Annotated in this window: 96 protein-coding genes and 4 pseudogenes (1 of these 100 only partly in view); 32 read left to right on the top strand and 68 right to left on the bottom strand. The window is 61.4% G+C overall.

From position 1 onward, the window contains the following. Both B3N48_RS22730 and B3N48_RS22725 read left to right on the top strand, forming a co-directional pair. Positions 1–1,754, top strand: the 3' portion of a protein-coding gene (locus B3N48_RS22730; RefSeq protein WP_296187542.1) for an efflux RND transporter permease subunit. Its footprint begins 1,438 nt before the window's first position; the window shows 1,754 of its 3,192 coding nt (coding positions 1,439–3,192); its start codon lies off the left edge, out of view; its stop codon occupies positions 1,752–1,754. After that, the gene (locus tag B3N48_RS22725) at positions 1,754–3,151 is read left to right on the top strand and encodes an efflux transporter outer membrane subunit (RefSeq protein WP_296187540.1); all 1,398 of its coding nucleotides are present in this window, start codon (positions 1,754–1,756) and stop codon (positions 3,149–3,151) included. The genes B3N48_RS22730 and B3N48_RS22725 overlap by 1 nt, the downstream gene beginning before the upstream one ends. Before the next feature lie 158 nt (positions 3,152–3,309). Here B3N48_RS22725 and B3N48_RS22720 read toward each other — a convergent pair whose 3' ends face one another. Further along, entirely contained in the window at positions 3,310–3,639 is a 330-nt protein-coding gene (locus B3N48_RS22720) for a thioredoxin family protein (protein WP_296187538.1), read from the bottom strand. 185 nt (positions 3,640–3,824) lie between these two features. Between B3N48_RS22720 and B3N48_RS22715 the strand changes: the two genes are divergently transcribed. After that, positions 3,825–4,322 carry a TolC family protein gene (locus B3N48_RS22715; RefSeq protein ID WP_296187536.1) on the top strand — a complete coding sequence of 166 codons (498 nt, stop codon included), beginning with the start codon at positions 3,825–3,827 and terminating at the stop codon, positions 4,320–4,322. Positions 4,323–4,435: 113 nt separating this feature from the next. Here B3N48_RS22715 and B3N48_RS22710 read toward each other — a convergent pair whose 3' ends face one another. The 18 genes and pseudogenes from B3N48_RS22710 to phnC all read right to left on the bottom strand — a co-directional run bounded on the left by B3N48_RS22710 (position 4,436) and on the right by phnC (position 27,597). Next, positions 4,436–5,257: an alpha/beta fold hydrolase gene (locus tag B3N48_RS22710; RefSeq protein ID WP_296187535.1), complete on the bottom strand. Its 822-nt coding sequence runs from the start codon at positions 5,255–5,257 to the stop codon at positions 4,436–4,438. A 171-nt stretch (positions 5,258–5,428) separates the two neighbouring features. Then, the gene (locus B3N48_RS22705) at positions 5,429–5,674 is read right to left on the bottom strand and encodes a hypothetical protein (protein ID WP_296187533.1); all 246 of its coding nucleotides are present in this window, start codon (positions 5,672–5,674) and stop codon (positions 5,429–5,431) included. A gap of 89 nt (positions 5,675–5,763) precedes the next feature. Continuing rightward, positions 5,764–14,484 carry an RHS repeat-associated core domain-containing protein gene (locus B3N48_RS22700; protein WP_296187531.1) on the bottom strand — a complete coding sequence of 2,907 codons (8,721 nt, stop codon included), beginning with the start codon at positions 14,482–14,484 and terminating at the stop codon, positions 5,764–5,766. Between the two features lie 360 nt (positions 14,485–14,844). Continuing rightward, positions 14,845–15,447 (bottom strand): annotated as a pseudogene (locus B3N48_RS26980) (methyl-accepting chemotaxis protein); the annotation flags it as partial. Between the two features lie 522 nt (positions 15,448–15,969). Continuing rightward, positions 15,970–16,593, bottom strand: a pseudogene (locus tag B3N48_RS26975) (PDC sensor domain-containing protein); the annotation flags it as partial. A gap of 395 nt (positions 16,594–16,988) precedes the next feature. Beyond that, positions 16,989–17,738, bottom strand: a complete 750-nt coding sequence (gene phnP / locus B3N48_RS22690) for a phosphonate metabolism protein PhnP (RefSeq protein ID WP_296187528.1) — start codon at positions 17,736–17,738, stop codon at positions 16,989–16,991. Next, on the bottom strand, positions 17,729–18,310 hold the full coding sequence (gene phnN, locus B3N48_RS22685; protein ID WP_296187527.1) for a phosphonate metabolism protein/1,5-bisphosphokinase (PRPP-forming) PhnN: 582 nt from the start codon (positions 18,308–18,310) through the stop codon (positions 17,729–17,731). The genes phnP and phnN overlap by 10 nt, the downstream gene beginning before the upstream one ends. Next, positions 18,310–19,473 carry an alpha-D-ribose 1-methylphosphonate 5-triphosphate diphosphatase gene (locus tag B3N48_RS22680; RefSeq protein WP_296187525.1) on the bottom strand — a complete coding sequence of 388 codons (1,164 nt, stop codon included), beginning with the start codon at positions 19,471–19,473 and terminating at the stop codon, positions 18,310–18,312. The genes phnN and B3N48_RS22680 overlap by 1 nt, the downstream gene beginning before the upstream one ends. Next, positions 19,467–20,198 (bottom strand): phosphonate C-P lyase system protein PhnL, encoded by a 732-nt coding sequence (gene phnL, locus B3N48_RS22675; protein WP_296187524.1) that lies wholly within the window; start codon positions 20,196–20,198, stop codon positions 19,467–19,469. The genes B3N48_RS22680 and phnL overlap by 7 nt, the downstream gene beginning before the upstream one ends. Positions 20,199–20,220: 22 nt before the next feature. Next, a complete protein-coding gene (gene phnK, locus B3N48_RS22670) occupies positions 20,221–21,036 on the bottom strand; it encodes a phosphonate C-P lyase system protein PhnK (protein WP_296187522.1) in 816 nt (271 codons plus the stop codon). Then, entirely contained in the window at positions 21,033–21,920 is an 888-nt protein-coding gene (locus B3N48_RS22665) for an alpha-D-ribose 1-methylphosphonate 5-phosphate C-P-lyase PhnJ (RefSeq protein WP_296187520.1), read from the bottom strand. Before B3N48_RS22665 ends, phnK begins: the two co-directional genes overlap by 4 nt. Then, on the bottom strand, positions 21,917–22,990 hold the full coding sequence (locus tag B3N48_RS22660; protein WP_296187519.1) for a carbon-phosphorus lyase complex subunit PhnI: 1,074 nt from the start codon (positions 22,988–22,990) through the stop codon (positions 21,917–21,919). The genes B3N48_RS22665 and B3N48_RS22660 overlap by 4 nt, the downstream gene beginning before the upstream one ends. After that, positions 22,990–23,607 carry a phosphonate C-P lyase system protein PhnH gene (phnH, locus tag B3N48_RS22655; protein WP_296187517.1) on the bottom strand — a complete coding sequence of 206 codons (618 nt, stop codon included), beginning with the start codon at positions 23,605–23,607 and terminating at the stop codon, positions 22,990–22,992. Before phnH ends, B3N48_RS22660 begins: the two co-directional genes overlap by 1 nt. Next, a complete protein-coding gene (phnG, locus tag B3N48_RS22650) occupies positions 23,607–24,074 on the bottom strand; it encodes a phosphonate C-P lyase system protein PhnG (protein ID WP_296187516.1) in 468 nt (155 codons plus the stop codon). Before phnG ends, phnH begins: the two co-directional genes overlap by 1 nt. A 14-nt stretch (positions 24,075–24,088) precedes the next feature. Continuing rightward, positions 24,089–24,793: a phosphonate metabolism transcriptional regulator PhnF gene (phnF, locus tag B3N48_RS22645; RefSeq protein WP_296187515.1), complete on the bottom strand. Its 705-nt coding sequence runs from the start codon at positions 24,791–24,793 to the stop codon at positions 24,089–24,091. 39 nt (positions 24,794–24,832) lie between these two features. After that, positions 24,833–25,621, bottom strand: coding sequence for a phosphonate ABC transporter, permease protein PhnE (gene phnE / locus B3N48_RS22640; protein ID WP_296187514.1), 789 nt, complete (start codon positions 25,619–25,621; stop codon positions 24,833–24,835). A 78-nt stretch (positions 25,622–25,699) separates the two neighbouring features. Beyond that, positions 25,700–26,704: a phosphonate ABC transporter substrate-binding protein gene (gene phnD, locus B3N48_RS22635; protein ID WP_296187513.1), complete on the bottom strand. Its 1,005-nt coding sequence runs from the start codon at positions 26,702–26,704 to the stop codon at positions 25,700–25,702. Positions 26,705–26,763: 59 nt separating this feature from the next. Beyond that, a complete protein-coding gene (phnC, locus tag B3N48_RS22630) occupies positions 26,764–27,597 on the bottom strand; it encodes a phosphonate ABC transporter ATP-binding protein (protein WP_296187512.1) in 834 nt (277 codons plus the stop codon). Positions 27,598–28,050: 453 nt separating this feature from the next. Between phnC and B3N48_RS22625 the strand changes: the two genes are divergently transcribed. After that, complete coding sequence (locus B3N48_RS22625; protein ID WP_296187510.1) at positions 28,051–28,839, top strand: alpha/beta hydrolase; 789 nt, start codon at positions 28,051–28,053, stop codon at positions 28,837–28,839. A gap of 452 nt (positions 28,840–29,291) precedes the next feature. Here the strand turns inward: B3N48_RS22625 and B3N48_RS26970 are convergent, their stop codons facing one another. The 3 genes and pseudogenes from B3N48_RS26970 to B3N48_RS22615 all read right to left on the bottom strand — a co-directional run bounded on the left by B3N48_RS26970 (position 29,292) and on the right by B3N48_RS22615 (position 32,010). Beyond that, positions 29,292–30,056: a methyl-accepting chemotaxis protein gene (locus B3N48_RS26970; RefSeq protein WP_414704272.1), complete on the bottom strand. Its 765-nt coding sequence runs from the start codon at positions 30,054–30,056 to the stop codon at positions 29,292–29,294. Between the two features lie 93 nt (positions 30,057–30,149). Then, positions 30,150–31,184 (bottom strand): annotated as a pseudogene (locus B3N48_RS26965) (HAMP domain-containing protein); the annotation flags it as partial. A gap of 385 nt (positions 31,185–31,569) precedes the next feature. After that, the gene (locus B3N48_RS22615; protein WP_296187508.1) at positions 31,570–32,010 is read right to left on the bottom strand and encodes a VOC family protein; all 441 of its coding nucleotides are present in this window, start codon (positions 32,008–32,010) and stop codon (positions 31,570–31,572) included. Positions 32,011–32,116: 106 nt separating this feature from the next. On the opposite strand from B3N48_RS22615, the gene B3N48_RS22610 reads away from it, so the two are divergent. Beyond that, a complete protein-coding gene (locus tag B3N48_RS22610) occupies positions 32,117–32,992 on the top strand; it encodes a LysR family transcriptional regulator (RefSeq protein WP_296187507.1) in 876 nt (291 codons plus the stop codon). Between the two features lie 152 nt (positions 32,993–33,144). On the opposite strand, the gene poxB is transcribed toward B3N48_RS22610, so the two are convergent. Together poxB and mrdA are read right to left on the bottom strand one after the other, a co-directional pair. Continuing rightward, entirely contained in the window at positions 33,145–34,866 is a 1,722-nt protein-coding gene (poxB, locus tag B3N48_RS22605; protein ID WP_296187505.1) for a ubiquinone-dependent pyruvate dehydrogenase, read from the bottom strand. A gap of 263 nt (positions 34,867–35,129) precedes the next feature. Beyond that, a complete protein-coding gene (gene mrdA, locus B3N48_RS22600) occupies positions 35,130–37,064 on the bottom strand; it encodes a penicillin-binding protein 2 (protein ID WP_296187504.1) in 1,935 nt (644 codons plus the stop codon). A gap of 704 nt (positions 37,065–37,768) precedes the next feature. Between mrdA and B3N48_RS22595 the strand changes: the two genes are divergently transcribed. From B3N48_RS22595 to B3N48_RS22580, 4 genes are all read left to right on the top strand, one after another. Beyond that, positions 37,769–38,515, top strand: coding sequence for a gluconate 2-dehydrogenase subunit 3 family protein (locus tag B3N48_RS22595; RefSeq protein ID WP_296187503.1), 747 nt, complete (start codon positions 37,769–37,771; stop codon positions 38,513–38,515). A 6-nt stretch (positions 38,516–38,521) separates the two neighbouring features. Continuing rightward, complete coding sequence (locus B3N48_RS22590) at positions 38,522–40,285, top strand: GMC family oxidoreductase (RefSeq protein WP_296187501.1); 1,764 nt, start codon at positions 38,522–38,524, stop codon at positions 40,283–40,285. Then, positions 40,282–41,508, top strand: a complete 1,227-nt coding sequence (locus B3N48_RS22585) for a c-type cytochrome (RefSeq protein ID WP_296187499.1) — start codon at positions 40,282–40,284, stop codon at positions 41,506–41,508. Before B3N48_RS22590 ends, B3N48_RS22585 begins: the two co-directional genes overlap by 4 nt. Before the next feature lie 261 nt (positions 41,509–41,769). After that, entirely contained in the window at positions 41,770–42,378 is a 609-nt protein-coding gene (locus B3N48_RS22580) for an FMN-dependent NADH-azoreductase (protein ID WP_296187497.1), read from the top strand. On the opposite strand, the gene B3N48_RS22575 is transcribed toward B3N48_RS22580, so the two are convergent. Beyond that, positions 42,373–42,795 carry a winged helix-turn-helix transcriptional regulator gene (locus tag B3N48_RS22575; protein ID WP_296187495.1) on the bottom strand — a complete coding sequence of 141 codons (423 nt, stop codon included), beginning with the start codon at positions 42,793–42,795 and terminating at the stop codon, positions 42,373–42,375. The two genes, B3N48_RS22580 and B3N48_RS22575, sit on opposite strands and share 6 nt — an antisense overlap. Positions 42,796–42,880: 85 nt before the next feature. Here B3N48_RS22575 and B3N48_RS22570 point away from each other — a divergent pair, with 85 nt between their 5' ends. From B3N48_RS22570 to B3N48_RS22560, 3 genes are all read left to right on the top strand, one after another. Continuing rightward, on the top strand, positions 42,881–43,738 hold the full coding sequence (locus B3N48_RS22570; RefSeq protein ID WP_296187493.1) for an SDR family oxidoreductase: 858 nt from the start codon (positions 42,881–42,883) through the stop codon (positions 43,736–43,738). Between the two features lie 179 nt (positions 43,739–43,917). After that, the gene (locus B3N48_RS22565) at positions 43,918–44,226 is read left to right on the top strand and encodes an RcnB family protein (RefSeq protein WP_296187492.1); all 309 of its coding nucleotides are present in this window, start codon (positions 43,918–43,920) and stop codon (positions 44,224–44,226) included. A 185-nt stretch (positions 44,227–44,411) separates the two neighbouring features. Next, positions 44,412–45,341 carry an AEC family transporter gene (locus B3N48_RS22560; protein WP_296187491.1) on the top strand — a complete coding sequence of 310 codons (930 nt, stop codon included), beginning with the start codon at positions 44,412–44,414 and terminating at the stop codon, positions 45,339–45,341. A gap of 80 nt (positions 45,342–45,421) precedes the next feature. On the opposite strand, the gene B3N48_RS22555 is transcribed toward B3N48_RS22560, so the two are convergent. Next, positions 45,422–46,180, bottom strand: coding sequence for an SDR family NAD(P)-dependent oxidoreductase (locus B3N48_RS22555; protein WP_296187490.1), 759 nt, complete (start codon positions 46,178–46,180; stop codon positions 45,422–45,424). Between the two features lie 122 nt (positions 46,181–46,302). Between B3N48_RS22555 and B3N48_RS22550 the strand changes: the two genes are divergently transcribed. The 5 genes from B3N48_RS22550 (at position 46,303) to B3N48_RS22530 (ending at position 49,748) form a co-directional block, all read left to right on the top strand. After that, positions 46,303–47,208 carry a LysR family transcriptional regulator gene (locus tag B3N48_RS22550; RefSeq protein WP_296187489.1) on the top strand — a complete coding sequence of 302 codons (906 nt, stop codon included), beginning with the start codon at positions 46,303–46,305 and terminating at the stop codon, positions 47,206–47,208. Positions 47,209–47,347: 139 nt separating this feature from the next. Then, positions 47,348–47,617 carry a DUF2282 domain-containing protein gene (locus B3N48_RS22545; protein WP_296187588.1) on the top strand — a complete coding sequence of 90 codons (270 nt, stop codon included), beginning with the start codon at positions 47,348–47,350 and terminating at the stop codon, positions 47,615–47,617. A 55-nt stretch (positions 47,618–47,672) separates the two neighbouring features. Beyond that, positions 47,673–48,515 (top strand): DUF692 domain-containing protein, encoded by an 843-nt coding sequence (locus B3N48_RS22540; protein ID WP_296187488.1) that lies wholly within the window; start codon positions 47,673–47,675, stop codon positions 48,513–48,515. Then, a complete protein-coding gene (locus tag B3N48_RS22535) occupies positions 48,512–49,261 on the top strand; it encodes a DNA-binding domain-containing protein (protein WP_349677039.1) in 750 nt (249 codons plus the stop codon). The genes B3N48_RS22540 and B3N48_RS22535 overlap by 4 nt, the downstream gene beginning before the upstream one ends. A 16-nt stretch (positions 49,262–49,277) precedes the next feature. Next, positions 49,278–49,748, top strand: a complete 471-nt coding sequence (locus B3N48_RS22530) for a DoxX family protein (RefSeq protein ID WP_296187487.1) — start codon at positions 49,278–49,280, stop codon at positions 49,746–49,748. A 19-nt stretch (positions 49,749–49,767) separates the two neighbouring features. Here B3N48_RS22530 and B3N48_RS22525 read toward each other — a convergent pair whose 3' ends face one another. After that, positions 49,768–51,021: a serine hydrolase domain-containing protein gene (locus tag B3N48_RS22525; RefSeq protein ID WP_296187486.1), complete on the bottom strand. Its 1,254-nt coding sequence runs from the start codon at positions 51,019–51,021 to the stop codon at positions 49,768–49,770. 158 nt (positions 51,022–51,179) lie between these two features. Between B3N48_RS22525 and B3N48_RS22520 the strand changes: the two are divergent. After that, a pseudogene (locus B3N48_RS22520) lies at positions 51,180–51,386 on the top strand (transposase); the annotation flags it as partial. Here B3N48_RS22520 and B3N48_RS22515 read toward each other — a convergent pair. After that, positions 51,384–52,271, bottom strand: a complete 888-nt coding sequence (locus B3N48_RS22515) for an AraC family transcriptional regulator (RefSeq protein WP_296187485.1) — start codon at positions 52,269–52,271, stop codon at positions 51,384–51,386. The pseudogene B3N48_RS22520 and the gene B3N48_RS22515 sit on opposite strands and share 3 nt — an antisense overlap. A 108-nt stretch (positions 52,272–52,379) precedes the next feature. Here B3N48_RS22515 and B3N48_RS22510 point away from each other — a divergent pair, with 108 nt between their 5' ends. Together B3N48_RS22510 and B3N48_RS22505 are read left to right on the top strand one after the other, a co-directional pair. Beyond that, the gene (locus tag B3N48_RS22510) at positions 52,380–53,123 is read left to right on the top strand and encodes an SDR family oxidoreductase (protein WP_296187484.1); all 744 of its coding nucleotides are present in this window, start codon (positions 52,380–52,382) and stop codon (positions 53,121–53,123) included. 101 nt (positions 53,124–53,224) lie between these two features. Beyond that, entirely contained in the window at positions 53,225–54,136 is a 912-nt protein-coding gene (locus B3N48_RS22505; RefSeq protein ID WP_296187483.1) for a PhzF family phenazine biosynthesis protein, read from the top strand. 67 nt (positions 54,137–54,203) lie between these two features. On the opposite strand, the gene B3N48_RS22500 is transcribed toward B3N48_RS22505, so the two are convergent. Then, on the bottom strand, positions 54,204–54,794 hold the full coding sequence (locus B3N48_RS22500; protein ID WP_296187482.1) for a DUF3455 domain-containing protein: 591 nt from the start codon (positions 54,792–54,794) through the stop codon (positions 54,204–54,206). A 338-nt stretch (positions 54,795–55,132) separates the two neighbouring features. Between B3N48_RS22500 and B3N48_RS22495 the strand changes: the two genes are divergently transcribed. Genes B3N48_RS22495 through B3N48_RS22480 form a run of 4 tightly spaced genes read left to right on the top strand, consistent with a single transcriptional unit; the run spans position 55,133 to position 59,174 of the window. After that, on the top strand, positions 55,133–55,978 hold the full coding sequence (locus B3N48_RS22495) for a hypothetical protein (RefSeq protein WP_296187481.1): 846 nt from the start codon (positions 55,133–55,135) through the stop codon (positions 55,976–55,978). A 46-nt stretch (positions 55,979–56,024) separates the two neighbouring features. Next, on the top strand, positions 56,025–56,903 hold the full coding sequence (locus tag B3N48_RS22490; RefSeq protein WP_296187480.1) for a c-type heme family protein: 879 nt from the start codon (positions 56,025–56,027) through the stop codon (positions 56,901–56,903). 13 nt (positions 56,904–56,916) lie between these two features. Beyond that, positions 56,917–58,362: a serine/threonine-protein kinase gene (locus tag B3N48_RS22485; protein WP_296187479.1), complete on the top strand. Its 1,446-nt coding sequence runs from the start codon at positions 56,917–56,919 to the stop codon at positions 58,360–58,362. After that, a complete protein-coding gene (locus B3N48_RS22480) occupies positions 58,359–59,174 on the top strand; it encodes a PP2C family protein-serine/threonine phosphatase (RefSeq protein WP_296187478.1) in 816 nt (271 codons plus the stop codon). The genes B3N48_RS22485 and B3N48_RS22480 overlap by 4 nt, the downstream gene beginning before the upstream one ends. A gap of 131 nt (positions 59,175–59,305) precedes the next feature. Here B3N48_RS22480 and tagF read toward each other — a convergent pair whose 3' ends face one another. The 17 genes from tagF to B3N48_RS22395 all read right to left on the bottom strand — a co-directional run bounded on the left by tagF (position 59,306) and on the right by B3N48_RS22395 (position 82,870). Continuing rightward, the gene (gene tagF / locus B3N48_RS22475; protein ID WP_296187477.1) at positions 59,306–60,019 is read right to left on the bottom strand and encodes a type VI secretion system-associated protein TagF; all 714 of its coding nucleotides are present in this window, start codon (positions 60,017–60,019) and stop codon (positions 59,306–59,308) included. Positions 60,020–60,029: 10 nt separating this feature from the next. Continuing rightward, the gene (tssM, locus tag B3N48_RS22470; RefSeq protein ID WP_296187476.1) at positions 60,030–63,596 is read right to left on the bottom strand and encodes a type VI secretion system membrane subunit TssM; all 3,567 of its coding nucleotides are present in this window, start codon (positions 63,594–63,596) and stop codon (positions 60,030–60,032) included. A 10-nt stretch (positions 63,597–63,606) separates the two neighbouring features. Next, positions 63,607–64,908: a type IVB secretion system protein IcmH/DotU gene (icmH, locus tag B3N48_RS22465; protein ID WP_296187475.1), complete on the bottom strand. Its 1,302-nt coding sequence runs from the start codon at positions 64,906–64,908 to the stop codon at positions 63,607–63,609. Positions 64,909–64,950: 42 nt separating this feature from the next. Continuing rightward, a complete protein-coding gene (tssK, locus tag B3N48_RS22460; RefSeq protein ID WP_296187474.1) occupies positions 64,951–66,282 on the bottom strand; it encodes a type VI secretion system baseplate subunit TssK in 1,332 nt (443 codons plus the stop codon). A gap of 48 nt (positions 66,283–66,330) precedes the next feature. Continuing rightward, positions 66,331–67,836, bottom strand: coding sequence for a type VI secretion system-associated FHA domain protein TagH (gene tagH / locus B3N48_RS22455; RefSeq protein ID WP_296187473.1), 1,506 nt, complete (start codon positions 67,834–67,836; stop codon positions 66,331–66,333). 33 nt (positions 67,837–67,869) lie between these two features. Further along, complete coding sequence (locus B3N48_RS22450; RefSeq protein WP_296187471.1) at positions 67,870–69,831, bottom strand: type VI secretion system Vgr family protein; 1,962 nt, start codon at positions 69,829–69,831, stop codon at positions 67,870–67,872. Between the two features lie 261 nt (positions 69,832–70,092). After that, entirely contained in the window at positions 70,093–70,701 is a 609-nt protein-coding gene (locus B3N48_RS22445) for a hypothetical protein (RefSeq protein WP_296187470.1), read from the bottom strand. A 39-nt stretch (positions 70,702–70,740) separates the two neighbouring features. Continuing rightward, positions 70,741–71,343, bottom strand: coding sequence for a ribosome-inactivating family protein (locus tag B3N48_RS22440; RefSeq protein WP_296187468.1), 603 nt, complete (start codon positions 71,341–71,343; stop codon positions 70,741–70,743). Further along, positions 71,340–74,036 (bottom strand): type VI secretion system ATPase TssH, encoded by a 2,697-nt coding sequence (tssH, locus tag B3N48_RS22435; RefSeq protein WP_296187467.1) that lies wholly within the window; start codon positions 74,034–74,036, stop codon positions 71,340–71,342. Before tssH ends, B3N48_RS22440 begins: the two co-directional genes overlap by 4 nt. Then, positions 74,029–75,072, bottom strand: coding sequence for a type VI secretion system baseplate subunit TssG (gene tssG / locus B3N48_RS22430; protein ID WP_296187466.1), 1,044 nt, complete (start codon positions 75,070–75,072; stop codon positions 74,029–74,031). The genes tssH and tssG overlap by 8 nt, the downstream gene beginning before the upstream one ends. Further along, positions 75,057–76,946: a type VI secretion system baseplate subunit TssF gene (gene tssF, locus B3N48_RS22425; protein ID WP_296187464.1), complete on the bottom strand. Its 1,890-nt coding sequence runs from the start codon at positions 76,944–76,946 to the stop codon at positions 75,057–75,059. Before tssF ends, tssG begins: the two co-directional genes overlap by 16 nt. Continuing rightward, complete coding sequence (gene tssE / locus B3N48_RS22420; RefSeq protein ID WP_296187463.1) at positions 76,943–77,461, bottom strand: type VI secretion system baseplate subunit TssE; 519 nt, start codon at positions 77,459–77,461, stop codon at positions 76,943–76,945. Before tssE ends, tssF begins: the two co-directional genes overlap by 4 nt. Positions 77,462–77,585: 124 nt before the next feature. Continuing rightward, complete coding sequence (locus tag B3N48_RS22415) at positions 77,586–78,068, bottom strand: type VI secretion system tube protein Hcp (protein ID WP_296187462.1); 483 nt, start codon at positions 78,066–78,068, stop codon at positions 77,586–77,588. 63 nt (positions 78,069–78,131) lie between these two features. Next, positions 78,132–79,628 carry a type VI secretion system contractile sheath large subunit gene (tssC, locus tag B3N48_RS22410; RefSeq protein WP_296187461.1) on the bottom strand — a complete coding sequence of 499 codons (1,497 nt, stop codon included), beginning with the start codon at positions 79,626–79,628 and terminating at the stop codon, positions 78,132–78,134. An 88-nt stretch (positions 79,629–79,716) separates the two neighbouring features. Next, complete coding sequence (gene tssB, locus B3N48_RS22405) at positions 79,717–80,241, bottom strand: type VI secretion system contractile sheath small subunit (RefSeq protein WP_296187460.1); 525 nt, start codon at positions 80,239–80,241, stop codon at positions 79,717–79,719. Positions 80,242–80,307: 66 nt separating this feature from the next. Then, positions 80,308–81,342, bottom strand: a complete 1,035-nt coding sequence (gene tssA / locus B3N48_RS22400; RefSeq protein ID WP_296187459.1) for a type VI secretion system protein TssA — start codon at positions 81,340–81,342, stop codon at positions 80,308–80,310. 574 nt (positions 81,343–81,916) lie between these two features. After that, positions 81,917–82,870 (bottom strand): anti-sigma factor family protein, encoded by a 954-nt coding sequence (locus tag B3N48_RS22395; RefSeq protein WP_296187458.1) that lies wholly within the window; start codon positions 82,868–82,870, stop codon positions 81,917–81,919. A 353-nt stretch (positions 82,871–83,223) separates the two neighbouring features. On the opposite strand from B3N48_RS22395, the gene B3N48_RS22390 reads away from it, so the two are divergent. Together B3N48_RS22390 and sodC are read left to right on the top strand one after the other, a co-directional pair. Beyond that, positions 83,224–83,769: an RNA polymerase sigma factor gene (locus B3N48_RS22390; RefSeq protein ID WP_296187457.1), complete on the top strand. Its 546-nt coding sequence runs from the start codon at positions 83,224–83,226 to the stop codon at positions 83,767–83,769. 428 nt (positions 83,770–84,197) lie between these two features. Continuing rightward, the gene (gene sodC, locus B3N48_RS22385; protein ID WP_296187456.1) at positions 84,198–84,716 is read left to right on the top strand and encodes a superoxide dismutase [Cu-Zn] SodC; all 519 of its coding nucleotides are present in this window, start codon (positions 84,198–84,200) and stop codon (positions 84,714–84,716) included. Positions 84,717–84,884: 168 nt separating this feature from the next. Here the strand turns inward: sodC and B3N48_RS22380 are convergent, their stop codons facing one another. Continuing rightward, entirely contained in the window at positions 84,885–85,904 is a 1,020-nt protein-coding gene (locus tag B3N48_RS22380; RefSeq protein WP_296187455.1) for a branched-chain amino acid aminotransferase, read from the bottom strand. 336 nt (positions 85,905–86,240) lie between these two features. Here B3N48_RS22380 and B3N48_RS22375 point away from each other — a divergent pair, with 336 nt between their 5' ends. Beyond that, on the top strand, positions 86,241–87,065 hold the full coding sequence (locus B3N48_RS22375) for an HDOD domain-containing protein (protein WP_296187454.1): 825 nt from the start codon (positions 86,241–86,243) through the stop codon (positions 87,063–87,065). Positions 87,066–87,126: 61 nt separating this feature from the next. On the opposite strand, the gene B3N48_RS22370 is transcribed toward B3N48_RS22375, so the two are convergent. The 20 genes from B3N48_RS22370 to B3N48_RS22275 all read right to left on the bottom strand — a co-directional run bounded on the left by B3N48_RS22370 (position 87,127) and on the right by B3N48_RS22275 (position 107,770). Further along, positions 87,127–87,477: a type III secretion protein HrpV gene (locus B3N48_RS22370; protein WP_296187453.1), complete on the bottom strand. Its 351-nt coding sequence runs from the start codon at positions 87,475–87,477 to the stop codon at positions 87,127–87,129. Positions 87,478–87,479: 2 nt separating this feature from the next. Beyond that, positions 87,480–87,686 (bottom strand): HrpT family type III secretion system protein, encoded by a 207-nt coding sequence (gene hrpT, locus B3N48_RS22365; protein ID WP_296187452.1) that lies wholly within the window; start codon positions 87,684–87,686, stop codon positions 87,480–87,482. After that, complete coding sequence (gene sctC / locus B3N48_RS22360; protein WP_296187451.1) at positions 87,683–89,785, bottom strand: type III secretion system outer membrane ring subunit SctC; 2,103 nt, start codon at positions 89,783–89,785, stop codon at positions 87,683–87,685. Before sctC ends, hrpT begins: the two co-directional genes overlap by 4 nt. Before the next feature lies 1 nt (position 89,786). Further along, positions 89,787–90,218: a type III secretion protein gene (locus B3N48_RS22355; protein WP_296187450.1), complete on the bottom strand. Its 432-nt coding sequence runs from the start codon at positions 90,216–90,218 to the stop codon at positions 89,787–89,789. Beyond that, positions 90,205–90,429, bottom strand: a complete 225-nt coding sequence (locus tag B3N48_RS22350; protein ID WP_296187449.1) for a type III secretion protein — start codon at positions 90,427–90,429, stop codon at positions 90,205–90,207. Before B3N48_RS22350 ends, B3N48_RS22355 begins: the two co-directional genes overlap by 14 nt. A gap of 477 nt (positions 90,430–90,906) precedes the next feature. Beyond that, on the bottom strand, positions 90,907–91,482 hold the full coding sequence (sctL, locus tag B3N48_RS22345; protein ID WP_296187448.1) for a type III secretion system stator protein SctL: 576 nt from the start codon (positions 91,480–91,482) through the stop codon (positions 90,907–90,909). 23 nt (positions 91,483–91,505) lie between these two features. After that, entirely contained in the window at positions 91,506–92,042 is a 537-nt protein-coding gene (locus B3N48_RS22340) for a type III secretion protein (protein ID WP_296187447.1), read from the bottom strand. Beyond that, positions 92,042–92,845, bottom strand: a complete 804-nt coding sequence (sctJ, locus tag B3N48_RS22335) for a type III secretion system inner membrane ring lipoprotein SctJ (RefSeq protein WP_296187446.1) — start codon at positions 92,843–92,845, stop codon at positions 92,042–92,044. Before sctJ ends, B3N48_RS22340 begins: the two co-directional genes overlap by 1 nt. A gap of 10 nt (positions 92,846–92,855) precedes the next feature. Continuing rightward, positions 92,856–93,230, bottom strand: coding sequence for a type III secretion system inner rod subunit SctI (sctI, locus tag B3N48_RS22330; RefSeq protein WP_296187445.1), 375 nt, complete (start codon positions 93,228–93,230; stop codon positions 92,856–92,858). A gap of 38 nt (positions 93,231–93,268) precedes the next feature. Then, complete coding sequence (locus B3N48_RS22325; RefSeq protein WP_296187444.1) at positions 93,269–94,351, bottom strand: type III secretion protein HrpZ; 1,083 nt, start codon at positions 94,349–94,351, stop codon at positions 93,269–93,271. 53 nt (positions 94,352–94,404) lie between these two features. Beyond that, positions 94,405–94,845 carry a hypothetical protein gene (locus tag B3N48_RS22320; protein ID WP_296187443.1) on the bottom strand — a complete coding sequence of 147 codons (441 nt, stop codon included), beginning with the start codon at positions 94,843–94,845 and terminating at the stop codon, positions 94,405–94,407. A gap of 122 nt (positions 94,846–94,967) precedes the next feature. Further along, on the bottom strand, positions 94,968–95,855 hold the full coding sequence (locus B3N48_RS22315) for a DMT family transporter (RefSeq protein WP_296187442.1): 888 nt from the start codon (positions 95,853–95,855) through the stop codon (positions 94,968–94,970). A 230-nt stretch (positions 95,856–96,085) separates the two neighbouring features. Further along, entirely contained in the window at positions 96,086–97,459 is a 1,374-nt protein-coding gene (locus B3N48_RS22310) for a 3-carboxy-cis,cis-muconate cycloisomerase (RefSeq protein ID WP_296187441.1), read from the bottom strand. A 282-nt stretch (positions 97,460–97,741) separates the two neighbouring features. Next, a complete protein-coding gene (locus B3N48_RS22305) occupies positions 97,742–99,940 on the bottom strand; it encodes an ATP-binding protein (protein WP_296187440.1) in 2,199 nt (732 codons plus the stop codon). A 20-nt stretch (positions 99,941–99,960) separates the two neighbouring features. Beyond that, complete coding sequence (locus B3N48_RS22300; protein ID WP_296187585.1) at positions 99,961–100,545, bottom strand: biliverdin-producing heme oxygenase; 585 nt, start codon at positions 100,543–100,545, stop codon at positions 99,961–99,963. A gap of 537 nt (positions 100,546–101,082) precedes the next feature. Continuing rightward, positions 101,083–102,987 (bottom strand): M48 family metallopeptidase, encoded by a 1,905-nt coding sequence (locus tag B3N48_RS22295; protein ID WP_296187438.1) that lies wholly within the window; start codon positions 102,985–102,987, stop codon positions 101,083–101,085. Between the two features lie 24 nt (positions 102,988–103,011). After that, positions 103,012–103,608 carry a LemA family protein gene (locus tag B3N48_RS22290; protein WP_296187437.1) on the bottom strand — a complete coding sequence of 199 codons (597 nt, stop codon included), beginning with the start codon at positions 103,606–103,608 and terminating at the stop codon, positions 103,012–103,014. Between the two features lie 91 nt (positions 103,609–103,699). Beyond that, positions 103,700–105,325 (bottom strand): NADP-dependent glyceraldehyde-3-phosphate dehydrogenase, encoded by a 1,626-nt coding sequence (locus tag B3N48_RS22285; RefSeq protein WP_296187436.1) that lies wholly within the window; start codon positions 105,323–105,325, stop codon positions 103,700–103,702. 124 nt (positions 105,326–105,449) lie between these two features. Continuing rightward, positions 105,450–106,574: a GGDEF domain-containing protein gene (locus tag B3N48_RS22280; protein WP_296187435.1), complete on the bottom strand. Its 1,125-nt coding sequence runs from the start codon at positions 106,572–106,574 to the stop codon at positions 105,450–105,452. Positions 106,575–106,714: 140 nt separating this feature from the next. Further along, positions 106,715–107,770 (bottom strand): UV damage endonuclease UvsE, encoded by a 1,056-nt coding sequence (locus B3N48_RS22275; RefSeq protein WP_296187434.1) that lies wholly within the window; start codon positions 107,768–107,770, stop codon positions 106,715–106,717. Between the two features lie 171 nt (positions 107,771–107,941). On the opposite strand from B3N48_RS22275, the gene msrA reads away from it, so the two are divergent. The 3 genes from msrA (at position 107,942) to B3N48_RS22260 (ending at position 111,468) form a co-directional block, all read left to right on the top strand. After that, positions 107,942–108,448 carry a peptide-methionine (S)-S-oxide reductase MsrA gene (msrA, locus tag B3N48_RS22270; RefSeq protein WP_296187433.1) on the top strand — a complete coding sequence of 169 codons (507 nt, stop codon included), beginning with the start codon at positions 107,942–107,944 and terminating at the stop codon, positions 108,446–108,448. Positions 108,449–108,818: 370 nt separating this feature from the next. Next, on the top strand, positions 108,819–110,192 hold the full coding sequence (locus B3N48_RS22265; protein WP_296187431.1) for an LLM class flavin-dependent oxidoreductase: 1,374 nt from the start codon (positions 108,819–108,821) through the stop codon (positions 110,190–110,192). 49 nt (positions 110,193–110,241) lie between these two features. After that, positions 110,242–111,468, top strand: a complete 1,227-nt coding sequence (locus B3N48_RS22260; RefSeq protein WP_296187429.1) for an acyl-CoA dehydrogenase family protein — start codon at positions 110,242–110,244, stop codon at positions 111,466–111,468. Positions 111,469–111,495: 27 nt separating this feature from the next. Here B3N48_RS22260 and B3N48_RS22255 read toward each other — a convergent pair whose 3' ends face one another. Continuing rightward, a complete protein-coding gene (locus B3N48_RS22255) occupies positions 111,496–112,164 on the bottom strand; it encodes a hypothetical protein (protein ID WP_296187427.1) in 669 nt (222 codons plus the stop codon). Between the two features lie 1,030 nt (positions 112,165–113,194). Here B3N48_RS22255 and B3N48_RS22250 point away from each other — a divergent pair. Next, positions 113,195–114,181 carry an aliphatic sulfonate ABC transporter substrate-binding protein gene (locus B3N48_RS22250; RefSeq protein ID WP_296187426.1) on the top strand — a complete coding sequence of 329 codons (987 nt, stop codon included), beginning with the start codon at positions 113,195–113,197 and terminating at the stop codon, positions 114,179–114,181. Between the two features lie 136 nt (positions 114,182–114,317). After that, positions 114,318–115,184 (top strand): ectoine/hydroxyectoine ABC transporter substrate-binding protein EhuB, encoded by an 867-nt coding sequence (gene ehuB, locus B3N48_RS22245; protein ID WP_296187425.1) that lies wholly within the window; start codon positions 114,318–114,320, stop codon positions 115,182–115,184. Positions 115,185–115,343 lie beyond the last annotated feature (159 nt).

Here is a 115,343-nt window from a genome sequence, read left to right as displayed (position 1 = left end):
CGGTGATCTCGGCCTTCAACTCCCTGACCCTGTCGCCTGCACTGGCCGCTGTGTTGCTCAAGGCCCACGACGCCCCGAAAGACGGCTTCTCGCGATTTCTCGACAAACTGTTGGGTGGCTGGCTGTTCCGTCCGTTCAACCGCGTTTTCGTCAAGGCCAGTAATGGGTATGTCGGCGCGGTCGGTCGGGTCATTCGCGTCAGCGGCGTCGCGCTCTTGGTGTATGCGGGCCTGATCGTCCTGACCTGGCTCGGCTTCTCGACCACACCGACCGGCTTCGTGCCTCAACAAGACAAGCAATACCTGGTCGCCTTCGCGCAACTGCCGGACGCCGCCAGCCTGGACCGCACCGAAGACGTGATCAAGCGCATGTCCGACATCGCCTTGAAACAACCCGGTGTGGAAAGTGCGGTGGCGTTCCCGGGCCTGTCGATCAACGGGTTCACCAACAGCCCGAACTCCGGCATCGTGTTCGTGACCTTGAAGCCTTTCGAAGAGCGCACGCTGGCCAGCGAATCGGCAGGCGCCATCGCCGGGGAATTGAACGGCAAATACGCGTCGATTCAGGAAGCCTACATGGCCATCTTCCCGCCGCCCCCGGTACAGGGTCTGGGGACGATCGGTGGTTTCCGGCTGCAGATCGAAGACCGGGGTAACCTGGGTTACGACGAGCTTTATAAAGAGACGATGAACGTTATCGGCAAGAGCCGCAGCGTGCCGGAATTGGCCGCCCTGTTCACCAGCTACACCGTGAACGTGCCGCAGGTCGATGCCGCCATTGACCGCGAGAAAGCCAAGACCCATGGCGTGGCCATCAGCGACATCTTCGACACCCTGCAGGTGTATCTCGGTTCGCTGTACGCCAACGACTTCAACCGTTTCGGTCGCACCTATCAGGTCAACGTTCAGGCTGAACAGCAGTTCCGCCAGGATGCCGAGCAGATCGGTCAGCTGAAAGTGCGCAACAACCTGGGCGAGATGATTCCGCTGGCGACCCTGCTGCATGTCACCAACACGTCCGGCCCGGACCGCGTGATGCACTACAACGGCTTCATCACGGCCGAGATCAACGGTGCGGCCGGTCCAGGCTTCAGCTCTGGCCAGGCACAGGCGGCGATGGAGAAATTGCTCAAGCAGGAACTGCCGAACGGCATGACCTACGAGTGGACCGACCTGACCTACCAACAGATCCTCTCGGGCAATACCGCGCTGCTGGTCTTCCCGCTCTGCGTGCTGTTGGCGTTCCTGGTGTTGGCGGCGCTGTATGAAAGCTGGAGCCTGCCGCTGGCGGTGATCCTGATCGTGCCGATGACCCTGCTCTCGGCCATTGCCGGGGTCATCATCGCCGGTAGCGACAACAACATCTTCACCCAGATCGGCCTGATCGTACTGGTGGGTCTGGCGTGCAAGAACGCGATCCTTATCGTCGAGTTCGCCAAGGACGAACAGGAAAAAGGCAAGACCCCGCTGGAGGCCGTACTGGAAGCCTGCCGCCTGCGTCTGCGCCCGATCCTGATGACCTCCTTCGCGTTCATCATGGGTGTCGTGCCGTTGGTGCTGTCGAGCGGTGCCGGTGCCGAGATGCGTCATGCCATGGGTGTGGCGGTGTTCTCCGGGATGCTCGGCGTGACCTTCTTCGGTCTGCTGCTGACCCCTGTGTTTTATGTGCTGATTCGTAATTACGTGGGACGCAAAGAAGCGCGCAAGGCAGCCAAGGCTCAACGCGTTCAGACTATCGCTCCGGAGGCTCATTGATGAAGGCTGCAAAACTCTTCCTGCCGAGCCTGTTGGTCCTGGCGCTAGCGGCCTGCGCCGTCGGCCCGGACTACGAGAAGCCGGACACCGCAGCGGCCAATATCCAGGCCGCCGCACAGGGCAGCTACGACCGCAGCCGCACCGAGACCCTCTGGTGGCAGCAGTTCGAAGACCCGACCCTGAACCAGCTGGTGGCGCAATCGCTGCAAGGCAACCGTGAACTGCGGGTTTCCTTCGCCCGCTTGAAAGCCGCGCGTGCCATTCGCGACGACATCAGCAACGACGCCATGCCGATCGTGACCAGCCGCGCCAGCAGCGAGATCGGTCGGTCTCAGGTGCCGGGTGAAACCGAGCACCGGGTGAATCAGGAACGCTACGACCTGGGCCTGGACATGGCCTGGGAGATCGATCTGTTCGGTCGTATCCAGCGCGAACTGGAAGCCAGCGATGCTGACCAGCAGGTGGCCGAGGCCAATCTGTATCAGCTGCAAGTGACGATGATCGCTGAGCTGGTGGATGCCTACGGTCAACTGCGCGGCGCGCAATTGCGCGAGAATATTGCGCGGGACAACCTGAAAAATCAGCAGAACTCCCGCGACGTAACGCGTCAACTGCGCGATGAAGGCGTCGGCAACGAAATCGACGTCGTCCGGGCCGACGCGCGTTATGCCGCCGTAGAAGCGACCATTCCGCAACTGCAGGCCGAACAGGTACGTGAGCGCAATCGCATTGCCACGCTGCTGGGCGAGCGCCCGGATGCCATGACCGTGAACCTGGCCCCGGCCAAACTACCGGCGATTTCCAAGGCATTGCCGATCGGTGACCCGACCAAGCTGCTGGAAAATCGCCCTGACGTGCGCAGTGCCGAGCGGCAACTGGCGGCGCAGACCGCGCGCATCGGTGTGCAGACCGCCGACCTGTTCCCACGGGTCAGCCTCAGCGGCTTCCTGGGCTTCACCGCCAGCCGAGGTTCGCAGATCGGCTCAAGCGCGGCGCAGGCCTGGGGCCTCGGTCCGAGCATCACCTGGGCGGCGTTTGATCTCGGCAGCGTGAGAGCGCGTATCCGAGGCGCCAATGCTGACGCCGAGGGCGCCCTGGCCAACTATGAGCAGCAAGTGTTGCTCGCGTTGGAGGAAGCCGACAACGCGTTCAGCGATTACGACAAGCGTCAGCAGCGCCTGGTGTCGCTGGTGCGTCAGAGCGAGGCGAGCCGTTCAGCGGCAAACCTGGCGAGCATCCAGTACAAAGAAGGCACCGCTGACTTCCTCGTCCTGCTCGATGCCGAACGTGAGCGTCTGGCAGCTGAGGACACTCAGGCTCAGGCCGAAATCGAGTTGTATCGCGGGATCGTCGCCATCTACAAAGCACTGGGCGGCGGATGGCAACCTAACGCCTGATGACTGTCGGCGGGACGGCGTACCTGTCGCCCGCCCAAAGCCCCGGACCCACAAAGTTCGGGGCTTTTTTGTGTCCGACGCCAGGGGCCTTTCGGCAGCTTCCGGATCAAGCGTGGCGGCCCGGTATGGGGCGGGCGAGCTGTCGGCCAGGCGTCGAGTCAGCCCTGTCGCGTCGCTGCATCGAATGCTTCTTCGATATCACTCGCACGGGTTGGCCGTACGAGCCGCGCCACTTCCTGGCCGCCACGGATGAACACCAGGGTTGGCCACATTTTCACCCTGAACGAACGTCCCAATTTTCGTCCGCTGCCATCCTCGACCTTAATCCTCCGCACCTGCGGATAATCGGCCACGACTTCACTGATCAGCGGTTGCGCCGCCTGGCAGTGCCCGCACCCATTCGTGCCGAACTCCACGACAGCAACGCCGGGCAGCGCGTCCACGTCGGCACGGGTCAGGGTTTCGGGCAGATAAAGCGCTTCAGACATGACCCTTCTCCGTTGATGTTTCGGGCAGTGTAACCCTGCGCCGAGCATCCCGCTCCACGCCGCCTAACACTTCCATTAGAGGAGTGACTTGCATGATGAAAGTTACTTGGTTGGATTATGTCCACAATTTCCAGCTGCACTGTCCTTTGAAGTCCCGGAGGCAAGGACCATGCAGAAGAAAAGCTTTGCCCCACATCTCGCTGTCCGGCTTGCTGGGGTTCGACACCGCGCACAGCGGCCAACTGTTCAGCGCGTCGGCGTTTCAACCTCAGGCAATAGTCGGGCTGCGCTGGCGGCTGTTCGACTTCGGTCGGGTCGATGCGCAAGTCGCCCAGGCCAAAGGCGCCAATGCCGAGGCGTTGGCCGACTATCGGCAAGTGATGCTGAAGGCCACCGAAGATGTCGAGAACGCCATCGTCACACTGGTGCAACTGGAGCAGCAGCGCATGGAAGTCGATCAGGAAGTCGCCGCGCACCAGACCGCACGGGATGCCGCGCAGGACGCGTACAAAGGCGGCGCGATCAGCCTGGTGGAAGTGCTGGATGAGGATCGGCAACTGCTGGTGTCGCGGGATCAGTTGGCGCAGTTGCATGCCAATGATGCAAGAGCGGCGGTGTCGACCTTCCGGGCATTGGGTGGCGGCTGGCCGCAAAGCGCGAAATCCGATGTGGTGAAACGCTGAGAGTCCGGTCCCGCAGAACCTGTGGGAGCCGGCTTGCGGGCGAATGAGCAGTGTCAGAAACGGATTTACCGACTGACCCACCGCATTCGTCCCAGAGTGTGCATGGCTCGCAATCAGCCCTTGATGAACCCTAACAAAATCTCGTTGACCTCATCCGCCTGCACCGTGCACATGCCGTGGGAACCGCCCTTGACCAGGTGCAGCGTCGAGCCTTTCACCAGCGCGTGGCTTTTCTGCCCGGACGCCACCAGCGGCACGATCTGGTCGTCGTCGCCGTGCAGAATTAAGGTCGGCACGTCGATCTTTTTCAGGTCTTCAGTGAAGTCGGTTTCAGAGAACGCCTTGATGCAGTCGTACTCGCCCTTGATGCTGCCGAGCATGCCGATGGACCAGAACGAATCGATCGCGCCCTGGGAGGTATTCACGCCATCGCGGTTGAAGCCGAAGAACGGTACGGCCAGATCCTTGAAGAACTGCGAACGGTCAGCGACGAAGCCTGCGCGAATGCCATCGAACACCTCGATGGGCAGGCCTTCCGGGTTGGCGGCAGTCTTGAGCATGATCGGCGGCACAGCGCCAATCAGCACGGCCTTGGCCACGCGGGAGGAGCCATGACGACCGATGTAACGCGCCACTTCGCCACCACCGGTGGAGTGACCGATCATGATCACGTCGTTCAGGTCCAGGGCTTCGAACAGCTGCGCCAGGTCGTCGGCGTAGGTGTCCATGTCGTTGCCTTCCCAGGTCTGCCCGGAACGCCCGTGGCCGCGACGGTCGTGGGCGATCACGCGGTAGCCTTTCTGGCCGAGGAACAGCATCTGCGCGTCCCATGCATCGCCGTCCAGTGGCCAGCCGTGGGAAAACACGATGGGCTGACCGGTGCCCCAATCCTTGTAGAAAAGCTCGGTGCCGTCTTTCAGGGTCAGGATGGACATGGGGGCGCAATCTCCGGGAAAGGTGCAGGGCAGATTCAGCGTAGCCCCGGTGTGCGGTTGTGAATTGTAAAAATGTGCTGGTTTGAATGGCGTGCTCGGTACAGCCTTTTCGCAGCAATCTGGAGGATGACTGGCCGACGTCATGGCTGGCCTGTCACGCCTTCCTGCTGGCTATTTCTTGATCGTCACTTTTCTGGCGATGTATCGACCTGGTTTGTCAGGAAAGTCCTCTCGGATAAACGTCACCTCTGCCTTTGCGCTCGGAAACGCTCCGACCACATCAGTTTCCATGAAGTAAATCTGATCTTCATCATCATTCTCGGGGTCGTCTTCCTTCGGGGTGTATTCAATCCAGCCAAATTGCTCTTTGTCCTCACCTTCGCCAATGCTCACCACTTTCCCTGTGAATTGACTCATGATCATCACCTTTCGTTGGTTAATGCAGCCCTGTGAATACCCCGGCAGCAATGGCCGCTAAGTTGCTGTCGGCTGTGAATGACAAGGCCTCAGCCGCTCAATCCCAGTACCCTCCTGAGGTCGTACCGAGGCGTAACTTTTCGTGGTCTGTAAGGCTTGTTATTGGTACGAAGACTGGCACGCGCCTGCACGCTGATGGACGAAGAGTCGTCCCCTTGTGCCAACGCGCGTGAGGACTCAGCCGTCCCTCGCAGGATATTGGCCTCGATGGCCAGCCCTCCCAGTTCATTGACCGAGACAAAACGCGACTGATTGGCCCACGCGTAGAGCCGGGCCGGACGCCCTGTCAATTTGGTAGGGTCCGGGCCGTCCCAGGCACTCATCAGTTTGCCTAACCAGCCGCTTCGTTCGTAGGTGGGCATCGGCTGGAGCGGTGCAGGAGCGCCGAAGAAATCATCCACTTCGCGAAAGACGGTGCGCATCGCTGTGCGCGTCGCGGTGCGCAGCCGCATCCCCCAAGTGGAGCGCGGCAGGGCACCCAGCGCGCCTTTGGCGATGCTGGCAGCGCTTCTCTGGCTTTTGAGGAGTCGGACAACACCGCGACCAAGTGCTTTGGCTCCACGCCCTACATAACGCGCCACCCGACCGACCGCGCGAATCGTCTGTTTGAGCAGGCTGAGACCTGCTTTAACGGTTCCCATGAAGCAGGCCGCGGACAATATTCCTGTGGCCATGGAGGCGATCCCCAGCCTCTTGGAGAGTTCCGGGTTCGAGTCTGCCGTCAGCACCGACGCCACCTCCAGCCCAAACGAGGCGACACTCAGCGCGGTCAGCGCGGCAAACAGCCAAACCGCAGCCGTGCCCCCGGAGAACACTGTGGCCGCGACGCCAACCACCGTGAGTACCAACGACAAGGCCAAACCACGCCACTTGCCACCGACCTCCATAGCTTGGGTGTCCTTGAGCTCCTGCTCCAGGTCCTGCATGTCTCGTTGCTGCTCCCAGCGGCTGAGCATGATTGCGCCGCTGGGGTCGTGCAGGTTGACCGGGTCCGGACAGTGCTGATAGGGATTGATACCGCCCTCACCCACCGGCGCCAGCCAGTCCGGTTGGGCATAACGGCACAGCGTCGGGTCGTAGCTGCGGTAGCCATTGCCGGCATGATATTGCCCGGTGACCGGGTCGCGGCGCATGCCGTTATAGCCCACCACCACTTCATCCAGCGCGGCGCCCTCGCCGAAAGGCAACAGCGGCGCAAGGCTGATTTCACCGCCCTTGATTTGTCCGGCGATGCCCACCTGTGGGTCGTCGATCAGCCAGCGCACTTCTTCACCGTCGTACTCGGCCAGCCCCGCCGAGACGCTGGTGCGGCGGGTGACGGCGCGGTTTTTGTCAAACCAGATCTCGCCGATCAGTTCGTCGCCGTCGTAGCGCAGTTCCCGGGTGGTTTCGTCCTGCTTGACGTATTGCGCCGCCAGGCGTTGATAACCGTCGTACTCGTAGCTAGCCAGCAGTTCCTTACTGGCGTCGCTGACCTTGCTCAACTGGCCGCAAGCGTTGTAGGCGAATTTAGGACCCTGAGCTTCAGCAGCCTCAAGGTAGCCATTGCTGCTCCATGTCAGGTTTTCAGACTGGGCACCGCGCTGGGCCTTGGTCATGCGCGTCGGGTCTTTTGCGTCATAGCTGAATGCCCGGGTCAGGTCTGAACCATCGAAGCCGGTGGTCACGCAACTGACGAGATTGTCCAAGGCGTCCCATACGAAGACCTGTGCCTTGACCGCTTTTCCTTCAGCGTCTTTGGGGCAATATTCAGCCTTCTCGGCTTCGCAGGTATAGCGCTCAAGGCGATCGAGCAGGTCGTAGCTGAAACGTTCGGTGGACCTGAGCACGCCAGCCTCGTAACTGGCCTTGCTCGCCAGCCGACCGTCGCCCCGCCAGGTCATGCGATGCTCGAAGCGTGGCGCGCCGTTGAGCAGGAAGGTTCGCGTCACCTCCTGGCCAAAACCGTCGTGCTCGCTGAGCACCTGCCATTGCTCACCGGCCTTCAGGGCCTGGACCTGCCGCGACTGCAGTTGGCCTAGCGGGTCGTAGCGGTAGGCGACGTCCTCGTGTTCCTGACAGGTGCGCAGGACGCGCCCCTCGTGATCGGCGAAGGCGCGCTGCAGATGGCCATCGGCGCGCAGCGACGCCACGGTATTGCCCCGCAGGCTTTGCCACTCCACACTTTTTGACACGCCCCGCGGGGTGCTTTGCGTTTCCTTGCGGCGACCCGGCAGGCTCGGCTGGATAAAGCTGTGCTTCCATGTGTCGGTTGCGCTGCCGCCCGATGTGACGCTGGTGACGCCCTCATTGCGCGTCAGGCTGGCGACCGTGCTGTCACCCGCGCCCCATTGAACCCCTGCCGCATCGACTTGTGTCTGCAGCTTGGTCTTGTCCGGAAGGGTCACGGTGTCGTCGTCGAAGGTGTACGTTCGGCTGCCGACCTTGCGCGATTTCAAGGTGGAATCGTTGACCATGGTCTGAGTGGCGACAACCTTGCCGCCGACCTTGAGTTCGGTGATCTGGTTGCTGAAGCCGTGGTAGGTGCGTTCGATGAGGGTTTTGTCGGGGCGGGTAATTTTGGTGACGCGGCCAAGGGCGTCGCGCTCGAATGTATAGGTACGGGTTTCGTTATCGACGACGCGCTCGCTGCTGACCACCCGGCCGTTCGTATCCAGAAGCTGGGTCAGTTTTAGTTGCTGCTGACCGGTGCCGTCGGAGAGGGTTTGGGTGCGTTCGAAAGTGCCGTTGGTTTTGGTGAGGTACTCGGTGGTGTGTTGGGAGAGGCGCTGGTGGGCGAGGCCTTGCTCTTCGTTCAAGTGAGTTTCTGTGCTGGAAACAACTTTTGAAGTACAGGCTTGGTCTAAACGAAACCACGTAAAGCTCGCACGCGTTTTTGGAGCCGAATCGTGATCAATAAATGCCTCAAATTGCCATGGCTCTAGATTTTCCATATCAGGCGCAGCATCCAGTTCATCCTTCCTAACCCATATCTTCTCTAGCCGCAAACGCCCATTCCTAAGTACGTAGTACGGTTCACTGCCGGACTGAGTAATATTAGAAGGGATGCCTACGCTACCTTTATATCCAGCCAAACCTTGAGCAAACTTCAAAAGCTTTACTATATTTATGACGCCAATCTCAAAAACCTGAACTACATGCACGACAACACCATTAATCAAACGCGCTAACCTTTTCTCTTTCGCTACCCTCTTGTTTACACCTCTGATCAAACCGTTTGGCAACTCCCTCTCGGAATCCCCCCCTCCTTTAAGCTGAGCTATATATTCGAACCTGGACAACAACTTTGCGGCGAAGTCGTTGTGAGCTTTACTAATACCCCTGTATGAAATTTCGAAACTTTGTTCAGACCTATTTTTCAAAATACGACTCTCGTCGCCGGATTTTTCGGTCTCTGGAAGTTTCTGCGCCGCCACCCAAGGCTGCCTCCCCTCCTGCAACTGCACCTGATCTCGCTTGATAACTACCTGCCCACCCGGCAAATAATCCCACTCTAAACTCCCCAGCACCTGCGACTCATCCAGCCCCAGTAGCGCACATTCATACAACGGCAAATAAACCTTGGAGCCATCCCTGCGCCACTCACTGCGCCAGGTGCGCTGCAAGCCATCCAGATAAGCAAGGGTCTTGTCACCATTGTCGTAACGTTGAGTCACCAGCTTTCCATTCTCGGAATATTCAGTCTGGGTGCGCCTATCGGCTTTCTGGTCATCGCCCCGGTTTTTCTTGCCGGGCTTGAGCCGATACTGCGCCTCATCAACCACACGCCCGACAGCGTCGTAGCCCCAAGTCGTCTCGATGCCGTCCTCAATGCGCGACAGGCAACGCTGGCTGTAACGGGAACAATGCTCGGTACTGATCGGCTCGCTGCCCGCCTGTGTTTTCGAAACCGTACGCACCACGATGAATGAATTGTTCGGGTTGTCTTCGCACGTACGCATGGTCTCAAGCCAGAAGGCTTCTTTGCCCAAATGCGCCACCTGCCTATCGCTGATGCTCCACTCCCTGACCTTACTCTCACCGCTGGGCGTCGCTTTGGGGTCCGCGGGCGAGACACTGGTGATGCGCTCACGCCAGAGCACCTCATCGGCGGTCTTCTCCCACTCAGTGCTGCTGGATAGCTGCCCGTCGAAATGCCCCTTGACCCCGACCCCTTCAATCACCACCTGCCGCTCGAGCTCGAGCAATGTCCTGCCATCACGCTCTACTGCGCGGTAGCCAAAGAGCTTCAGCCCCAGCGAGTGGCCGAAAACGTCATATTGATACTCGGCCATCAGTGGGGGCACGACATGATCAGGCAGCTTCGGACAGCTCAGTTGCGGCACACCGGATACGCCCTCCAAACCATTTAACACCTTGGCGCTGACAATGTTGTCCCCACCCTGCGCCGGGTAATAGGCATTGCGCCGAAAGCCATCGTCCAGCGTGATCAGTTCGATGGGCAGGCCGTCGTCATTCTCCAGCGTGACATGCCTGTCATAGCTTTGGCCCTGTGTCGGACGCTGCGAAGCCGGGCAGACTTGCAGCAGTGCCTTGATGGAGCGGATCACGCGTGTCCGGTTTCCCCGGCCGGGACGCCAGAGCAGTTCGACAATCTCCCGGTGATACGGGACCCGTTCATCGCCCCAGGCCACCACCACTTTATCCGCTTTGGCCACCAGTTTGATCTGGTCAATGGCCTGGACCAGATCATCCCCGAAACCCGTGTAGCGAAGGACTTCACTGCGGGCCAGTTGCCGTGGGGTGATCTTCACGATGGGGTTTCCATCCTTGTCCTTTTCCTTCGTCACCTCGCTGGTCTCAGCCTTGGCCGGTAGCCGTGCCTTGAACTCCAGCCATTGGCTATCAACTGACGCCGCGCCCGCCAGCAGCTCCTGGCGTTGTGACCGCTCGTCCTGACTGAACACCAGCAGGTGGTGCTCGCGAGCCCCGTGGGCACCGCGCTCACCTTCAACGATGTACAACACATCGGATGTATCCAGCAGACGACCGGTGTAGCGGTAAGTCGTCAGTTGGTTCTCTTGCCCGTCACCGGGGATCAACGCATGCAGTACAGCCTGAGGCCAAAGGGGCCTGCCGCTTTTCGGGCGAACGCCTGGGCGGTACTGCACGCACTCGACCGAACCATCGAGCTCGGTCAACCGGCACAGTACGCGGTCCAGAGTCGGGTCGTCGGCATAGCCACAGGTGACCTGCTGGACGATCTGCTTTTTTGTTTTGTCTTTTGGGTTTACCTGCGCGCGTGTGAGGGTGCGTAACAGACACTCCTCCAGCTCCAGCTTGACCTCGAAGCCCTCATCGGTCTGCGGCCAGACCTGCATGTTGACCTGTGCATCCCCTTCATGGAGCGCAACGCTCGGGTATTCAGCGGTGAACAGCACCTCATCCCCGCTCTTGATGCCCATCAGCAAAAACTGCCCTTTCTGGCGCTTCCACTCCAGCGCCAGGGTTTCGCCATACAGCGAGACGATTCTGGAAGGCAACAACTGCACGAAGGGCCGTTTGTAATAAGCAATACGCTCGTCCAACTCTTTGGTTTTGCCGTGCTTTTCCCAAGCCTTGACGGCTTCGTCGTAATCGAGCTTGGCGCCGATGTAATAGGCCGCAGGCGAAACAATGAGCAGCGCCGATTGGGTCCAGTGACTGGGGGTTGAAGGAAATTTCGGTTTGCTTTTTTCCTTGATGGCCTCGAGCAGTTTGATGATGTGGTCGACAAACGCGGCATTATGCTCCAACTCATTGCGGGCAGCCGCGCGTCGTTTGATCAGTTCATCACGCTCGTCGGTACTGATCATTCTCAGCGCGAACCACTGGTGGATGTACTTTTCGTCCAGTTTGGCAATGTCCTCGATGGGCATCGTCTGTGGTGTGCTCAGCACCTCCCGGCGACCACTGGGCAGGTCAAGGATGAATTCGCTGTAATCCTTGTTGGATCGTACTGCGCAGTGTTTCTTCTTCCGCAGTTTTCCGTCGCCAAGGGCCTTCCACTCATCAGAGGTGAAGGTGATTCGCACGCCATTGGCCAGCGTCAGGCAACGGTCACGCACATCCAGGCTGGAAAAACGCCAGGCCCAGCCATCGCCAAGCCCCGCCTCGTTGCCGCGCAACGCCGAGTAATGCAGCGTCAGGTCACAGATCGGGCCGAGGCCGTTGCGGCCTTGCAGCGTCGCGACCGGATAATGAGCGTGGAACAGGCCGGTACGCGGGTCCACGCCGCTTTCGCCCTGCCCGAGGGTGTCGAAGATTTCCGAGCGCTCGGTGTTGCCGTAGTCCTCGCAGAGCAGGCTTGTCGGTTCGTAATACGCCAGATCGTCAGGCGGGATGTACTCGACCTTCTGCGATGCTTGCCAGAATTGCGTTTCGCTGAAAACGCCGAGATGGCCGATGATCTGTTTCTCTTTTGCGGCCTTGTCTTTTTGCGCGTTCTCTTTTTGTTTTTTCTCTTTCCTCTGCTGCTCACTGAGGGGTTTTTCTGGGCAATCCAGCGTCACTTTATAAGTGCATGATCTGGTACGCGCCCCCCAGATGACTTTGTCGGCCGTCACTGAGACCGGCCATGCCACGTCCTCACCCGACGCAAGTGGCACACAAGCGGCGACCCGAAGTCCCTCGTCAAATGCCGCGCGACTCAAACGAAACGCCAGCTCGCCAACATGAGCACCAGCGATAACCTCAAATGAACCGACCCCGGGGACGGTCGTCACCTTGGGTATGGCAGCTGCTACGGCTGCAAGCACAGCATCGTCGTCAACGGGGTCGATCTCGATCTGCAGTTCGCAAAAGCGCGGTATCCGGACGTCGGCGTCGTCCTGCGTCGGGTTGACGAACTGCAGCTCGGGCCAGGCCTGATCCTTGAGAAAGGCGATCAGCACAGCCCGCCAGGACTTTGGATCGGGCGCACTGACACCGTTTGCCTTAGGCGTGAACACCGCGTGATGCAGCACCTGCCCGCTGAACGGATGGCGCACGGTCACTTGCAAGTCATCCGTCGCCTCCGATCCTTGAGGCAACTTGAGCGTGCCTGCCACCGATTCGCTCTCGGTGTCAGACAGGGAGGTGAAGATGCGCAGCCCATCACCGCGGTGCCAGAGCCCAACGCTGTCGGTCTGCAGGATATCGAGGTTCTTGTCAGAGGGAGACGCGATACTGGCGCGCAGATAAGGCGACACTTCAGAGGTATTCAGGGCGTTGGCCCACGAAGAGAGCCACTTCCCATCGCCTCGCTGGACGGCACTCGGGGTCCATGTATGCTGAGCCAGCCGACGGTGGGAGAACGCATCAAAGACCCAGACATGCAACATGGCGCCTTCATGCAACGCTTGTGTCCCGTCCACCTCGCGACTTTTCCACCAGTTGGCCAGTGTCAGCGTTACGCTCAATTCTGCACATTGTGGCCCCCAGAAGGCGTTGCCGCTGTCAGTAGGTACGACCTGACAGTCATTGTTCAGGACACCCGCCCGCAGCAGGCGACTGTCACGATTGATCTGCTCGCACAGCGGTTTCGACCAACTTTCCTTGGACTTGTCGGCCATGTGAAAGAAATGCTGCTCGAACAGCGCCTGCGTCTTCAGATCACGCACTTGCAGGCAGAGGGTTTGTCCGGCAGCCAATGAGAAGTCGTCATTGCACGCCAGCACCTGAATCAGGTTGGCAGCGAAGGGCGCGTTGGTGAAGGCGCGGTATTTGGCATGGCTCCAGAGGCGTAATGGGTTGGTGGCGCCGCACGGGTCAACTTCGGTCGAAAAGGCATCCTTCTCGTCCCAAATGCCGGCAGTCATTGCCACGTCCTGGCTGGCTATGTGTCGAGCGAACGCATCAGGCCATTTCTCCGGTTCCAGTTTTCCCTTCGGGGCAGACCAGTCGACACGGCTGATTTCGCCGTCACGACGATTCACCAGAAACGCGCTCAGCGTCTCCCCGGCCTTCAGCGATCGGTCGCCCTTGATGGGCACTGTGCTATACCAGCCGTCGTCGACGCTTCCTTCACGCTTCAGTGTGAAGTCGGTCATGTCCGGCAGGTAGCCGTCGGGTTGGGTGGTGATCAGGTAGGGAACGGCGAAAGGTTGGACTGTTAGCCGGTCGACTGCAGAGCCTGCAACGGCTTCAGGGCTGGCCTCGGCTTCAGCTTTGAGCTTGGCGTCAACCTGGTCCGCCGACTTTGCAGCATCGATGGCGGAGACAAGATCGTTGAGGTCGACGCCTTGCAGGTCGTACAGATGCTCGACTTCATCCAGCAGGAATTCATTGGCGTCTTTGTCCTTTTCGTTATCGCGCTTATTCACGTAACGGACAATTTCCAGCTGTGGAAGCAGAGCCAACAGTGAATCGTAAGCTTTGCGGCTTGACTCGGTCGGGCTCAAATAAAGAAAGTAAGCCGAGCTGCCACTGAAATCTTTTTTAATCCGGTGATCAACCCCTTTCTCTTCCCCAAAAAAATACTCTCCTTGCGATGTTTCGAGCAGCAACGGCCTATTGTCAGTTGCCACCGATGTTTTATCCGGCTTTGCAATTTCAACGCCTCCAGCGCCTAGAAGCAAGCTAAGTAGCGTGGACTCTACACTTTTTCTTATATCGATTTCGACAATCGATTTAACCTCGCGATAGTTGAAATAGACATAATCGCTCTGCCCCGACGGGGAGACTTTAACAGTATACTGGTCAGCATAAATATAAACGTATTGAATACCATTCAAAATAATGGATTCGCCCCTTTTCAGATACTTACTAATGTCGCGCTGTGTGTAAGCCATCCTGGCAGTCCTCTGAAACGTTGTAGCCTTCCAATAGGTCCATTAATCGCGCACGCAGGTACATCCGCAGTCAAAATGAACGAACTGCGTACTCAAATGGGTTTGATATCTTCAGAAGACATTGCGCACGCTGCTGTTACGCACCGGGCAAAACTGAAAGGTATGGGCCGGAAAATAGGCCTCGTTTGAAAAGTGTAGTCAGCCGATGATGGACGAAGGGCACAATCACAAACAAAGTGACAAGCGGTTCTGTAGCAATCCGGCCAAGCGGCGTTCCGTTGGCCGGCGATGGCGGTTTTGAATGAGCTGCCGCCGGCAAGCCGTGCTGCTACACAGATGTCGGTTCAATCCGAAGGAGCATCACCCCCGGCGCTCTGCCCGACTCAACGCGCCAAGACGCGTGGAAATGGACTGCATACCCTTGCCCAGTTCACGCAAGGTGCTGGCATCCCGTGCGCCCTGTTCGCTGGAGGCGTGGATGCGTACCGCCAGTTCATTGATCTCGTGGGTGACGTGACTCTGCTCTTGTGCGGCCACGGCAATCTGATGGGCGCGCTGGACGATGTCGTCGAAGCTGTAGACCGTGGTGCCCAGGGTTGCGGCCACGGCGACCGCCTGTTGCACGGACTCGCGGGTGCGTTCGGCGCCGGTCTGCATGGTCGAGACCGCCGAGCTGGACGCCTGACGCAGCTGCGAAATCATGTCCTGAATCTCGTTGGCCGAGGACTGGGTTCTGCCCGCGAGAGTGCGTACCTCGTCGGCCACGACCGCAAAGCCGCGCCCTTGCTCACCCGCGCGCGCCGCTTCGATGGCGGCGTTGAGGGCCAACAGGTTGGTCTGCTGGGAAATCGACTTGATCACCTCGAGTACGCTGCCCACGCGCTCGATGTCGTCGCCCAGCTGGGTGATGGCCCCTGCAGCGCCGGAAATGTCCGTTGCCAGCGCTTCGATGAACTGGCTGTTGCTGTTGACCTGATCCTGACTCTTCTGCGCCTCGCCCAGCGAGCGTCGGGCGGTGTCGGAGCAGTCCGTGGTGTTGTGGGCGACTTCGTTGGCGCTGGCCGACATCTCGGTGATGGCGGTGGCCAGCAGGGTGTTGTCCTGGCGCTGGGCTTCGGCGCGTTCGGCCAAGCCGTGGGACAGCTGGGCCAGATCGTTCGCCTGGCGCTCCAGCGACACCGACTCTTCGGCAATGCGGTGCAGCATGTCCCGCAGTGAACCGGCGTAACGGTTGACCGACTCACGCAACGCGCCGAGTTCGTCGGCGCGCACGATGGCCAGCTGCGTATCGGTGTGCCCGCCCTGCCCCAGGCTTGCGATCTGTGCGGTGGTTTCCTCCAGTTGCGTCAGCAGGCGCTTGCCCGCCAGCCATGCCAGGCCCAGCAAAACGCCCAACAGCGGCAGCAGGAACAGCAGGATTTGCCCGGTCAGGCGGTTGGCCAGGCCGACCACCCGTGCTTCAGGGGTCACCAGCCCGATGCGCCAGCCGGTGCCGGTCATGGTCGCCAGCGTGACGTAGGCCGGGCCGTTGAGTCGGCCATCGTGTTCAAGCCTTAGGGTCGAGAGTGCCGAGGTGTTGCTGGCGAGCTGATCCGTCACAGGTTTCAGCCAAGGCTGCTCCTGGCTCAAGCCGGTGATGGTCAACAGCCCCTTGCTGCCTTTGGCGTCGGGGAAATACAGCAGGTTGCCGGAAGGGTCGACCGCAAACGCATAGCCGTCGGTGACACCGCCTTTGTCTTTGAGGAAGGCTGCCAGACCGTCGAGTTTCAGGTCGATGGTCGCGACACCGGCGAACGCACCTTGCGCCCGGTAAGGCACGCTGCAGGTGGTCATGGCCACGCCGCTGACCGGGTCCTGATAGGCATCGGACCAGACGCACCGCCCGGCCGGCGCGGACCTGGCCCCGGTGTACCAGGACTCGGCCCGGTACGGCGGCGTCGCGGCCTGGTTGTATTCGTCCGAAAAGTCCAGCTTGTTGCTGGCGTTCCGTGCCCAGAAGAAACTGCGACGCTCGGTGCCCGGCGCAAAGGCGTTGGGCTCAGGCCACAGGCCGCCACCGGCGATGGCGGCGTCACCCTGGCTGTCGATCAGGCCGGGAAAGTTGCTCATGAACAGGGCTTCATCGTGGGGCAGCGTTTCGGCCAGCATCGCCATCGCAGCGGCTGTGCCTTCAATACGGCTCAAGGGCAAGGCCAGCTGGCGGGTAATGGCGCTGGCTGATTGCTCGGCCGACTCAGTTCCGGCGGCCACCAACTGCGGTTTGCCGCCGAGAGTCATGACCGCGAAAATCGCTACAGCGGTGAGGACCAGCAATGTCAGGATTCCCAGGGTCATTCGTCCGGCAATACGGGTGGGAATCAAGGGCATGGTCTAACTCCGAAAAAAATGCAGGTTTGCATCCTTCTGCAACGGCTATGCCAGGGAAAAGTTGAATGCCAGCCCGCGTATTACCCGAGGGGGCGACAGATGGTCATGCACTCCGTCGCCATGGCCTGCTGTAGGGGTCAGACCTGCATCCCGTCCCTTGCCACGATCACCTGATCGGGCAACTCACTGCCGTGCTCGATCAACCACGCATCCAGGGTATGCCCCACGTGGGTCAACACGCCGGTGCGCGGTTTCAGCGCGTCGATGATCTGCAGGGCCAGGTTCAGGTCATTGTGATTGCGCGGGGGCTGCGGCTGAGGGGGTATCGAGCAGTCGAGGACCAGCACGTCCAGCGCTTGCTGTTGCAGCAAGGCCAAGGTGTCTGCGGGCAAGCCCACGGTGTCGGTGAGGTAGGCAATCCGCCGTCCGCCGCCTTCCAGCAGATAGCCCAGCGTCGGCTTGGAATGCAGCAACGGCAAGGCCGTCACCTGGAGCGCGCCAAACGTTCGCGACTCGAACGCGGCGAACGGTTGGCTGAAATCGAGTATGCCGGGGTGTTTGTACAGGTCCGACAGCCCTTCCGGGTCCGCCGGACCGTGCACCGGGATCACCATCCCCTGCCCCCAACGCAGGTGCAGCAGCCCTTGCGCGTGATCGGCGTGGTAGTGGGTCTGGAGAATGCCGCTGAAGCTGCGCGGCGGGAAACGTTCGGTCAGGTCGGGCAAGCCGCTGTCGATCAGCCAGCGCTGATTGCCCAGTTCGACCAGCGCCGAACAGGGTCGTCGGCGCAGGCGTGAATCGGCATGGGCTGCTTCGCACGCCGGGCACTGACAGCCGTAAACCGGCACCTGCCGCGCATCGCCGGTGCCCAGTAACGTCAGGCGCATGCGTGTTCCCGGTCGAGGCGTTGCAGCAGGCGGCCGACGGTCTGTTCCAGCGCGCCGGAGTTGTCCAGGAGCAGAACCGACGCACCGCTCGCGGACCCCGTAGCGCTCAGCAGGCCATCGGCAAACTGCGCGTTGCGCGACAGCCGGGCCTCGATTTCCTGCACCGATTCCCGCCCCCGGGCCAGCAAGCGCTCGCGCAGGACCACCTGATCGACACTCAGCAACACCACCAGCAGGTCCGGATAACGTTCCCGAGCCTGAAGCAGATGCCCCCGCGAGCCGTTGATCAGCACGTCGTGGCCGTCAGCGAGCCATTGATCGATCTCGTTCGGAATCCCGTAATGCAGACCATTGGCGGACCAGCTCAGGGCAAACGCGCCTTGGCGCTGCATGTCAGCGAATTGCTCGACGCTGACGGCCTGCGCCGCCTCGCCCTTGGCTTCCGCCGAACGGGTGATGACCCGGCGCACGATCCGGCAGCCGCGCGCGGCCAACGGTTCGCGTGCAGCCTCGAGCAGGCTGTCCTTGCCCGAACCGGACGGTCCGATGAGATAGATCAACCTGCCTGCCATCAGAAAACCCTCTTCGCTTGTCGCCAGACCTGCTGGATCACTGGCAGGTTGCCCACGGCACGGGCGTGAATCAGATCGGCGCGCAGGCCGACGCGGATCTCGCCACGGTCCCGCAACCCTGCCGAACGGGCGGGCGCCAGGCTCACGGTGGTGACGGCTTTGGCCAGCCCCGTACCGATCTCCGGCTGATCTTCGTCCAGTTGCGCGCCGAGGGTGAACGCGGCCTGCAACAGACTCGCCGGATAGTAATCGCTGGAGAGAATATCCAGTAGCCCTTCTTTGGCAAGGGTCGCCGCCGCGATGTTGCCGGAGTGCGAGCCGCCCCGGACGATGTTCGGCGCGCCCATCAACACGTTCATGTCCAGGCGCCGACAGGCCTGCGCCGCTTCCAGGGTGGTCGGGAACTCGGCGATGGTCATCCCGTAGCCCGCCGATTCCTCGACATGCTCGACCGTTGCGTCATCGTGACTGGCCACCGACAGGCCCCGCGCCAGGCAAATGTCGACGATGGCCTTGCGATAGCGGTCGCTGTAAATCTTCGAGTTGGCGACCTGCTCGACGATGAATTCGTCCATCTGTTCGCTGTTCAGGTGGTATTTACCCATGTAGTACTCACGGTACTTGGATTCAAGGGCGAACTGACGCTGACCCGGCGAATGGTCCATGGTCGAGACCAGCTGCACCAGCGGCTGCTCCACCAAGTCGCGAAACACGCTGAGGGTGTCCGGGTGGCAGACTTCGCAGCGCAAGTGCAAGCGGTGTTCGGCGCGGGTCATGTCCGCGGCATTGGCCTTGGCGATGGCCTCGACCATCCCTGGCAGTTGCTGCATGCGCTTGCCTTTGGGGTTGACGTCACCGATGGACAGCGCGTCGAACACCGTGGTGATGCCCGCCGCGATGATCTGCGCGTCGTGACTCATCACCGCCGAGGCCGACGGCCAGTCCACGCCGGGGCGCGGGCTGAGGTGTTTTTCCAGGTTGTCGGTGTGCAGTTCGACGAGGCCCGGCAGCAGGTAATCGCCGTCCAGATTCCGCGCCTGCGGCACAGCGCTCACGCCGGTCTGCACGTCACTGATGAGCCCGTCACGCAGGACGACGGTGCCGGTGAACACCTGATCGGCGGTGACGATGCGGGCGTTGGTCAGGATCTGTTCGTTCAGCATTGCTGCAACTCCTTGGCGGTCAGGTGTGTGTCGGGCAACTCTTGCGGGGTCATGTCCAGCACTCGGTCGGCCACTGCCTCGCGGGCCAGACGGTCGTGGAAGATGCCGATCAATGCAGCACCGGCGTGCTTGGCTTCATTGATGAGCTCCAGCACCACCGCGCGGTTGCTGTCGTCCAGCGACGCGGTGGGCTCGTCGAGCAGCATCACCGGCCACGGCACCATGAAGCCCCGCGCGATGTTGACCCGCTGTTGCTCGCCGCCGGAAAAAGTCCCCGGCGCCAGTTGCCACAGCCGTTGCGGAATGTTCAGGCGGGCCAGCAACAGTTCGGCGCGGGCCTTGGCTGCCTCGCGGTTCCAGCCACGGGCCAGCGCCGGCTCCATGACCACGTCCAGGGTCGAGACACGGGGGATCACGCGCAGAAACTGGCTGACGTAGCCGAGTGTCTGCTGCCTCACCTCAAGCACGTCGCGGGGTTTCGCACCCACCAGTTCCAGCCACTGGCGCTGGTGCATCACCCGAATGCTGCCGCCTGCAGGCAGGTAGTTGCCGTACAGCGTGCGCAGCAAGGTGCTTTTGCCCGCGCCGGAATGACCATGCAACACCAGGCATTCGCCGCCGCGCACCGAAAAATTCAGGCCGCGCAGCACATTGAGCACCACCCCGTTCTGCTGATGCAGGGTGAAGGTTTTCGAGAGGTCCTGGACCTCGATCAGCGTGTTCATTCAAGCCACTCCAAAAGTCCGATCAAGGTTGCAGCACAGAAGAAACCAGCAGCTGCGAGTACGGGTGTTGCGGGTCGTCGAGGATCTGATCGGTCAGCCCGGTTTCAACGACGCGGGAACGGCGCATCACCATCAGCCGATCGGCCAGCAGCCGGGCCACGGCGAGGTCGTGAGTGACGATGACCACCGCCAGGTCCAGCTCACGGACAAGGCCGCGCATCAGGTCGAGCAAGCGCGCCTGCACCGACACATCGAGGCCGCCGGTGGGCTCGTCCATGAACACCAGGCGCGGGCCGGACACGAGATTGCGGGCGATCTGCAAACGCTGCTGCATGCCGCCGGAAAAGGTCCGCGGCAGGTCGTCGATGCGCGCCGGGTCGATCTCGACCTGATTCAGCCAGTCCAATCCTGCCGCCCGCAGTTGCTGATAATTGCGCACGCCCTGAGCCATCAAGCGTTCGCCGATGTTGGCGCCCGCCGAAACTGCCATGCGCAGGCCGTCGCGGGGGTTCTGTTCGACAAAACCCCATTCGGTGCGCAGCAAGGTCCGGCGCTGGGCTTCGCTGGCGCTATAGAGGTCCAGCCATTGACCTTGCGTGTCGCGGTAATCGATGACACCGCTGTCGGGCGGGCAGCGGCCACTGAGCAGCGACAAGAGCGTCGACTTGCCCGAACCGGACTCGCCGACGATGCCCAGCACTTCCCCGGGGTGCAGCTCGAAGTTGACGTCCTGACAGCCCTTCTCCGGGCCGTACAGTTTGCTCAGGCCGTTGACCTTGAGCAGCGGGCGGGTGCGATCAGCGATCGCCTCCGGTTGCAGGTGTCTGGCCGCGATCATGGTGTTGCCCTCCCCTCGTTGACCCGTTGCGCGCAGTAATCGGTGTCCGAACAGACAAAACTCTGGGTGCCCTGGTCGTCGAGAATCAGCTCGTCGAGGAACGAGTCGTGGCTGCCGCAGATGGCGCAGTTGTGCGCCCATTTCTGCACTTCAAAGGGGTGATCATCAAAGTCCAGGCTGGTGACGCGGGTGTAGGGCGGAATGGCGTACAGACGCTTCTCGCGACCGGCGCCGAACAGCATCAGCGCCGGACTCATGTCGAGTTTCGGGTTATCGAATTTCGGGATCGGCGACGGGTCCATGACGTAGCGCTCGTCCACCGTCACCGGGTAGGCATACGCCGTGGCGATGTGGCCGAAGGTGGCGATGTCTTCGTAGAGCTTGACGTGCATGACGCCATAATCGTTGAGTGCGTGCATGGTTCGGGTCTCGGTTTCCGAGGGTTCGATGAAGCGCAACGGCTCGGGAATCGGCACCTGATAGACCATGATCTGATCGGCGTGCAGCGGCGTTTCAGGGATGCGGTGACGAGTCTGAATGATCGTCGCGTCGGGCGTGCGTTCGGTGGTCTCGACGCCAGCGGTGCGGGCGAAGAAACGGCGAATCGACACGGCGTTGGTGGTGTCGTCGGCGCCCTGGTCGATGACCTTGAGCACGTCTTCGGCGCCGAGAATTGCCGCCGTCAGCTGCATCCCGCCGGTGCCCCAGCCATAAGGCAACGGCATCTCACGGCCACCGAACGGCACCTGGTAACCGGGAATCGCCACGGCCTTGAGCAGGCCGCGACGGATCATGCGTTTGGTCTGTTCGTCCAGGTAGGCGAAGTTGTACGCCTCGTCGCGCGGAGGACGGGGCTGCTGTCGAGGGTCAGTGGCGGCGTTCATTGGGCCGACTCCTTGGAAGGCGTGCGCAGTTTGCGGATCAGCTCCAGTTCGGCCTGGAAGTCCACGTAGTGCGGCAGTTTCAGGTGCGAGACGAAGCCCGAGGCTTCGACGTTGTCGCAGTGGGCGAGGACAAATTCTTCCTGCTGTGCGGGGGAGACGATTTCTTCGGCGTATTCACCCGCGCGCAGCGAGCGGTCTACCAGCGCCATGCCCATCGCCTTGCGCTCGGCGTGGCCGAAGGTCAGGCCATAGCCGCGGGTAAACTGCGGCAGCTCGGTGGACGAGCCGACGAACTGGTTGACCATCTCGCATTCAGTGACTTCGATGGCGCCGATGGCAATCGGGAAACCCAGCTCTTCCGGCTCGATCCAGACCTCGACTTCACCGACGCGAATTTCCCCGGCGAACGGGTGATTGCGGCCATAGCCGCGCTGGGTCGAATAGCCCAGTGCCAACAGGAAGCCCTCGTCACCCCGGGCCAGTGCTTGCAAGCGCTCGGCGCGGCTGGCCGGGTATTCCAGCGGCTCGCGGGTGATGTCGGCGATCGGTGCGCCGGTGTCCGGTTCGTCCTTGATCAAGCCTTCTTTCGCCAGCAGACCCGAGACTCGAGGACAGGCTTCGAGGGTGGCGTCAGGACGAGTTTGCGGACCGGGAAACTCGCCCTCGGCCAACAGGGTGAAATCCAGCAGGCGATGGGTGTAGTCGAACGTCGGGCCGAGCAATTGGCCGCCGGGTACGTCTTTGAAGGTTGCCGACAGTCGACGGCTGATCTGCATCGCCGACGTGTCGATGGGCAGGCTGGCGGCGAAGCGCGGCAGCGTGGTGCGGTAGGCGCGCAGCAGGAAGATCGCTTCCACCAGGTCGCCCGCCGCCTGTTTGATCGCCAGCGCGGCGAGTTCGGTGTCGTACAGCGAACCTTCGGTCATCACCCGCGCGACGGCCAGGGGCAATTGCTGACGAATCTGCTCGACGCCCAACTCTGCGACGCCAGTATCACCCCGGCGTTTTTTCGCCAGCAGCGCGTGAGCGTTGTCGATGGCCTGTTCGCCACCCTTCACGGCAACGTACATCAGACACCTCCATTCGACAGGACGTGGGTGCTGCGTGGCAGCCCCATCAGCTCGCTGCCCGCAACAAAGAACACGTCAATGCCACGGGGAAAATCGTTGCGTGCGCTGCGCTCGGCCCAGAAGGCGTCCTGCAACGGCAGGCTGACGTGGTTCTTGCTTTCGATGCCTGGGCCTTGCCACGCCAACTGGCGACCGCCTTGCAGGCTCGGCAACTGGACCAGGAGCGTGCAGGACTGATCGGGGTAGCGATCGTTGCCCAGGTCGAAGCCGCTCAAGTCGTGGAGCTGGCTGTCGTCGAGCAGGGCGAAGCGCGCGTTCTGCCGGTCGCTGACGATGGGGCAGCCGCAGTGAAAGGTCAGGTTGGCGCGAATGGCCTGGGTGTCGAACTTAGGCGCGAGCCATAGCGGCGTGTCGACGTCCAACAAGGCGAGGCACAGGGCGTGACTGGCAGAAGCCAGGCCTTCGAGGTGCGGCGGGATCTGCGCCGAGGACAGGCTCTGGGCCACGCCCGGTCCGGCGAGGGCCTTGAGGGCGGCGCGGAAACTGCGTTGGGCGTCCAGCACCGGGTCGGCGAAAGCTGGCTGTAAAAGCGAAGCGGTGGCGAGCGTCGTGTTCATCAGTTTTCTCCTCGAACCAGCGTGAAGAAATCCACCTTGGTCGCGGCGGTGTCGGCGTGGTGTTGGGACTGGCGTTCGGCGTGGGCCTTGGCCAGCGGTTCGATCAATTCACGCAGCCAGTGGGCCTGTTGCGCGCCTTGCAAATGGGCGTCGGCCAGCGCGGCGAGTTCGGCGTGGGCCTTGTCGCGACCCACCAGGTAGCTGTAACCGGTGCGACCGTCGCCGAGGCGCACCACGCAACGGGTCACGGTCATTTCACCGAGGTTGAACGCCGCCCCGCTGCCGCCCATGCGGCCACGGACCAGGGTCATGCCGATTTCAGGGGCGCGGATCAGCTGATACTCGACGTCGCGCAGGGCGTCTTCGTGAGGCTGCAAATCCTTGCGTTGCGTGCGGGACAACACGCCGATCCAATGCTGACGCGCGGCGTGTTCGGGCGGCGTGGTGAAAGCGGATGAAGCAGTCATCGAGGGCATCTCCATCAGGTGACGATCTGATACTGGAAGCGGTCGGAGCGGCTGGTGGAATGGGCAATCTCCACCGGGTGTCCGTCGGCATCGCGGGAAAGGGTGAGCACGGTCAGCGCGGGCAAATGACGCGGCATCAGCAGCACGCTCGCCTCTTCGCGGCTGGGCAGCCGGGCGCCGATCAGGCTGAACGTGCGGGTCAACGGCAGCTCGCGGGATGCGAGGTGCTGGCGCACCGAGCCGCTCTTGTAATCGGCCACCAGCGCGGCGCGGCTGGCGCAGTAGCGGTGGCGGATCAGGCTCACCGGCTGGCCGTCGAGACGGCGCAGGGTTTGCAGTTCGATCAGCGGCGCGTGTTCTTCGAGGCCCAGGTGTTCGGCCTCTTCGCGGGTGGCGACGCAGTGACGGCGCTGCAACAGCACCGCCTCGACGCCGTGACCCAGGGCCGACAACGACTGGCTGTAGGCGCTCTCGGCGGCCACCGGGTACACCAGCGGTCGGCCCAGCACCTGAGTGCCTTTGCCCTGGCGGCGCAACAGACTGCCTTCGCGCACCAGTTCATCGATGGCGCGACGCACGGTGTGGCGATTGACGTCGAAACGCGCGGCCAGTTGGGTTTCGGCAGGCAGGAATTCCCCCGCGATGTAGTGGTTCAACTCGTGACGCAGGGTGTCGGCGAGTGCTCTGTAGACGGGCGCTGATTGTCTAGACAAGTGCATGGCTAAAAAAAGGGTTCGCACCCTCTCCTGTCGTGATCGTTAGATGAACTGCTTGCGCAGGCGCTGGGAGAAGATGTCGATGACGCTGACCACCACGATGATCACCAGCAGCACCGAGCAGGTCTGGGTGAACTGGAAGGCGCGGATGTTTTCCCAGAGGATCACGCCGATGCCGCCGGCGCCGACCATGCCCACCACCGTCGCCGAGCGCACGTTGGATTCGAAGCGGTACAAGGCGTAGGAGATCCACAGCGGCATGACTTGCGGGATGACCCCGAAGATCACTTCCTGCAAGGCGCTGGCACCGGTGGCGCGCACCCCTTCCACCGGCCCGGGATCGATGGCTTCCACGGCCTCGGCGAACAGCTTGGCGAGAACACCCGTGGTGCTGATCCACAGCGCCAGAACACCGGCGAACGGCCCGAGACCCACCGCGACCACGAACAGCATCGCAAAGACCATTTCATTGATGGAGCGGAAGGCATCCATGACCCGACGCAACGGCTGGTGAATCCACCACGGGGTGATGTTGTCGGCGCACAGCACGCCCAGCGGCACCGAGCAGACGATCGCCAGCAACGTGCCCCACAAGGCGATGTGCACGGTGACGATCATCTCTTGCAGGTAGGCGCGCCACTCATGGAAATCAGGGGGGAAGAAGTCGGCGGCGAAGGTCGCCATGTTGCCGGAGTCGCGGACCAGCGCCAGCGGGTTCATCTCGGCGCCGTGCCAGGCCCAGGCCATCATCGCGAAGAACATGCCCCAGCCCAGGTATTGCGGCCAGGTGCGCTTGCCGACGGGGTCAGCGTATACAGCATGAGTGTTCATGACAGAGTCCCGGTATCTATGGGTTGCAGCAGACGCGGCGGTTTGGCCACCGCGCCTGCCGATCAGCCGGTTAGTCGATCAACCCGCCTTGGCGGTGTTCTGCTTTTCCAGCTCGGTGATGCGGTCTTGCAGCTGGGTCAGGCCGGCGTCGATCTCTTTGAGCTTCGTCGCTTTTTCATCAGCGCTGAGGCTGGTGCTGGCGGTGGTTTCGGTTTTTTGTTTGAACAGCTCCAGCTGGCGGATGGTCAGCAACTGGTCATCCGAGGACTTGAGGAACTTGCCCATTTGCATGTTCTTCAGCACGCCCTTCTCTTCGTCGGTGTCGCCGTAGGTGGCGAAGAACTCACGAACCTTGTTTTTGGTCGCGTCGGACATGCCCTTTCGCCAGACCATCGGGTCGGCCGGGATGATCGGTGACTTCCAGATCACCTTGAGCTTGGCGGCGCTTTCTGGCTGGGTGACTTCCAGGCGGTCCATGCTTTCGGTGTTGAAGGTGGCGACGTCCAACTGGCCCTTGGCGACGCTCAGGGCGTTGACTTCGTGGCTGGAGTTCAGGGTGCGTTTGAAGGCGGTGGCGGCGTCGACATGGTTCTTGGCGAACACGTAGTAGCCGGGCACCAGGTAACCCGAGGTGGAGTTAGGGTCACCATTGCCGAAGGTCAGTTCCTTGGCGTGCTTGAGCATGTCGTCGACCGAATTGATCGGGCTGTCCTTGCGCGCAATGATCAGGCTCCAGTAGCCCGGCGCGCCGTTGGCAGCGGCGGTCTGGGCGAAAATTTCGCCCCCGGAACGGTCCACGGCTTCCATGGCGGCTTTATTGCCAAGCCACGCCACGTCGACTTTGTTGAAACGCATGCCCTGGATCAGGCCCGCATAGTCGGAGGCAAACGTCGCGTTCACTTTGAGACCGGTTTTTTTCGACATGTCGTCGAGGAACGGCTGCCAGACGCTTTTCAGGTTTTGCGACGACTCGGTGGACATGATGCCGAAGTTGAGGGTGCTTTCGTCCGCCTGCGCGGTGCCCATCAGGCAGCCAGCGGCGACAGCGACAGACGCGAACACGCGACCGATACGGTTCAACATGGAGAGCTCCTGAAACGTGAGTTGGGGTGTTGTTGTGAGTGGTGTTGTGTGATGAACCATCAGGCCCGGGCCAGCGCCAAGCGCTGGGGCTGGCCGGGATTGCGGCCCTGATCGGCGAACATCAGGCTGGCGTCGGCATCGGCACCATAGAGGTCGTTAAGGAACTGACCGTTAAGCTCGGCGCCATTACCGTCGAAATGAATGCGGCCACCCTTGAGCGCCACGGCCCGTGGGCAATAGCGCACGGCGTAGTCCACTTGATGCAGGGTGACGACCACGGTCTTGCCGTCCTGGCGATTGATGTCAGCGAGGATTTCCATGACTTTGCGGGCGGACTCGGGGTCCAGTGAGGCGATGGGTTCGTCGGCCAGAATGACCTCGGCCTGTTGGGTCAAGGCGCGAGCGATGGCGACCCGTTGTTGCTGACCGCCGGACAAGGTCGACGCACGCTGACCGGCGAAGTCGACGAGGCCAACGCGCTCGAGATTGGCCATGGCGCGGGCTTTTTCCTCGGCGTTGAACATCCCGAGGCTGCCACGCCAGCGCGGCATGCGACCCAGGCAGCCGAGCAGGACGTTGTCCAGCACGCTCAGGCGATTGACCAGGTTGAATTGCTGAAAGATGTAGCCGATGTCGGCACGCAGTCGTCGCACCTGGCCATTGAGGCGGCCCGACGCCTGAACCTCGCGACCCAGCACACGGACGCTGCCGCCGTTGCTGCGATCGCAGCAGGCAAGTCCGGCCAAGTGTCGCAACAGCGTGGATTTGCCCGACCCGGAAGCGCCGATCAGCGCCACCATTTCTCCGGGTTGTATAGACAATGCGAGGTCAACCAATGCGGTCTTGCGCGCAAATGTCTTGTTCAAACGGTCGACATGGATAGCTGCGTTCATGGGGGCTTCTCTTGTCTGTCTTCAGTGCTCCGGCGTCGTGCCAGACGTGGTGGTAGAACCGCCCGACCCGTCCTGAAGCGTGCTCGGTGCGACTGACATTAGGGCCGCCATGTGGCAGTTCCATGAATCGCGGATGAACGTCGGATAACAGTTCATTGACGGTTTTATGTGAAAGTTTCCGCGTTTTTGTCGACATGTTTGCCGAAAACGCTGAGTGTGAGGGGGCGATGGCTAGACAAGTCGAAAGGGATTGGCATAGCGTCGCCAGCGAATGCGGGGCCTGCCTGTATGAATCTTTTTTTTCACTGCCCCGACGCCTTCGCTTGCTCGCGAAGGCTTGGGGCGGACAACACCCATGCTGAGAGTGCCCGTATGAACTGGGTTAATCCGCTCGTTTTGCTATTTAGCGTGCTTCCTTTACTGGCAGCCGCCCACGGTCGGGAGACCCACCCCTTGGCTGAAACCGGCTCTGCTCATTACCGCTTCGAACGTCTGAACATCGACTCCCCCGACCATCTGCGGCATTACCGCCTGGACATCGGCATCCCGCGCACGGCGCCACCTGCGTCGGGTTATCCAATGATGTATTTGCTGGACGGCAATAACGTCATGGCCGAGCTGCAGGACGATTGGCTAAGCGAATTGAACGCCGGTGCCCCGCCGCTGCTGGTGATGATCGGCTACGACATTGAGGGCACTTACGACGGCGAACAGCGCACGCGGGATTACACCGGCGACACCTCGAAGGCGTTTCTCGATGCGATTGAGGGCCAGATCAAGCCCGATGTGCAGGCGCGCTACGGCGTCGACCCCCAGCGGCAAACGTTGTGGGGTCACTCGTTTGGTGGGCTGTTCGTGCTGTACGCGTTGTTCGAGGAACCCCAGGCGTTCCAGACCTGGATCGCCGCCAGCGCCTCGCTTTGGTATCAGCCGATCACGTTCGACAACGGCATGGCGCTCGCGACCTTTCCCGCAGGCACCACGCGCACGGTGCGACTGGTCAAAGGCGAACGGGAAGGCAAGCCGCCCATCGCGCAATTCGATGGCGGCTCGCCGGAAAGAAGAAAAGCCATGTCAGCCGTGCCCCGTGATGCCAACCGCTTACTGGCCGAACACCTCGCGCAACTGCCAGGCACCGACGCCAGCTACCAGCTGTTCAACGGCAGAAATCATGGGCAGATGTTCAATACCGCCTTGCACCTGGGGCTGCGCAGGGCCGCTGGATTGTCAGAGCAACCTTGAAATCTCGATCGCCGACACACCGCCATCGCGGCCGTCGTGCCTCCGGCTGCTCCTACAGATTCAGCGCCGAGTCTGGGAACTTCATTACGCCGCCGATCCTGTAGGAGCCGCCGGAGGCACGACGGCCGCGAAGCGCTGGTTAAGGCAACGTTGCGTCGTCTGACACACCGCCATCGAATCTCAGGCTGCTCCTGCACATTCAGCGCCGAGTCTGGAAATTCCGCACGCCACCGATCCTGTAGGAGCCGCCGGAGGGACGACGGCCGCGAAGCGAGGGTTCAGGCAACGTTGCATCGTCTGACACACCGCCATCGAATCTCCGGCTGCTCCTACAGATTCAGCGCCGAGTCTGGGAACTTCATTACGCCGCCGATCCTGTAGGAGCCGCCGGAGGGACGACGGCCGCGAAGCGAGGGTTCAGGCAACGCAAGCCTCGCAGACGAACGCCTTCATCAGATCCGGAACGTCCCCACCAGATGCTGCAACCGCGCGGCCTGATGCTCAAGGTGGGTACAGGCGTCGAGCGTGGACTTGAGGTTGTCGACCCCTTCCTGGTTCAGCGTGTTGATTTCGGTGATGTCGACGTTGATCGACTCGACCACCGCCGTCTGCTCTTCCGTCGCCGTCGCCACCGACTGGTTCATGCCGTCGATTTCACTGATGCGGCGGGTGACGCTGTTGAGGCGTTCGCCGGCCTGGTTGGCGATGGTCACGCTGCTCTCGCTCTGACGCTGACTTTCGGTCATGTTGGCCACCGCATCTCGGGCGCCGACTTGCAGCTCCTCGATCATGCCCTGCACTTGCTGCGCCGAGTCCTGCGTGCGGTGCGCGAGGTTACGCACCTCGTCCGCCACCACTGCGAAACCACGACCCGCCTCACCGGCACGGGCCGCTTCGATGGCCGCGTTCAGCGCCAGCAGGTTGGTCTGCTGAGAAATACCGGTGATCACTTCCAGAATCTGGCCAATGTTGGCGGTCTTGGCATTGAGCGTCTCGATGTTCACGCACGATTCGCTGATCTTGTCCGACAGTTGGTTCATCGCCTTGATGGTCTGGGTCACGACGCCCTGACCTTCGCTGGCCAACTGCGTGGCTTCACTGGAGTGCTGCGATGCCAACGCCGCGTTCTGGGCGATTTCCTGCGCTGCCGCGCCGAGTTGATTGATCGCGGCGGCCACGCTGCTGGTGCGGCTGGCCTGCTGGTCGGAATTGCCCATGGACGAGTTGGACGCGCCGACCACGCGGGCCGCGACTTCACCCAACTGCCCGGCTGTGGACGCCACTTCACGAATCGAGCCGTGGATACGTTCCACGAACCGGTTGAACGACATCGCCAGCGCACCGAATTCGTCGTGGGACACAATCGACAGCCGCTTGGTCAGGTCGCCCTCGCCGTCGGCGATGTCCTGCATGGCGCGGCCCATCTGGTGCAGCGGCTGCATCAGCAGACGAATCAACAGCCCCAGCAACACCATGATGATCGCCACGGCAATCACCATCGCGGTGATGGCCGACGAGCGGAATTCGCTGAGCATCGAATAAGCGGTTTCCTGATCCAGTACCAGCGCCACGTACCAATTGGCCGAGGACAGGCCTTCGACTTTGGTGAACGAGATGAACTGCGGCTTGCCGCCGGATTCGATCTGGTACACCCCTGGCGCGATTTTCGGCGCGCCGTTCGGGTAGGCCTCGCTGACATTCTTGAGCAGCAGTTTGCTGTCTGGGTGCACCAGAATCTTGCCGTCGGCGCTGACGATGTAGGCGTAACCATGGCCGCCGAAGTTCAGCGAGTTGATGGTCTTGCTGATGGCATCCAGGGCAATGTCCGCCCCCGCGACTCCAATCATCTGGCCCTGTTGGCGCACCGGCGTCCCCAGCGTCACCACCAGTTTGCCGGACGAAGCGGCAATGTAAGGTTCGGTCACGATCATGCCTTGGGCCGCATCGGCCGCTTTATACCAACCCCGGGCGCGGGGGTCGTAATCGGCGGCGCGGTTACCGGCCGGGACTGAAAACATCACGCCATCCTTGCCGCCAAAGTAGCTCAGCTGGAAATTGTCACCGTACACCGGCAGGCCGACGATCCGTTGCAGGCTGTTTGTCGAAGGCCCGTCCGCCGCGACTTGCTGGGCCATGGAGTTGAGGAGTTGGGTACGACTGTCCAGCCAGGTTTGAATGTTTTGCGTGGTCAGACTTCCCAGTTGTTGCAATTCGGCATTGACATTGTTCTTCAGGGTTTCACGCTGGCGAAAATCGTTCACCAGGATAAAACAGGTAAAAGCAACAATAACTATCAGTGCAGCGGCCAGCAGGATCTTTCTGCTGAAACCCAGACTTTTGATCATACGATTGTGTCCATAACCAGGAATGACAGCGACGGGAATGCGCAGCCGGTCAGGCGCGCGCCGGGCTTTTTACGGGGTTAAGCGGAGAAAGGGAAGACGCGGCCTGATAAATACTTCGGCCGATAAGGAAAGGAGTTGAGACCGATCGTCGAGGAAACTTATCGGTCACTTTTCAGACGCGGGAAGAACAACTCGTTAATGCGCAGATATTCATCTAACAGGGTTTAAGCGGGATCCAATTGTCGGTTAAACATACCCTTTCGTTGTAGGCGCGCATGCCCGCGATGACGTTATGTCAGGCAGCACATTTGTCACTGACAGACCGCCATCGCGGGCAAGCGCGCACCTGTACTGATTGCGCAGCTTGACACCAACCTGGACGTCCTTACTTCGCAAACAACTGCCCAATGTCCTTGAACGCCTTGAACTCCAGCGCATTGCCGCAGGGGTCGAAGAGGAACATAGTCGCCTGCTCCCCCACCTGGCCTTTAAAGCGCACGTACGGCTCGATCACGAACTTGACGCCCTGTCCCTGCAGGCGGTCCGCCAGTGCCTCCCATTCTTCCCAGCCAAGCACCACGCCAAAATGCGGCACGGGTACATCGTGGCCATCGACCGCGTTGCTGCCCGCATGGGCCTGTGAGTCGGTTTTCGGGTGTTCATGGATCACCAGCTGATGGCCGAAGAAATCGAAGTCTACCCAGTGATCGCTGGAGCGACCTTCCGGCAAGTTGAATACGCTAGCGTAGAAGTGTCGCGCGGCCGCGAGGTCGTATACGGGGATGGCGAGATGAAAGGGGGAGATGGTCCGGGTGGTTGCGGTCACGGTCGGTGTTCCTGTTTGCGGGATGGGTCATCTTACCCATTGATTCCTTGATTGAAAGATCATAATTTTCGCGCCGAGCCACAATAATTTCGATCAGTGAGTTGCCATGATTCGCGAGCTGAAAACCTTTCTCACCGTTCAGCGCCTGGGCACCTTTGTGGCGGCGGGCAACCAGATCGGCCTGACCCAGTCAGCGGTCAGCGCACAAATCCGAACCTTGGAAAAAGCCTTGGGTACGCCGCTGTTCGACCGCAGTGGGCGCAGCGCCACGCTCAACGCTGCCGGGCAGCGTGCGTTGCCGATGGCGCAGGACATCGTCGATCGGTTCGAACGCATGGCCGCGCCATTTGCCGAGGACGGCTACTACGGTGAGTTACTGATCGGCGCCATCGCGACCGTCCAGACCGGGCTGCTGCCCGCCGCGCTGGTGCAGTTGAACACCCAGGCGCCCACGGTCGAAGCCAAGGTGGTGCCCGGTGTGTCGCAGACACTGTTGAACCGGGTCGATGCCGGGGAAGTTGACGTGGCGATCCTGATCCGCCCGCCGTTCTCGCTGCCCAAGGAATTGCACCTTGAGGTCATTGAGCGTGAGCCGTTCGTGCTCATCGCCCCCGCTTCCATAAAAGGAGACGACCCGCTTGAGCTACTTCGCGAACAGCGTTTCGTGCGCTACGACCGGCATTCGTTTGGCGGACGGCAGGTGACCCGGTTCCTTCGCGAACAGAAGATCGAGACCCATGCGGGACTGGAGCTGGACGAAGTGGATGCGATTGTTCGGATGGTCGAGGCAGGATTAGGGGTGTCGCTGGTGCCAAGGGCCGGGCTTTGGCTGGAGCGTGCGACACAGATCAGGGTCATCGACCTTGGCGCGCTGACCTTTTATCGCGAACTGGCTGTGGTGATGCGACATGGCAACCGGCAACTGCCGTTGCAGCGGTTGTTTCGCGACTGTCTGAACCTTTCCCAGCCCAGCCGGGCTTAGCCTCAACTGGATATAGCGCTAGCTGTTGTGGGGGTGAGATCGCTCGGAATGCGCAGCATTACATGATCGCAACGCGACTCGCCTGAAGACCTCTTCGTGAGCAAGCTCACTCCCACAGGCTGACCGGATTCGGGCAGCCTGAGCGCGTTCTATCAACGAAAATTGGTCTTCGCCAATTCCAACACTTGATCGGCCTTGCCGCTCATCACGGCTTTCAGCATGAACAGGCTGAAGCCCTTGGCCTGTGCGAGCTTGATCTTCGGTGGTATCCCGAGTTCCTGTTTCGCGGTGACCACGTCCACCACCACTGGCCCTGGATGCTCGAAGGCCTTTTTCAAAGCGTTTGGCAGGTCCGCAGAATCTTCCACGCGAATCCCGAGAATGCCCGCGCCGATGGCGATGTTGGCAAAGTTGGTCGCATTGAAGTCGGTGTCGTGAGGCACGTAACCGCTGGCCTGCATCTCCATGGCGACGAAGCCCAGCGAGCTGTTGTTGAACACCACAATCTTGATCGGCAGGTTGAGCTGACGAATGCTCAGCAAGTCTCCCATCAACATCGACAAGCCACCGTCGCCGCACAGGGCCACCACCTGCCGTTGCGGGAACGCCGCTTTTGCGCCCAAGGCCTGCGGCATGGCGTTGGCCATGGAGCCGTGGTTGAACGAGCCCAGCAGCGAGCGCTGGCCGTTCATGGTCAGGTAGCGTGCCGCCCACAAGGTCGGGGTGCCGACATCGACAGTGAAAATCGTGTCCGGGTCCGCATAGGCGTCGACCATCCGCGTCAGGTATTGCGGGTGGATCGGCTCACCATGAGCCGACGGCGTAGCCAGTTCGTCCAATTCTTCGCGGGCCTTGGCGTAATGGTCCAGCGCTTTGTCGAGGAACTTGCGGTCGGTGTGCGCTTTGATTCTTGGCAGCAGCGCGACCAGGGTTTCGGCGATGCCGCCTTCCAGCCCCAGGGTCAACGGCACACGCCGACCCAGGGCCGCCGCATCGAGGTCGATCTGCACGATATTGGCGTTTTCCGGGTAGAAATTGCGATACGGGAAACTGCTGCCGAGAATCAACAGCGTGTCGCAGGCCATCATCGCGTGATAGCCCGAGCTAAAGCCGATCAGGCCGGTCATGCCCACGTCGAAGGGGTTGGCGTATTCGATGTATTGCTTGCCGCGCAACGCGTGAACCACGGGGGCGGCGAGTTTTTCGGCGAGCGCCACCACCTGATCATGGGCATCGGCACAGCCCGCACCGGCGAGAATCGTCACGCTTTTGGATTTATCCAGCAGCGTCACCAACTGCTGCAAATCCTTCTCGGCGGGGATCACACGGGCAGGACTGACATTCAGCCACGCCGGTTTGGCGTCAGGTGCGGGCAGCAACGCTACATCGCCCGGAATCACGATCACCGCCACGCCCCGCTGGTTGATGGCGGCGCGCATGGCCCGCTCTAGTACCCGCGGGAATTGCTCGGCGCTGCTCACCGCTTCGACGAAGTGGCTGCACTCTTTGAACAATTCGGTGGGGTGGGTTTCCTGAAAATAGTTGAGGCCGATTTCCGAAGACGGTATTTGCGCGGCGATCGCCAATACCGGCACGCGGCTGCGATGGCAGTCATACAGGCCGTTGATCAAGTGCAAGTTACCCGGACCACAGCTACCCGCGCACACCGCCAGCGTGCCTGTGGACGCCGCTTCGGCCCCGGCGGCAAATGCGGCGACTTCCTCATGGCGGGTGTGCATCCACTTGATCTTGCCCAAGCGTTCGAGGCTGTCGGTCAGACCGTTCAAGCTGTCGCCGCTCACCCCCCATATTTTGGAAACGCCTGCGGCGGCAAGGGTTTGAGCGAGGTAATCGGCGACGGTTTTGCTGGACATGGGGCGGGTTCCTTGTCGAGTCGAAAGGTCGGCGCGACGCAAAAGGCTGCGTGGCACATCGTTTCAAATCGACCCGCAGGGTGGGCCACAGTTCAGTGGGAATCTGGAGGGGCGGTCTTGGGAGAACCCCGTCCATGAGCGCCTCGGACGCGTGGGAGCCGCCTCGTTGGCGAAAGCAGAGTGTCATCCCCTCATCGTGGGACTGATCCACGGCCTTCGTCAGCAAGCCGGCTCCTACAGGTTTCAGTGAAGGTCCAAAACCCTCACACCGGCGGCTGGACCACAGCCTTGCTCGGCGCGGCAATCTGTTGTTTCGGGTTGACTGGCGACGTCGCAGGTGTGGCGTATTGCTGTTTCAAATGACCGTCCTGATCCAGCAACCACGCATCGAGAATTTGCCGTACCACCGGGCCGGCGACCCGACCACCCGCCTCGCCGTTTTCGATCATCACCGCCACAGCAATCTTCGGATTGGCCGCCGGGGCGAAGCCGACGAACAAGGCGTTGTCGCGATGCCGTTCCAGCGTTTTGTCGCGGTTGTAGCGCTCACCCTGTTTGATCGCCACCACCTGCGCGGTGCCGCTTTTTCCGGCAATGCGGTATTGCGCCCCCTGGGCTGCCGCACGGGCAATGCCTCGCGGGTCGTGCATCACCGCCTGCATGCCGTTGTTGACCTGATCCCACTCACGAGCATCACGCAGCACGATGTTCGGCATCGGATGTTCGTCCACTGGCGGCACCCCGCCGATCTCCTTCGCCAGATGCGGCCGGTTCCACACGCCTTTGTTGGCGATCAGCGTCGTGGCCTGGGCCAGCTGCAGCGGTGTGACCTGCATGTAGCCCTGGCCGATGCCGAGGATCACCGTCTCGCCCGGGAACCAGGCCTGACGCCGGGTGATGCGCTTCCATTCCTTGGACGGCATCAGCCCCGGCGACTCTTCGAACATGTCCAGCGAGACCTTCTGCCCGATACCGAACATGGTCAGATAATCGTGCATTCGGTCGATGCCCAGCTTGTGGGCCAAGTCATAGAAGTAGGTGTCGTTGGAACGCATGATCGCAGCGTACAAATCCACCCAGCCGTCGCCGCTGTGGTTCCAGTTGCGGTACTTGTGGTCGAAATCCGGCAGCTGGAAATAGCCCGGATCGAACACGCGCGTCGAGGGCGTGATGATGCCGCTGTCGAGCCCGGCAATCGCCACTTCGGGTTTGATGGTCGAGCCCGGAGCATACAGACCACGCAGCACGCGGTTGAACAGCGGACGGTCGACCGAGTCGCGCAGCGCTGAATATTCCTTGAAGCTGATACCGGTGACGAACAGGTTCGGGTCGAAACTCGGCTTGCTGACCATCGCCAGCACTTCCCCGGTGGCCGGGTCGATGGCCACCACCGAACCGCGCCGATCACCCAACGCTTCTTCCGCGGCCTCTTGCAACTTGACGTCCAGGCTCAGGGTGATGCTCTTACCGGCCACCGGGTCATGGTGGTTGAGCACCCGCAGTACGCGGCCTTGGGCGTTGGTTTCCACTTCTTCGTAGCCAACGTGGCCGTGCAGCTCGTTTTCGTAAAAGCGCTCGACCCCGGTTTTGCCGATGGACTGGGTGCCACGGTACTCGACCTGATCCAGCTGGGTCGCTTCCTTCTCGTTGATGCGCCCGACGTAGCCGATGGAATGAGCGAAATGCTCAGCCAGCGGGTAATGACGAACGAACTGCGCCTCCACGTCCAGCCCCGGCAGGCGGAACTGGTTCACTGCCAGCAAGGCAATCTGCTCTTCCGTCAGCTCATACAGAAGCGTTACCGGAACGAAGCGGTGGGGTGAGTTTTTCATCGCTTTGTCGAAGACGATGCGGTCCTCGTCGGGCAGGTTGAGGATCTTCATCAATTCGTCGATAACCGCGTGCCAGTCCCCTGCCCGCTCACGGGTCATCGTGAGGTTGAAGCTCGGACGGTTGTCGGCGAGGACTACGCCGTTTCGGTCATAGATCAATCCGCGCTCTGGCGGGATGGGCAGGACATGAACGCGGTTGTTTTCGGAAATCGTCGAGTGGTACGCGAATTGGGTGACCTGCAGGAAGTACATCCGGCAGACCAGCGCAATGCTAAGACCCACGACAAAGACCGCGCAGGCGATCAACCGCTTGTTGACCAGCCGGGTCTCCTTCTCGTGGTCCTTTAACGGTATGGGATCGGGCATTTCTACAGCTACTCGGTGAACAGTGAACGGTGTCAAACGCGTTCGCTCGGCTTTATGAAGATCGAGTTTCGCTGAACGCAAATGGCGTGCACGATACCAAGAAGCGTCCGTCGGCATGGGCCGTTCTTCATGAAAATCCTGTCATGTTCGCAGACCCTGTCCCTCCGCATTCATGGGCAATAGGCCAGCTAAATGCACGACGCCGTTAAAAGTGAACAGCGTTTATTACGGATACGTTTGCAATCACTTGACGACTATCAGATCAGTTCGTATCTGCAAGGGCGGATCAGATGAACCCCCTGCCTTATGACTGATCGACCATTTCGCACAGAACGCGCTGTCACAGTTCTTCCCTGCGATCTATCACCGTTGGCGCCTGATATCGGCACCCACGTCGCACAGATAGACAAAACGCTCAATTGTTACGCTTTCTGCAACAGTCATTTACAGATTTCACGGGATGCAACAGGCGGTAACACATCTATGATTGCGCTTCGTGCGGAAAAGATGGCCGACGGTCATGGCAGTTCCTCGCTCAGCGTGCGCCTTTCGCGCGCCGAGTTGCCAGAGACCCAATGTCACACCCACCCAAGCATTGACCTCGGCATTAAAACAATTCGCCGAACCCAACCGTGAATACGTACCACGCCCAGACCGGACCTTCCTTACGAAGGCCCGAGACGGTGCGTTCGCAGGAGCCTTGCATGACAGAGAAACCCAAAGGCCTCACCCGCCGCCAGTTGCTGAAGTCATCGGCAACGACGCTGGCCGTAGGGGCTGCCGCCACGGCCAAAGCCGCCACCGTCGTCGGTGTACCGGAGTGGGTGCCCTTCGACCACAACGGCCCGATGCATTACGACACCCCCGGCTGGCAGTTTTTCACGGCCGCTGAAGCCAGCGCGGTGGAAGCCATCGTTGCGCGCCTGATCCCGGCGGACGACTTGAGCGTGAGCGGCAAAGACGCCGGTTGCGCCGTGTTCATTGACCGCCAGCTCGCCGGGGAATACGGCACGTTCAGCCGTCTGTACATGCAAGGCCCGTTCGAAAAAGGCACGCCCATGCAGGGCGATCAGTCCGAACTCGTGCCCCGCGACCGCTACCGACTGGGCTTGGCCGGGCTTGAAGGCTATTGCCAAAAGCAGTTCCAGAAAAGCTTCGCCGCCCTGGCCCCAGAGGTGCAGGACAAGGTGCTGACCGGCCTGGAAAAAGGCGAAATCGTCCTCGACGGTATCGACGCCAAGCTGTTCTTCCAACAAGTGCTGGGCAACACCATGGAAGGCTTCTTCGCTGACCCGGTCTATGGCGGCAACCGCGACATGGTCTCCTGGAAAATGATCGGCTTCCCCGGCGCGCGATACGACTATCGCCCCTATATCGCTCAGCACAACCAGAAGCTGAACCTGGTGCCGCTTTCCATTTCCGGCAGCTCCGCGTGGACCAAGAAGGGTTAATTCGACATGGCAAAAAAACTACCTGCCACGGACGTCGTGGTTGTCGGGCTCGGCTGGGCTGGCTCCATCATCGCCAACGAACTGGCCGATGAAGGGCTGAACATCATCGGATTCGAGCGGGGCCCGTGGCGCGACACCGCCGCCGACTTCAACGTCGCCTCCGCTGCTGACGAACTGCGCTACAACCGGCGTCAGGATTTGATGCTGCGCACGCGCCAGAACACCACGACGATTCGTAACAACGTCACCGAAACCGCGCTGCCGATGCGCAGTTGGGGGTCGTTCCACCCCGGCAACGGCACAGGCGGCGCGGGCAACCATTGGGCGGGCATCACTTTCCGCTTCCAGCCCCACGAATTCCGTCTGCACAGCTACCTGACCGAGCGTTACGGCAAAGAAATTTCGCCGGAACTCACCCTGCAGGACTGGGGCACCGACTGGGACGAAATGGAGCCGTTCTATACCAAGTTCGACCGCCTGGCCGGGGTTTCGGGCAAGGCCGGCAACATCAAGGGCGTGATCCAGGAAGGCGGCAATACCTTCGAGGGCGCACGTTCCGAGGAGTACCCCAACCCGCCGACCGAACAGACCTACGCGCCGACGCTGTTCGCCGAAGCCGCGAAAAACCTGGGTTACAAACCATTCCCGGTGCCGTCGGCGCTGGTGTCGAAGCCGTACGTCAACTCCCTGGGCGTGGCCATGGGCCCGTGCACCTATTGCGGGTTCTGCACCAACTACGGCTGCGCCAACTACTCCAAAGCCAGCGCTATCACCACCGTGTTACCGGTGCTGATCCGCAAGCCAAACTTCACCGCGATGACTAACTGCGAAGTGCTGCGCGTGACCATGGACAGCAGCGGCAAACGCGCCACCGGCATCGTCTACATGGACGCCAATGGCCAGGAATGGGAACAGCCCGCCGAGCTGGTGGTGGTCAGCGCGTTCATCTTTGAAAACGTGCGCCTGATGCTGCTGTCCGGCGTCGGCCAGCCCTATGACCCGGTCACCAACACCGGCACCACGGGCCGCAACTACGCCTACCAGACCGCCAACAGCGTGCGGATGTTCTTCGATGACAAGAACTTCAACCCGTTCATCGGCGGCGGCGCCATCGGCATGGGTATCGACGAGTTCAACAACGACAACTTCGACCACTCCGGTCTGGGCTTCGTCGGCGGCGGCAGCACACGGGTGACGCCTATCGGTGCTGCGCCCATCGACTCGCGCCCTCTCCCGCCCGGCACCCCGACCTGGGGTTCGGAGTGGAAGAAGGCCACGGTCAAGAACTACGCCGCCAACATGTCCATCGGCTGCGAAGCGAGCAGCTACGCGACCCGCACCAATTACCTGTCGCTGGATCCGACCTACAAGGACCCGCTGGGCCGCCCGCTGCTGCGCATCACTTTCGACTTCCCCGAGAACGACCGCAAGATGGCGGGCTACGTCACCGGCAAAGTGACTGAGATCGCAAAGAGCATGAACCCTCGGCAGATGGTGCCCAGCTCGCAACAGGGCCATTGGAACAGCGCGCCGTATCAGTCCTCGCACATCGTCGGCGGCTTCATCATGGGTGCCGACCCGAAAAACAGCTCGGTGAACAAATACCTGCAAGTGTGGGGCGTGCCGAACCTGTTTGTGGTCGGTTCATCGGCCTTCCCGCAGAACCCTGGCTACAACCCGACCGGCACCGTGGCTGCGTTGGCCTTCAAAGCGGCGGACGCCATTCGCACCCGCTACCTCAAGCGTCCAGGGGAGATGATCAGCGTATGAAGACGCTTCTGACTGCCTGTGCGGGCGTTATCGCACTGTCGGTGTCCATGGCACACGCTGAAACCGGCGCGGATTCCTACAACCTGGTGCAGAAGGGTCGCTATCTGGCCACCGTGGGCGATTGCACCGCGTGCCATACCCTTCCCGGCAAACCGCTGTTTTCCGGCGGCGTGATCCTCGACACACCGTTCGGCAAGCTCGCAGGCGCCAATATTACCCCTGATCCGGGCAACGGCATTGGCCGCTGGACCTTCGAGGACTTCCAGAACGCCATGTCCAAAGGGCATGGTCTGGGCGGCAAACGTCTGTACGGCGCCATGCCGTACACCGCCTACACCAAGGTGCGCCGCGAGGACAATCTGGCGATTTTCGCCTACCTGAAAACCGTCGATGCCTCGGACAACAAGGTTGAAACCAACCAGCTGCCCTTCCCGTTCAACGTGCGCACCAGCCTGATTGGCTGGAACCTGCTCAACTTCACGGAGGGCGAATTCAAGGCCAACCCGCAGAAGTCCGAGCAGTGGAACCGGGGCGCTTATCTGGTAGAAGGCCTGGGCCACTGTGGCACCTGCCACACGCCGAAAAACCTCACCGGCGGCGACAAGGGGGATCAGTTCCTGATGGGCGCCAACCTGCAACACTGGGTGGCGCCGAACATCACCTCCAGCGGACACGACGGCCTGCAGGCCTGGAACGAGACCGATATCGTCCAGTACCTGAAGACCGGCGCCAACCGCTTCGATATCGCCTCCGGGCCGATGGCCGAAGAGGTGGAGCATTCGTCGCAGCACTGGAGCGATCAGGACCTGATGGCGGTTGCGGTGTATTTGAAGGATGGCGCCAAGCCAGCGGAAACGGCCAAACCGGTGGCGGAAAATGATCCGGCGATGGTCGCGGGGAAGGCGATCTACGGCGATCGCTGCTCGGCGTGCCATACGCCGAACGGCGAAGGTGTGGCCCACCTGTTCCCGAAACTGGCCATGGCCCCGCTGATCAACAGCAACGACCCGTCGTCGCTGATCCGCGTTGTCCTCGCTGGTAGCCGGGCCGGCGCCACTGACGCAGCCCCGACCGCGCCGGCCATGCCCGCGTTTGGCTGGAACCTGTCGGACGAAAATGTCGCCGACGTCCTGACCTACGTGCGCAACACCTGGGGCAACACCGCCCCGGCGGTGTCCAGCGCCGAGGTCAAAGATGTGCGCGAGGCGCTCTCGCCTAAGTAAACGTCATCGCAGTACGGGAAACGAAAAATGCCTGACCTCAGTGATGGGGTCAGGCATTGTTTTGTATTACCCCATCGGCCAAACGTAGGAGTGCCGGGATGGCGACTCGCGGCCTCCGGCCAGAATCAGAGAACTGACCCCGCCACCCCTTCGGCAGAAGCGGCGAGTGGCGCTTTTTCGCGTTGAGCAAAACCAACGCCCTCCTCCAGGGTCTTCTGCTATCACTGATGCTCACGTTCCCTTCACGCAGAGGCCACCGTCATGCCGCATTTGCTCTACATCGAAAGCTCGCCCCGCAAACAACGCTCCGCGACAATCGAAGTCGCCAAGGCGTTCATCGATGCCTGGCAGGCTCAGCACGCCATCGCCACAGTCGACACACTGGACGTGTGGAGCGAGCCGCTGCCGACTTTCGACGGCGCGACGCTGGACGCCAAGTACGCCGGGATTCAAGGCGTCGAGCGCACGCCGGAACAAGCGGCCGCCTGGGCGCGGATCAGCGAACTGGCCGAACGTTTCATCAAGGCCGACATCATTCTGTTCGGCGTGCCGATGTGGAACTTCGGCATTCCCTACACCCTCAAGCACCTGATCGACGTGGTCAGTCAGAAAGACCTGCTGTTCACCTTCGATGAGCGCGGTCTGAATGGGCTGCTCGGTGGTCGCAAAGTCGTGGTCATCGCCGCGAGGGGTGCGCCGCTGGATCGCGCCGAACACCAGATCGCCTACATGACCACCTGGAGCGAAATGGTCGGCATCGACGAACAATTCAACATCGTCATCGAGAAAACCCTGCTCGGCCCGGACGTGGACGCCGAATCCCGGCAGACCGCGACCCAGGCCGCCATCGACCTCGCCGCGGCTTTATAGCGGCTCAGCCGCTTCAACCCCGCGAGCCTGCCGCGCTTCCAGAATGCGCGGCAGGTTCTGCTCGATCCAGGTGGTCAAGCCGTCGACTTTCAGCGCCACTTCCCGGCCCATCGGGGTGAGGGTGTATTCAACGTGAGGCGGCACCACCGGCAACGCCTTGCGGTCCACGAATCCATCCTGCTCCAGACTTTGCAGGGTCTGGGACAGCATCTTCTCGCTGACCCCGCCGATCTTGCGCCGCAACTCGCTGAAGCGATGCATGCCATCCAGCAACACCACTAGCACCAACACCCCCCAACGGCTGCACACGTGATTGAGAATGTCCCGAGACGGGCAATCCGGTGCCAGCACCTGACCCGAGCGGATGCGTTCCAGCAGCGAGACGTTTTCCGGAGAAATAGCGGAGATATCGTTCATGACCCTTACCTTTAGGTACGTACTTACGAAAAGTTAGCATGGTCTTTATGCTGACTCCACCTCCACTCTCACAGGTAAGAACATCATGATCGTCATCACCGGTGCATCAGGTCAGTTGGGCCATCTGGTTATCGCTGAACTGCTGAAAACAGTTCCCGCCTCACACGTCGTTGCGGTGGCACGTAACGTCGACAAAGCCGCAGACCTGGCCGCCTTGGGCGTGCACGTCCGTCACGGCGACTATACGAAGCCTGAAACCCTGAACAGCGCGTTTCAGGGCGCTGATAAAATCCTGCTGATTTCTTCTGACGCCATCGGTGCCCGCGTTGCTCAGCACAGCGCTGTCATCGACGCCGCGAAGCGCGCAGGTGTCCGACTCCTGGCGTACACCAGCGTGCTGCAGGCGGACACCTCCTCGCTGGGCCTAGCCGATGAGCATCGTCAGACCGAGGCAGCGCTCAAAGCTTCCGGCGTACCCGCCGTGGTGTTGCGCAACGGCTGGTACCACGAGAACTACACCGCGGGCCTCCCCACGGCCCTTGCAAAGGGTCAGCTGTTCGGCAGCGCGGGTGAGGGTCGCATCAGCTCCGCCGCTCGCGCCGACTACGCCGCCGCTGCGGCCGCCGTACTGACCTCGGGCGACGATCAGGCTGGCAACGTCTACGAACTGGCCGGTGACACGTCCTACACCTTGACCGAGCTGGCCGCCGAGGTGTCCCGCCAAGCGCAAAAACCGTTCCTCTACGTCAACCTGCCGGAAGCCGAGTACAAAGCCGCGCTGTTGAAGGCCGGGCTGCCGGAGGTCTTCGCAGAACTGCTGGCCAATTCCGATGCAGCGGCCGCCGAAGGCGCGTTGCAGAACGACGACCGTCATTTGAGTCGCCTGATCGGCCGCCCGACCATGCCATTCAGCGAAAGCGTGGCACAGGCCCTGGCCCGCTAGCCCGCGACGCCCCCCTCGTAGACCAGGCAACGCGCCAGCACCGACGACCTGAAAACGGGTCGTCGCGCGCCGTAGCGAGGCAGCGGCTTGCGCGTGGCGCCTGCAAAACGACGGAATGATCGGCGCATCCCACGGTCCGACCTTATGACAGCGCACCAAGCGCTGGATAAGGAGCTCCTATGAACAACAAATCGCTCATCGTTGGCCTGACGATCCTGGGTTGCGTGTCGCTCACCAGTGTGTCTGTACAGGCAGCGGAGGCACCCAAGCAGAAGGTTGAATCCTCCAAAGACAACCTTCGCGACCTGGAGAAAGGCTCCCGCGTACCGGAGAAATTCCAACGCCCCGGCGAGGCGATCAAAGACTGGCAAGCCAAAGGCCTGCACGCCCCCGCCGAACAGAGCCAGTGGGTCAAGATCAACGACAAATACGTTCAGGTGCAGACCACCAACGGCCAGATCACCGATATCGTGCCCATCAAGAAATAGCTCTCCTCACGGTGCCCGCATTCCCCGGGCACCCGCCGCTCCCTCCACATCACGCCTGCATCTACCGAAACCGCTCATTGGGCGGCGAGAAAGGTTGGACGCTAACGATTTCCGACTTTAATCTTTGCTGCTTGCTTCAAGCTTCCCTTCAGAGGGTTCGTTCAAACAGCCAAGGCCAGGTTTCGATGTCGTCTGTTTTCAATGTGCTGTTGCCGATCTTCGCCCTGATCCTGGTGGGATACCTGTGTCGCCGCAGCAACAGGCTGGGCCCGAACGCCGCTTCGGAAATCAACCGCATGGTGGTTTGGCTGTGCCTGCCAGCATTGCTATTCACAGCCACGGCCACGGCGACATGGGAGCAGATCTGGCACCCCGGTTTCGTGGCGGTGTTCACCCTGTCGACGATGACCCTGTTTGCCATCACCCTGCTGCTGAGGCGCAAGAAGGCCGGGCATTTTGCCGACGCCAGCATCGATGCGTTGAGCGCGTCTTACGCCAACACCGGCTACATTGGTATCCCGCTGTGCGTGATGGTGCTGGGCCAGAGCGGTCTGGAACCTGCGCTCATCGCGTCCTTATTAGTGGTCTGCGTGCTGTTTGGCATCGCCTTGGTGTGCATCGAGATCGGCCTGCAAAGCGAAGCCCGCGTACACCGTATCGTGCTGAAGGTGCTGAGCGCGCTGGCAAAGAACCCATTGGTCGTGTCGCCGGTGCTCGGCGCTTGCTGGGCGTCAACCGGCATGACTCTGCCGGGCGCGCTGGAGAAATTCCTCAGTCTGCTGGGTGCAGCGACGACGCCTTGCGCGCTGATTTCACTGGGTCTGTTTCTGGCTCAGAAACAACAAGGCCCGCGCCATGGCACGAGCCTGTTGGTAGTGATCAAACTGATCGCCCATCCGTTGCTGACTTGGTTCCTTGCGTTCAAGGTCTTCCACCTGCCACCGCTGTGGGCGAACTCGGCCCTGCTGCTCAGCGCCCTGCCCACCGGCACCGGCCCCTTCATGCTGGCCGAGTACTACAAGCGCGAGGCCTCGGTAGTGTCCAGCACCATCCTGATCTCGACCTTGGGCTCTCTGGTGACGCTGTCGGTGTGCATTTATTACATCAACGGCTGAGCACAACGGCTGGAATCACCGCAGCACATTGTGGGGGTGAGGGTCCGAGATCAACCCTCTGCATATGCGCTGCGCCGTCTTCAGACGTACATCCCGCCGGACGCTTCGATACGCTGTGCGGTGATCCAGCGACCGCCCTCGCCGAGCAGCATCGACACCGCCGCGCCAATGTCGTCAGGCAACCCGGCCCGACCCATGGCGGTGTTGGAGGCGATCCATGCATTCACGTCGGCGTTGTCGCGCACGGTGCCGCCGCCGAAGTCAGTCTCGATGGCGCCAGGGGCCACGGCATTCACGGTAATCCCCCGAGGTCCAAGCTCATTGGCCAGGTAACGGGTCCAGACTTCGATGCCGCCTTTCATCGACGCATACGCTGCGTAGCCCAAGGGTGAAAACCGCGCCAGACCGGACGAAATGTTGACGATGCGCCCCCCATCGGCGATCAGCGGCAGGAGCTTCTGCGTCAGGAAAAACGGGCCTTTGAAGTGCACCTGCATCAGTTGATCAAACTGCGCCTCGGTGGTTTCGGCGCAACTGGCGTACAGGCCGACGCCCGCGTTGTTGACCAGAAAGTCGAAACGCTCTGCCTTGAAGTCAGCACTCAGCAGCGCCGCCACTTGGGCCGCAAACGTCTCGAAACGGCTGCTGTCGCCCACGTCCAACTGCAGCATCCTGGCCTTGCCGCCGAGACTTTCGATTTCAGCGACCACACGCTGCGCCTCGTCCTCGCGACTGTGGTAAGTGCCGATGACGGCCACGCCCTGCCGAGCGAGATGCAGCGCGGTGCTTTTGCCAAGGCCACGACTGGCGCCGGTAATGATTGCGATTTTTTGACTCATGGTGATGCCCTCGATTGGCGGTAGTCAGTCAGTGAGGCCCACTGTATTGTTCGCGCATCACTTGGATAAACACCCACCAATCGACATGACTGGTCGGATAGTACGAACAATAGGTGTCCAACATGAACAAGCTCGATCTGCTCAAGACCTTTGTCCGGGTGGCTGAACTGTCCAGTTTCACGCTTGCCAGCGACGCACTCGGCCTGCCGCGGTCAAGCGTGTCGGAGCAGGTCCGCGCCCTCGAACAGTTGCTCGGCACCCGCCTGCTGCAACGCACCACGCGCAAGGTGCAGACCACCCCGGACGGCCAGGTGCTGTACGAACGCAGCAAGGATCTGCTGGCGCAAATGGATGAGCTGGAGGGTCTGTTTCGGCAGGACAACGCAACGCTCAGCGGGCGTCTGCGCGTGGACATGCCCACCGCTGTCGCCCGGCGACTGGTCATGCCACGGATCCGTGAATTCATCGATCGGCACCCGCTGATCGAAGTGGAAATCAGCAGCACGGACCGCCGGGTCGATCTGGTTCGCGAAGGCTTCGATTGCGTCGTGCGCGCAGGTGAGCTGCGAGATACCACCCTCGTGGCACGCAAGATCGGGCATTTCCAGATGGTCAATTGCGTCAGTGCTGACTACGCCGAGCGGTTCGGTATCCCGCACACCCTTGATGATCTGCAGCAGCACCGGCTCATCAATTATGTGTCGGCGTTCGGCGCCAGCACCGCCACCTTCGACTATCACCGGGACGGCAAAGAACATCAGGTGCCGATGCCCTGCAGCATCACGGTCAATTACATCGAAGCGTACGAGGCCGCGTGCCTCGGTGGACTGGGAATCGTACAGGTGCCACGCCTGTCCCACGCGTATCAATTGCGCCGGGGCGAGCTGCTGGAAATCCTGCCTGACTACCTGCCCGCACCCATGCCCGTTTCCCTCCTGTACGCCCACAGAAGGCACCTGCCGCAACGCTGTCGGGTGTTCATGGACTGGCTGTCCGGCCTGCTGCTCGAATACGGCGTGAAGACGTGATGTTTTCTTTTTAAAAAAAAATCTGCAGAGGGCCGTAACCCGTTTTCAATCTCCAGCGAACTACCCCTCGGATCTGATGCAGGGCATGACTGACATGCCGGTGCTTCAGTCCTTTTTAATCAAACCTGGAGATACCTCGATGAAAACGCTTTCTCTTACTGCTGTTGCTCTGGCTTTCGCTTCCATCGCTACAGGTGTGAACGCTGCCGAGACCGGCTCCGCCCCCGCCATGGAAAAATGCTACGGCGTCTCCATGGCCGGCAAAAACGACTGCAAGGCCGGCGCTGGTACCACCTGCGCTGGCACCTCCAAAACCGACTACCAGGGCAATGCCTGGAAAAACGTCCCCGCTGGCACCTGCACTTCGATCAAAACGCCAAAAGGCACCGGCTCGCTGACCCCGCTGTAAGCGGTCAGACCTGAGCCACTGAACGCTCGAACCATCGCAAGGGCAGACGTCGATCATGCATACACCCCTCACACTGGGCGCGGGACTGGGCCTGAAGGCCGACCACTACCAGGCCGCACACGACTGCGCGGCCCCCGGTCTGTGGTTCGAAGTCCACCCGGAAAATTACATGATCGACGGCGGCCCTCGCCTGGCATGGCTGGAAACGATCCGCAGCCGCCATCCGCTTTCCTTGCACGGTGTTTCCTTGTCGCTGGCGGCCGACGCTGCGCCGGACCTGGAACACCTCAAGCGGCTCAGGGCGCTCGCCGATCGTGTTCAGCCAGCCCTCATTTCCGAACACCTCGCCTGGTCCACCTGGCGCGGTCAGTACCACCCCGATCTATTGCCCTTCCCTCGCAGCGAAGACGCCCTGCGGCGCATCATCGACAACGTGGATCGCACGCAAACGTTCCTCGGCCAGCGAATCGCAATCGAAAACCCCAGTCACTACATCAGGCTGCCTGGCCATCAGGTCGAGGAAATCGACTTCCTCCGCGAATTGAGCCAGCGCACCGGATGCGGCCTGTTGCTGGACATCAACAACGTGTTCCTCAGCGCCCACAACATGGGCTACGACGCCAACGCCTACGTGGATGCCTTTCCCGGCGACGCCGTTCAGGAGATTCATTTGGCCGGTCACAGCGTCGATCCCGGCGGCGCCGTGCTGCTGATCGACTCTCATGATGCTCCCATCGCCGAGCCCGTCTGGGCGTTGTATGAGCGCCTGATCCGCCGCATTGGCCCTCGCCCGACCCTGATCGAACGAGACGACAACCTGCCGCCATTCATCGAACTGCTGCTGGAGCGGGATCGCGCGCAGTCGCTGCTGCAGGCGCAGGCGGAGGCATCGCCATGAATCTTCACGCCTTTCAGGACGCGTTTGTCGAAGCGCTTTACGACCCCGAGGCCACCGCACTGTCGATGTTGGCCGAACAGCCGGGTTTCACGGTGTACCGCAATACCGTGATGAAAGGCGCGATCGATGCCCTTCGCGCCAACTTTCCTACTGTCGAGCGTCTGGTGGGCAGTCAATGGATGGTGGCGGCAGCCAGTATTCATGGGCGACAGACCCCGCCCACTGATGCGCGACTGCTCCACCACGGCGGCGCGTTCCCTGCGTTTCTGGATGAGTTCGAACACGCTCGCACGCTGCCGTATCTGGCGAACGTGGCGCGGCTGGACCTGCTGTGGACGCAGTGTCATACCGCTATCGATGAGCCCGGTCTGGACCTCAACCAGATTGCCTGCCTGGCCCCTGAACAGCTGGCGTCTCTGCAGCTCACGCCGAGAGCCGCGGCGCGCTGGATGTGGTTCGCCGATCAACCGGCGTTCAGCATCTGGCGGCATAACCGCGAAGGGCTGGACATGCCCGACGACCTGGACTGGCAAGGGGAAGGCGCACTGCTGGTGCGCCGCGATGGTGTCGTGGGCTGGCAGCCGTTGAGCAATGGCGGCTGTGGATTTCTCGATGCCTGCGCCGCCGGACAGCCACTCGCGCAGGCCGCCGAACATGCCAGCGGCCTGCAACCCTCGCTGGACATTCTCGACCTGCTGACTCGACTGGTCAGCGCGGACGTATTCGTCGCGACCGACTCACACTGATCCCTCGGAGGACACCATGGACACCTTGCACACTGACGCCTCGCATTCCCCAACCCTGCGCACTGCGTGGAATCGCCTCGCCCACCGTTTCTCGCAGTTGATCACTGATTCGGTGCTGTCGTTGGTGGCGCGCATCGCCATCGCCGGCATCTTTCTCATGTCGGGGCGAACCAAAGTCGAGGGCTTTTTGACGATCACCGACAGCACCTACGAGCTGTTTCGCAGCGAATACAAGCTGCCACTGATCCCCCCCGAAATCGCCGCGCACTTGGCGGCGTATGCCGAGCATCTGTTCCCGCTGTTGCTGATCCTCGGGCTGTTTTCCCGCCTGTCTGCCTTGGCATTATTGGGCATGACGCTGGTGATCGAAATTTTCGTCTATCCCGATGCGTGGGTCACGCACCTGAGCTGGGCCGGCCTGCTGTTGATCATCCTCGCCAAAGGCGCTGGCCCGCTGTCGCTGGATCGGCGGTTCGGCATTCGGTGATGTGGCGCGGTGGCGAACCTCAATCGAGCGCAGCCACCACGGCATCGAAAAACGCCAGCGGCGCGATGAGGTTTCTGCGCAGTGGCTTCGGTTGGTCGCCGAAGGTGACGATTACTACGTTGTGCGCAGGGTTGATGTAGAGGTTCTGGCCCTGCATGCCGATGGCCGAGTAGGCGCCATCCTTGATCGAGGCCTCGGTTCGGCCGGGCCACCACATGTAGCCGTAATTCAGCGCAGTGCCGTCTTTGAGGGTCTTGGGCGATGTGGCCTCCCGGACCCACCCCTCCGGCAGGATGGACTTGCCCGCCACCTTGCCGCCATTCAAGAAAAACAGCCCGAAGCGCCCGAAATCACGCAGCGTCGCGCTGATGCCGCTGCCGCCGATCTCACTGCCATTGGGGGAATCCAGCCACCATTTGGCATCGTGTTCCATACCAAAAGGCTTCCAGATTTTCTGCTCCAGATAATTCGCCAGCGGCATCTTCACCGCACTGCGGATCACCTCCTCCAGCACCTGCGTTTCGCCCGTGCTGTAGTTATTGACGGTGCCGGGTGCAGCAGCCCTCGGCAGGCTGGCCATCAGGGCCATGGCGGCCCCCGGCATCTGGGCAATCTGCGCCCGAAGCAGTGCACGGCGATCGGACGCCGGGTCGGTGAACGCTTCGCTCCATTTGACCCCGGACGACATCGTCAACACGTTGCGAATGGTCACGCCCTCGTAGGCGCTGCCCTTCAGACGAGGCACGTAATCGACCACGGCATCATCCAGGCTCTTGATCGCCCCATCGCGCAGCGCCGCAGCGGCCAGGGTCGAGGTGACGGACTTGGCCATGGACATCGACATCCAGCGGGTCTTTTCGGTATTGCCGCGCTGGTAGGTTTCGTAAACGATCTTGCCGTCCTTGAGCACCAGCATCGCCGTGACGCTGTCCACCGCGACGTAATCGAACAGATCGTATTGCTTGCCTTCGTAGGTGAAGTGAACGTTTTGCAGTTGCCGGGAGGCATTGGGCAACGCGTAGGGATGGTCGCTGCCGTCAATGGTACGGGTCGGGAACAATCGGTCGATGTTGCGGTAGGTGCTCACTGCAAGGTCCGGCAGCATCGTGCCCTCGTAAATCTGTTCGACCGTGCCGATGGGTTCGTGGGCGTGGGGGTATTCGTAGTCGTCCTTCGCCAGAGCATCGGGAATGCCGCCGAGGGCCAACAGGCCAACGGAAACAGTGAATGGCTGCAAGCGCAGAAAGGGACGGGAAACCACTTGTGCCCACATGGAACATCCTTGCTTAATCGTTGAAATAGGGCCGATGGGCCGCTGGACCAGGTTCGCAGGTTCGTTTACCACAGTTGGAACCCAGGGTCCAAGGTCAGCAACGCGCCCTATAGCGGGGTGCCAGCAAGCCGGCTCACACCTTTGGCCGGATTACCCGGGGCTTCGAAAACGCCGAACCGGCTGAAACCGGACACGCCCGGTTATCGCCCTGCCGTCGTGCTGAACATCTACATTTACGGTTATCTCAACCGCATCCATTCGAGGCGACGCCCTGAGCGCGAAACGTAGCGCAGGTCGAGCCGATGAGGCTGCCCGGACGTCTGATGGCGGATTTCAAATCCTTCCAGCGATCCAGTGGACGCTCAGGGCTGCCTGGGGAGGTCCTTGAACGGCGGGAAGCCAAACATGCGCCGGTACTCCCGACTGAACTGGGACGTGCTGAGATACCCCACTGCGTAGGCCGCGCTCGATACAGATGTGCCGCCTGCAATCAGTAATCTGCGTGCTTCCAGCAGGCGCAGATGCCGTTGGAAGGCGATGGGACTGTAGCCAGTGACGGCTTTGAAATGGCGATAAAACGAGGTAAGACTCATGCCGGAAAGGTTTGCAAGGTCGCTGACGGCGAAGGATTTTTGCCTGTTGGCGCACAACCAGTCGGCCGCTTTTTGGATCTGCCGCAATCTGCCATTCCGGTTGCCAATCTGGCGCAGCGTATCGCCCATCGAACTTTGTAGCAGCCGGTGATAAAGCTCGGCCTCGTAGTGATGACCTAATACTTTGATTTCATCGGGTTTTGAGAGCAATTCCATCAACCGACAAAACGCGTCACCGACCTCGCCGCCAAGGCTGGATCCAGCTGCCGAGCACACCCAACGTTCCTCGACGTTGGGCATATCCAGCATGATCTGAATCAGTAGAGCAGTATCGATGGCAAGGCTCACGGCTACATAAGGTGCGGCGGATGTAGCCCCTACCAATTGGCTTACATAGGGCATGCCGAACGACGCTGCCGCGCAATCACCGGCTCTTAACTCGAAGCGATTTTCGCCTATCGTCAGCACCTTGGTTCCGCGCAACACCACGTAGAACATGGGCTCGAACATCGCGGGGGTGGGTTGCGTAGGCTTAGTGCTGGACCAGATTTTCAGTCGCGGAATCGGCGTAGCAAGCCCCACGACGTCGGGTTGCTGCACAACGAACGAGGATGCGGCTGCGAGCGCGCGCTGCGTGAGATGGGTCGCTTCTGTCATAAACGTCATTTAGAGATATTGGGAGAATAAGGCAAGTGTCTGGCATGATCGGGGCTGCGAGCAAGGGTGTTGATGCTTATCGTAGAGGCCCCCTCAAGGAGAGCTTTTATGACAACGGCAAAAATCGCTTTGATCACAGGTGCGAATAAGGGCATCGGGTTCGAAACCGCACGACAATTGGGCGCGATGGGCCATACCGTGTGGCTCGGGTGTCGAGATCAGGAACGAGGCACCCAGGCAGCGGAGGACTTACGTGCTGGCGGTATCGCGGCTCATTTCGTGCAACTTGATATCACGGACGCAGATAGCGTTCGCGCGGCTGTCGCGCACGTCGAAGCGCAATCTCATCATCTCGATATTCTGATCAATAATGCGGGAATCGCCTCAGGCATGGGCTCGCCGCCAAGCACCGAAGACATTGACGCCATTCGATCGATCTTCGACGTTAACTTTTTCGGCACTGTTCGCGTGACACAGGCGTTTCTACCCCTACTGCGTAAAGCCGAAAATGCGCGGATCGTGTTCATGAGCAGCGGTCTTGGATCGATCAGCCTTACGGGTGATATGAAAGCGCCCACGTGGGGCGTCCATGCAATGGGTTATTCCGCTTCCAAGACCGCCATCAACATGTACACCGCGAAACTCGCGAAAGAACTACTGACAGAAGGCATCAAGGTCAATGCTGCATGCCCGGGCTCGGTTGCCACCGACATGGGCGGGAAGATGGCCCCCAAAACAGTTGAGCAAGGTGCGGTGATCGCTGTCCGGCTGGCCACGCTGGGCTGGATGGGGCCAACAGGCGGCTTCTACCATGATGCTGAGGGACCTTCCATGGCGCCGTATGGCTGGTGATTTGACGCTCACTTCCCTTTGCCTGAAGCCGGTGACTACCGGAACGCTTCATCTGCAGTCAGAATTGCCTATTCAATGAATGCTAATGCGAGGCTCGTCAGATGAAGCATCAATACGTGACTGCAGACGTTTTCTCATCCACAGCGTTTCATGGAAATCCTGTGGCAGTCGTATTAGATGCGGTGGGTCTGTCGAGCGAACAGATGCAACGTATTGCGGCTGAGTTCGGCTACAGTGAAACCACCTTCGTGTTGCCCCCGAAGAGCGCCGAACATTCAGCCTGGGTTCGTATCTTTTCTCCTTCAAAAGAATTTCCGTTCGCGGGACATCCTAATATTGGAACCGCATACATTCTGGCCATGGAGATGTATCGGTCCGGGATTTTGCCGCCTGAAACCATGGTTTTTGAAGAAGCGGCGGGCCTTGTTCCTATGCGCATTCTTTTCGAAGAAGGCCGCCCCATCGGTGCTGAACTGATCGCGCCGGAGCCGTTCTCGAAACGAGCGACAGTTGACCAAATGCAAGTTGCAGCCTGTCTGTCGCTGAATCCTGATCAAATAAACATTACTAACCACCCTCCTCAAGTTGCGTCTGTGGGGCTGCCTTTCATTATTGTGGAAATCAAGAGCCAAGAGGCATTAAGACAATGCGCTCCAAATCCGGCAGCGTTCAAGCTGACGGTACCCGTCGGGGGAGCCACTTCGATTTACGCGTATACAAAAATCTCAACTGGCTCAGACTACACTGCTCATATCGATTTGGAGGCGCGCACGTTCACTCATCGTATGACCGAAGACCCGGGTACGGGGAGTGCAACTGCTGCGGCTATCGCATTACTCGCAAGCCTGGATGCCAGGAAGCTGATGACGGCCTGTGTCACTCAAGGCCTATCCGTGGGACGGCCGAGCGTGCTCAATGTGCATTACTCCCGTGATGAGGCAGAGGAAGTGAGGGTATCCGGGGACTGCGTGATCGTGATGCGAGGCACGTTTTCGCTAGAAGACCAGGGTTAGTTCAATCGCTGCGCGAGTCGCGCATGTTCTGTGCGACCCGGCGTACGCTATTCCATAAGCTACCAATCTACTGGGTTTCTTTGCCCCAGAAAATGTACCGTGCGCTATAGGGTTCAGCGTGCAACGCACCGCCCTTCTCGCAAGGTCCGGAGAACGCTCCTCCGTGGGTATCGATCCGCTGCACCGAAACCACTTTCGATAACAGTCCCGCCCCTTTGCGCCCGCTAACGTCCAGTTGCAGCAACGCAATGTCGCGTTCCATGGCGCCCGGTTTCTGATGGACCACTTTGCCGGTCACCGCTCCCCCATCGTTCAGTTCCCATGACGGGCCCGCATAATGGCGCCCTACGGTCTGGCCAGACGAGGTGAGGATTGCCAACGGCTCACGAAAGGCCCACGCCAGCCGGCCAGCCTGATCGGTACGGCACTCATAAATCTGTACACCAACGGCGTCGACCGACAGCAGTGTTGTCATGCCGCTCGTGTCGAACGGCGGCTGATCGGGCAAGGCATTGGCGGCCGCGGCGACGAGTGTGGTGCCGCTGAGCATAATCGCCGCCAACGCCCATTGTGCTGCGAAGGCACGGCGGCCACGGGGTGCGCGGGTATGAAAGGTCGTCCGCTTATCAATGACGCTGACCGAGGAAGATTCGTACATGGTGAGGACCTGTCTGATGACGTTGGAATGGCGGCTGTTGCAATGACAACAGTCGTGATGAAGTATTTATTCCAGCGTTGGGACGCAAAATCGCCACGGGGCACGCTGGCGCGCTATGGCTTCGCCGCGCGTGCGGCATGCGGCGGTACCTGAGGAGAACACTTGGCCAACGGCTTTTATTCCATGAAAGTGTTCAATCTATTTCCTTGATAAACATAGAAAAAATTGTCGTTCCTCGACAGATTCGAATCGGTAGTCTGCCTGAACTTTTAGTTGTGGTCGGGGCGCATTTCGCCCCCCCTCTGCGTTGCGATGGCCGAACCGTGAAACGATTTTCAATGCTTGTTCTGATAACCGGCTTGTGCCAGGTCCCTGCGTTGCTCGCCGCCCCCGCTAGCGCTGGCGTACTGTCACTGGCTGAAAAGCCTGTGCAATTGCTGCGTGGAGTGACGTTGTACCAGGCGCCACTCGGCACGCATCTGCAAGGCACGGACCTCATTGAGTCGGACCAGTCCAATGTGCAGATCGATGGTCTGGCCGGCATTCGCCTTGCCCTCGGCCCTCATACGCGAATCTATGTGCAGCGCACCAGCAACGGCACTGACATTGCCCTGCTGCAAGGCTGGCTCAAGCTTCAGCCGGTGACCGGTGCCAAGCCCGAACACTTGACCGTTACCACCGCCCAGTTGACGCTCGACGTCAGCCGCAGTGCCAGCGTGATTCATGCGGACGGCAGGCATGTGGAAGTGTTCGTCGAAGACGGGACGCAAACCCTTATCGAGCGCAACAGGCGCGGCCAGGAGGGGCGCAAGACAACGCTCAAACAGGAAGAATATACCCAGCGCAATGGCGATGATCCCCTTAGCGCTGCCGGGCGCCCTGACAGCGGTTTCATCAAGGCGATGCCCCCAGCCTTCTTCGATCCTTTGCCTGCCGTGAGTCTGAAAAAACTGCCGAACGCACCCCTGGTCAAGGTTCGTGACGTCACGTTCGACGACGCCGCCCCTTTGCTGCTCGGGGCGGTGACGTTCAAGGGCCGGTCCATGGCCATTCGCTTCTCGCCTCGTCTTTCGGACAGCGCCTTCCGCCAGGCCGTCGTGCAGCACTTCGGCGGTTCGCTGGACTGGGAGACCGAGCTGTACCGCTACGAGCGGAAAAGGGCGACCCCTGAAGGCCGCCGCTGATGTGCAACGTTCACTCCAGCCTGATCTCGCTTCGGAAAGCGCCATTATGAAACTGTCACTGGCCGTCAAACTCAATGTCGTCTTTCTTATCGTCTTCATCGTCGGGTTCGTTGCCAGCAGTCTGTTCGCCAACGACCTGCTGCAAAAAAGCGCTCGGGAAGAGTCGCTGGATAATGCGCGCTTATTGATGAATGCTGCGGCTGCCACCAGCGTCTACACCTCCGAACACATCGTACCGCTGTTGGAAAACCGCCTGAAATTCGAATTTCTGCCGCAGTCGATCCCCTCCTTCGCCGCCATCGAGCAGCTGCAGCAATTGCTCAAGTCGTACCCCGATTTTCTTTACAAGGAAGCAACCCTGAACCCCACCAACCCGCGCGACCGCGCCACGGGCTGGGAGACCGGCGTGGTCAATCAGTTGCGCGGCAAGCCTGACACCAAGGAGCTGATTGGAGAGCGGGCGGACGACAGCGGGCCTTCACTGTTTGTGGCGCAACCGATCCAGATCACCGACCCGGCGTGCCTGGCCTGCCACACCTCACCGCAAACGACGCCCAAGACGGTGATCGACCGTTATGGCCCGCTCAATGGGTTCGGCTGGAAGCTCAACGAAATCATCGGCGCTCGGCTGGTCTCAGTGCCACTGGCCGTACCGTTACAACGAAGCGCCGAATTGCTGCACACCTTCATGCTCTCTATGGTGGGGATTTTCGTGTTCCTGTTCTGCGCGTTAAACATCATGGTCCACCTGTTCGTCACCCGCAGGCTGAGGCAAATGTCGGCCCTCGCCGACCGCGTGAGCCTGGGGGAAAGCGACGTGCCGGACATGGACGTCAGCGGTAATGACGAGCTGGCGCGCATGGGGCAGTCGTTCATACGGATGCGCACCAGCCTGGTCAGTGCCATGAAGATGCTCGAGGAGTAGTCCGGAGGCCGACATGATTGAGCAACTGGGCAAATACCGTATCGAGAGCGTGCTCGGAAAAGGGGCGATGGGCACGGTATACAAGGCCTATGATCCCCACATCGCGAGGGTCGTGGCACTCAAGACCATCCGCAAGGAGCTGCTGGGGGACGGGCATCAGGAACAGCTGATCAGCCGCTTCCAGAACGAAGCCCAGGCCGCCGGCCGCTTGAGCCACCCTAATATCGTGGCGGTCTACGACTATGGTGAAGACGACGGCGCGGCGTACATCGCCATGGAATTCATCGACGGCATCGCCCTGAACACCCGTCTGCGGAATCAGGAGCCACGCCAGTTCACGCAGGTCACCGGCTGGATGCGCCAACTGTTGGGCGCCCTGCATTACGCCCACGTCAAAGGGGTCATTCATCGCGATGTGAAACCGGCGAATCTGATCATCACCGCTGACAATGAGGTCAAAGTCACGGATTTCGGCATCGCGCGTATCGACACCTCGGTGCTGACCCAGACCGGCTCGATGATCGGCACGCCCAGCTACATGTCTCCGGAGCAGTTCTGCGGGGAAGTCGTGGACGGTCGCTCTGATGTGTTTTCCGCAGGCATCGTGTTGTATCAATTGCTGACGGGCGAGCGCCCGTTTTCCGGGTCTGCGACCATGGTCATGCAGCAGATTCTCAATCAGACGCCCGTGCCGCCCAGCAGCCTGAACCCTACGCTTTCCCCGCAATTCGACACCCTCATCAGCAGGGCACTGGCCAAGCGTGCTGACGATCGTTTTGCCTCGGCACTGGATTTTCTTCAGGCACTGGAATCGCTGTCGGGCGAGCAATCGCTGGGCTCGGTAGAAATCGACGATGACCGTACACGGCTGATTATTCCGGCATCGCTCAGCAGCACCGGCTTGCGCGGCGCGGCGATCAGTTCCAGCTGCGAGGTACTGGCCACCCTGATGCCCTGGAAAAACCAGATCAGGCCGCAGCTTGAATCGGCACTGTCACAACAGATCGGTCCGCTGGCGCGCCTGCTGGTGAAGCGCAGCCTGGCCACTGCCGAAAATTTTGCGACAACGCGCGACGCACTGTTGCCGCACATTCCCTCGGAACGAGGTCGGGAGCAATTCATGAGGGCAACCGAAGCGATTGCTCGGCAAATCACGGTGTCCGAAACAACCACTGCGCTATCCGCGACCTCGGTCGGCGTCAGCCGAACGGTTGGGCATGTCGCGACGCAAGGCACTATCACGGGTGAGGCGCAAGGTGTCGATAACGCGTTGCGGCAAGACGCTGAAAAACGTCTGACCTACCTGATTGGGCCGATTGCCCGCATCGTGGTGAATCGGGCCATCAAAAGCGCCGTGCCCCGACAGGCTTTTTTGCGCATGCTGGCTGAACAGATCAGCGACCCTGGGCAGCGACGGGATTTCCTGCGCCAACTGGGCTACACAGGGGAGCAGCCATGAGTCGGCCGCAAAATCGTAAATCCGCCGAGCTCTGCTACCTGCGCAGCGCGGTGGCGTTCGGTCACAGCGACGTCGGGCCAGTGCGGCGACACAATGAGGACCATTTTCTGCTGGACGCTGACCTCGAACTGCTGGCTGTGGCCGACGGGATGGGCGGGCATGAAGCCGGCGCGCTGGCCAGCGCCACGGCCCTCGAAACGCTGCGTGATTGTCTGGCGTGCAGGACCCCGCCAAACACCCCGCTGACGAATGATCCGGATGCAACGTTTCAGGCGCCATCGATGCAGGCCATGAGCGAACTGTCCGACGCCCTCAAAACGGTCAACGCGCAACTGTACGCTGAAAACGCTGCCCACCGGATGAGCGATGGCCGCGGTATGGGCACGACTCTCACCGGCATCTGGCGGCCCCAGACGGGGGGTGCGTTGCTGACGTTTCACGTGGGCGACAGCCGCCTGTATCGCCTGCGGGCGGGGGAAGTTGAGCAATTGAGCCGCGATCAGACGTGGTATCAACAGGCGCTGGACGCCGGTCATTTCGACCGCCTTCCGGCCCGTAACGTGCTGCTGCAGGCCATTGGACCCTCGCGCGACGTCGAGCCGGAGATCCGCGTCCAGGCCGTTCAGCCCGGGGACTTGTTGATGCTCTGCAGCGATGGCCTGCACGGCAGCGTCCCCCACCACGAAATGACGCACTTGCTGCGCAACGCCGGTCCCCACAACCTCGAAGCCATCAGCGAACGCTTGATCCAGCTCGCCGCCGAATGCGGCAGCCGGGACAATGCGACGGTGGTGCTGGTGAAATACGCGTGAGGAAAACCGTGGTGTACCGGGCAGCCCCCAAGGCCTCCGGCCAGAAACAGCCAAGTGCATGGCGTGCCCTCTCATCCTTCGGCCGGTGAAGTTGGGTGTGGGCGGCTTCATCGCGGTCCGCCACTCGCCTCTCACACCGTACTGACCTGCCTCCCCGCCAGCATGTCGGCAAAGGTCTGCGCGGTGGGCAGGCCTTGGCTCAGCACGCGGGTCGGCGGGATATGTGAGGTGCCTTCGGTCCAGAACAGCGCGTGCCGAGCCAGGGATTTTCGTTGAGTGAGACTGGTCAAGTTTACGGACCACCGCGCGATAGCTTCCGCCAAGTCTTCAACCCCGGGCAGTTCGCACCATGATGCTCCTGCCGCAGGCGCTGCCGATTCGGCCGGTGGGGTGAGCGGGCGCGGCCGCGAAGGGGCTGGCAGATGGATCAAGGCGGCGTCGAACGGCTCCAGCGAAAAACCCTCGTCCAGCGACGACAACGCCAAGCGTTCCACATCAACGTACCAGGCGGCGTCGCTGCGCAAACGCTCGACAAGCGGCACCTGCGGCCCACCGTAAGCGATCGTCAGCGGGAAATAGCGCCCGACCCGGTCCACGCTGGGCATCAGCACCCCGGCCCAGGCCGGTTCGCCGCACACGCCGCTGGCCAACGCAAAATGCCAGATGGGGCTGCACCTGTACGCGGTCTGCCAGCGCTTTCCCAAGCGGTCGCGGCTGTGCTGAAGCCCGGCCTGAAGCCAGTCGTCCCATTGCCGGACAAAGGTCGGTGACAGCCGTCGACTGATGAAATCGCCATGGGTGACCAGCTTGCCGAAGAAGCCGGTACGTGAGCTGTTCTGATCCATCCTGTTCACCTCAAAGTCGGGTCGGGCAGCGGAACTGTTCGAAGGAATTGCGGCTGAACGGATTGATCACGCTGCTGGCACGCAGCTCATAACTGACCCTGTGCCCGTCGACGTTGAACGCCAGTTGAAAACGCTCTCCTTGACCGCCACTGAGCGTGCCCTGATCGAGCAGGTGCAGCCAGGCCCAAGGGCCATCGCTACTCAGCCCGTTGCCCGACGACGGCGTGACGTGCAGTTGCACCAGATCGCTGCCCTTCCCGCTCGGCAACACGAGGGAGCTGAAGCTCGGGCTGCTCCCTGCTTCGAAGGTCACCGGCTGGCCGGCTACGTCCAGTTCGACCTTCGTCAGCGCCGGGTCAGCACTCACCGGCTTGAGGTCGAACCGCAACGACGGCTGACGCGCGCCGGCCACGAAAAACATGTCCCGCAGCTTCGCACCGCGCTGGAACTGATTGAGCACGTCCTGGGAGATGTTCATGGGCGCGCTGCCCGTGGACCGCCAGCGCCACTGACTGCCACTCATGTCGACGTAGGCGGCAAGGTTTTTGGTGAAGAAGTCGTCCATGATGCCGCCAGGTCCAAAGAATTTTCCGAAGTCTTCGGCGGTGGCATCGCGGCTGGCGTTGCGCACCAGCGGGTAGCGACCGGCGATGGCGTCCCGGCAAAACGGCGCGCCCGTGGCGGTCCACAGGGCATTCAGGCGCTCGCGCTCGTTGCCCAGCGTCAATGCTCCGCCAATGCCGTCCACATCCCGCAGGATCAACGACAACGGCGAGGGTTGCTCACTGGCCGCCCGCTTCACCCGACCAAAGACTTCGCCCGAGGGCGCGGGTGTGCCACTGCGACGCGCGTCTTCGGCGCTGTCGAAATACTGCGCGACGTCCTTGAGCAGAGCAAGGGTCTGATCCAGCGGCGCCGGGCTGCCCGTGCCGACCAAGGCGTGCAATGCGGCGAAATGCTGGTCCACCGGATTGCCCGCCACCGGCGTGCTGGCAGGGGGTGCGGTGTCATCCAGCGCGGATTGCAGGCGTTTGCGCGCATCGTCGATGCGGTTACGCACCAGCCGGTCGACCGGGTTGCTGCTTTTCTCCTCCGAGACGCCATCGAGGGTGGTTTCCCGCGCCGCCGCTTGCAAGAATGCCCGCAACGGCGAATCGTTGCCCGACAGCGCGTGGGCGACCAGCGACGCCTGGCTCAAGCTGGTCAGTGAGGCCAGTTGCACGTCACCCAGAAACCCGTCCCACTGACGGATGTAATCGGCGTAGTAAAGGTCCAGCACCGCCGCCCCCATGGCCGCTGTATTGTCCGCGCTCAGTGCCGCTTCCTGATGATCCAGCACCCAGTTGTCCCTGGCCATGTCCAACACCGCACGCTCGCTTTTACCCAGTAACTCACGGTAGCCCGCCAGGCTGTACACACCGCTCACGCCTCGGGACAACGGCATGCCACTGCGGCGCACCAACAATGACGACACGTCCCGGCCCACCGCGCCGTTGACACTCAGCTCCGGCAGGCTGGCCTGTGCCACCTGACGCTTGAGACGGTTATAGATACGCTGCGACAACGGCATGCTCGCCAGGGTCAGGCGGGTCTTGGCGATCAGTTCGGCATCCAACTGCACCGGCTCGGCCTCTTCATCGTCGGCATCGAGCAGCGCGGCGATGTGGGCTGACAACGCCTGACGCTGCGTTTCGCTGGCCTGGGGCAGCTCCCTTCGCCAGTCGACGTCAACCCACGCCTGCACCGACGCGGCATCGAAGTATTGCCGCTGCCCCAGCATCAGGTAGGCGCGCAGGGTTTCGTAGAGGAAGTCCTGATTGCTGGCATCCCCTCGGCGCAACGCACTTTCCATGTTGGCGACGATGTGTGGCAACAGCGTGCTTCGCAGCAAACGTCGATACAGGTTCACGGCGCCTACGCCCAGTTTGTGCCCCTGATAAAGCCCAAGGCGGCTGAGCAACGGTACGCCATCGCTGCCGTGGGCGAAGCCGGCCGGCAGGTTTCGCGCCGCATCCAGCAACGGCAACGTGTCCAATGCGTTGCCTTGGGCGGGCAGCGACCTGGCCAACTGCGCGACCTCGGCAGTCCGGGCCGCCGCGTCGTTGACGAACGCCTCGTTGCGCTGGTAACTGATGCTCATGCCCACGACCAGCAGCAGCGACAGCACGGCAATCCCCGCCATCCCGAAACGCATCCCGAGCTGGCGGCGACGTTCCTGCTTGAGGTCCACCCCGGCCAACCCGGCTTCCTTGAAAATCACCTCACGCATCAGTCGGGTGATGAAGTAACTGCGCCCCGTGGCATAACCGGGCGGCAGGACTTTTCGACCCAGGCAAAACGATGCGGCCAATGACGCCAGCACCCGGTCTATCGGGCTGCCTTCCTGGGTGCCACTGGTGAAATACACCCCGCGCAGCATCGCGGGCGCCTGGTAGCGGTTCGGTTCGAACGCCGAATCGAGAAAGCGCGTCAGCACATCGCCGATGCTCGCGAACTGCTGGGGAAAGCTGTACAGCAACGCGCGGCGCGTCAAGTCTCGCTCTTGCTGCATGCGCTCCAGCACCCGTACCTGCAACTGACGCTCCAGCGCATTGAACTCGGCAGGAAAGCTCGCAAGCGCCGCACGCGAGGGCTCGGTCTGCCCGGTCGGGGGCATGGGGAACGTCACGCCCCAGACCTGGGAGCGTTCCTCACGCCCGAAATGCTCGAAGAACTCGACGAACCCTGCCAGGAGGTCGCACTTGGTGATGACCACGTAGACCGGGAAGCGCACGCCCAGGCGTTCGTGCAATTCATCGATGCGGGCGCGGATCGCCTGGGCTTGCAGCAATCGATCGGCGTCGCTCTGTTGCAGCAGATCGCTGACGCTGACCGCGACGATCACCCCGTTGATCGGGCTGCGTCGACGGTGCTTCTTCAACAGGTCGAGAAATCCGCACCAGGCCGCCTTGTCCACCTCACTGTGGCTGTCCTGGGTGGTGTAGCGACCAGCGGTGTCGAGCAGCACGGCTTCATCAGTGAACCACCAGTCGCAGTTGCGCGTACCGCCGACGCCGCCGATGGCCGTCGCGCCGAGTGAATCGCTCAGCGGAAACTGCAATCCAGAGTGGGTCAGGGCCGTGGTTTTGCCGCTCCCCGGCGCGCCGACGAACATGTACCACGGCAGTTGATAAAGGTATTGGCCACCCAGCCTTCGCCCCGGATTGGCCTTGCGCAACACGGCCATTGCCGCGCGCATGCGCTCACCCAACAACGCTGTCTCTTCTTCCGACACCTTGACCCCAGGCGCCGGAGCCGGGCCGTCGGCGACGCCGGCCATCAACGAACGATTGGCTCGCCAGACGGTGTAACCGCGCCAGCCGAAATAGAGCACCCAGATCAACGCCAGCACTGCAATCGCACGCCAGCGCGCCGTCTCTGACGCCAACGGCTCGCGCCCGTCAAACGACAGCAGCGGACCCTCGTACCAGATCACCAGCGCCACCAGTGCCACGCCCAGCAATGACCACAGCCAGGACTTGGCCAGCCAGTTCAGCCAGCGCTTGAGCACATCCACGAGATACATCAGGTACGCCATCAGAGGGTCCTCATTGCGGCTGCGTCGGGATCAGCACGGTGATGTCCACGCGCCGGTTGCGGGCACGGTTGGCAGCCGAGTCGTTCGGCACCAACGGTTCGGTTTCGCCGCGCCCTTCGCTGCGGTATCGGGTGGCGGGGCCGGCGCGCTCGGCGAGCATGCGGGCGACCGTCCTGGCGCGGGCGTTGGACAGGTCGTAGTTCGACGACAACCGCGAGGACAGCGATGGCCGCGCGTTGTCGGTGTGGCCCACGACCACCACGTCCCCCGGCACGGTGTTCAACGCGTCGCCGATGCGCGCCAGCAACGACTCGAACGGGCTCGACACGTCGGCGCTGCCCGACGCAAAAATGCCATCGCCGCGCAGGGTGATCACCGAGCGGTCGGCAGTCTCTTTCACGCTGACCAGCCCCTGCGCCACTTCCGCCGCCAGGAATCCGGACAGCCGCACTGGTGCTGGTGCGGCGGGCGCTGCAACCTTCAGCGGCGAGGCCAGGCGCACCGCCCCCATCTGAGCGAAGACCGGGTCGGAATGACGATTGAGCAGCCCGTTGAGCGCCAGTTGCAGGACCAGCAACAGCAGCGCCGCCACTGCCGCCATGACCCATACCGGCATCACTCGCAACATCGAACGCGGAGGCGTCGCGGCACCGCGCCAGTGAGGCGAGAGGTCTTGCTCCATCGCACCGCGCTGCTGACGGATCAACTGCAACAGGCGCTCGCGCAGCGCACTGAGTTGATCGAAACCATGGTCCAAAACGCGATAGCGACCTTCCAGTCCCAGCGCCAGGCACAGGTACATCAACTCCAGCACGTCGAGGTGGGTGAGCGGGTCCTGACTCAAGCGTTGCAAGATCAGAAAGAACTTCTCCCCGCCCCAGGCTTCATTGTGAAAACTCACCAACAGGCTGCGGCTGTTCCAGACCCCGGCCCCCCATGGCGTGCTGGAGATGGTCTCGTCCACCAGCGTGCACAGCGCGTAGCGGGCGGCGGCGATGCTCTGGGTTTCCATTCGGCTGTTGCGCGCCTGGGCTTCGAAGTGCTGGATCGCCTGCACCAGCCGCTCACGCAACGCTTCCATGTCTGGCGCGCGGTTCATGGTACGTAACGGCACCACCAAATCGAGCAGCGGGTTGGCCGCGCGCACCAATGGATTAAGGCCATCGCCGATCGGCGCAACCGGCGTTTCATCGCTGTGCACAGGCGCTGGCGTGGGCACCACCGGGGAAGGAGAACGGCGGACGCCTGGCGTCGGCATCAGCACGGTGTGATCCGGGTCCTGCCCGGAGGCCAAAGGGTCATTCACGTTCACGGTTGTTTACCTGCGCGGGGTGGCGTGGCAAGCACGACGAAATCAGCCATTGCGGATGGCCCAGAACTGCACGTCCAGACCAGGAAAACTGCCCGCGACGTGCATCGCGAATCCCGCCGAATGGGTCAGTTGCTGCCAGTACTCGCTGTGGCTATCCAGCTCGAAATAGGTGAACCCGGCGTGAAACGGCAACTCCCGAGGCGCAACGGGCAGCGGGCGCAGGCCGATGCCGGGCAACTGCAGATTGACCATGTCGCGGATTTTCTCCACGGAACCCATCTTCACGTGTGGCGGGAAGCCGTTGCGCAGCGCCTCGGCGGGCATCTGCGCGTGCACTGCCAGGACGAAAGTCGCCGAGCGCAATAATGCGCGGTCTGGCAGCACCGCGACGCGAATGCCGAACTGACGCTCTTCCAGCGGGACCTGAATGGCGCGGGCATCGATCACTGTGGACAGGGCGCGGCGCAGGTCGAGCATCACCGGAGCGAAGGTTAGCGCCAACGCGTCGTGGCGGTACACCGGGTAGCGCGAGGCACGTTTATCGGCCTGGTCGAAGGTCGACAGTTCCCCCGCCATTTGCGTCATGTGTCGATACAAGGTTTCCGGGTGTAAGCCACTCATGCCCACCAGGTGGCGCACCAGCGGTTCGTTGCGGTTAAGCAGCTGCAGCAGCAGGAAATCGGCAATTTCTGCCGCGCCGCTGTTCCCGGGTTGTGACAGCCGCGCAGCCATGGTCTGGCCCCGCTGTTGTACCAGACCGAGTAGCTCTTCGATGAAATCCGTCAGACGCGGCGTGGCACTGATGTCCAGACACGGCGGGCAGTATTCCGGGTCCAGCACCACCCGCTGATCGGCGCGTCGCTCCAGTACCCGCGCCACGCCGAGGGTCGCGTAGGCATCGGCGACGTCGCTCTCCAGGGCCAGACGCAGACGCATCTTGCCAACGTTCATCAGGGCACTGTTGTCCAGGCCATTGCTGTCCCAGGCCTCGTACTCCACAGGCCTGTAACGGGCAAAGTTTTCCGCGCTGTTGCGCGCGTCCACTTCGGCCACGCCATGCCGGGCGGTGGGCAGCGCCAGCACCACGGTCATGTCGCGGGCATCGACCGGGATCTCCAACGGCAGGGGCATCTCGTCGAACGGCTGCCCAACCGGCGTGCCGTCCGGCAACACTGCGCTGTAGGCTTTAAGCGCGAGCTTGCCGAGGGCCAGCTGCTGAGCGTCGATTTCGAGGCGGGAGAATCCCCAACTGTACGGGCGCAATGCGCCAACCCGCGCTTCAAGTTGCGCGTTGATAAAACGATCGTGCTGTTGCAGGTGCTGAGGCTGCATCAGCATGCCCTCCGACCAGACGACTTTGCTGTTCCATGACATAAAGGGAGTCTCGCGTGAGAAAAGAAATAAAGGGCTTTGCACCCAGGCTCAGGGCTCGTCGCGCAGGCGGCTGACCTGTTGCTGGTAGGCCACCGAAAACTTCTCGCCCAAGATCCGCTGCAGGTCCTCATCGCCATCACGGATCCGTTCGGCATACAGCGCATTCAACTGGTCCCATGCCCGCGCCTTGCGCCCGGAAGGCAGCAAGCGATCCAACGCGCGGGGGGCGCCCATCTGGCGATCGATCAGGGCCGGATCGAAGCGCTGTACCACTTCGCTGAGGGCTTCACGCATGCCTGCGATGACTGACATTTCATGGGCGCGCAGGTCAGCGAACGCCGCGCGTAACGCTTGCACACCGGGCAAGTAGGCAGGCGAGTCTGTGCTGAGCATCTGCCCCAGCGCGCTGGCCGGATCAGGGAAGAACTTGAGCGGGTTGTTGAAGCGCGCGCCGATCATGGTCATGTCGATGTGGCTCTCCCGCTTGGTCAAGGCGCGCGCCATCAACACCCCCATGGTGCCGGCGGTGGCCTCGCGGAGCATTTCGCCCACCAGCCTGGCTAGGGCCTCGGGCCTGCGCAACGCCCTGAGTTCAGGCAAACCCAAGCCGTCCAGCAACGCCTGATAAACGGCATCATGCTCGCCCGCCACGACCGGCTGAGCCGTCTCTGGGGCGGGCGTCACAGCTGGCACAGCCGGCTCGTTGATCGGCGGCCCAACGGGTTCCACGCCATCCTGCGCGGCGATCGTCGTGGCGGGTGTCGAAGCTGCAGACGCAAGCGGGCTCTGCGCCGGGGTCAAGAGATCCGCCAATGCGTCGTACCCATCGGGAATCAGCGACGTGGAAGGGGCAGCCTGGGCAACGCTCGCGGTCAGCGGCAAGGCGTGCAACTCAGGCGAAAGATGATCGCTTTCGGCGCCTCTGAACGCTGGCAGTAAAGGCTCAGTGTTCAAAGGTGCACCGCGGCTGAAAACCGAGGCTGGCGTACTGTTTTCGAACAGGTTCAACCCCAAGGGGTCGGTCAGATTCGGCTGCGGATCGAAGGTTGACTCGCCTTGAAGAATACTCGCATGCACCAACGCATCGGTTTGCAGCTCGGGCTGACTGAAACCCGGCTCGCTGCGCCTGACCGCAAGCGCTGGCAGGGGTTCGAGCGGCGTGGGCGTTTCACTCGGCGGGGGAAAGAACACCGCCAGGGTCTGCGTACCGTCGATGCCGGTCTGATCGGGGTCGATGGCGTCTTCCAGCAGCACGACCTCGATGCAATAGTCGCCGATCACCAGTTGGTCAGCGTTCTGCAACTGTGTCTGGCGGCCATTGCCGAGCAGGCGCTCGTTGACCACGCTGGGGTTACTGCCAATGTCGCTGAGAAACCAGCCCTCCTCCCTGCGCTCGACGCTGGCGTGGCTGCGAGAAATGTATTTGCCGGGGTCGTCCAGCACCAGGTCGTTGCCCGCCGCGCGTCCGATGGTGCCGCCCGTTTCGATCAGGCAGGACAATTCAGTCGCAGGCGGCTGATTACGGTAGGTTTTAACCAGCAGTTTCACAGGCATATTTGGCTCCTGTCAGCGGAATGAAAGCGGCAGTCATTGCTTGCCATCGTCTGCGTCATTCGGTTCGAGGGGCACGCTGGCCGGGCCAGGGCGCGTAGCCAGGGCCAGCGCGTTGGCAGCGGCGGCGGCCTGGGGCAATGGCAGCGGAATCATGGAGGCGATAATGGTCGGGCCGAGGGTAATGAACGAGCTGCCGGCCTTGAGGGTGATGCTGGCGCCCGCTTCGATGACGACGTTCATGCCGCCCCGGATGTGCACGTCCGTGCCGCCGCTGAAGCTGGCCTTCAAGCCGCTTTCAAGCTGCAGATTACCCCCGGCGGCGTGGGACGTACTGCCACCGGTTTTCTCGCTGAGGTCACCGACGATGTGCTGATGCCGATCACCACCGACGTGTTCGCGCATATCCTTGTTGACCCGCGAATGGCGATCGCCACCGATCCAGTCCAGTGCGTCCTGTTCGACCCGCTGATCCATATTCCTTTCGGCGTGGATGAACACCTGCTCGGCGCCTTTTTTGTCTTCGAAGCGCAGCTCGTTGTAGCCACTGCCCGCTTTGGACGAATTGCTTTTCACAGTCGAGCGAGTGGCCTGCTCGGGTAGCGCGTACGGAGGCATGGCCTCGGCGTTGTAGACACTCCCGGTGACCAGAGGCCGATCCGGATTGCCTTCGAGAAAGCTGACTACCACTTCCTGGCCGATGCGCGGCAAGAACAGGCTGCCCCAACGTTTACCCGCCCAGCCTTGAGCCACGCGAACCCAGCAGGAACTGTTTTCGTCTTCCTTGCCTTCACGGTCCCAGTGGAACTGCACTTTGATCCGGCCATAGGAGTCGGTCCAGATTTCCTCCCCCGCCTTGCCTACCACTTTGGCAGTCTGTGGCCCATGGACGATGGGTCTTGGCGTTACACAGGGCGGACGGTATTCCTGCTGGCGTGACATCGCCGTGAACGTGCAGCTCAGGACCGGCGCAGGGTCTGCCGGAGGCGTCGGTTCGTAGGTGTCGGACGACAACTCGTAGCGGGCCGCCAGCACCAACACTTGCAGGTTCTGGTCGCCGCGCGGGTGTTCGGTCAGGGTGAACAGTGCACCAGGAAACAGGCCGCGCACCCGGGTCGCGCCTTCGATGCGCCGGTAGCTGGTATGCCGTGCCTCAATGCGGTGGCGCGCCAGGGTTTCGCCCTGTTTACGCTCGGTGTAATTGCCGGGATAGTCGTAACGCTCGTGGCGTGATTGAGCGTAGTTGTGCACTTGGGCCGACTTCACCAGCAGGTTCGCCGAGGGCTTTTCGAAGTCGTAGTCTTGCAACGCCCAGGTCCCTGGCTCGACCTCGCCGCTCATCCGCCAGTCGTAGATCACCTCGCTGTCGCGCATCGTCCGGTCTTCCCCCGGCATATAGCGAATCTGCGCGTAGCCCGGCGCCGGCGCGTGGGCACCATACGAGTCGGCGAGCACCAACGTGTGGCGACCGGCCAGGCTCTTGAAGAAGTAGTAAATCCCCTCCTGCTCCAGCAGGCGGCTGACGAAATCGAAGTCGGTCTCGCGGTATTGCACGCAATAGGTCAGCGGCGAATAGCTGGCACTGAGGCCGGAGGTGTCGACGTCGGCAATCGTGTATGGCGCAAACACGGCCTTGACGATATCCGGCACGCTTTGCGACTGGAAAATCCGGCAATTGCTGCTGCGGGTCAGAAACCACAACCACGGCCGCAAGACCGCGTGGTATGTGGCGAAGCGTCCTTGGCGACCGGTGTATACAAACCGGGTGACGATACCGCTGAAATAACGTTCGCCACCCTTGGGCAACGCTACTGAAACGGTCATCGGCGTTGCCAGCAGCTCGTCGATTTCCAGGTCCGCGCGTTCGCTGTACAGATCAACGGCATACTCGCTCAGGGTCGAAAGCCCTTCGGTGGCCGTCATTCGCCGGAACAGCAATACGTCCGCGCCCAGCACGCTGGTAATGGCGATCTCGCGGTTGGCTTGAGTGACGTTCATGAGGCCTGAATCCAACAACAGGCCCGATTGACGATCCAGATGACCATTCCCACCTCCCTCCCGCGGGTACAACGCAGCCAGGGTTTGGCACCCGGCTGCAGACTCGGCCAGATCATCTGGCTTGCTGATACAACGGGAGGGAGGCGGTTTTTATTCCGTCGCAACGTGAAAAAGTCCCGCGCCTGGTCGTGGCCAGGGTTTTGCCGATGCGTCCGCCGCAACGGCAACCACCCCGGACCCGGTGCCATGACATTCGAAGACTTAAAATTCGGTGATCCAAAAGAACGGGTTCGGATGACCGGAAAACGGCGACGGCTTGTCAACGGTGTCCATTCGACTCCCCTCGAATTTCCATGAGGCGTAATGCAGCGGCGCGAAATACAGCTTCGAGTTGAGATAATCGAAAACGATGCGGAAGCGGTTGCCGCCCCAGCTATAGGTTTCGAGGTCGCCTGCGGTGTATTCGACATAGCCCGTGGCGACATTGCCGCCGCCCCGATCTGCCGAATGATGTTTGTTCGCCTGCGCATATGCGTGGTAGAGCTTGCCCCTTCCCGACGCGTTGGTGGCAGCGTCCGGATTCAGGCCCGGCAGGTATCTGGGGGTATTGGCGTGAATCTGACGCATGGCGCCCATCGTGTCGTCACCGATGGATGCCCGGTTGGCGCTGCAATCGTATGGCGACGCTGATCGCATGATCGCGCGCATCAGGTCCTTCATGCGGTCCTCAACCGGCAGACGGCGCAGATCGATCTTGTAGAGATCCAACACCGGTCCCTCTTTCCTGGCGCCGATGAAATCGGGGCTCGCCACCGCCTCCAGCGCCCTGATGAATTCATAACTGCTTGTGCGACCAATAACCTCGGACATGTCTGTCACCTCGAAGGTTGATGAAAAAAAGGGGCGGGGCTACCCGGCATGGCGTACGTAGACCTTCGCACTGTTGATGAGGGTCAGTTTCTCCCAGTCCTTGAACAGGGTCTGCCAGTCATGGAGGGGCTTGTAAGACTCGTGATCACTGGCCAACAGGCGTTCGATACGCTTCTCCGTTTCCTTGAACCTGACAGCCTCAGCACAGGCCACGACCGCGAACGACAACCCAAGCCTGAGGTGGTCATAATTACCGCCGCTGTAGCTGGACAGGTCTTTCAGCGCCCTGGGGGTAAATGCTGAATAGGTCATCCCGACGGTGTTGGTGCCGAGGGCACCATGGGAACCGTTCAACGTCAGCGCTTTGACCTTGCTGTAACGCCCACCGACCTGCAGGGCAGCGTCGAAGGGCACGGGGGAATCGGCGAAGTGGTACCACGTGCCCCCATCGCCACGGAACGCATCGATATAAAGAGATTCGCGAGACATCAACAGGCTGGCGGCAGGCCCCTCGCCCTCCTCAATGAACACATCGAGCTGGAAATACCCCTTGCGCCCAGCGATGGCGAGCAACGTCCTCATGGTGGCAATGGAGTCCCTGTAAGCAAAGCTCCCCCGGTAAAGATTCATCTGGATAATCATTGCGATACGCCTTTCATCGATTCGAAGTCATAGGCAAAATCGCCCTGTTCAACCCACATTCGCACTCCGGCGACCTGCTCCCCGCGCATCATCGAGCCCAGAATTTTCCGACTGATCACCGGCAGCACCGAATGAGTCAGAATCGCGTCGATCATCCGCCCGCCGCTCTCCAGCTCAGTGCAGCGGCTGGCGATGAGCGCCACGACATCATCGTCGAAGGTGAAGGTGGCCAGATGGCTGTCCCGCAGGCGCTTCTCGATACGCGCCAGTTGCAGGCGGATGATGCTGCCGAGCATCGCGTCGCTGAGGGGGTAATACGCAATCACCACCACTCGCCCCAAGAGTGCGGGCGGGAAAACCCTCAGCAGCGATGGCCGCAGCGCCTGCACAAGGCTGTCGGGATCGGGCTGCACCTCCGGACTGGCGCACAGGCGGCTGATGGTCTCGGTGCCAGCGTTGGTGGTAAGCAGAATCAGGGTGTTCTTGAAATCGATCACTCGGCCTTCGCCGTCTTCCATCCAGCCTTTGTCGAAGACCTGGAAAAACAGCTCGTGCACGTCTGGATGGGCTTTTTCGACCTCGTCCAGAAGCACCACGCTATAGGGCTTGCGGCGCACTGCTTCGGTCAGCACCCCGCCTTCGCCATAGCCGATGTACCCCGGCGGCGCACCTTTAAGGGTCGAGACCGTGTGTGCTTCCTGGTACTCGCTCATGTTGATGGTGATGACGTTGTGCTCGCCGCCGTACAGGGTCTCGGCCAACGCCAGCGCTGTTTCGGTCTTGCCGACCCCGGAGGTGCCCGCCAGCATGAACACGCCCACCGGTTTGCCGGGGTTGTCCAGGCCTGCACGTGAGGTCTGGATGCGCCGCGCGATGCTCTCCAACGCGTGCCGTTGACCGACAATGCGGTGCGACAAGGTGTCCGCGAGGTTCAGCAGGTTGTCGATTTCGTTGCGCACCATGCGACCCACCGGGATGCCGGTCCAGTCCTGCACCACCGAGGCGACGGCCTGCTCATCGACTGTCACCAGCATCAAGGGTGTTTCGCCCTGCGCTTCGGCCAGCGCCTGTTGCTGCGCGCGCAGTGCCTGCAAGGTGTGGGACGGCTGGGCAACGGGCCCGGTGGCCTCGGCTAGCGCGCCAACCTCGCGCAATTGCGCCCGCAGCTCGAGGATTGCCGTGACCTGCGTGCGTTCGCTGGCCCAGCGCGATTCCAGCCCATCCAGCCGAACGCGTTCCTCCCTCAGCTGTTCATTGACCCGCGCCTGCCGCGCTTCGGTGTCGACCCCCATTGCCCGCTCACGCTCGATAATGGCCTGCTCGGTTTCAAGAGACTCAATGCGACGGCGACTGTCGTCGACTTCTGCCGGTGTGGCGTGGAGGCTGATCGCAACCCGTGCGCAGGCCGTGTCCAACAGGCTGACGGCCTTGTCCGGCAATTGCCGGGCGGGAATGTAGCGATGGGACAAACGCACCGCCGCTTCCAGCGCCGAGTCGAGAATCTGCACTTGGTGATGCCGCTCCATGGCGCTGGATATGCCGCGCATCATCAGCAGGCCACGCGCCTCGTCCGGCTCATCGACCTGCACGGTCTGGAAACGCCGGGTCAGCGCCGGGTCCTTTTCGATGTGCTTCTTGTACTCGGCAAACGTCGTGGCACCGACGGTGCGCAGCGTGCCTCGGGCCAATGCCGGCTTCAGCAGGTTGGCGGCGTCGCCCGTGCCTGCCGTACCGCCCGCGCCCACCAGGGTGTGGGTTTCGTCGATGAACAGAATGACGGGGCGAGGGCTCGCCTGCACTTCATCGATGACCGAACGCAAACGCTGTTCGAACTCACCTTTCATGCTCGCCCCTGCCTGCAACAGCCCGACGTCCAGCGCCAGCAATTGCACGTCCCGCAATGCGGGCGGCACGTCGCCGCGCACAACACGTTGGGCGAAGCCTTCGACCACCGCCGTTTTGCCAACTCCCGCTTCACCCACCAGAATCGGATTGTTCTGCCGCCGCCGCATGAGAATGTCGATCACCTGCCGAATCTCGTCATCGCGGCCCACGATGGGGTCCATGGTGCCACTGCGGGCCTGCTCAGTGAGGTCGGCAGTGAATCGCTTGAGCGCTTCCTGCCCACCCATGGCAGCAGGTGGCATTGCCCCGGACGACTCGCCCGGTGCCGCCGTTCGGTCGAGGCTGAAGCCGTCGCGGGCTGAAGACTCTGCCTCCGGCGCGCCGTTCAACAGCTCGCTAAAACGCTGGATCAGGTCGTCAAGGTTGACCTTGGCGAACTGCGCCGACACCCCCAATATCCCGCTGCGCAGGGTCTTGTCCTTGAGCAGGCCTACCAGCAAATACCCCGAGCGCACATGGGAGTCGCCGAACATCAGGGTGGCGTACACCCAGGCTCGCTCGACCGCCTCTTCCAACTGCGACGAGAGGTCGGTGATCGAGGTCGAGCCCCGTGGCAGGCTGTCCAGCGCGGCAGTCAAGTCACGGGCCAGCGACGCCGGATCGATGCCGTAATGACGAACGATGCGGTACAGGTCACTGTCCTCCAGCGCAAGCAATTGATGCAGCCAATGCACCAATTCAACGTAGGGGTTGCCGCGCAGCTTGCAGAACACCGTGCTGCTTTCGATGGCGCGATAACACAGACCGTTGAGTTTGCCGAACAGGGCGACGCGACTGATCTCAGCCATGAAGTGATCCTTGTGCTGAAGTAGATGCCGGGATGGCGGTGTGCGGCTTGATCACCAACTGGCGATCGTCGGCGGCGGGGGGCGTGCTGCTCAGCCAACTGCTCCACCCGAGGAAGGCGCCCTGACCGAGACGGGTGCCAGGCACCTGTTGTTTGCTGATGATCAGATTGACATCCCAGTCCAGCGCCAGGCCGCAGTATTGCCGAACCCAGGCGGTCAACCGTTTGAGGCCTTCCTGCCCCGGCAACAGGCGTCGGGCCTGGTCCATGTCCAGCGGGCCGATCTGCAAACGAAATTTGTGTTGAGCGTTCCAGACCTTTTTGCCGATGACCGTACCGACGCCCAGGCGCTCGGCGTCCGGCCCGCTGCGCAAGGCGAACAAGCCATCGGCAGGCAGTGCCATCCAGTGGCCGACAAAGGTCTGCACCAGCACCTGCACCTGAAAGAAATCGCTGAGCAGGGCGGCCAATCCTTCTGCATTGCGGGCGTGCGGCGCGAGACGTCCGGCGTAGTGCTGTTTGGCGATGTCCGGCGCAGCATCACGACCTTGCAAGGACGGCATGCCCAACCCTATCAACGACGCGACATACACGGAAAACCGGTCCTGCCCTGGCCGATCCAGACTGACCGCAGGCTGCGCGCTGGCCCAGGCGCGGTAAAACAGGCTGATCATGCGGTGATGAAACATGTCGCAAAAACGCGCCAGGGTGGGGTCGTCCATATTGCGCTGGCGATCTCGGATGTACTCGGTCAAGTGCAGCGGCAGCGGCCCGTTGGCCCCCAGCACGCCGAAGAAGTTCAGCAGCAACAGCGGCGCCCGCTGCTCATCTCCGGGCCGCAGGCTGAACAACATCGCGGGCTCGAAAGCCAGCGACGGCTGCTGACCAAACCGCACTGCTTCGTCGCTGGGACGGGTTGCCTGGCCGATACGAGGCGCGTCGACAAAGGTGCATTCGAGCTGACGCAACGCGGCGTAGAAATCGAACGCCCCTGGGTGTCGCTCGAGACGTTGCAACAGGGTTACAGGATCTCGCATCGCCCTACCCTCGTCGGCCACTGCATGATCAGCCCGCGTGTGGTGCTTTTGATCTGCGTTTCGGTGAATGAGTTGAGCGCGACGTATTTGGCGAAGAACTGCTCCAGCACGGCCCCGAACACGAACACGCTGCTGCCTTCAAACGCGCTTTCATCCAGAGTGACGCACACCTGCAAACCGCGCCCATAGGTGATAGGTCCCGGTAAAGGCAGGCGCCGGACAATGGTCTGCGCCGTCACCGAACACAGCCCGTCGATCTGCTTGTGGGCGGAGGAATCCTTGCTACCGCAGTACAGACGCAACAGGTCGCGCAACGCGCTGGCGCCCTGGTCAGGGTCTTCGTCGAGCAGCGACAGGTAATTCAGGGACAAGTGGCTGACCAGCCGCCACGCCGTTGCCCCTTCGGCGAACGAGGCCCGCGGCGCCGTGGGCCCGGCAACACACCGCACAGACCGCAGCGGCGCGCCGGACTCGACGGTGAAATCGGTTTTGCCCGCCCCCACCGGCATGCTCAGCACCAGATCGCGGTTGGTGCACAGGGTATCGATCCCTAACTGCCGCAAATCCGTGCGGTACGGCGCTTCATGCACGTCCACCAGGGTGAGAAAAATCTCGCTGCCCATGTAGCTGGAACGCGGCCCCTGTCGCCGCTGCCGGTCCGAGGCGACCCGAGTGTCACGACGCAGTTGATACCAGGCGCCGCCACGTTGTGAATCCGCGCCGGGGTCACGAAGATCGTTGGCCCGGTAAAAAGACTCGAACCGCTGCTCGGCCTCAGCGCCGCTGCCGTAGCCTGTCACGGCGTTGACCTGATAAACCTCGTAATCCATCGGCCGAGTGCGGTCAGGCACCACGTGGTAGTCGGCCTGTTGATCGGACAGATGAACGCGGTCCGCACGTTTGGGGAATAGGTTAATGGCCGGGGTGCAATGCAAAGCGAATTGCGCCGCCCCGACGGCATTTTCCAGAGCGGGGGTAAAGGAATTGAACAACACGGTCACATCGATTTCCGCCACCTGACAGCGCTTGATCGCCGGCTGCAAACCGCTCAATTCGATGAAGTGAAAACGCTGGGGCAAGGTGAAGTATTCGTGAAGCAGCCGATAACCCTGGAATGACCTGGGTCCCACTGGCAACAGTGCCTGTTGGTCAGCGTAACCCTGAGGGTGGATGGACGAACGATCCACCCATTGATGCCAGCGGTTGTCGTCCTGCACCGGCTGGACCAGTATGCCCGCCACCTGCCCCGACAACTGTTCGAGGATGCGCCCGGCCAGCCCGTCGGTGCCGCGCACATGCAGCATCAGTCGATCCAGGCTCAGTTCATTGAACACCCGCCCTGCCTCCACGCGCAGACGCAGGCGAAGCGCTGCCTTGACCGGCCCGAGCCGTGATATCTCGACGCCACCCACTTGCCCGGAGCAAGCGAAATAGCGCGCCTCGACCACGTCGACTGGCCACAGCGTGACGTCTTGAGCGGTGCGGAACTCACAGGTCGTCTGATCGCCTTTGCCCAGCAAGCTGTTCAACGCTGTGCCGCGAGCCACGGTAAACCCCTGGGCGAGATTGCCCTCTGCCATGTCAGGGTGTAGCTGCACCACCGCAGTGGCAGGCGTCGGTGCCAGGTAATGGGGATAAACCAGCTCCAGCAAATGGTGGGTAAAACGGGGAAATTCGGCGTCAATCTTCAACTGCACTCGCGCCGCCAGAAAGCTGAAGCTTTCGAGCAGGCGTTCGACGTACGGGTCCGCACAGGCATAGTCTTCCAGCCCTAGACGGCCTGCGACCTTGGGGTAGTCCCGTGCGAATTCGCTGCCCATTTCCCGCAGGTGTTGCAATTCACGCTCGTAGTAACGCAGCAGTTTTTCGTTCACCGCGCGCCTCCGGCATCAATGTCGTAAAGCCTGACGTCCCCGGCTTCCAGATCCAGCTCGGTCTTGAGGTAGAGACGTTCAGGCAATGGCTGTCCCCAAAGCTCGCCCTGGATGTCGAATGCCACTTGATTGGGATTCGCTTGAACGCCGTGTTGGGCAATCGGTGTCACCCGCAGGCTCCCGCGAAGGACGCGTGGTTCGAAAGCTTCAATGACCTGATGAATGCGTCGTCCCAGTTCAAGCGGGTCGAGCCCGGCAGCGGTCTTGCCGGACAAGTCCCGCAGGCCGAAATTGAGCACCGAACGGGTTGTCAGCGGGAACGCCGAAAGGTCCTGCACACAACCGAGGCTGGTGCTGTTGAGCAGCCAACCCAAATCGCGCAAGACTGCCTTGCGCAACGTACGCATAGACAGCACACGTTGGTCGCGAGACTCCTGTTTCTGCTCACGCGCGTCGTCGGTCAGACGGTCGAGCAGCGACGGTTGCAGGCGCTCTTTGTTGGTCAATTCAGCCACGGTGAACCCTCGGCGCAGGTGAAAGGCACGCCTGTCGCCTTACAAAAAACAGAGAACAATCGATCGACATTCGTATGCCGCGATGACGGGCCGACACCTGCGTGCCAGTCCGCCATCAGCTCGATCAAATCTTGGCGTTGGCTTCCAGGTCCCACTTCTTCGGCGTACCTGTAGTGATTTTCTCGCCGCTGAAGGAGTCGTACTGGTAGCTGATCCGGGTAAAGTTGATGGCGAAGGTTTCGCTCGGACGCTCGCCTTTACTGTTGGCCGAGTACGAGCTGATGATGGCTTCTTCCAGCTCGATTGTGAGGAACACTTGGTCCTTCTTCTCAGCGCCGCCGGTCTGGATGAAATGGATCTCAGCGGTGCCCAGACTTTTGCCGCACACGGCCTCCATGAAGAGGTCCGCCGACGCCAGGTCAGTGGATTTAGTCAGGGAAATTTCTGAGAACGACGGGTTACTGGTGTCCCGATCGGCTCCACCTCCGCTGGTGGAAATCGCCCGCCCCACGCCCATCTGGATGGCGTCGATGGTGATCCAGTTGGTGTGCGCCGACACGGTCGAGGTGCCTTTGATTTGTTTGCCTTTGAAATTGAGCAGAATCATCTTCACTACCTTTTATTGATCACGATGAGAAAGGTGCAACACAGGGTCTCGGCAGCAAGCCCGTCAGGTCTTGGCCGAAGGCAGCTTGGAAACCAGACGCAGGGACACCGTCAGGCCCTCAAGCTGGTAATGCGGGCGAAGGTAGAACTTGGAGTGGTAGTAACCGGGGTTGCCTTCCACTTCCTCGACCACCACCTCGGCACCGGCCAGCGGCTTGCGTGCCTTGTCGGCTTCCGTCGCAGTGGCCGGGTTGTGCTCGACATAGCGGCCAATCCAGTTATTGAGCCAGACCTGCATGTCGGCGCGCTCCTTGAAGGAGCCGATCTTGTCGCGCACGATGCATTTCAGGTAATGAGCGAAACGGCAGGTGGCGAACAGGTAGGGCAAACGCGCCGCCAGGTTGGCGTTGGCTGTGGCATCCGGGTCGTCGTACTCGGCAGGTTTATGCATCGACTGCGCGCCAATGAACGCCGCCAGGTTGCTGTTTTTCTTGTGCACCAGGGGCATGAAACCGTTCTTCGCCAGCTCGGCTTCGCGGCGGTCGCTGATGGCGATTTCCGTCGGGCAAGTCATGTCCACGCCGCCGTCATCGGTGGGAAAGGTATGCACCGGCAAGCCTTCCACCGCGCCGCCGGATTCGATGCCCCGAATCTGCGAGCACCAGCCAAATTGCTTGAACGAGCGGTTGATGTTCACTGCCATGGCATACGCCGCGTTGGCCCAGGTGAAATCCTTATTGCTTGCGCCATCGGTGATCTCTTCGAAGTCGAAATCTTCCACCGGGTTGGATTTGGCGCCATAGGGTGCGCGGGCCAGGAACCGCGGCATGGCCAGCCCCACATACCGTGAGTCTTCCGATGCACGGAAACTGCGCCAGGCGGCGTGTTCCGGGGTCTGGAAAATCTTGGTCAGATCCCTGGGGTTGGCCAGCTCATGCCAGGATTCCATCAACATCACGCTGGGGTCTGCAGCAGTGATCAACGGGCTGTGGGCTGCAGCGCTGACCTTGGCCATCTGGGTCAACAATTCGACGTCAGTGGCACTGTTGTTGAAGTAGTAATCGGCCACGAACGCGCCGTAAGGCTCGCCGCCAAACTGGCCGTATTCTTCCTCGTACAGTTTCTTGAAGATCGGGCTCTGGTCCCACGCCACGCCTTTGAATTTACGCAGCGTCTTGTGCATCTCCTGCTTGGAGATGTTCATCACACGAATCTTCAGCGACTCATCGGATTCGGTGTTGTTGACCAGGTAGTGCAGACCGCGCCAGGCGCTTTCCACCGACTGGAACTCTGCGTGGTGCAGGATGTAGTTGACCTGCTCGGACAGCTTGCGGTCGAGCTCTGCGATCAGGCCTTCGATGGTCCCCAACACGTCGCCGGAGATCAGTTGCGTGCCTTGCAACGCCTGTTCGGCCAGGGTGCGTACAGCGGTTTCGACGGCGTCCCGCGCCTTGTCGGTCTTGGGTTTGAACTCTTTGTTCAACAGGCTGGCGAAGTCGCTGAGATCGACGTCGCGGGTGTCGGCAGTCGCAAGCGACTCATGGGTTTGAGCGGTGGACATTGCAGCATCCCTCCAACTTCGGGCAAAAGGTCTACCTGCCGGTGCCGTGAAAGCCCAGCTGGATTACAGGTCGGTCAAACGGGGTGGATCAGTCGACGTGCGGCTCGGCCGTATCGGGCACAGACGGCTTTGGCGCTGAGTTCAACGCTTGCATCAATGCCGGGTCATTGAGCACCTTCGCCAGCAGCTCTTCGGCTCCGGTCTTTCCATCCATGTAGGTCAACAGGTTCGATAGCTGATTGCGCGCGGTCAGCAAGGCGTTCAGCGAGGGCACTTTGCGCGCTACCGCGCCGGGGGTGAAATCGTCGATATTCTCAAAGGTGATTTCGACGGGCATGTTGCCTTCGCCAGTGAGCGTGTTGGGCACTTGAAACGCGACGCGCGGTTTCATCGACTTCAGACGCTCGTCGAAGTTATCGACGTCCACTTCCAGAAACTTGCGCTCGGCCACCGGCGGTAGCGGCTCGGCCGGTCTGCCGGAAAGGTCGGAAAACACCCCCATCACAAAGGGCAATTGCACGGTTTTTTCGGCACCGTAAATCTCCACGTCGTATTCGATCTGAACACGTGGGGCACGGTTTCGAGCGATGAATTTCTGACTGTTTTCTGCCATTGGATTTCTCCTCAAAGTGAGACTCAGTGGGTCACGCCTGCGGGTCCGGAGGTCGTCATGACCCCGCTAATCGTCGCGTTGCTCGGTGTGTCGAATGCCGCTGACCAGGGCCATCTGCGCCACGCCATCGGGCGCAAGGTCGTGCAACAGATCCATGAAACTGAGGTCCAGCAGCTTGCGTGCCCGTTGCAGCAAGAGCGGCACGGGGCTTGTGGGCTCATGGACCGCAAAGTAGGCGCAGAGGCGATCCAGGGTGTGCCGCACGTCGTCACGGCTACCGATTTCACCCCGGCCTGCCGTGACGGTTGCGGTTTGCGGCGCTGACGCTAACGTCGGGTTCGGCACCCTGTTCGGCAAGCGCTGTCGGACGGCCTCGCAGGCCCGGTGCAGCAGCGCTGACAACTCACCCAGATCAATGGCGCTGCCAACGCCGACCCGCTCGGTCAACGACATTTCGATCCGCACGCTGCATTCATACGCTTGCTCCAGCGCCGCCAGCGTCGTGTCCAAAGCATCCGTACTCGCGGCCTCCTGGAAGACTGCCTCGATCATTGCCAACGACGACTTCTCTTGATCGACAGCCCCTGCCACCTCCCCGCTGGAAAGCTCCAGGTCGCGCAGGCTGACGCTGCCCAGCGCCGGAAAGCTGGCCAGCGGCATGGCGCGCAGCTCGTGCAGCAACCCCGCAGCCTCACAGAGGCTGGCCAGAATGTTGATGCGCAGCTGAGGGTCATGGTCGTCGTCGGCGTCGAGCTGCGGATGCAGGTGCGCCCATTGTTCGGTCAAGAGTGTCTCGATGAGCGTCAGCCCTGCCGCAAAGCCTCGGACCCCATTGAGGTTCAACTCGGCCCGTGCCAGGTACACGGCCAGGCGCAGATCTCGGCTGCGCATCGCCAGCGGCAAGGCCAGACGTTTGACTTGACGCCAGTCCGGAGCAATGGCCTGGGTCAGCGTGTCGCCGTACTCGACTTCGGGCCTGCCCTGAATTTCTTCTTCGAGCGCGAGGTATTCAACCTCATATTCCACGCTGTCGCCGCAGGGGCTGCCCTCGCCTAAGGGCGCGGCCAGGCCGGCCAGATCACTCACCCAGGTATCACTCATGGCACCACCCGGCGCCGAGTGACCGTGCGCCCGTGATGCTGGACAACGCGTTGAATAGGCCCATCAGTGCACGTCCTCAGTTCCGTAAAATTCCGTCTCTGAGGGGATAACAATCGGCGATTGGGGTTTATTCCGGGGCGACCAAAAAAATCTGCAGACAGCGACGTCTCGCTGCCCGCCGACTTCCCCATACGGCGTCAATGGGATTCGGAGTACTCGCGCCCCGTGCAAGCAACAAAGGATCGTCCGACGGCAGGAAGCTGCCGGCGGCATCGGCGGATTGGAATCCACGTGGCGACCAGGGCCGTCTAACCAAGGCTATCGCTGATCAATGATCAATACGAAAGCTCAATGCCGCCTGCTGGCTGCCTGGCTGTCAAGGTATCCGCCATTCGTGAGGCGCGTGCCGGAGTCGAGAGAACATCGAAGAGGACGCCTCACGCTGTGCCGAGGACAGCACATGGCAGGTACAGCGAGGATGAGAAAGAGGACGGCGAGCAGCAGCAGTCGCAGGGGCGTCAAGCATTCGGACTATTCCAAAGCCGGACGGATGCCCTGCCCGCCCTCCGGCAAGCTACTGGCGAATATCGGCGACCCAGACCGGTGACGGCACTGTGGCAGAAAACAACTGCGGGGAGCTGCGATCGGCGACCAGCCGGGCAACGGCCGCGAGATCGACACCATTCGGCGCGCCGATCAGGGCATAACCCAACTCGGACTGTCGCCAGACCGCAACGCTCATTCCGGAAACGGACAGCTGCGCCACGGACTGGTCCGGCGCCAATTCTTTCATCACGCACAGCGCGACTGGCGCACCGTTTTCCGGAACATAGACCAGTTGAATCAGTGCCCTGTCGTTGAAGCGCAGGCGCTGAACGCGCCTGAACGTAAGGCCGGCAGCGCTGAGGTCCGGGACGCGCAATGCCAACCCGTCCACATGGCGAATATCGTCAATGGTCTTGCGCATGCCGTCGTAGTCGGGTTTGACGTAAATCAGGGTGTCAGGACTGTAGAGCTGCTGATAACTGGCCGCCTGACGCACCCATGCCGATGGCTGGACTGCCGCGACGGTCGCGCCCGCCAGCGTGCTGTCTGTGTTCAGCGCACTGCCGACGATACCCGCCTGTATCACCAGGCCATAACAGGCGGCACCCGTGGCAAAGGCTACTGCCAGCCAGCCGAGTTTTGGACGACCGAACAGCCGCGTCAGCAGGCTTTCATCCTCAGCGACAGGATTGACGTGCGCAGCTTCAGGTGCGACAGGGGACGTAAACGAAGGTGTGGCGCCAGCCTGATGCTGGGCGATCAGCGCGTCCACGTTGCGCATGAGGCTATCCGGCACAGGCGGGACGGCCTGACGGGCGAAGGCGTCGAAATACGGCACATCGCTGGCAATCAACTGCGCGACGCGTTCGGCCACCGCGGGCGATGCATTCATCAACTGCTCGATGGCCTCGGACTGTTCCGGCGACAGTTCGCCGTCAACGTAGGCCATCAGCAAGGCATCGTCCGCTTCAAGGGTGGTCAATTGCGCTCTCCGTTATTCATATGTTTCTTTACATATTTCGGCCTTGTGAGCCGGCTGGCGAGTGAATTGATAATCGCTTCGCCATCATATTAATATCACTCGAGGTGATATTAACGACATACATTCATCTTGACCAGACTGTGTACTTTACGCATTCATATCTTAGAAAACTTCTGTGACATTGCACCCCCTGATAGGTTTTTACCGTGGGGGATGGCACAATCCGGGCAGTGTATCGGTTCTGAGACAGCGAAGTCCAAAACCCGTGATGGAATACCGCCCAGCTCAACGGGGCCGCACCATAAAACTGACCTCACGACTTTCTTCAAGCACCTGTACAAAAAAGAGGAAATATGTCGATCACCGGCGCAGATTTGCCCACACTGCTCCCTGGCATGCTGCCGCGCCTGTGGGCCTTCGCGTTGCGTATTTCGGGCGACACGCATGACGCTGAAGACCTGGTTCAGCTGGCCTGCGTCCGGGCGCTGGAACGCGCCCACCAATTGCAGCCGGATTCTTCGCCCTTGAGCTGGATGTTTTCTATTGTCCACACCACCTGGATCAACGAAATCCGTTCGCGAAACGTCCGCAGTCGATCGCGCCAGGAATGGAACGAGAGCGTCATCGAATCGGTGACCGACCCCGCCGCAGCTACACCAGAGACGGACCTCATGCATGAGCAGATCCTCAAGGCGGTAAACGGCCTCCCCGATGGTCAGCGGGAGGTCATGCTGCTGGTGGCGGTTGAGCGCTTCAGTTATAAGGAAGCGGCCGAGATTCTGGAGGTGCCTATCGGTACGGTCATGAGTCGTCTCTCCAGAGCCAGGCAAACGATTGGCACATTGCTCAATGGTGGGCAAAAGACTCCCGGTACAGGCCGCCCACTGGCGCAGACCTGAGTCGACATCCTCTGTCGCCGTCAGGGTCCGCTCTGGGGTTGCGCCGCCCGTTCATGAATCCTGCCACCATTTCAACCCTGCTATCGCGCCCCGTCCTGTGAACCGCAGCAATAGGCTGCACTACCGCTTGTATTTATCAAAGCCCGGTCGCTCAACTCGATGGCCGACGAACAGTGGCATCGAGCGCTAGCATAGTCAGTGTGCGACAGCTGTTCGATTAACTTTTTAGACCCGCACGTTAAAACCACGCCTATAACACTTGAAACTTGTTGTTTATTCCATAGAAAAAAACATTAAAGAATGACGCGTTATTTCTTCTGGACGCCCTGATAATGCCCTTCTATTCTCGGGCAACGACAGGAGCAACTCCCTTTCCATTCGCTCAATTATCGTAACGCACCCCTTCCTTAATAATCAGCGAGACCTCTATGAAATGCTTTTACTGGTTCGGCCTCATTGGAACGCTCTCTCTGGGCGCTCAGGCGGCCACGCTCGACGTCCCCATCAACCTGGTCAGCGCACAGGGGGCACCCCAGTCGATCGGTCAGATCACCGTCAGCGAAACGGCGTACGGCCTGCTGTTTACCCCCAGGCTCACCGACCTGCCCGCGGGCATTCATGGCTTCCACGTGCATGAGAACGGCAGTTGTGAATCGGGGATCAAGGATGGCAAGAAAGTCGCGGCACTGGCCGCTGGTGGCCACTTCGACCCGGCTAAAACAGGCAAACACCAGGGGCCTTACGGCGAAGGTCACTTGGGCGATCTCCCGGCGATCTATGTCACGGGCGACGGTGTGGCCCAGTACCCAGTGCTGGCGCCGCGTTTGAAAAAGATTTCGGAGATTAAAGGGCACGCACTCATGATTCATGCCGGGGGCGACAATCACGCTGACATGCCCATGCCGCTGGGCGGTGGTGGCGACCGTGTTGCCTGTGGAGTGATTTGATGCACTCAGCGATCCAAGCTGCGCCGGCGCCGTCGTCAACACGAGGCGGGGTGTTGACCCCTCGGCGGGTTACGGCGCTCTGCTGACACCACCCCGCCTTTGTTCAGCGCAAAAAAAACCACTGCTTAAGTGCAGTGGTTTTTCTTCATGCAAGCACAGCCGTCAGGCTCACACTTTGACGATCCACCCCGCCGGGCCTTCGATCTCGCCAAACTGAATACCGGTCAGCTCTTTGTACAGACGCTGCGTCACCGGCCCTACCTCAGTCTCGCTGTGGAACACATGCAGCGTGTCCTTGTAGCTGATCCCGCCAATCGGCGTGATCACGGCCGCCGTACCGCAGGCGCCAGCTTCCTTGAACTGGTCCAGCTTGTCGATGAACACTTCGCCCTCGGTCACTTTCAACCCCAAGCGGCTTTCGGCCAGCTCGATCAGTGACAGGCGGGTGATCCCCGGCAGCACGGAAGGCGATTTCGGCGTGATGAACTGGTCATCGTGGGTAATGCCGAAAAAGTTGGCCGAACCGACTTCTTCGATCTTCGAGTGCGTCAGCGGATCCAGGTAAATGGCGTCGGCGAAGCCGTGTTTCTTGGCCTCGCTGCCCGGCATCATGCTCGCCGCGTAGTTGCCGCCGACTTTCGCGGCACCCGTGCCTTGTGGCGCGGCACGGTCGTAGCTGGAAATCGCGAAATTGTGCGGCTTCATACCCCCCTTGAAGTAAGGGCCGACCGGGATGCAGAACACCGAAAAGATGAACTCCGGCGCAGCGCGCACGCCGATGTTGTCGCCCACGCCAATCACGAACGGACGCAGGTACAACGCACCGCCGGTGCCATACGGCGGGATGAAACGCTCGTTGGCGCGCACGACTTGCTTGCACGCCTCGATGAACTGTTCGGTCGGCACATGAGGCATGAGCAGACGCGAGCAACTGCGTTGCATGCGGGCTGCGTTCTGGTCCGGGCGGAACAGGTTGATCGAACCGTCCTTGGCGCGGTAGGCCTTCAGGCCCTCGAAACACTGCTGACCATAATGCAGCGCCGTCGAGCCTTCGCTGATGTGCAGCACGTTGTCTTCAGTCAGGGTGCCGGCGTCCCACTCACCGTCGCGCCAGTGAGCCAGGTAGCGCTTGTCGGTCTTGATGTAGTCGAAACCCAGCTTGTCCCAATTAATGCTTTCGTTACCCATGACACCCTCTATTTCCAGGCCAGCGCGCCCGGCGAGTGCGGGGCTGGCGTTTCATCAATGTGGTCGTGAAGGCTCGGCCAAGGGAGTGCCCCCACCGATGTTGCGCCATATTACTGATTTTTTGCCGCACAAACCGCCTTCCGCATGCAACAGGCAAAAAAGAACCACTACCGCTGGTCCGGCCCAGCAATGGCGGTCGCCCCGATCCCCTCCGCTGCCCTTACGCGAACTTGTCGGGTGTCCGGTGTGCGGTCTGTATCAAAAGCGAGTGGAGCGGCGTGCAGATTCGCGATTCTTGCCTATCGTTGCTAGTTCACATGAAACAGGAGCAGGGCCATGGGTATCGAGCAACTCTTCGCGGATTTGGGCAGTCTTCCGAGCATTCCTAAAGTGGCTCAAGATCTGATTCAACAGTTCGACAACCCGTCGTCGAACATTGAGAGCATCGCTCGCAACATCCAGAAAGACCCAGTGATCTCGGCCAAGATCCTGCGTCTGGCCAATTCGGCGCGCTTTCGCGGGGCGCGGGAATCCTCCAGCATCGAAGACGCGGCCATGCGGCTGGGCTTTAATACCCTGCGCACGCTGGTGCTGGCGTCAGCAGTGACCGGGGCATTCAAGGCCGGGCCAAGCTTTGATCTCAAAGGCTTTTGGCTAAAGAGCTTTCAAGTGGCGGGTATTTGCCGCCTGCTGGCCAAGCAATCGGGGGCCGACGCGGAAATCGCCTTCACCTGCGGGGTGATGCACGACATCGGCGAGTTGCTGATCCAGACCGGCGCGCCACAGGTGGCCGAACGCATCAACAGCGTGACCAAAACCGGCACCACCAGCCGCGCCGCCATCGAAACCCTGCAACTGGGTTTCGGCTACCCCGAAGTGGGAGCCGAACTGGCGCGCCGTTGGCAGCTGCCACCGGTGATCCAGAACGCTATCGCGTATCAAGCCCGCCCGATGCAGGCCCCCGGCGACGCGACCCAGGCCCGGATCGTCGCCCAGGCGCTGACGGTCTCTGATGCGCTGGAAAGCCATGGTGGCGCGACAGCGCAAGCCCGGCAGTCGATTGAAGGGCCGCTGTTCGAAGGCGTCGATCTGAACGCGTTGTTCACCGCGCTGCCGGCGGTGCTGGAGGCGGACAAAGCGTTTGCGGAGTTGTTGAGCTGACGGAGAGCGCCGTCTCGAAACCCTTGCGGGAGCGGGCCTGCTGCGTTGAATGGCGCAGGCTTCAATCCCGCAAATGCTCCAAGCCCGCCAGCATCAATTCATGTTGGCGGATGCTGTCCAGACTGGTCGGCGATGGCGAGGCGTCGGGAACGGCGTGCCAGACCACGAAATCCCGCTGCACGTCGAGAAACAGGAAATAATCGTTGAACACCTCGGCTTGTGAAAACCGCCGTTCCAGCGCGTCACGCAATTGCTCGGGGCGTAGCGCGCGGCCTTCGATGTGCAGGGCAATGCCCCAGTCGCGATGCTCGCGGCGGCTGACGAACGACACCCCGGTTGCCACCGGCCAGATGGCGGCGCGCTCTGCGGTGACGTGGGCGTAGAACGCGGTCTTTTCCGATACCCGAATCATGCTCAATCCTTTAGTGGCACAACGGTGAAGTCTTGCTCGTGGTCGCGCTCGTCGATGCCTTGGCGCATGTCCGCCGGCCACCAGATCACCAATTCACGATCGTTGGAATCCGGGCGTTTGCAGGCATACCCCGAACACCCTGAATGGCTCGCGCAGCCGCCCAGGGTGGCGAACAGCACGAGCAGGATGACGTAACCGCGCAGGTTCATCGTGTGGCCCCCTTGAGCAGTGAAGGACGGTTTTTTCCGGATTTGGTCGAGACTTGCGGCTGACGGACCGCGATGTAAATCTCGCTCTCCGCCCCCGGTTGCAGCCAGGCATGAGGCCAGGCGCTGACGCCCATCACCCACCGCCCGCCGCAGCGGCTTTCATCGATGCGCACCGGTTTCGATGTCGTGTTGTGCGCGACCACCACCGCAATGCCCCAATCCTTCTTCGAGAACCACTGGGACCGCTGGCGATCCAGTTCAAGCCCGGCGCCGGGATCGCACAGGCTGTCGGCTTCGAACGGCAAGGTTTCGCCGCTGTTGAAGCCCACCGGCGCAACACCGTCGAGCAACTGGGTGAACGCATTCTGCACGTCGCCTCGGGTGGGTGCTTCGCCGCCGTCGCGGCGCTGCTTGATGCGTTTCATCTGGTCGTCGACGTCGTGGGGGTTGCTGATTTCCACGTAGCGCGACGGGTTGACCTGATCGCCAATCAGCCGCGGGGTCAGGATGAACAATCGCTCACGCTGATTCATCTCGCGGGTACGGTTCTGGAACAGCAGCTTGCCGATGACCGGAATGTCCCCCAGCAGCGGAATTTTGTTGACCTTGTCGTTGGTCTCCAGCCCATGGAACCCGCCGATCACCAACGAACCGTGCTCGGCGATCACCGCTTGGGTGCTGACATTGCCTCGACGCACTGCCGGCTGATCTGCGTTGATATTGGAGGTGTCGATCTGGCCGTCTTCGATGTCGACGATGAGTTGCACCTGAGAGCTGCCGCCCTTGTCCAGCGAACGGGGGATCACCTGCAAGCTGGTGCCGGCCGTGATCGGCTGAATATCAGCCACCCGCTCGGAGGTGGCAGTGAGGAACTCGGTGCGGCTGAAGTCGATCACCGCGGGCTGGTTTTCCAGGGTCAGAATGGACGGATTGCCGATTACCGACGCCGCGCCATTGCCTTCAAGAGCATGCAGGTCGGCGGCGAATTTCCCCGCGTCCTGAATGAACAGTGTCGAGCTGGTGCCTTGCTGAAACAGGTTGGCACCCCCGCTGACGCTGCCCGCGTTGAAGTTCCAGCGGCTGGACAGTTGGGCCAGCTCGTTGCGGTCGATGTCGAGGATCACTGCATCGATTTCGATCAGGTTGCGTGGTGTGTCGAGCTCTTTCACCAGCTTCTGATACATCGCCTTGCGCTTGGGCAGGTCATAAATCAACACCGAGTTGTTGCGTACGTCGGCGCTGACGCGAATCTTCGAGCGTCCGGTCGAACCGGCCCTCGAACCGCCACGCTTGCCGCCTGTTCCCAGCACCCGATCCAGCCCTTGTTCGAGCGCGTTGGTGTCAAAACCGCCGCCGTCGAGGCCGCCGTAGTTCAAACCGGCAGCGTTGTTGCCGCCCATGCCGTTGGCAGAACCGCCCTGCCCTTGCAGCAAATTGACGCCGTTGATGGACTCGCCACGGGAGCGGCTTTCCAACAGCTCTTGAAGAATGCTCGCCACCCCGGCCACGGTCAGTTGCTGATCGCGATAGCGAATGGTGCGGTCAGCGGCGTTGGCGTATTTCAGCGGCAGCACAACGATGTCCTGCTTCTCGGCTTTCTCCGGCGCCTCAACCTTTTTGCTGTAGGTGCGCACGAAGTCGACGTACTTGGCCGGGCCACGCACCAGCACCACGCCCTCGTCGGGCAGCGCGCCCCAACCGAAGCGCTTGTCCAGCAAACCAACGTCGGACAGCGCCTGCTGCAAGTCGTCCACCGCTTCCGGGGACACTTCGATGCGCGCCGATGTTTGCTCGCTGGTCGGGCTGACGTACAGGGTTTCGTTATAAACGAACCACTGGAAATGATGTTCCTGCCCCAGACGATCAAGAAATTCCTGGGGGTTTTGCGCGCGGATGCGACCGTCGAGGGTGCCTTGAATCGGCGCCATGTCCAGACCGATGCCGAACTCCTTGGCGAAGTCCTTGAGCGCGGTCGCCAGGTCGGTCTGCCGCGCATCGTAGGCGTACGCCGTGTGTTTCCAGGCGTCAGGCACCGCCGCCAGCGCGGGCGCCGCGACGCCAATCATCAGCAGAGGCAACCACATTAAGGCCTTGCGCATTTCACACTCCCGGGTGCCAGGTATTCAGGGTGGCGCGAGGCGACGACAGAGCCGTGGCGTGGCGCATGGAGGTTTGCATCAGGCTGAGCATCGCCGCGCGCTGGTTGGCCAGCTGTTCGAGACGATTGAGTGCATCGGCTGATGTGCAGGGATTTGCCAGCCAACTGATCAGGACGACGCAGCGGGTCTCGGGATCAATGGCCAACGCACCTTCACAGGCACAGGCGACGCTCGCCCCGCCCTGACTCAACAACGCCTCGAGGCGCTGGGGGTCAGTGCCGTCGTAGGGGTCCAGCAGGTCGAGACTGAGGCGCACGCCCTGTCCATGAACGGCCAGCCGCGCGTTGGCATCGTCGATCCAGCAGTCCAGTGGTGTGAGCGGACGTTGCTCACACCACTGGGCGAGGATCGTCGTGAATTCACTGAATTCCATCGATGATCGCTTTGGTGATCCCATGTTTGGCGCGCAGTCCTTCGTTGAGGATCATGTTGGCCACGTTGGTCTGTTGCGTCGCGTCGCTGAACGCCTGGAAGTCTTCCATGGTGCCGCTGTCGGAAGCGGTTTCGGCGGCGTCTTCCATCTCGCTCTGAGCGCGGCTGTAAGAATGATCGAGGTGACTCTGCAGGGATTTGAAACTGATCATGGGGGGGACTCCAACGTAAGGGTTCATCCCCTGAGTGGAAGCAGGTTGCGCTCCGGTTCCGTACTGGCGGACAAAAAATGCGTAAGAAGGCCGCGCAAAGCCGCCGGACGAATGTCGCGGCCGTCGTACCTGCGGCGGCGCCTACAAGATGTCTCGGCCGCCACGACCTGCGGCACACCGCGTTCAGTAGGAGCCGCCGGAGGCACGACGGCCGCGAAGCGGTGTGCCGGACAAGGCATCGTCGACTGACCCACCGCTATCGCCCAATCAAGGATTGAGCCCTCACACCCCAGCGCTTACAAAAACGTCTCGGACGCCACGGCCTGCGGCACACCGCGTTCAGTAGGAGCCGCCGGAGGCACGACGGCCGCGAAGCGGTGTACCGGACAAGGCATCGTCAACTGACCCACCGCTATCGCCCAATCAACGGCCGAGCCCAGGTCCGGCGCTTTCCACACAGAATGGGCCGGTTCGACGTCAGGTGTCGTGCCCCAGCAATCCGCGGCGCACGCTCATCCAATCGATGTCGAACGTGCCATTGGCGTCGCTCAAACGCAGGGTCAGCGGAGGCATGAGGGGGTCGGATTTGAGCTGCCAGTGCTCCGAAAAACGGCTTTGCGCGAGCCAGTTCCGAAGCGCGTCGAGCTGATCGGGATGCGTGCTGAGCGTGGCCACGGCTTCGTGTCGCTGGCTGTCGGCGAGGTTACGGATCAGCGCCCGCGTGCGTTCGGCCAGCGTGGTTTCGTCCAGCAATCGGGAAAGCGCGGTGTTGAGCAGGTCCTCGACAGCGTGCATCGCCTCTTGCTGCAAGCCCTGACGTTCCTGTTCAAGGGCATCCAGAGCGCCGTTGGCCTTCGCCCAGAATTCTGCGAGCGCAGCGTCTGTTTCCCGCTGTGCCTGTTCACGGGCGTCGGCGAGGATCTGAGCGGCGTGCTGGCGCGCATTGCCCAGCACCTCCTCAGCCAACTGAATATCGGCCAAATCTTCCCGGCGCAAAATCGTGTCGAGCAGCACGTCGGAAGAAGCCAGGGCGAGGCGGCGTTTGGCAAGCATGTCGAGTTCCTGGAGAGAAAGAGTCAGGGCGTACTGGCGCGCCAGAGAACGGATTGCCAAAGGGTGTGCAGTTTACCGACGGGCATCTCGATCACAGCGTCGGGCACAGCGTCAGGGGACCAACTCAGGCGCAGCCTGGACCAGCAATCCTGCCCCACCCACGCGGCCAACAGCTCACGAGGATCCTGAACCCTAGCGTCGAGCCAGGCGCCAGGACGCAACGCCTTGGCCACGGCGCGGCACCAGCGTTCATGAGGGGATTCGTCAATGACGCGTCCCAAGCAAATACTCGCTGCGAGGTTGAGCGCGTACTGCTGCTGAACAGCATCGAGCGCCAGCCAGTGCAACACCGACGCAGCGGGCACAGGAGGCTGACTGGGGGCGATCCCGACGCTGTGCAAGAAAAGGCCATGCCGAGTGCGCAACACACCCGACAGCGCCGACAGTGGCAACCGGCTGTCCTCGGCGAACCGGGTCAGCCAGTCGCCGTGAGCCCATTGCCAGGGCGCGCACCACCACTGAATCCAGCGCTGATCCGCGTCCAGCATCGCCGGTTGCATCACGCGCGCACCGGCAGGTTCGAAGCCTCGCCACGACGCAGGCCGATGCGCTGCAACAGCGCGTTTCGCCAGTCACCGCGCAGGATCAACACCAGCAACAGGATCAACACCAGCCCGGCAAACGGCGCCGCCCAGACCATGCTTTTCCAGAAGCCCAGGTTCGTGCTGTCCACCAGAAACGGGCCGAAATTCACCAGCCGTTCGGTGTCCTGGAATTCGGCGGCCGGGACGAAGACGATGGCGAATTTCTTCGAATCCAGCGGCTCGCCAGACATGCCGGGGATACTGCTGGCGACCATTTGCTGAATCCGCCCTCGCACACTGTCAGGGTCCAGCGCCGACGTGTGTTTGATGAACACGGCGGCCGACGCAGGCTGGACCGGCTCGCCCGGCGCCACCCGCTCCGGCAACACCACATGGACCCGCGCGACGATCACCCCGTCGATCTGCGACAACGTCGCTTCCAACTCCTGGGACAGGGCATAGATATAGCGAGCGCGCTCTTCCAGCGGCGTGGAAATAACGCCTTCTTTCTTGAAAATCTCGCCGAGGCTGGTGCGGGAATGCCGCGGCAACCCGGCGGCATCGAGGATCCGCACCGCCCGGTTGATATCGGCGGTGGCGACCGTGATCACCACCCCGGTTTTTTCCATGCGTTTGCGCGCATCGATGTGCTGATCGGCGAGGCTGGCCACCACATCGTTGGAATCCTGTTCGGACAGACCGCTGAACAGGTCGGTCTCGTCGCTGCAACCGCTGAGCAGCAACATCAGGCACATCAGACCCGCAGTCAGATACTTCACGCCGAACCCTCTATTGCAAGTTGGTCAGCTTGTCGAACGCCTGAGCGCTCTTGTTGACGACCTTGGTGGTCAACGCCATTTGCAACGAATACTGCGACAGGGATCGGCTCATTTGCGCGATCTCCAACGGGTCATCGGTGGTGGCGGCTTTTTTCATCTTGCGCACGGCTTGTTGGGAAAACTTGTCCATCGTGCCCAGCCGTTCGGACAAGGCCGCGGCAATCTGTTCGGAAAGATGGCTCTGCTGCAGCGCCATGTCAGGGCGCATGGCGGCGTTGAACAGATCGACGTCCGCCTGCGAAGGCCCGCTGACCAGTCCTTGATCAAGGTGCTGCTCAAGATCGGGGGATGGCGATTTGAGTTGATTGACGTTGGAAACGGTCACGGGTGCTCTCCGGCAGACGGGTCGATACGATGGCGCGATCAGGACAAGGCGTTGTTACCGCCCCCGAGCAGCGTCTGGACGATGGCGTTGGCCGCCTGGCTCAGGCTGCTTTGCAGATCGTGCTGGGCGAACAGCGTATTTTGCGGAGCGCCTGCACCGGCGGCGCTGGCGCCATTGCCACCGCCGCCCTGACTGGCTTCCAGGCCTTTCTGGATGAGTCCGCTCAGCAGCTGCCCCAGATCTTGAGTGACGCCCTGGCTGTTCGAGGTGCCCGGTTGTATCGCGTCGGTTGACGGCGAACCCACGCCATTTCCGGTGCCATTGCCGCCGCTGGCGTTCAAACCTTGCTGCAACAAGCCGCTCAGCAACTGCCCCAGGTCCTGGGTCGGGTTGCCGCTCAGCGTGCCTTGCCCCCCTGAAGGATCGCTGGCGAAGGCATTGCCCGCCGGGCTACCGCCACCACTGCCGGCATCCGCGACGCCACTCTGCTGCTGATCAAGCTGACCGCCCAACATGTCCAATGCAGCACGGAACGCGCTGGTTTCGCCCTTGTCGAGGAAGTTGTCCTCTTTGAGCTCGTTCTTCCACGACCCGGAATCCGGCGCCGGGAATTTGCTCGGGTTCTGGTCCATGAACTGCGCGACCTTGTCCAGCAGCGGCATGTCATCGGAGGAAAACTTCGTTCCATCACCCTGCTTGTTCAGAAGGTCATCCAACGAAGCTTTACCCAGACCGTTGAGCACTTGCGACATCAGGTCCGGTTTGCCTGCGCCGCCGCTCGCGCCGCCGCTGAGGCCGAAGTCCGCTGCCGCGCCAAAGTTGTCGCCCAGCTTGTCCTTGATCACGTCACCCAAGGCGGCCTTGACCATCTCAGGCGAGCCGCCGCCGAACGCGCCGAGCGCGGCCAGGGGGTTCATCTTTTTCAACTGGTCGCCGACCATCTTGCCGAGGGGCGAATCCTGATCCAGATGACCGTCCTTGGTCAGCGCGCTGGCGAGCTTGTCGATGACGTCCTTGAGCGACTGCTGCGGGCCTTGCTGGCCGCCGATCCCGCCGGAGGACACGACGGTGCCGATGTGCGCGTTCTGCAGCGGGTTGATACTGGCGTTGAGACTTAGCATGAAACCTCCAATGTCAGGGGGTTGCCCCCTTTTTCAGGGGGCGCTCTGAATGATCAGTAGCTGATACCTTTGGCGTTTTGCGCCTCGGCACTGATCGCCTTGTTCGCGCTGTCTTCTTTGCCCGAACGAATGGCGCTGAGCACATCATTGGTTTGTTTGCGGATGTCGGCGTCGGTCTGCATGGCGATCAAGCGAGCCTGGCTGGCGTCGGCCTTTTCAGTGGCAGCGTTCTGCGCGTTTTCTGCTTTGGAGGGACCGGCGGAATCGGTGATCGCGCCTTCCTGTTTGACTTGGGTAAGGGCCCCTGCTGCCTGCTGAGCGACTTGGCCGCCAGTACCGATTACGCCGTTCGCAAAGTTGCCGACCGTCGAGATTGGGTTCAGACCTAATGTCATGTCGAGTACTCCTGAATCATCACCAGCGGAAGTGCTTGGTGCTGATGGGTGGCCGTCAGGACAGGATCGGTTCCATGGGGTGTCGAAGAATTTTGCCATCAGGCCGCCTCAGGACGCCAAAGACCCTGTAGGAGACGCCGGAGGCACGACGGCAGCGAAGCGGTCGTACAAGCACAACCACAGGACGCTATATTCTTAAGACCGACCTGACCACGCTGGGCCTAGCCCCCTGTTCGCCGCTGCTGCCACGCCGCCGCCAACCCGCTCAAGCAAATAATCGCGATGCCCGCCTGCGCAGTCAGTGAAGGCGCGTGATCGAACACCAGAAAGCCCCAAAGCCCTGCAAACACGATCTGGCAATAGCCGAAGGGTGCCAGCATCGCCGGTGCAGCGAAACGGAACGCCTGAGTCAGCAGCAAATGCGCGACCATCCCGCACGTCCCCAGCGCCAGCATGAACGGGATATGCGTCCACGCCGGCGATTGCCAGAAGAATGGCACGATGGCGCTCATCAACAGGCTATTGAACAGCCCCGCGAAGAAGTTACTGGTGGTCGGGCTGTCATGGGCCGCCACCAACCGCGTCAGCAACTGATAACAGGCGAAACACAACGCCGACCCCAACGGCAGCAACACGGCGGGCGTGAACAGCTCGCCACCAGGGTGAACGATCACCATCACCCCGCAAAAGCCCACTAACACGGCGATCCACTGTCCCCGCGTGACCTTTTCCTTGAGCAACGGCACCGACAGCGCCGTCACCAGCAACGGCGCCAGGAAGTTCACCGCCGTGGCTTCGGCGATCGGGATGAACATCAGGCCGCTGGTGAACAACAGGCTCGTCCCCAACAGGCAGATCGCCCGCAACGCCTGTAGACCCGGCCGCTTGGTCCGTAGCACCCGCAGCCCCGCTGAAGGCATGAAGATGCACGCCATCAATCCGGTGTGCACGACGTAACGTACCCAGACCACCATCATGATCGGGTAAATGCCGGAGAGGTATTTGGACAGGGTGTCGTGACTGGAAAACAGGAAAGTCGCCAGGACAATCAGTGCGATGCCCTTGAGTGGCTGGTTGACGCCGGAGAGCGGCGTACGGGTGGTGCTCATCAGGTTTCCTTTGGCCTTGCGAAAACGCGTGGTCGACCGACCATTGCGGCGAGTCTGAAGCGGGACACGCAGAGAATATAGAAGCTGTCGTCAGATCACCAAAGAAACCGCAGGGATCTCGTCGCTTTTGTCGCGGCAGGCGTCGCTCGGCCGACGCCCCCGCTCGCAGACACAATCCAGGCAGCGTGCCGGGCCCTCTCGTTCAAAAGGCGCCCGTTGCGCCTGTCGCTTCAACGAAGCGAGAAAGCCTGATGGTCAGCCACGGCACGTTTGACCCAACGCCGGGACTGCCCCAGGTAATGGGCAGGTTCGAGCAGATTGTCCAGCGCCTGGGCCGACAGCTGCGTGCTGACCGCCGGTTCGGCGCCGAGGACAGCGCGCAGCGGCTGGCTCTGTTCGACGGCGAGGCGGCAGCACTGTTCGATCAGTTGATCGGCCGCGTCCCGACCGATACGGCCCGACAGCGCCGTGCTCACCGCCTCGGCCTGCGCCCGCCCCTGCGTCAATCCGAGGTTATGTTTCATGCGCGCGGCATCCACTTCAAGGCCGGGAATCACTGCGAGCGCCTGCTGTAGCGAACCCGATACCAGGCAACACAGCTCCGGCAACGTCTCCCATTCGGCGTGCCACAGACCGGGACTGCGTTCATGTTCCTGGGGCATGGCGCTGAGCAGCGTGGCGACCAACCCCGGCGCCCGGGTGGCGGCGGCGATCATCACTGTCGCCCCCAACGGGTTGCGTGTATGGGAAGGGTTCGAAGCATTGCCCTCGCCCGCTGCCGGCGGTTCGAACACCTCGCCGGTTTCGGTCTGCATCAAGAGGCTGACGTCCCGGCCGATTTTGCCGAGACTGCCCGCGATCAGCCCCAACAAAGTGGCAAACTCCACCAATCGGTCGCGCTGGGTGTGCCACGGCTGATCGGGCAAGTTGAGTTTCAATTCTTTGGCCAGGGCCTCGGCAATGGGAAACGCCATGTCGCCCAAGGCGGCCAGGCTCCCCGACGTACCGCCAAACTGGACGCACAACAGGCGCGGCTTCAGTTCCTTGAGGCGCTGGCGATGGCGGGTCACGGCCCCGAGCCAGCCCGCGATCTTGGCGCCCAAGGTGATTGGCGTGGCCTGTTGCAGCCCGATGCGACCCGCCATCGGCAGGTTGGCGTGACGCTGGGCCTGCTGCGCCAACGCTTCGCCGAGGTTCGCCATCGTCTGCTCCAACAAAGCCACGGCACTGCGCAGTTGCAGCACCAATCCGCTGTCCATTGCGTCCTGACTGTTGGCGCCCACGTGCACGTAGCGCCCAGCCCCCGGATTGCGTGAATTGACCTGTGTGCGCAACGCCCTGACCAGCGGCATCGCTGCGTCACCTGCGTCACCTGCGTCACCGATGGCCACGGCCAACGCGTCGAAGTCGTACAGCGCGGCATCACAGGCGGCGGCGATGTCGCCCACCACCTCGGCGGGAATGGCACCCACCGTGGCCTGCGCCCTTGCCAGCGCCGCTTCGAAATCGAGCAGGCCTTGCACGCGGCCCTGATCGGAGAACACCTCGCGCATCGCGGTTTGAGTGAAGTAACGGTCGAAAAGCTGATTGCCGGATCTGTTCAACGTACTGCTCCTGACGGCTCGTCCATCCAGTTCATCCTGGCCGTGAGCAGACGTCGAGGAAGACGGTTTCGCCTTCGTCCTGCACACGGATGTCAAAACGATAGGCGACTTTGCCGTTCATGGAGCACCGTTCGGCGATCAAGGCTTGCCGATGGCGAATGGCAGGATCGGGCGGGGCATCGGGATTCACGCGCTGTGCGGTGCTTCGTCATTGCTCCCTTCGTTCCCGCTGTGGGCGCCCGGCACCTGTCTCCAGCGCCGCTCGACAAGCATGCGGGGTCGTCAAATGGCCGCCGCGAGCGGCACCGTGAAGCGAAACGTGCTGCCTGCGCCAAGGTCACTGGTGGCCGTCAACTCGCCGCCGTGAGCCCGCACGATCCCTTGCGAGATGTACAGCCCCAACCCCGTGCCGCTCGGGTTGCCTTCGCGGATCCGCCAGTATCGCTCGAACACATGAGGCAATTGATCCGGCGCGATACCCGGCCCGGAGTCGACGATATCGACCGCGACATATGCCCCTTCGACGGCCGCGGTGACGGTGATGCGCCCCTCCTTCGGGGTGAATTTGATCGCGTTGCCCACCAGGTTCGACAGCACCTGAAATAACCGCTCTGGATCGGCCATGATTTTCAGGTTCGGCTCACCGGTAAAAGACAGGTCGATGAATTTGTTCAGGGCCAACGGCACCATCAACGCCCAGGCGTCATCGAAGAATTGGTTGAGGTCGACAGGTTGTGGGTCGATGGAATAACGCCCTGCCTCGATCTTCGACGTGTCGAGCAGATCTTCGAGGAGCGTGGTCATGCGTGCCGTCGCCCGTTGCAAGGTGTCGATCGCCGCGTGCAACCGTTTCGAACCCGGGCTGACGTCCGCGGCGATGACCCGCTGCATCATTCCGCACTGCATGACGATGACGGTTAGCGGACTGCGCAGATCGTGCGAGACAACGGCCACCAGCTCGTCCCTGGCGCGAACCGCGTCTTTTTCCCGCAGGACTTGCCGCGACAGGTCCGATTCCAGCGCCGAGCGGCGCAAATCCGAAACTGAGTAGACATCAGCGGAAGACCACAGCCGCGACGTGCCTTCGACTTCCTGTTTCCAGGCCTCGAACGAATCCCGAGGCTGCAGACGATCGGCGACCACCTTTTTGGCCATTTCCGGGTTACCGCTCCAGTGCACGCTGTCGACGATTTCAGGCCGAAACCACAGCACGGCGTTGTCCACCGGTTTGGGCAAGGTGAACGCCAGCAGCCCGCTGGCGACCTTTCGATAGGCGTGAGCCTCCGGAAACAGCGTGCTCAGGCTCGAGGTCTCGACCACGCTGGACGGCTGTTGCTGAACCCAGCCCAACAGGGCCCTGACCTGCTCCGGACTTGGGCACTGGCCGAACAGGTAAATGTCCTGCTCGATGATGATGGCGGCGCCCTGGGCATCGCTCAGCGTCAGCAGATCATCGGCCCGCTCGATCAAACCCTGATAAACGTCCCCTTCGGACTCGACCATCGCGTGCGCCAGCGACTGCAGCAGACTGTCTTTGGCCTGCCGCTCGCGCTGAATCTGCGCCCCTTCCAGCGCGCTGATCTGCATCGACAGCACCTGACCAATGGTCTGGCACGCCGCGCGCAATGCGTGAGGCACCTGCAGCGGCTGGCGATTGCCGCAACTGATCAGCCCCCACAGGCGGTCATCCTTGAGCAGCGAAATACTCATCGACGAACGTACGCCCATGTTCTGCATGTACTGGCAATGAACTGGCGACACACTGCGCAGGACCGCATGACTCATGTCCAGCGGCTGGCCGGTGTCGGGACGCAATACCGGCACCATCGGCACCGGAACGTACGCTGCGTCAGGAATGATCCGCAGCCAGTTCAGGCGGTACAGTTCGCGGGCCTGCTCGGGGATGTCGCTCGCCGGAAAGAACAGCCCTTGATAGGCATCCAGCTCCGGCGTGGCCGATTCGGCGATGACCTGGCCGTGGCCCTGCTCCTGAAAGCGATAGATCAGCACCCGGTCGTAGCCGGTCAGCGTGCGAATCTCGTTGACGCTGATGTCGTACAGCTCGGCAAGGGTTTTTGCGGACTGCAAACGACGCAGGGTCCGGGTAAGGTGCAGGTCGAGCGGACGACCGGAGGCCTGGGCTTGCGCAGGTTCCAGCTCCATGAACAGCAGCCCGGCGTGGCGATGAATCAGCGCGTCCATCCACTGGCTGCCACAGCGCAGGGTCACGGGATTGATGTCGTCCAGCGATTCGGTCGCCACGGCCTCGCGCAGCGCGTCGGCCTGATCCACGCCGAACCATGTCGACAACGGCTGACCCGGGCGCAGCTCATCGGCGCCACCCAACAGCAAGGCCGCATTGGCGCTGGCCTGTTGAACGGTCCACGACGCTTCGTCGAGGGTCAGCAGCACGCCGTGGGGTTGAATGGCGCCAGGAATGCGGATTGGCTCGTCCGCGCAATTCTGCAGCAGGGTCTTCATGTCATGTTCGGTCGTGGAAATCACAGCAGCACTCCCGCGCGGTCCAGCCAATGTTCGAAGCACGCGAACGTTTCACAGGCCGCGTCCACCACGTCACTGTTGTACGCAGGATGGTCGAACGCGGCCAGTTGTTTCAGAAACGCTTTCCACAACCGGCCCGTGTCCCGGCCGTAGACATCGAGAAACTCGCCGCCGCTGTCTGCGTCGATACCCAGCCGCGCAGCGATGAGTCGACGCAGCACCTGTCCGCCCAGCGTCGCGCCTTCCATCACGTACATGACGCCCAGCAGCTGCGCTTCGCTGTCGATGGCGGGTAATCGGGTACACAGGGGCAATGCGTTGATTTGTTCGCCGTTGAGGCCCAAGGCGTAGAGATCCTTGATCAGCGCAGGAATTTTATGGCGCTCGGGGTCCGCAGAAGCGCCCGAAAACTTCGCAATCTGGTCATGCAGCGGCGCATGAAAACCGTAATAGGCTTCGATGATGCGCGCATAGGTGCATTGATCGAGGTCAGGGCTCGTCAGCGGCAACCGCGCTTCCAGCGTTCTGTGCTGCACCGCCGTGGCCGCGCGCACCTGGAGCAACACGCTGGTGGGCGACAACATCGTTACAACCGGGGAAATCGACTCAGGGGTAGCTTCAACCAAGGGCAGCGTCCAGTCAGAAAAGAAAAAGCAGCGCGTAGGCAGGCATCCGCAAGGTTATGGCAAATGACTACCGCGCACACTAAAGACACTGGGCGTTGGTGTAAATATGCCGCTTATCTACCCGATTACCTGCGCGTCAGGGTTTATCAGGGAATGTGAGTCGTTTTGATCTTCCCCTCTCTACTCAGGGCGAACACAGAAGGCGGACAACGGCGGCTGTCAGACCATGGCACGTTGCAAAAAATGTGGGAGATCTTACGTCGGGCGGTCAATCGCTTGCGTCAGATTTGCCGCCCGTCCCAAGGCGGTTCCCATAAGCATCATGCCTATGTCCATAAAATCTGCAACCGACGTCGTAATGGTGGGAGCCGGCTTGCTGGCGAAGAGGCCCGCAGGGCATCCCTGTAGCGCCATCACGTCACCCATTTCTCCCTCCCAAGTCAGATCCTCAAACCCGCCTCTGTAGTCCCTTTCTGAAAACCACCCCAGGAACACTTATATCGATGAGGCCATCAATGACGGAAAAGCCTGCACGAAAACGGGTGGCAACGGGCAATCAAGAATGTCTGCAACCGCTCTCATCAGTTCGGCCTCGGCAGCGGTGACCTGCCCGTCGTGTTCGACGCAGCGGGCCATGGCTTTGAGCAGTTGCGGTTTTTGCAGGGGCCACAGCAGGTTGAGGCGGCTTACCGAGGTCGCCAGGGATTTCAATCCGACCTGCGCTGCAGCCTCAAGCCCGGCGAGGGCTGGTGGCAGGCTTTCACGGGCGTGGATGAATGCGCCGCGGGCCTGTTCAGGGCTGTCGTGCCCTGCCCTGGCCAATGCCGTCAGCAGGATGGCCACGTCATCGCCCAACTGCACCAGGCCGTATTTTGCCTGGCGCTGTCGTGGCGGGTTGAGGTTGCGCTCGACGATCCGCAGCAGCGTCCATTCCTGCAAGTCGACTCGTTGATCCGCCTTGATCAGCAGGGTCATGTTTTCAATGAGACTGTGGCTGGCTTCCTTGCTCATTTGCTTGAGCGCGGGGATGGCGAGGTCGATCAGTGGCAGGCGCAGGTCGTGATCGAGCCGTTGCAGCGGCGTGATCAGGCGCCGCAGCCGGTCATCGAGACGCGGTTCGACCCTTGATTTCAATTGTTGCAGTTGCTGATCCCTGTTCGCCGCGTCAGACGAAAGCAACAGGCCATAGACAATGGCCTGCGCACCGATGCCGTCGTGGGCCGCGTCGTAGAGCAGGCCATCAAGCCGGGCTAAAGCACCTTGGGCCAAGGCCCTGTGGACCGGTTGTGGATCGCCGATCGAGGCTAATGACGCTTCAAGCCCGGCGAGGGTGAGGTTCAGGCCTTGGTACGCCGTCGAAGTTTGGGCAGGCGGAATGGTGGGCATCTGGGTGTAAGCGGTTGGCCAGACCACCTCCGGAAAAACGCCGTCCCAATACGGCTCGATGCGTCGGATGCGTTTCTTCAGCGGCGGGTGCGTCGCCATGAAGCCTTCGACATAGGCAGCCACGCCCGCCGCGAAATACAGATGACTGAACTCCGGCGCGTTGCTTGCCTGCAAGTTCGAGCCCTGGCTGTAGCCGCCGATTTTCTTCAATGCGCCGCCAATGGTTGCCGGATCACGGGTGAACTGGACGGCGCAAGCGTCTGCCAGAAACTCCCGCTCGCGACTGACGGCCGCTTTGATCCAGTTACCGAAAAACGTGCCGGTGTAGCCCAACGCCCACAGAATGGCGCCGACGCAAAACAGCGGCAGCGCGGCCTTCTCCCCGTCCTTGGCGCTGCGCATGCCGAACTCACCGATCAGCCCGATCACCAGTATGCCGTGCAGTACCGAGACCAGCCGCGTGTTCAAGCGCATGTCGCCGTTATGGATGTGGCTGAACTCGTGGGCGATCACGCCTTGCAGTTCTTCCCGCGACAACAGGCAGATCGCCCCCTTGGTAATGCCGATCACCGCGTCTTGTGGGGTCAGGCCGGCGGCAAATGCGTTAATGCTGGTGTCATCGATCAGGTACACCGGTGGCACCGGGCTGCCCGAGGCGATGGCCATTTCCTCGACGACGTTGAGTACCTTTCGCTCGTCCTCGTTCTGCTGCGTTAGGTTGATCAGCCGACCGCCGAGGCGTTTGGCGATGGCTTTGCCGCCGCCTTGCAGCTGCCGGCTTTTGTACAGCGCCGCCAGCAGGATGATCAGGACGGTCAGCAGTGCGATCGCTGGCACAAGGTTCCAGGCCACATGAAGCGTTCGGTGCTTTTGCCCACTGTCGGCCATGAATTGCAGGCCGATGCTCACTGCGAGGCTGGTCAGGGCCACCAGGCTGGTGACCGCCAGTGTCATCAACAGCACCAGTCGCCCGGTGTTACGCCGGGCGCGGTCTTGCTGCTCGAAGAAATTCATCGCGCGGCCCCTGGGCTGGGTCGGTTAAAACGCCACCTTGGGCACGGCCTGAATCTGCGCGGTGTCGGCGAACTCCAGTACACCGGCATCGGCCTTGTGACCGAAGTTGGCGGCGAAGAACACCGGCGGAAAGGACTGCTTGTAGGTGTTGTACTCCATCACCGCGTCGTTATACGCCTGACGGGCGAAGGCCACCTTGTTTTCGGTGCTGGTCAGCTCTTCGCTGAGCTGCTGCATGTTCTGCGAAGCCTTGAGGTCGGGGTAGGCTTCCATGGTCACGTTCAGACGCCCCATCGCGCTGGTCAACGCCCCTTCGGCATTGCCCAGTTGCGCCATGCGCTGTTCGTCTCCCGGCTGACCCGATGCCGCCTTGAGACCGGCCACGGCCTGATTGCGCGCACTGATCACCGACTCCAGGGTGTCACGTTCATGGGCAAGATAGGCTTTGGCGGTTTCCACCAGATTGGGGATCAGATCGTGGCGGCGCTTGAGCTGCACTTCGATCTGAGCGAAGGCATTTTTGAAGCGGTTGCGCAACAGGACAAGCCGATTGTAGACGCCGATGACGTAGACCACCGAACCCACGACGACAACCAGAAAAATGATAGCGGAGACGCTCATGCTGACTTCCTTGAAGGTGCAATGACTACAGCGACTTGGGCCGCGAGATCTTAGCCCAAGTCGCTGCAAGACACATCAGCAACCAGCGCGATTAAAAGATGTAGTCGGTGGTCAGGAAGCTCGACTCGCGGTTATGAATGATGTCGCTGATCAGCGCCTTGTTGCTTTCCTGGAATTTGGTCGCCACCAGCGTGCGGATCGAGAACACCCGCAGCGCGTCATCCACGGACAGCGTGCCCTCGGCCGAATTCTTGCGCCCATTGAACGGGAAGCTGTCCGGGCCGCGTTGGCACTGGGCGTTGATGTTGATGCGGCCCACCTGATTGGCGAACGCGTCGACCAGCCGCCCAACCTGTTTGGAGTCGTTGCCGAAGATGCTCAACTGCTGACCGAAATCGGAATCGAGCACGTATTCGATGACGGTGTCCAGATCGCGGTACGCCACCACCGGCACCACGGGACCGAACTGTTCTTCGTGGTAGACGCGCATGTCAGGGGTCACCGGGTACAGCACAGCCGGGTAGAAAAACTGTTCATGGGTGGTGCCGCCGCCTTCGTTGACGATTTTGGCGCCTTTGCTCACGGCGTCGTCGACCAGCCCTTGCAGGTACTCGGTCTTGCCAGGCTCCGGCAGCGGCGTCAGCGAGACACCCGGCTCCCAAGGCATGCCCGGCTTGAGCTGGGCGAGTTTTTCCTCGAACTTCTCAAGGAAGCTGCCCACCACGTTTTCATGCACGAACAGGATTTTCAACGCCGTGCAACGCTGACCGTTGAACGACAGCGAGCCGGTGATGGCTTCCGCCACGGCGTTGTCCAGATTGACGTCAGGCAGCACGATCCCGGGATTCTTGGCGTCCAGCCCGAGGGCCGCGCGCAGGCGATGGGGTTTGGGGTGCAGTTTTTTCAAGGCGCTGGCGGCCTTGTTGGTGCCGATGAAGGCGAAGACATCGATCTTGCCGCTGGCCATCAATGCGCTGACGGTCTCGCGGCCACTGCCGTAGATGACGTTGATCACCCCTGCCGGAAAGCTGTCGCGGAAGGCCTCCAGCAAAGGCCGAATCAGCAGCACGCCGAACTTGGCCGGTTTGAAGACCACGGTGTTACCCATGATCAGCGCCGGAATCAGCGTGGTAAAGGTTTCGTTCAGCGGGTAGTTGTACGGCCCCATGCACAGGGTGACGCCCAAGGGCACGCGACGGATCTGCCCGAGGGTGTCCTGCTCCAGTTCAAAACGGCTGGAGCGGCGGTCGAGCTCTTTGAGCGCGTTGATGGTGTCGACGATGTAGTCGCAGGTGCGGTCGAATTCCTTCTGCGAGTCTTTGAGGTTTTTGCCGATCTCCCACATCAAGAGGGTGACCACGGCGTCGCGTTGTTCACGCATTTTCTTCAGGAAGGTTTCGACGTGGTGGATGCGGTCGACCACACGCATTGTCGGCCAGGCGCCCTGCCCTCGGTCATACGCGTTGACGGCGGCATCGAGGGCGGTCATCGCGGTGTCGGCATCCATCAACGGCGTACTGCCCAGCACCACGGATTCCAGGCCTGCGTCGGTCTTCAACGACACCGGGCTGAGCACCGGCGCCAACGGGCCTTGCCATTGGTGCAGTGCGCCATTGACCAGATAGTCTCGCTGCTCGATGGCCGGGCCTGCGCGGAATGCTTCAGGAATGTCCTCGGCGCGCGGGTACAGGTTGTCCAGTTGGGTTTGCAGGGTCATCGCTCGTTTACCTCTTCCAGTCGGCCAATGTGCGCCAGACACTACGCCACAGCTCGGGCGGAATGAAAAGAGCGAGGGCGAATGTCACGAGGGCGTGACAGAAACGGTCGCAATCTACTGACCGTCACGCCACCGCCGTCTGATTCCGACCCAGCGCCTTGGCCCGAAACAGCGCTTTGTCGGCTTCGTTGAGCAAGGTGTGCAGGCTCTGTTCGTCAGCGTTCATCGTGGCGATGCCGATGCTGGCGGTGATGATTTCGCCGTGTTCACCGCAGCCCCGCGAGATGGCCTGCCGCATCTGCTCGGCCCGGGTTTCGGCGGCATGCAGCGGAGTGTCGGGCATCAACATCGCGAATTCCTCACCGCCGAGCCGGCCGCAGATGTCACCCTCCCCGACGCACTCGCGCATGACCGCGCCGATCTGTCTCAACACCTGATCCCCGGCCTGATGGCCGTAGGCGTCATTGATGCGTTTGAAATGATCGATGTCTAGCATCAGCACACTCATAGGCAAGCGTTTGTGTCGGCTGTGGCGATGGCAGCGTTCGGCGTGATGGAAGAACGCGCGTCGATTCTTCAACCCTGTCAACTCGTCGGTCTGCGCCGCGTGATTGGCGACGTCTCGGGCGTGTTCCATTTCTCGCTTCAAGCGAAACGCCGTTTCCATGGCCTCCGACAATTTGCGCGTGGCGCTGATCACGAAGGCGGCGAACACCAGCGTGGCCACCGCCATGCCCACCTGCATCGTGCCCGGTTGAAACAACAACCACAGCGCGCACGGGAACAGGACCAGGCCGATGGCAACGACAGTCATGGAGCGATAGGCGCAATAGCAGGACACCGCGCTGACGGACATGCCGACGCCGAACAGCAAGACCAGGGTTTGCGTCAACAGGTCATTGGAACGCATCAACGCCAACGCGCCGAGGCCCCAGATCGTCGCCGAGAGCACCAGCGTCAGCCAATACTTGAGCTCCCAGCCTTGAGGCGTGCGCGCCGCGGCAGGGCTGCGAAAGTAGGCAACCAGCAGGGCAATCCGAAATGAGGTGGACACCGCCAGCAAAGCCAGCCAGCTGACCACCAACCGGTCGTCAACGCGGCCCCAGCAGAGCCAACCGAGCATCAAGGCAGCCAGAAAAGCGCCCAGTACTGAAAACACCGTTTGGCGAAACAGCAATTGCAGGCGATCCGTACGCACCAGTGCGCCAATCAGGGCGTTGCGCTCATGCTGGAACTCAACGAAATACATCGTAATCGCCTGCCCACACCACGGTCATAGGACGCGATTGTGGCACCGTGCCATGACCGTGCACAACCCGAACGTCGTCAAAGCGCTGACATTTTCGGTGTTCACCGACCGCACCGGCCAAAAACGCCGGAACGTGCGGTCTAGAGCCGCTCCTCGACGGTCACCGCGGAATGCTCCGCTGCCATGAACTGCCGATAAAACGTCTCGGTGGCGAGGTTCTTGTGCTTGGCTTCGAACATGATGTCGAAGCGATCCAGAAACAGCAGCGCATAGCGGTTGGTCCAGTCGTTCCACATACCATCGCTGTGCAGGTACAGGTCGCGCTTATTGACGACCTTCAGCAACGCTTCCATCTCCAGCTTTTGCTCCGCAGTGAAACCCAGCGCCTGCAGGCTTTCGGGCGGCTGCGAGTAATGCATGACCGGTCGCACGCCACGCCAACTGTCGATGATCCGGCTCACACGTGGGTCGTCCGGGGCAATGTAGTCACCCTCATGAATCCAGCAATGGTGGATGTCGAGCACCACCGGTGCCAGGTCGGCCAGTAGCAGGCAGTCGTCCACGCCGTAGGTTTTTTCGTCGTTTTCGAAGGTGATGCACTGACGCGCCACCTCGGACAAACGCGGCCAGACCGCACGCACGCCCTCCGCTCCCAGACGTCCGGCGATGTGGATGTTGCATTTGAAGTCCTGAAAACGGCGACCGTAGCCCATCATGCGGATCATGTCGGCGTGGTATTCGAATTCGGCGAGGCTGTTTTCCACCACGTCCGGCCGATCCGAACCCAGCACACAGAACTGGCCCGGATGAAACGACAAGCGAATATCGGCCGCGCGGGCGGTGTCGCCAATTGCCTCGAACAGCCCGGCCAGCCGCGTCATGACCGAGGGCGTCTGATAAAACGCCGCCACTTTCGGATGGCTGTAGAACGGCAAGAGGTCACTGCTCAAACGCAGCATTCTGCGGCCCAACGGCAGTTGCGCGACGTAGCCGAGCAAGCGGATCTGCGCCGCCAGATTGTGTTCGACGATACTCAGCAGCTTGTCCTGCGCTTCCTGCTGGGTAACGCTGTCCATCCAGCGCAGGGTGGTGGTGCGAGGGTTGTAATCACCTTCCAGCGCCTTGAGCTCCTTTAGCGACAATTCGCGCTCAGGGTGGCGGTACATGCAGGCGAAGCCGATGCGAGGTGTGTTCACGGATGATCCTAATGGCGGTGGCGGACAAAAGCGCTCGGTGTGCTCACTGCAGACGTCGGCACAGGGTACGGAGTTCGATTTTTCGCCCCCTTGCATCGGTCAATCACAGGCGAGCACACTGGGATACATTTTGACATCTGCGCGTTCCGCGCACTGAAAAAGGATTGCACCATGACCACCCAAACCGAAACCGCCCTCCTCGCTGGCGGCTGCTTCTGGGGTATGCAAGATCTGCTGCGCCGTTACCCCGGCGTCGTCTCCACCCGCGTCGGCTACTCCGGCGGCGAGGTTCCGAACGCCACCTACCGCAACCACGGCAATCACGCCGAGGCGATCGAAATCGTTTTCGACCCAGCACAGATCAGCTACCGCAAGATCCTCGAATTCTTCTTCCAGATCCACGACCCGTCCACGCCCAACCGCCAGGGCAACGACCTGGGCCCAAGTTATCGCTCAGCGATTTTCTACCTGAACGACGAGCAGAAACGCATCGCCGAAGACACCGTGAAAGACGTCGACGCCTCCGACCTCTGGCCGGGCAAAGTCGTGACCGAAATCAGCCCGGCCGGGGATTTCTGGGAGGCCGAGCCTGAGCATCAGGATTATCTGGAGCGTATCCCCAATGGCTACACCTGCCACTTCATCCGCAAGGATTGGGTGTTGCCGAAGAGAGGTTGAGGCGATCCTGCCACGCTCTGCCTGCCATTTTCGAGGTGAAGGTCGGCATCCCCGTGCCGACCCCAGCCTTGTCTTCTGACGGGTGCTAAAGGCGTCAGTCAGCCCATCCGGTGTTTCTCCAGCAGCAGCCATTGAGCAACTTTCGCTGTTTGCGCACACAACTCGCCGCCCGTTCACCCCCGCCGGACGCAGCGACGCGCCTACCGCCTGCAGCCAGAATCAAACACTTGAACGTCGCCTGCCGGCCACGGACGGCTCACGGCATAACGCTTGCTAATACCCAGACAGTCCCCGATGCACGCGCCTCGATCGATAGCCCCGAGGCGCGCTGCGTCGGCTGCCGCTTATTCGCAACACAAGGAACTGTTTGATGACTCGACGCACTGACACCCTCAAACTCGGCCTCTTCCTGCGCGCCACCGGGCACCACATTGCCGCCTGGCGCGACACCGGTTCTCAAGCCGATGCCGGTGTGCGGCTGGACCATTTCATTGATCTGGCGCGCAAGGCCGAAGCGGCCGGATTCGACACGCTGTTCCTCGCCGACAGCGTGTCGGTGCGGGGGATCGACGCGCCGACGTTCGACCGGGTCATCGCCCCGAGCCTGAGTTTCGAGCCGCTGACCCTGCTGTCGGCGCTGGCGGTCGTCACCTCGCGCATTGGCCTGGTGGCGACGGCCAGCACCAGTTACAGCGAGCCGTACAACCTGGCACGGCAGTTCGCCTCGCTGGACCAGATCAGCGGCGGGCGGGTCGGCTGGAACCTGGTGACCAGCAGCGACCCCGACGCCGCGAAGAACTTCGCCAAGACGGCTGAAGGGGTGCAACCCGCACACGCTGACCGCTACAGCCGCGCGCGTGAGTTCCACGAAGTGGTGCAAAAGCTCTGGGACAGCTGGGAAGACGACACGCTGCTGCTGGACAAGGACAAAGGCGTGTTCCTCGATCGCACCAAGCTGCACCGCGCCGACCACCACGGCGAGCATTTCCATGTGCGCGGGCCGTTGAACGTCTTGCGCTCGCCCCAGGGCAAACCGGTGCTGGTGCAGGCAGGTGCCTCCGAGGACGGGCGTGATCTGGCGGCGGCAACCGCTGAAGCGATCTTCGCCGCGCACCAGAGCCTGGCCGATGCCCAAGCGTTCTACAGCGACATCAAATCCCGCGCAGCGGTGCTGGGCCGCCATCCGGAACACATCAAAATTCTGCCAGGCGTGACTATCTTCACGGCGCCGACTTCTGCCGAAGCCCACGCCAAGCATCAGCGTCTGCAAAATCTGGTGCACCCGGATGTCGGCTTGAGCCTGTTGTCGGGTTTGCTCGGCGGTGTCGATCTGTCTCACCTGCCACTGGACGGGCCGCTGCCTCAGGACCTGCCGGCGACCAACGCCTCGAAGAGCCGCCAGCAGCTGATTCTGCAACTGGCCGCCGAAGGCCTGAGCCTGCGCGAGCTGTACTTGCGGCTGGCGGGTGCGCGGGGGCACTGGACGCTGGTGGGTTCGCCTGAAGAGGTCGTGGATCAGTTGCAGGCATGGTTCGAAGGCCATGGCGCCGACGGTTTCAACATCCTGCCGCCGACCTACCCGGAGGGTCTGGACGACTTCATCACGCTGATCCTGCCGGAGCTGAAACGTCGCGGTCTGGTGCCCGCTGACGGCCCGACCGGCCATACGCTGCGCGAGCGTCTGGGACTGCCGTTCCCGGCCCATCCCGCGACCCGGCTGCGCGAGCGTTCGATCGCGGTTTAAGACTCCACCATGAGGCGGACGCCTCCCGAATGACAAAAAGAGTTTGAACATGGCACATCAAGTCAATGCCGCATGGGGGGCTGGCCCTTCTGCCCGCTACGAGCAACTGGCCGAGCGCTTCCGTCCGTTGTTCGCCAACCTGCGCGAAGGCGCCATCAGCCGCGAGCTGGAGCGGCGCTTACCGGTGCAGGAGTTGCAACTGCTCAAGGCCTCGGGTTTCACCGCCGTGCGGGTGCCGAAAGAATATGGCGGGCTGGGCGTCACCCTGCCCGAACTGGCCAACCTGCTGATCGAACTGGGCGAAGCCGATTCCAATCTGGTGCAGGCCCTGCGCGGGCATTTGGGGTTCACCGAAAACCTGCTGAACAGCCGAGACGAGGAACGCCGCAAAGTCTGGTTCGAGCGACTGGTACGCGGCGAAACCGTTGGCCCTGCCACCGGCGAAGTCGGCGATACGCCACAATCGCACCTGCATTCGCGTCTTTATCTGGACGGCGAGCAGTGGCGCATCGACGGGAACAAGTTCTACACCACAGGCTGTTTGTACAGCGAATGGATCGACGTAGCGGTCAGCGATCACAATGACAAACGGGTGTTCGTGACCGTGCGCCGTGACGCCGAAGGGGTCGAAGTGGTGGACGACTGGAACGGCTTCGGCCAACGCCTCACGGCCAGCGGCACCACGCACCTGCGTGGCGTGGCGGTGGACACCCGAAACATCGTCAGTGTCGATGACAAATTCCCGTATTCACCGGCGCTGTATCAGATCGTGCACCTAGCCAACCTCGCCGGGATCGGCCGTGCACTCAGCGGCGAAGTGGCCGCCGCCGTGGCCAAACGCACTCGCAGTTTCAGCAATGGCAACGCAGCGCGGGTGGCGCAGGACCCGCAAGTCCTACAGGTGGTCGGCAGCTTGCGCGGGGCAGCCTACAGCGCAGGCGCCATCGTGCTGAAAACCGCCGAGGCGCTGGAACGGGCGTATCAGGCGCGGCTCACCGGCGATGCCGAAGCGTTGCAACGCGCCGTGGACATCGCCGAGCTGGAGATTGCCCAGTCGCAAACCATCGTCAGCGACCTGATCCTCGACGCCAGTTCGCGGATGTTCGATGCCCTGAGCGCGTCGGCCACACTGCGTCCGCTGGGGCTCGACCGGTTCTGGCGCAATGCCCGCACCCTCACCTCCCATAACCCGCGCATTTACAAGGACCGAATCGTCGGCGACTACGCGGTCAACGGCACCCCACCCCCCGCGCAATGGAAAATCGGCGTGGCGTGAACGCCTCGGCCACTCGGGCCGCCCCATTCACGACAGCCGCGACACCGAAGCATCGGCATACGCCACGTCCGGGACGGGCGCCTGAGCGTGTGCCTTGCGCGACAATGCGTAGTACTCAACGCTCGCCGCGAACCACATCGAGTAGGCGAGCAGCTCGACACCCTCCTCCACGGTGGTCTTGGCCAGTCGCGCGTAGCCTTCGGTCAGGATCAAATGCCACAGCGAGCCCATGCCAAATACCCTGGAAAACACCAGCACACCCAGACCCGTCGCCATCGTGCCGAAGCCCGGCGTGCGGGTGAAGGCTGCGAGCGCGGCAAAGGTCTCGGTGCGGCGGCTGGCCCTGAATGCCTTGAAGCAGCACACCAGGGCGATCAGGCTGAATGGCCAGCACCAGGCGCTGTGGCTAATGGGATCAAACAGGCCGTCCAGTTCCCGCATCAACAGGCAAGCGAAAAAACCACCGGCGATGATGTTGAAACCTCGTTGCTCAGCCATGCCCGGCGCGAACCAGAACAGCAGCGCGCAGGCGAACAACAAGATCTCCTGCGTGATTTCGGTGAACGAAATCTCGAGGATGTCCGTGTGAAAAACCGCGAGATCCAGCCACAACATGCCAAACACGATGCCTGTCAGCACCAGACGGAACAAAATCCCCAGTGACGCGCCCTTCAATTCGTTGTGAACAGTATGCAAACCAAAACTCCCCAGAGGTCACCGGCTGATCGCCGAATCGGCATGCTAACGATACATTCACAAATAAATCACACTTTTTTCACAAATGACGACTATTGCCAAAAACGATAGATCGGTTGGACTTTGAATTATCGAGCTCATAAGCCTCCCTCACTTCAGATCCGGTCATAAAGCCGCTGTTATTGACAGGCGCACGTGCGCTGGATACCTACGGGGTCAGCGCGCGGGGCAATCCGGTGCCGTGGCGTATCTGGAAGGCGAAACACAGGTCGTGCAGCAGCAATACCCCAAAGCGGATGCGCTTTTGCGGGCTCACGCCAGTTCGGTCAAGACGGTCATTTTCGACGATACGCTTCGTGTGGATCAGTCCAGTCGGGCCACCCCCCAGGCATCACTGGTACTACTGCTGAAAAATTTGCGATTCGCAGACCGACCTTGTCGCCCGCGCCGGGGCACATACCGCGTTCTACGACCCCACCCCACCAAAAGCACCGCAACGCCGGAGCATCGGATTACGAGCCTTGGTGGTTTTCGACGACTGAACAAGGTTGATCCGGGCATGGCGACTGACCTGACGCCATCGCGGCCGTCGTACCTCCGGCGGCTCCTACGGGATGGATGGCGACCCGAAATTCCAGACTAGCCGCTGGATCTGTAGGAGTAGCCGGAGGTACGACGGCCGCGATGGTGGTGTGTCAGAAGACGCATCGCTGCCTGACCCAAAGCTTCGCGGCCGTCGTACCTCCGGCGGCTCCTACGGGATGGATGGCGACGCGAAATTCCAGACTAGCCGTTGGATCTGTAGGAGTAGCCGGAGGCACGACGGCCGCGATGGTGGTGTGTCAGTACGCAGACGCTGCCTACGCCTTTGATGAAGATCGCGCCTGTTTGAGACGCTCCGAATCAATCGATTGGTGCATAAGCTCATAGCCAGAAGGTATTTAAAGAATGTTTCTTAGAACTCTATGATTCGGGGCTTGGCGTTCGCCACTCTCCTCGTCGACCCACTTATTTCGAGCTCGAATCGATCATGCCCAGCCTTTTCGACACCCCTCGCCTACGCCCTCATCGTCTGCTGCTCGCGGGGGTTAGCCTGGCTCTGACGTTTGCCTTGGCCGCTGCGCTGCCGCTCTCGGCTCAAGCCAAAGAAACGCTGCGTATCGGTTACCAGAAATCGTCGACGCTGATCACCTTGCTCAAGGCTCAAGGCACGTTGGAAAAAGCGTTGGGAAACGACAACATCGACGTCAGCTGGCATGAATTCCCCAGCGGCTTGCCCCTGCTGGAAGCGCTGAACATCGGCAACGTCGACATCAGCGCGGATGTCGCCGACACCGTGCCGATCTTCGCCCAGGCCGCTCAGGCCAAGCTCACCTATTTCGCCGAGGAGTCCCCTTCCCCCAGCGCCCAGGCGATCGTCGTGTCCAAGGATTCGCCGATCCAGCAACTGGCCGACCTCAAAGGCAAGAAGGTGGCCGTGACCAAAGCGGCGGGCACTCACTACCTGTTGATCGCGGCGCTGAACAAGGCAGGCCTGACCTTCGCCGACATTCAGCCCGCGTACCTGACACCGGCGGACGGCCGCGCGGCATTCGAAAACGGCAAGGTCGATGCGTGGGTCACGTGGGAACCCTTCCTGACCAGCGTTCAGCGCCAACTGCCGACCCGCACCCTCACTGACGGCACCGGCCTGGCCAGCTATAAACGCTATTACCTGACCAGCACCGCTTATGCCGCCGAACACCCTGATGTGCTCAAACTCGTGTACCAGCAGCTTCAGGCGGCCGGCAGCTGGATCAAGAAAAATCCGCAGGATGCCGCGCAGGTGTTGGGCCCGCTCTGGGGGAATCTGGACGTAGCCACTGTGGAATCGGCCAACGCCCACCGCAGCTATCAGGTCGAACCGGTGAAGGCCGATCAACTGGGCGAGCAGCAAAAAATCGCCGATGCCTTCTTCGCTGCGGGTCTGTTACCTAAGGCCGTGGATGCCAAGGACGTGGGCATCTGGACGCCCTGATTCATCGTCGTCGACCTGACGCGGGCGCCTGGCCCAATACGAGTGGATCGTTGACATCGCAGGTGTCTGATCCATTGCTATCGCGGGCAAGCGCACTGCGACCCGTTTTTCGTTCACATCCTATCGAGCACTGTTCATGAAAGGCCTGAAATCGCTGTCTGCTGCAATCGGCTCCGCCGTGCTGTTCAACGCACTGTTCGCCTCATTCGCATTTGCCGGTCTGCTGGAAAAAGGGCGCACCCAAGGCCTCACCGCCGGGATCGCCAACGAACAGCCTTACGCCTACATCGACACCAGCGCCAAAACCGTCGGGGCCAATGTCGAGATCCTGCAGGCCATCCTCTCGCAGTTGGGCATCACGAAAATCGAAACCCCGATCACAGAATTCGGTTCGCTGGTGCCAGGACTGGCTGCGGGGCGTTTTGATCTGATCGGCGCGGGCCTGTTCATCAACCCGGCGCGCTGCAAAGTGATTGGCTATTCCAACCCGGTGACCCGCTCGGGCGGCGCGTTCATCGTCAAGGCAGGCAATCCGCTGAAGCTGCACAGCCTCAAGGACGTGGCCACCAACGGCAAGGCGCGACTGGCGACCCAACCGGGCAGCAATCAGGTGCAGGAAGCCAAGGACAGCGGCATCGCCACCAGCAACCTGGTGCTGCTGGACAAGGACACCGATGCCTTGGCCGCACTGCAGGCCGGTCGCGTGGACGTGGTGTATTTCCCGGACGCGGAGATCATCAATCTGGTCAAGAAAGCCAACGACGCCGGAATCGAACGCGCCCTGCCGTTCGATCAGATTCCTGACGCGGAAGGCAAACCGACCTGGAATTACCACGCCTACGGTTTGCCGAAAAACGATCCTGAATTCACCCAGGCTTTCAATGCCGAACTGGCGAAACTGCGAGCGTCGGGCGAGCTGTTGAAGATACTGCAGAAGTACGGCTACACCGAAAATGAGCTGGCACCGGCTGACGTCACCGCCGAGCAGCGTTGCAATCGTTGACAGCTATCAGGCAAACGGACCTCGGCGCCTATCGCTGGGCCGACGCCCTTCCTGCAGGAGAAGTTGCAGGCACGACAGCAACGATGACGGGGCGACTGACACTCAGCAGGTCACCGGACCACCGCGTTCGTGAGCAAGCTCACTCACACAGGATTGTCG

Origin of the sequence: Pseudomonas sp. UBA1879, from assembly GCF_002338065.1 — a bacterium.
Classification (GTDB): Bacteria; Pseudomonadota; Gammaproteobacteria; order Pseudomonadales; family Pseudomonadaceae; genus Aquipseudomonas.
Note: the sequence above shows the minus strand (reverse complement) of the source record. Positions and strands in the feature narration are given on the sequence as shown.

Bases quoted from the DNA above. Each gene is read 5' to 3' on its own strand.
- ehuB (WP_296187425.1), top strand. From the start codon at position 114,318: ATGAAAGGCCTGAAATCGCTGTCTGCTGCAATCGGCTCCGCCGTGCTG.
- B3N48_RS22440 (WP_296187468.1), bottom strand. From the start codon at position 71,343: ATGATTATCCAGATGAATCTTTACCGGGGGAGCTTTGCTTACAGGGAC.
- B3N48_RS22265 (WP_296187431.1), top strand. From the start codon at position 108,819: ATGACTCGACGCACTGACACCCTCAAACTCGGCCTCTTCCTGCGCGCC.
- B3N48_RS22480 (WP_296187478.1), top strand. From the start codon at position 58,359: ATGAGTCGGCCGCAAAATCGTAAATCCGCCGAGCTCTGCTACCTGCGC.
- sctC (WP_296187451.1), bottom strand. From the start codon at position 89,785: ATGCGCAAGGCCTTAATGTGGTTGCCTCTGCTGATGATTGGCGTCGCG.
- tssC (WP_296187461.1), bottom strand. From the start codon at position 79,628: ATGTCCACCGCTCAAACCCATGAGTCGCTTGCGACTGCCGACACCCGC.
- tagF (WP_296187477.1), bottom strand. From the start codon at position 60,019: ATGGATCAGAACAGCTCACGTACCGGCTTCTTCGGCAAGCTGGTCACC.
- B3N48_RS22575 (WP_296187495.1), bottom strand. From the start codon at position 42,795: ATGAACGATATCTCCGCTATTTCTCCGGAAAACGTCTCGCTGCTGGAA.
- phnN (WP_296187527.1), bottom strand. From the start codon at position 18,310: ATGGCAGGCAGGTTGATCTATCTCATCGGACCGTCCGGTTCGGGCAAG.
- phnD (WP_296187513.1), bottom strand. From the start codon at position 26,704: ATGTTGAACCGTATCGGTCGCGTGTTCGCGTCTGTCGCTGTCGCCGCT.
- tssK (WP_296187474.1), bottom strand. From the start codon at position 66,282: ATGTCATGGAACAGCAAAGTCGTCTGGTCGGAGGGCATGCTGATGCAG.
- B3N48_RS22535 (WP_349677039.1), top strand. From the start codon at position 48,512: ATGAATCTTCACGCCTTTCAGGACGCGTTTGTCGAAGCGCTTTACGAC.
- B3N48_RS26970 (WP_414704272.1), bottom strand. From the start codon at position 30,056: ATGGGCAATTCCGACCAGCAGGCCAGCCGCACCAGCAGCGTGGCCGCC.
- B3N48_RS22490 (WP_296187480.1), top strand. From the start codon at position 56,025: ATGAAACTGTCACTGGCCGTCAAACTCAATGTCGTCTTTCTTATCGTC.
- phnG (WP_296187516.1), bottom strand. From the start codon at position 24,074: ATGACTGCTTCATCCGCTTTCACCACGCCGCCCGAACACGCCGCGCGT.
- B3N48_RS22315 (WP_296187442.1), bottom strand. From the start codon at position 95,855: ATGAGCACCACCCGTACGCCGCTCTCCGGCGTCAACCAGCCACTCAAG.
- B3N48_RS22580 (WP_296187497.1), top strand. From the start codon at position 41,770: ATGCCGCATTTGCTCTACATCGAAAGCTCGCCCCGCAAACAACGCTCC.
- B3N48_RS22720 (WP_296187538.1), bottom strand. From the start codon at position 3,639: ATGTCTGAAGCGCTTTATCTGCCCGAAACCCTGACCCGTGCCGACGTG.
- tssA (WP_296187459.1), bottom strand. From the start codon at position 81,342: ATGAGTGATACCTGGGTGAGTGATCTGGCCGGCCTGGCCGCGCCCTTA.
- phnK (WP_296187522.1), bottom strand. From the start codon at position 21,036: ATGATCGCGGCCAGACACCTGCAACCGGAGGCGATCGCTGATCGCACC.
- B3N48_RS22530 (WP_296187487.1), top strand. From the start codon at position 49,278: ATGGACACCTTGCACACTGACGCCTCGCATTCCCCAACCCTGCGCACT.
- B3N48_RS22300 (WP_296187585.1), bottom strand. From the start codon at position 100,545: ATGTTGTCGCCCACCAGCGTGTTGCTCCAGGTGCGCGCGGCCACGGCG.
- B3N48_RS22505 (WP_296187483.1), top strand. From the start codon at position 53,225: ATGAAGCATCAATACGTGACTGCAGACGTTTTCTCATCCACAGCGTTT.
- B3N48_RS22450 (WP_296187471.1), bottom strand. From the start codon at position 69,831: ATGAACGTCACTCAAGCCAACCGCGAGATCGCCATTACCAGCGTGCTG.
- B3N48_RS22260 (WP_296187429.1), top strand. From the start codon at position 110,242: ATGGCACATCAAGTCAATGCCGCATGGGGGGCTGGCCCTTCTGCCCGC.
- B3N48_RS22590 (WP_296187501.1), top strand. From the start codon at position 38,522: ATGGCAAAAAAACTACCTGCCACGGACGTCGTGGTTGTCGGGCTCGGC.
- B3N48_RS22540 (WP_296187488.1), top strand. From the start codon at position 47,673: ATGCATACACCCCTCACACTGGGCGCGGGACTGGGCCTGAAGGCCGAC.
- B3N48_RS22350 (WP_296187449.1), bottom strand. From the start codon at position 90,429: ATGATCAGTTTCAAATCCCTGCAGAGTCACCTCGATCATTCTTACAGC.
- phnL (WP_296187524.1), bottom strand. From the start codon at position 20,198: ATGAACACGCTGATCGAGGTCCAGGACCTCTCGAAAACCTTCACCCTG.
- sodC (WP_296187456.1), top strand. From the start codon at position 84,198: ATGAAATGCTTTTACTGGTTCGGCCTCATTGGAACGCTCTCTCTGGGC.
- B3N48_RS22355 (WP_296187450.1), bottom strand. From the start codon at position 90,218: ATGGAATTCAGTGAATTCACGACGATCCTCGCCCAGTGGTGTGAGCAA.
- B3N48_RS22250 (WP_296187426.1), top strand. From the start codon at position 113,195: ATGCCCAGCCTTTTCGACACCCCTCGCCTACGCCCTCATCGTCTGCTG.
- B3N48_RS22370 (WP_296187453.1), bottom strand. From the start codon at position 87,477: ATGATTCGGGTATCGGAAAAGACCGCGTTCTACGCCCACGTCACCGCA.
- B3N48_RS22700 (WP_296187531.1), bottom strand. From the start codon at position 14,484: ATGGCTTACACACAGCGCGACATTAGTAAGTATCTGAAAAGGGGCGAA.
- B3N48_RS22545 (WP_296187588.1), top strand. From the start codon at position 47,348: ATGAAAACGCTTTCTCTTACTGCTGTTGCTCTGGCTTTCGCTTCCATC.
- phnF (WP_296187515.1), bottom strand. From the start codon at position 24,793: ATGCACTTGTCTAGACAATCAGCGCCCGTCTACAGAGCACTCGCCGAC.
- tssH (WP_296187467.1), bottom strand. From the start codon at position 74,036: ATGGCTGAGATCAGTCGCGTCGCCCTGTTCGGCAAACTCAACGGTCTG.
- B3N48_RS22295 (WP_296187438.1), bottom strand. From the start codon at position 102,987: ATGAATTTCTTCGAGCAGCAAGACCGCGCCCGGCGTAACACCGGGCGA.
- B3N48_RS22320 (WP_296187443.1), bottom strand. From the start codon at position 94,845: ATGGCAAAATTCTTCGACACCCCATGGAACCGATCCTGTCCTGACGGC.
- tssB (WP_296187460.1), bottom strand. From the start codon at position 80,241: ATGGCAGAAAACAGTCAGAAATTCATCGCTCGAAACCGTGCCCCACGT.
- tssM (WP_296187476.1), bottom strand. From the start codon at position 63,596: ATGGCGTACCTGATGTATCTCGTGGATGTGCTCAAGCGCTGGCTGAAC.
- B3N48_RS22680 (WP_296187525.1), bottom strand. From the start codon at position 19,473: ATGCTGAACGAACAGATCCTGACCAACGCCCGCATCGTCACCGCCGAT.
- B3N48_RS22390 (WP_296187457.1), top strand. From the start codon at position 83,224: ATGTCGATCACCGGCGCAGATTTGCCCACACTGCTCCCTGGCATGCTG.
- B3N48_RS22705 (WP_296187533.1), bottom strand. From the start codon at position 5,674: ATGAGTCAATTCACAGGGAAAGTGGTGAGCATTGGCGAAGGTGAGGAC.
- B3N48_RS22305 (WP_296187440.1), bottom strand. From the start codon at position 99,940: ATGAAGACCCTGCTGCAGAATTGCGCGGACGAGCCAATCCGCATTCCT.
- B3N48_RS22495 (WP_296187481.1), top strand. From the start codon at position 55,133: ATGCTTGTTCTGATAACCGGCTTGTGCCAGGTCCCTGCGTTGCTCGCC.
- mrdA (WP_296187504.1), bottom strand. From the start codon at position 37,064: ATGCCCGATCCCATACCGTTAAAGGACCACGAGAAGGAGACCCGGCTG.
- B3N48_RS22445 (WP_296187470.1), bottom strand. From the start codon at position 70,701: ATGTCCGAGGTTATTGGTCGCACAAGCAGTTATGAATTCATCAGGGCG.
- B3N48_RS22325 (WP_296187444.1), bottom strand. From the start codon at position 94,351: ATGCTAAGTCTCAACGCCAGTATCAACCCGCTGCAGAACGCGCACATC.
- B3N48_RS22290 (WP_296187437.1), bottom strand. From the start codon at position 103,608: ATGAGCGTCTCCGCTATCATTTTTCTGGTTGTCGTCGTGGGTTCGGTG.
- B3N48_RS22565 (WP_296187492.1), top strand. From the start codon at position 43,918: ATGAACAACAAATCGCTCATCGTTGGCCTGACGATCCTGGGTTGCGTG.
- B3N48_RS22500 (WP_296187482.1), bottom strand. From the start codon at position 54,794: ATGTACGAATCTTCCTCGGTCAGCGTCATTGATAAGCGGACGACCTTT.
- B3N48_RS22340 (WP_296187447.1), bottom strand. From the start codon at position 92,042: ATGCAACCGGCGATGCTGGACGCGGATCAGCGCTGGATTCAGTGGTGG.
- B3N48_RS22555 (WP_296187490.1), bottom strand. From the start codon at position 46,180: ATGAGTCAAAAAATCGCAATCATTACCGGCGCCAGTCGTGGCCTTGGC.
- B3N48_RS22515 (WP_296187485.1), bottom strand. From the start codon at position 52,271: ATGACAGAAGCGACCCATCTCACGCAGCGCGCGCTCGCAGCCGCATCC.
- B3N48_RS22570 (WP_296187493.1), top strand. From the start codon at position 42,881: ATGATCGTCATCACCGGTGCATCAGGTCAGTTGGGCCATCTGGTTATC.
- phnH (WP_296187517.1), bottom strand. From the start codon at position 23,607: ATGAACACGACGCTCGCCACCGCTTCGCTTTTACAGCCAGCTTTCGCC.
- hrpT (WP_296187452.1), bottom strand. From the start codon at position 87,686: ATGAACCTGCGCGGTTACGTCATCCTGCTCGTGCTGTTCGCCACCCTG.
- B3N48_RS22710 (WP_296187535.1), bottom strand. From the start codon at position 5,257: ATGTCCATCCTGACCCTGAAAGACGGCACCGAGCTTTTCTACAAGGAT.
- poxB (WP_296187505.1), bottom strand. From the start codon at position 34,866: ATGTCCAGCAAAACCGTCGCCGATTACCTCGCTCAAACCCTTGCCGCC.
- B3N48_RS22560 (WP_296187491.1), top strand. From the start codon at position 44,412: ATGTCGTCTGTTTTCAATGTGCTGTTGCCGATCTTCGCCCTGATCCTG.
- tssG (WP_296187466.1), bottom strand. From the start codon at position 75,072: ATGCGAGATCCTGTAACCCTGTTGCAACGTCTCGAGCGACACCCAGGG.
- B3N48_RS22550 (WP_296187489.1), top strand. From the start codon at position 46,303: ATGAACAAGCTCGATCTGCTCAAGACCTTTGTCCGGGTGGCTGAACTG.
- B3N48_RS22725 (WP_296187540.1), top strand. From the start codon at position 1,754: ATGAAGGCTGCAAAACTCTTCCTGCCGAGCCTGTTGGTCCTGGCGCTA.
- sctL (WP_296187448.1), bottom strand. From the start codon at position 91,482: ATGCTTGCCAAACGCCGCCTCGCCCTGGCTTCTTCCGACGTGCTGCTC.
- B3N48_RS22525 (WP_296187486.1), bottom strand. From the start codon at position 51,021: ATGTGGGCACAAGTGGTTTCCCGTCCCTTTCTGCGCTTGCAGCCATTC.
- phnE (WP_296187514.1), bottom strand. From the start codon at position 25,621: ATGAACACTCATGCTGTATACGCTGACCCCGTCGGCAAGCGCACCTGG.
- B3N48_RS22380 (WP_296187455.1), bottom strand. From the start codon at position 85,904: ATGGGTAACGAAAGCATTAATTGGGACAAGCTGGGTTTCGACTACATC.
- msrA (WP_296187433.1), top strand. From the start codon at position 107,942: ATGACCACCCAAACCGAAACCGCCCTCCTCGCTGGCGGCTGCTTCTGG.
- B3N48_RS22415 (WP_296187462.1), bottom strand. From the start codon at position 78,068: ATGATTCTGCTCAATTTCAAAGGCAAACAAATCAAAGGCACCTCGACC.
- phnP (WP_296187528.1), bottom strand. From the start codon at position 17,738: ATGCGCCTGACGTTACTGGGCACCGGCGATGCGCGGCAGGTGCCGGTT.
- B3N48_RS22375 (WP_296187454.1), top strand. From the start codon at position 86,241: ATGGGTATCGAGCAACTCTTCGCGGATTTGGGCAGTCTTCCGAGCATT.
- B3N48_RS22610 (WP_296187507.1), top strand. From the start codon at position 32,117: ATGATTCGCGAGCTGAAAACCTTTCTCACCGTTCAGCGCCTGGGCACC.
- tagH (WP_296187473.1), bottom strand. From the start codon at position 67,836: ATGCCTGTGAAACTGCTGGTTAAAACCTACCGTAATCAGCCGCCTGCG.
- B3N48_RS22595 (WP_296187503.1), top strand. From the start codon at position 37,769: ATGACAGAGAAACCCAAAGGCCTCACCCGCCGCCAGTTGCTGAAGTCA.
- B3N48_RS22660 (WP_296187519.1), bottom strand. From the start codon at position 22,990: ATGTACGTTGCCGTGAAGGGTGGCGAACAGGCCATCGACAACGCTCAC.
- B3N48_RS22280 (WP_296187435.1), bottom strand. From the start codon at position 106,574: ATGTATTTCGTTGAGTTCCAGCATGAGCGCAACGCCCTGATTGGCGCA.
- phnC (WP_296187512.1), bottom strand. From the start codon at position 27,597: ATGAACGCAGCTATCCATGTCGACCGTTTGAACAAGACATTTGCGCGC.
- B3N48_RS22285 (WP_296187436.1), bottom strand. From the start codon at position 105,325: ATGACCCTGCAAACCCAACTGGACAACCTGTACCCGCGCGCCGAGGAC.
- B3N48_RS22485 (WP_296187479.1), top strand. From the start codon at position 56,917: ATGATTGAGCAACTGGGCAAATACCGTATCGAGAGCGTGCTCGGAAAA.
- B3N48_RS22585 (WP_296187499.1), top strand. From the start codon at position 40,282: ATGAAGACGCTTCTGACTGCCTGTGCGGGCGTTATCGCACTGTCGGTG.
- B3N48_RS22510 (WP_296187484.1), top strand. From the start codon at position 52,380: ATGACAACGGCAAAAATCGCTTTGATCACAGGTGCGAATAAGGGCATC.
- B3N48_RS22665 (WP_296187520.1), bottom strand. From the start codon at position 21,920: ATGAACGCCGCCACTGACCCTCGACAGCAGCCCCGTCCTCCGCGCGAC.